This window comes from Pectobacterium odoriferum, assembly GCF_009931295.1.
GTDB classification, from domain to species: domain Bacteria; phylum Pseudomonadota; class Gammaproteobacteria; order Enterobacterales; family Enterobacteriaceae; genus Pectobacterium; species Pectobacterium odoriferum.
This window is the reverse complement of record NZ_CP034938.1, coordinates 3112408-3227750: the sequence shown is the minus strand read 5'-3', so window position 1 is coordinate 3227750 and position 115343 is coordinate 3112408. Positions and strand designations below refer to the sequence as shown.

Genomic DNA, 115343 nt, shown 5'->3' with positions numbered 1-115343 from the left:
GTGCGAAGGGCTTGCTGATGCAGCACCGTGGATTAAGCGAAGAAGAGGCCTACAAAACCCTGCGCCGCATGGCGATGAGCCAGAATAAAAAGCTGATTGACATCGCGACGGCGATGCTCGCGGTGGCCGATGTATTTGGTGATACCCCTTAAGAGGTATATGCACATGAACTGTGCGTGTTCTGCCAGTTGGCGGTGCAAGACCTCGTTTTGTTAGAGGGAAAATAGCGGAGTAACTGACAGTGTTAAGTGATTTCGTGCGTAGCGGGTTCTCGCTGTCGTTGTGCTGTGATAAGCGTAAATAACGCTGAAGAAAAAACAGGCTTAGGATGAGCGGCAGGGAAGCCGCGAAAGCCGTTGCCGCGTCGGGAACGCGTCAACTGCGGTCCGTTAAGAGGCTGTTTTTTCTGAAGGTATCGCGTAGCGACGTTATTTTTCGCGAAAAAGCCACGGGTCACGGGGCGGCGGCGACTGAGCGCCCCGTGTCGGGCGCGTGCTACGACGTAGCATAGAAATGGCAATATTCTGGCGCACGAAACAATAACCTTAAATTACATATTGTTACCTAAATTTCAGTTCACCTCACGATTAAACCACTCCCCTCGGCAATATGTAAAAGTGTGATAGCTGGCACAAACCTTGCTTTAAGTCATTAGCAACAACCAAACATTCATAATGCGTTTCGGGCCAACGGCGGTGCGGAAGGTGTTAATCGGACAACGGCGTCCATAAGCGTGCAGATTCTGCATGGGCTTGTGGACGCCGTTTTTTTTTTACCGCTTGAAAAGGCGTTTTTTCGTAAGGGTGTCGTTGATGAGTGATTCCAAAACCAAAAGCATGACCGTCTCTCGCCGCCAGTTTCTGTTGGGGAGTGCTGCACTGGGAGGCAGCCTGATGCTGCCGGGGTTGATGAATAGCGCCTGGGCTGCCGGTTCCGATGCGCCGGAGAAAAAGGAAATTCGGGTTGGGTTTATCCCGTTGACGGACTGCGCCTCGGTTGTGATGGCGGCAGTGAAAGGTTTCGATAAGAAATACGGCATCACCATTGTTCCCAGCAAAGAAGCCAGTTGGGCCGCGGTACGCGACAAGCTGGTATCGGGCGAGCTGGATGCCGCCCACATTCTGTATGGTCAGCTGTACGGTCTGCAAATGGGGCTGTCTGGCTCGCAGAGCAACATGGCGGCACTGATGACGCTCAACCAGAACGGACAAGGCATCACGCTGGCGAACCAACTGCGTGCAGCCAACGTCACGGATCTCGCCGCGCTGCAAAAGTATATCGCTGCCAGCCCGGCGGGCACCTATACCTTCGCCCAAACCTTCCCTACTGGCACACACGCCATGTGGCTTTATTACTGGCTGGCTTCCGCCGGCATTCATCCGCTGAACGACGTGCGCACCGTGGTGGTGCCGCCGCCGCAGATGGTGATGAACATGAAGATTGGCAACATGGTCGGCTACTGCGTCGGCGAGCCGTGGAACCAGCGTGCCATCAGCGAAAACATCGGCTTTACCGCCGCCACCTCGCAAGACATTTGGCCGGATCACCCTGAAAAAGTGCTGGGCACCCGCGCTGACTGGGTAAACGCCAACCCGAATAGCGCCCGCGCGCTGACCGCCGCGATCCTCGATGCCTCACGCTGGATTGATGCCTCGGACGACAACCGCCGCGAAACGGCAGGCGTCGTTGCCGGACGCGCGTACATCAATGCCAAAGAAGAAACCATCGTCGGACGCATGCTGGGTCAGTACGAAAATGGGCTGGGGAAAAGCTGGAAAGACGAACACGCGATGCGTTTCTACCACGACGGTTCCGTGAACTACCCGTACCTGTCCGACGGCATGTGGTTCCTCACCCAGCACAAACGCTGGGGCTTGCTCACCGAAGAGCCGGATTATCTGGCTGTCGCGAAGCAGGTTAACCGTATTGATATCTATAAGCAGGCGGCCGATGCCGTGGGGAATGTGCCATTGCCCGGTAGCGATATGCGCAGCAGCGTACTCATCGATGGCCGTCGCTGGGATGGTAGCGATCCAGCGGGTTATGCCAACAGTTTTAGCGTGAAGAAATAAGTGAGGTTGATGATGAAAAACCAGGCCCAGGTCATTCCAATTACCGCGGATAACGTCCCGGAAACCGTACACAGCGCCGACATTACGCCGCTGCCAACTAAACCCGCAACGCCTGCAAAAGCACCGGTGGCATCGGCTTTCGTCTATCGCCCACTGCTGCGCAAGCTGTTTCAACAACTTTTCCCTGCGGTACTGGGGCTGGGGTTGCTGGTTGCGGTCTGGCAGATTGCTGCACTCAACAGCGAAAACTTCCCGACGCCGTGGACGACCTGGCTTGCGGCGCTCAGCCTCTTTGCCGATCCGTTTTACATCGCAGGGCCGAACGATCAGGGCATCGGCTGGAACGTATTGGCCTCGTTGCAACGTGTTGGTATTGGCTTCGGACTGGCGGCACTGGTTGGCATTCCTGCTGGTTTCCTGATTGGTCGGTTTACGTTTCTGGCTAACATGCTCAACCCGATCATTTCGCTGCTGCGTCCGGTCAGTCCGCTGGCCTGGCTGCCTATCGGCCTGCTGCTGTTCCAGCGTGCCGAACCGGCATCCAGTTGGACCATTTTTATCTGCTCCATCTGGCCGATGATCCTTAACACCGCCGAAGGTGTGCGCCGCATCCCTCAGGATTACCTGAACGTGGCGCGGGTGTTGAAGCTCTCCGAATTTACCATCATGCGCAAGATTCTGCTGCCTGCGGTGCTGCCTAACGTATTGACCGGTGTGCGTCTGTCGATTGGCGTCGCCTGGCTGGTGATTGTGGCGGCGGAAATGCTGACCGGCGGCGTCGGTATCGGCTTCTGGATTTGGAACGAGTGGAACAACCTGAATGTAGAAAACATCATCATCGCCATCGTGGTGATTGGCGTTATCGGCCTGCTGCTTGAGCAGGGACTGGTGTGGATTGCTAACCGTTTCAGCTATGACAACCGCTAAGGAGCCGACGATGCGTACAACACCCATTATTCAAGTGCAGCAGGTGAGCCAGCGTTTCAATACCGCCAGCGGTGAGTTTCTGGCGCTGGATCAGGTGAGTTTTGATATTCACACCGGTGAGACGATCAGCCTGATCGGCCATTCCGGCTGCGGCAAATCTACGTTATTGAACCTGATTGCGGGTCTGACGCTGCCGAGCAGCGGCGGCCTGCTGTGTGACAACCGTGAAATCGACGGCCCGGGGCCGGAGCGCGGCGTGGTCTTTCAGAACCACTCACTGCTGCCGTGGCTGACCACCTATGAAAACGTGGCGCTGGCGGTACGCCAGGTGTTTCGCGGTCAGATGAACAAGCGCGAAATGCACGAATGGATTATCCACAATCTCGAACTGGTACATATGGAGCATGCGCTGAACAAACGGCCGAATGAGATCTCCGGCGGGATGAAGCAGCGTGTAGGTATCGCCCGCGCGCTGGCCATGAAGCCGAAAGTCCTGCTGATGGATGAACCGTTCGGTGCGCTGGATGCGCTGACTCGCGCACATCTTCAGGATGCGGTGATGGAGATTCAGCAGCGGTTGCAAACCACGATTGTGCTGATTACCCACGATGTCGACGAAGCGGTACTGCTGTCGGATCGCGTGCTGATGATGACCAACGGCCCTGCGGCGACGGTCGGTGAAATCATGAATGTCGAGCTGGAACGTCCACGTTCACGCGTGGTGCTGGCCGACGATCCACGCTACCACCACTACCGCCAGCAGGTGCTGCATTTCTTATATGAAAAACAGCCTAAAGCAGCCTGACAGCGAGGCCGGAACGATGATGAAACCGCATCTGATTGTGATTGGTAACGGGATGGCGAGTGCGCGATTCGTCGATGTACTGCGCCAACTGGCCGCCACGCGCTTCCGAATCACCGTAATTGGTGATGAACCGCGTGCCAGCTATAACCGTATCCTGCTGTCGCCAGTATTAAGCGGCGAGAAAGCGTTTACGGATACGCTGCTGACGCCAGCGACGCTCGACGACGATGCGGCGCTGCCGGTGAACACTCTGCTGGGTGAGCGGGTCATGCATATCGATCGCCAGCAGCGCGAGGTGACAACGACGCAACGGCAGTTGCATTACGATCATCTGGTGTTGGCGACCGGATCCACGCCGTTTATGCCGCCGATGCCCGGTATCGATCTGGCGGGCGTGTGCGGCTTCCGCACGCTGGATGATGTCGAACTGATGTTAACAACGATTGGTCAGTCCGTCCCTGCGGTGGTGATTGGCGGTGGCCTACTCGGCATTGAAGCCGCCGCGGCGCTGCAACTGCGCGGTGCCGACGTCACGTTGCTGCATCGCGTCCCGGTTCTCATGGAGCGTCAACTGGACGCCACGGCGAGTGACCTGCTGTGCGACAGCCTGCGAGAACGCGGCATTGCCTGCGAGACGGATGTGCAGGTGGTGGCGCTGCATGGAGATGAACGCGGGGTGACGGCGGTCGCACTGGCCGATGGCCGCACGATTCCGGCAGGTCTGGTGGTGGTGACGGCGGGCGTGATTCCTGCCAGCCAACTGGCGCGGGAATGCGGCTTGCCCTGCAACCGTGGCGTGCTGGTGGATGGACAACTGCAAACCGCCGACCCGTATATCAGCGCGATCGGCGAATGCTGCGAACTCAATGGCGAAACCTTCGGGCTGGTTGCCCCGTGTTTCGCCCATGCCACGCTGGTGGCACAGCGCCTTGCCGGACATGCACCGAAAGACTATCAGCGTGAGCAGGCGGCAACGCGACTGAAGGTCACCGGTATTGGCGTGGTCAGCGGCGGCGATATTAACGTTACACCGGATGATGAGGTGTACACCCTTTTTGATCCGCAGACGCAGCACTATCGTCGTCTGCTCGTTCGCGACGGTCGGCTGAGTGGTGTCCTGCTGTATGGCGACACTGACGACAGCCAGCGCCTGCTGGCCGCGATGGATAGTGCGACAGAAGGCGAGATGATTCCGCCTGCCTCGCTGCTTTTCGGCCTTTCTTCCCCTGATTCTGACCCACAGCCTGAAGCTGTAAGGATTCCTGTCATGAGCAAACCTATTTTGGTGGTCGTCGGCCACGGTATGGTCGGCCACTATTTTCTTGAACAGCTGGTTGAACGCGACCTGCATCAGCATTACCACATTGTCGTATTCGGTGAAGAACGCCATGAAGCCTATGACCGCGTTCACCTCTCCGAGTATTTTTCCGGCCGCAGCGCCGCTTCTTTGTCACTGGTAAAAGACGGCTTTTTTGCCGAGAGCGGCATTGAGCTGCGCAGCGCCAGTGAGATCGTGGCTATCGATCGTGAGCGTCAATGCGTGTGTGATGCGCAGGGCAGAGAAACCGCCTACGACAAGTTGGTGCTGGCGACGGGCTCTTATGCGTTTGTTCCGCCGATTCCCGGCAATACGCGCCCCGGCTGTCTGGTGTATCGCACGCTGGACGATCTGGATGCGATTGCAGCACAGGCTAAAAAGGGCAAGTCTGGCGTGGTGATTGGTGGCGGCTTGCTGGGGCTGGAAGCCGCAAACGCCTTGCGTCAACTGGGGCTGGACACGCATGTGGTGGAGTTTGCTCCGCGTCTGATGGCGGTACAGCTGGATGACGGCGGTGCCACCATGCTGCGCCGCAAGATTGAAGCGCTGGGCGTACAGATTCATCTCAGCAAAGAAACGCGGGAAATCACCGACGGTGAGCAGGCGCTACATCGCCTCTGCTTTGCCGACGGCAGCGTGCTGGAAACCGATCTGGTGCTGTTTTCCGCCGGGATTCGCCCACGCGACAAACTGGCGGATAGCTGCGATTTAGAGAAAGGGCCGCGTGGCGGTATCGTGATTGATGACCACTGCCAGACTTCCGATGACGCGATTTTCGCCATCGGCGAGTGTGCGCTGTGGAAAGGGCAAATTTTCGGGCTGGTGGCACCGGGCTACCAGATGGCTCGCAGCGTGGCGGATACGCTGGCGCAGCGCGATACGCCATTTACCGGCGCGGACATGAGCACCAAGCTGAAATTGCTGGGCGTAGAAGTCGCCTCGATTGGCGATGCACATGGGCGCACGGCGGGAAGCCAAAGCTACCAGTGGACGGATGGCCCGAACGAAGTCTACAAAAAAATTGTCGTCTCTGCCGACGGCAAGCGTTTACTGGGGGCGGTACTGATTGGCGACAGCAGCGATTACAGCACGCTGCTGCAAATGATGCTCAACGACATGCCGTTGCCTAAACAGCCGGAAGGGCTGATTTTGCCCGCGCGTTCCGGTGATGCGCCGAAAGGATTGGGCGTGGCAGCGTTACCCGCTAGTGCACAGATTTGCTCCTGCCATAACGTCAGCAAAGGCGATATCTCGGCGGCGGTGGCAGGCGGCTGCGGTGAACTGGGCGCCCTGAAAACCTGCACCAAGGCGGGGACGGGCTGCGGTGGCTGTGTGCCGTTGCTTAAGCAGGTGATGGAGTACGAACTGACGCAGTTGGGCGTTGAAGTGAAGAAGGATATTTGTGAGCACTTCGCTTATGCGCGTCAGGAGCTGTATCACCTGATTCGCGTGCATGAGATCCGCTCGTTCGACAGCCTCCTTGAGCGTTACGGCCATGGTTTGGGCTGCGAAGTGTGTAAGCCGCTGGTGGGCTCTATGCTGGCCTCCTGCTGGAATGACTACCTGCTGCAACCGCAGCATCTGCCGTTGCAGGATACCAACGATCGTTTCTTTGCCAACATCCAAAAAGACGGCACCTATTCCGTTGTGCCGCGCGTTCCGGCGGGGGAGATCACGCCAGAAGGCCTGATCGCTATCGGGCAGGTTGCGCAGCGCTATAACCTGTACACCAAGATCACCGGCGGCCAGCGGGTGGATTTATTCGGCGCTCGCTTAGAACAGCTTCCAGCGATCTGGCGTGAGCTGATCGATGCTGGATTTGAAACCGGCCATGCCTACGGTAAATCGCTGCGTACCGTGAAATCCTGCGTGGGCTCGACTTGGTGCCGCTACGGCGTACAGGATTCCACCGGGTTAGCGATCCAACTGGAGCACCGTTACAAGGGGCTGCGCTCGCCGCATAAAGTCAAAATGGCCGTTTCTGGCTGTACCCGCGAATGTGCGGAGGCACAAAGCAAAGACATCGGCGTGATTGCCACCGATAAAGGCTGGAATCTGTACGTGTGCGGCAATGGCGGCATGAAACCGCGTCATGCGGATCTCTTCGCCAGCGATCTGGATACGGAAACCCTGCTGCGCACCATCGATCGGGTATTGATGTTTTATATCCGCACCGGCGATCGCCTCCAGCGCACCAGCACCTGGATGGATAATCTGGAGGGTGGTATCGACTATCTGCGTCAGGTGATTCTGGAAGACAGCCTGAATATCGGTGAAGAGTTAGATAAAGAGATGCAGCGCGTGGTGGATGCCTACCAGTGCGAATGGCAAACCACGCTGGAAAGCCCGGAACGTCTGGCGCTGTTCCGCGGCTTCCTGAACAGCGATAGCCCGGATGAAGCGGTGGTGATGGTGCCTGAGCGTGGGCAGATCCGTCCGGCACAGGATCATGAGAAAGCGGTATCGCCAGAACCCGCTGTGCTGAAACCCGCCGCGCATGAAGCAGAGTGGGTACAGGTGGCGACGCTGGGCGATATTCCGCGTCATGCTGGCATGGCGGCGCGCCTCGGACAGCAGCAAATCGCGCTGTTCCACCTGCCGGGCAGCGAGCAGCAGGTGTACGCGTTAGAAAACCATGAGCCGGGCAGCGGGGCGAACGTGCTGTCGCGTGGGCTACTGGGTGACGTGGCGGGGGAACCGGTGGTGATTTCTCCGCTGTACAAAAAACGCTTCAAGCTGCGAGACGGTGTGAGCCCGGATGACAGCGCGCTGTACGTGCGTGCCTGGCCGGTGCGCGTGGAAGACGACGAGATTTGGGTATGCCGTCAACCGCTGGCCGTGCCTGAAGGCGTCGTTCTGGCAGACACCGCCATGGCGAAAGCATCATGAACGCGCGCGTCTGTCGGACAACCTGCCCCTATTGTGGCGTCGGCTGTGGCGTGCTGGCAGAACACGATGGGCAAGGTGGGGTAAAGATCAGCGGCGATCCCGCACACCCGGCGAATTTTGGTCGGTTGTGCGTCAAAGGCTCCGCGCTGGGAGAGACGCTGGATTTGAAAGGCCGGCTCTTGTGGCCGTTAGTGGAAGGGCGTCGCGTTAGCTGGGATCAGGCGCTCGATACGGTAGCTGAACGGCTGCTGGCGACCATGCAGCAGCACGGCCCGCAGTCGGTCGCGTTTTATGGGTCAGGTCAGCTGTTGACGGAAGATTACTACGTCGCCAACAAACTGATGAAAGGCTTCATTGGCGTCGCCAATATGGATACCAACTCGCGGCTGTGCATGGCGTCTGCGGTGATTGGCTATAAGCGCGGACTAGGGGCGGATGCCGTTCCCTGTAGTTATGAAGATATCGAACTGGCGGATGTGGTGGTGCTGGTCGGTTCTAATACCGCCTGGGCACATCCGGTGGTGTATCAGCGGCTGGTGCAGGCGAAACAGCAGCGGCCACAGATGCCGGTGGTGGTGATCGATCCTCGACGTACCGCAACCTGCGATATTGCCGATCTGCATTTGCCGCTGCAACCCGGCAGCGATGCGGGGCTGTTCAATGGCCTGCTGCATTGGCTTGCACAGGGTTCGCGCATCGATGTCGCTGAATTGGCCGAGCGCTTTTCCGGCGTGGAAGAGGCATTACAGTCAGCGCAGGCATGGTCGGTGGCGCAGGTCGCGGAGTTCTGTCGGTTAGATGAAGCCGATATCGAGTGTTTCTATCGCCTGTTCAGCACCCGCGATAAAGTGGTCACGCTCTATTCGCAGGGCATAAATCAATCGTCCTCGGGCAGTGATAAATGCAACGCCATCATTAATGCGCATCTGCTGAGCGGTAAAATTGGCGTGTCGGGTTCTGGCCCCTTTTCGATAACCGGACAGCCAAATGCGATGGGTGGACGGGAAGTCGGCGGGTTAGCTAATCAGCTTGCCAGCCACATGGGTTTTACGCCACAGGACATCGAGCGCGTAGGGCGCTTCTGGCAGAGCGATAATGTGGCGACGCAGCCCGGTCTGAATGCAGTGGAACTGTTTCGCGCGGTTGAACGCGGCGATATTAAAGCGGTGTGGATCATGGGCACTAATCCGGTGGTGTCGATGCCAGACGCTGACCGGGTGAAACAGGCGCTGGAACGCTGCCCGCTGGTGATCGTTTCCGAGGTGATGCGTTACACCGATACTGCAGAAACCGCTGATATCTTACTGCCCGCGCTGGGCTGGGGAGAAAAAGACGGCACGGTAACCAATTCCGAACGCCGGGTGTCTCGTCAGCGTGCCTTTCTACCTGCGCCGGGGGAAGCCAAAGCCGACTGGTGGATACTGAGTCAGGTAGCGCAGCGTATGGGTTTTGCTGAGGCATTTACTTATCAGCACCCAGCGGAGATTTTTCGTGAACATGCGGCGTTGTCTGGGTTTGAGAATAATGGCAGCCGGGCGTTTGATATCAGCGGGCTGGCGACGCTCAGCAATCAGCAGTGGCAGCAATTGGAACCGATACAGTGGCCGGTGAATGCGGCATCTCCACACGGACGCGCCCGACTGGGTGACGATGGTCGATTCTGGCATCCCGATGGTAAAGCGCGTCTGGTGGCCGTAACACCGTCGCTGCCACAAAGCCCGTGGAGCGAGGCGTATCCGCTGATACTGAACACTGGGCGTATTCGCGATCAGTGGCACACCATGACGCGTACCGGCAAAGCGGCTCGGCTGATGCGTCATATCAGCGAACCCTACTGCGAGCTGCACCCACAGGATGCGCAGACACATGATATTCAGGCGGGCGATCTGGTGCGTCTGTCGTCGGTGCACGGCTGGATGCTGGCGCGAGCACGACTCGACGCTGGGCAGGCGCGCGGCAGCGTGTTTGTACCGATGCACTGGAATCAGCAGTTCAGCGCTCAGGCGCGGGCTGACAGTTTAGTCGCACCGATTACCGATCCCTATTCCGGTCAGCCGGAAAGTAAGCACAGCCGGGTGCGTATCCAACCCTGGCATGCCGCATGGCAGGCAACGCTGTTTTTTGCCGACGAGCTGCCAACTGCATCATTAACGTTACCCGCAGAGCATGACGTTCTGCCGCCGCCCACAACCTACTGGAGTAAGATCCCTCATGAAGGCGTGACGCAGTATCTGTTTGCCGATCGTGTACCAGTAGACGATTGGCAGGCATGGCTGACTGAACATTATGGGTTGGAAAATATGCAGTGTCAGGTTGCGCAGGGCAACGGCGTATTTCACCTGATTGGCTGGCGCGATGGCCGCGTGGTGTTGGCCTGCTATGTGAGTGCACAGGCGCTGCGTATCGACAGCGATGCGGTGCGTCAGGCGTTTGCCACCCCACCGCAGCTACCGCACGAACGCCATGCGCTGCTGGCGGGTCAGGCTCCACAAGGACAGGTGAAGCAGGGAGCCACGATTTGCAGTTGCTATAGCGTTGGCGAAGCGATCATCGTCGGTGCGATTCGTAAGGGGTGTCACAGCGTGGAAGCGTTAGGCGGTACGCTGAAATGCGGTACCAACTGCGGTTCCTGTATCCCCGAACTGAAGGCGTTATTGAGTCAGCATGTGCCGATAACGGTCAATGAATTGAAAAAAGCAGGTTGAGCGCCACGGCGTAATGAGGTGTGACATGATGACAACACAATCAATATTGGCGAAGGGCCAGCGGCGTCAGCCCGTACTCGGCGGTGAAATCTGGTTAGTGGGCGCAGGGCCGGGCGATGCAGAACTGCTGACGCTGAAGGCGCTGCGGGCAATCCAGCAGGCGGATGTGGTGGTCTACGATCGGCTGGTGTCGGCGGAGATTATGGATTTGGTGCCGGAGCAGGCGCTGTGTATCGATGTCGGAAAAACGCGCGGCTGCCACCGTTTGTCGCAGGAGAAAATCAATCAGCTGTTGGTTGAACTGGCGCAGGCTGGGCAACGGGTGATTCGTCTCAAGGGTGGCGACCCCTTTATTTTTGGTCGCGGCGGCGAAGAGATGGACTATGCCCAGCAGGCCGGGATTGTTTGTCATGTGGTGCCCGGTATTACTGCCGCGACAGGCTGTGCGGCAGCAGTGGGGCTACCGCTGACGCATCGTGCCTGTGCGCAGTCGGTACGCTTTGTGACCGGCCATTCGCGCGATGGCGAACCGCAATTGGACTGGCCGACGCTGGCGGACAGTCAGCAAACGCTGGTGTTCTATATGGGGCTGAGCCACAGCTCTCGGCTGTGCCAGCGCCTGATCGAACACGGCTTGTCAGCGCAGATGCCCGTTGCGATTATCGAACGCGGCACCCAGCCAGATCAGCGGCTATTGACCGCGACGCTGGCAACCTTACCCGCACTGTTGGCTCGCTATCAGCCACAGTCGCCGAGCCTGTTGGTGGTGGGTGACGTTGTTCGCTTCTGCCGTCATCCGGCGCTGCATGGTGATGCAGCCCCTGCACGTTTGATGATGGAAAAGCATGCAGCCGCCTGACGGCAACAGATTCCTTTCGATGATTAGCGCCTCGTTTTGCATGTGAAGTACTTTTTAACGTGAAAGAACGTGTTTTTCTTCGAGGCGCTTTCCACTTTCTCCGCTGTCTTCTGTTTTGTTATCGCATCCCCGTTACCCTCCCTACTGAATTTTCAGTCATGGTCTACAGGGAAGGGGACGAGATGCCATCGCATGATGCGATCTTCAAACAGTTTCTCAGCGATATCGCGGTCGCACGGGATTTTCTGACTATTCATCTGCCGGATGACATTCGCGAGCGATGTGATTTCAGCACGTTGCAGCTGGAGTCCGCGTCATTTATTGATGAAAAGCTGCGCGCGCGGATATCGGACGTGCTGTACTCGCTGCGTACTACCGCAGGTAAAGGATATATTTACTGTGTGATTGAACACCAAAGCCGCCCGGAAAAGCAGATGGCTTTCCGGCTGCTGCGCTATTGTCTGGCTGCTATGCAGCAGCATCTGGATCAGGGACACGATCGCTTACCGCTGGTGGTGCCGCTGCTGTTTTATCATGGCAGAGCGCGTCCTTATCCCTATAGCCTTCGCTGGCTGGACAGTTTCACCGATCCCGAACTGGCAAAAGCGCTGTATGAACAGCCTTTTCCACTGGTGGATTTAACCGCTATTTCGGATGATGAGATTCGCACGCACCGACGCATGGCGTTACTGGAACTGGTACAGAAGCATATTCGTACCCGTGATATGCTGGAGCTGGCGCGTGAGATTGGGTTACTATTTGAACGCTGGTCGGTGCCGCTGACGCAGCGTCGTGCGCTGTTATTTTATATTGCACAAACGGGAAGCACATCCAAACCCGCAGATTTTATTGACGCACTGGCTGCACCGCTATCAACCGGTCAGGAGGACATTATGACGATTGCAGAACAATTGAAAAAAATGGGATTCGAGGAAGGCATCCAACGCGGTATTCAGCAAGGATTAGCACAAGGGAGAGAACAAGGATTGGAGCAGGGCATTGAACAAGGGATGAAAAACAGTGCCAGGCAAATTGCCCGTAATTTATTGCTAACGGGGATGGATAAGAACAGCGTGCAGCAGGTCACTCAGCTTGAGGAAGAAGAGCTGGAGCAGTTGGTCACGGCTATTCTGCATGACACACAGCATTGATACCGTCCTAAACGATATTGCACTAAACAATACCGCACTAAACAATACCGCACTAAACAATACCGCACTAAAGACTGAGCGTTGCTGATGCCTTTACAAGAAAAGGTCAGTCAGGCAACGCTCACGTCTTTCGTTAACGGCGCTTTTAGCCTTTGCGTACTCGTGCCGTCAGCCCTTTCAGGAAGTAGCGGATCACCTGATCGCCGCAGGTGCGATAGTTTTTATGGTCAGGTGCGCGCATCATCGCGGTGACTTCCGGCACTGAAATACGAAAATTTTGTGCCAGCAAGATCGCCTGAATATCATCCGTTTTTAGTGAAAACGCGACACGCAGCTTTTTTAGAATAATATTGTTGGTCATCTTGCGCTCAAACTGCGGCGCAGGCTGGTTTTCATCTTGACCGCGTTTTTGCAGAATCAGCCCATTCAGGAAATAACTCATCACGATATCCGGGCAAGGCTGATAGCCTTCCTCTCCCTCTTTTTTGACGTAGCTCGCCAACTGCTGGGGAGGGACGGTCATCTCCACCAGCGCCAGGATCTTCAGCAGGTGGTCATTATTGAAATTCAGCATATAGCGCACGCTGCGCAGGACATCGTTGTTCATCATTACGGAGGGGGTCTCGCCGTTCGTCTTCGTACAAAACGCACAGTATAAAGGGAACGGCGGAGAAATGCAGAAACGATCGTGGAATTAGTGAAACGTCTTCCGTCCGGTAAAGTGCCCAACCCAGCCTTCTGGATTGGTAAAAATACGGATCGCGACAAAATCAGGGAATTCGCCGCAGTCAAACCAGTGCGGCGTGTTGGCGGGAACGCGTAAGAGATCGCCGGCCTCACAGGTAAGCTGGAAAACCTGCTCGCCAATCGGCACAAAGAAGCTTCCGCTGCCGCGCACGAAGAAGCGCACTTCATCTTCACTATGGGTGTGTTCCTGAAGAAACTTTTCCCGCAGCGCCAGTCTCTCGGCATGATCTGGCGTCAGGCTGATCACGTCGGCAGAGGTGTAGCCTTCCTGCTGTTTGAGACGTTCAATATCGGCACGGTACTGCGTCAAAATGGTTTCGCTGCTGGCGTCGAGCGGAGGTGCGTCGGTCTGCCAATGCTCTAACTGGATCCCAGCGCTGGCGAGCAGGGAAGCGATGTCATTAAACGTGGTGATCTGCTGGACGGGCTGTGTGATCTGCGGACGGTGGTAAATCGATAACGTTGTCATGTCTGCTTTCCCTTAGGTATAGAAGAACCTTAACCATTAACTTTATAGGGATAAAAAACAAGATGCTTTTTTTATAACTTATTCCTGCAAATTCAATAGGTAATAATCATTACATCTGTGTATCAATGCTATTTCTATTTAATCACTAGCCATTATCATTTTTGTTATTTCGATTTAACTTTTCCCGTTGCTAATCTCTTTCACTGCTAATAATTTTATAAAAACTGGGATAAAAATGATGAAGACTCGCTTTTCTCGTCTGGCTGCGTGCGTGCTGGCTGCGGGGGTAATGACCTCTGTTCAGGCGGCTGATGAGACACTGTCATTGAAGGGAAAAACCATTGGTGTCGCCGTCGTGGGGACACAGCATTTTTGGGATCGTGAGGCCTATAAAGGGGCGACCGAAGAAATTGAGAAACTCGGTGGACAGGTCGTGGGCGTGGATGGCGGGCGTGATAATCAGGTTCATGCCAATAACCACGATATCCTGCTGGCACGTAAGGTGGATGCGGTGATCAGTATTCTTGGTGACAGCGCGGTAGAACCGAAATTTAAAGCGCTGCGTGACGCGAAAATTCCGGTTTTTACCGTCGATCACGTTTCGTCTTACTCCATTAATAACACGACGTCGGATAACTACGCGATCGGTTCGACGATCGGGCGCTACACGGCGGATGCGCTGGGCGGAAAAGGCAATATTGCGGTGTTTAACGCCTTCTCCAACGCGCTGCGCATCTGTGGTATCCGCTATGATTTGTGGAAATACGTCCTACAAGATTATCCGGGTATCAAAATCATTCAGCCTGAGCTGGCTGAGCAATATTCCAACTCGCCGGAAGATGCGCGTAAGAAAACCCTTGAGCTGCTGAGCCAGCATCCGAAAGGCACGCTGGATGCGATCCATGTTGCCTGCTGGGATCAACCTGCCATCGGCGTGGTGCAGGCATTGGAAGAAACTGGGCGTGACAAGGATGTGAAGGTTACGGCGATTGATGCCGGGCCAGAAACGCTGGAAATTATGGCGGAGAAAGGCAGCCCGTTTGTTGCCAACGTTGCACAGCAGCCGCGTCTGATTGGCACCACATCGGCGAAAAATGTCGCCCGCTACTTCGCCGGCGCCACGCTACTGCCGCAGACATTTGTGCCGGTGTTGCCCGTCAAGGGAGAGGCGGAAGCCAAAGCGGTCTATAAACAGCTTGGCTATGGCGAACTGAAATAACGCTATGGTGGGATATCACTCAACCCCGTCGCCATCCGGCGGCGGTCTGGCAATGACGCACATCAGTAAGCAGTTCTCGGGGATTTCCGCGCTGGACAACGTATCACTAACGGTTCGGCCGGGAGAAATTCTCGGCCTGATTGGGGAAAATGGCGCGGGGAAATCAACTTTAATCAAGGTGCTGGCTGGGGTCTATGCTGCGGACAGTGGCGAGATTGCTATCGATGGACAGCGGCTGACCGCCGTGACACCCGCGGTTATTCACGCGCACGGCATTCGTTTTATCCATCAGGAACTGCATCTGATTCCCCATTTTACCGTGGCGGAGTCGGTGTTTCTCGGGCAGGAACTTGTGAGCCGCTGGCGAGGCGTCGATCGTCGGGTAATGCGGTGTGAAACCGAACAGTTTTTTCAACACACGTTCAATTTATCGATAGATGCCAACCAGCTCATTCGGGATTTAAGTTTGGCGCAACGTAAACTGGTACAGATTGCGCGGGCACTGATTGACGGCAAGGCGCGGCTGGTGGTGTTTGATGAACCGACCGCACCGTTGGAGGCGCGTGAAGCCGCGCAGTTGCTGCATACGCTCCAGACGTTGAAACAGCGCGGCATCGCTATTATCTATGTTTCCCACTATCTCAATGAAATTGCGGATATTTGCGATCGCGTCACCGTGTTACGCAATGGTAAGGGCGTGACGACGCTGGACGATCCTGAGACGAAGGATATCGATGGAATGATTCGTCTGATGGTGGGACGAGAGATCGCCAGCCTGTTTGACGGAAAACGAAAGACAGAGAAAACTGAGACGCCTTTGCTACAGGTTGAACAACTCACGGATCGACAACATTTTCAGCCGATAAGTTTTCAGGTGGCGGCGGGAGAAATCGTCGGCATTGCAGGACTGTTAGGCTCGGGGCGTGAGGCGCTGATTGATGCGCTCTATGGTATTTCGCCTGCCCGTGAGGGGCATATTGCGATCAATGGTCAGACGCTGCGTCCGCGTTCTCCGGTACAGGCCATCGCACAGAAAATGGCGCTGGTGCCGCGCGATCGTCGTCATGACGGGCTGATTTTACCGCTATCGGTGGCGGACAATATCAATCTGGCTTCTTTACCTGCGGTAGCCTGGCGCGGTTGGCTGCGGCGTAAGCAAGCGGTAGCACAGGCGAATCATCTGGCGCAGACGCTGGATATCCGGCCGCGCGATGTCAGCGTTCCTGTGCGCAATTTAAGCGGCGGCAACCAGCAGAAGGTGATACTGGCGCGCTGGCTAAAGACCGATACCCAGCTGTTTATTCTGGATGAACCGACGCTGGGCGTCGATATTGGCGCGAAAGCCGAAATTTATCAGCTTACCCAGCAGCTCGCGGCAGAAGGGCGGGCCGTTATTGTCTCTTCCAGCGATGACGGCGAACTCCTGGGGCTTTGCGATCGCATTCTGGTGATGTGGCGCGGTGAACTCATCGCCGATGTGCCGACGGAACACCTCTCGCTGGATAGCCTGCTGGCGTTGACCAGCAGCGGCCGAATGCAGGAGGCGATATGACTCGTGCCCTACAATTCATCCGCTCGGCGCCATGTTTAGCCCGACTTTTCAATCATATTCCCTTACTGCTGTTTGCGGCGCTGCTGTTGTTCCTCTGCCTGAGTGCACCTTATTTTCTCAGTTGGCAAAATATCACCATTATTTTGCGGCAAAGCGCGCCGCTGGCGATCCTGTGCTTCGGGTTGGTCTGCGTCATTACGGGCGGCGGTGATGATGTTGTCTCCGGCGGTATCGATCTCTCACTGCCCGCGATTGCGGTACTTGCCGTAGCGATAATCAGCGACGGTTTGACGAACGCGGATATCAGCTATTTGTGGTTGATTGTGTGCGTAGCGGGGGCCGCGCTAGTGGCGGGCGCGGTGAATGCGGCTCTGGTGGTGGCGGTTCGGCTACCGCCGCTGTTGGCGACATTAGCCTGTTCCGTAGCCGTTATTGGACTCACCAATTTGCTGACCCAGCAGCGACGCATCAGCGTGAGCGATCCGATGATTGTGGCATTTCGTGATAGCACTTTGCTGGGTTTGCCGCTAGCGGTCTGGTTTATGCTGCTGGTCTTCCTCTTGTTTCAGTTTATCGTTCACCATAGCCGCTGGGGTCAGCATTTGCAGGCCGCCGGTGGAAACCGTGAAGCGGCGCAGCTGTCGGGTATTTCCCACATGCCATTGGTTATCGGTTCGTATCTGTTAGGTGCGCTGGCGGCGGCACTGGCCTCGCTGACGCTGGTGGCACAAGGATCGGGCAGTTCTCCCGGCACGGCAGAACCGCTGTTACTGGAGATGGTACTGGCGACGTTTCTTGGCGCGGCGTTCTCTCGCCGTCGGGTGGTCACCATCTGGGGCGCATTGCTGGGCACGCTGCTGGTGAACGCGCTGTCGAACGGTCTGGCGCTGCTGCGAGTCGATATCTTCTGGGTTGGCGCGATTAAGGGCGTACTGATTCTGGTGGTGCTCGCCGCCGCCTCGCTACGCAGGCAAAGGAGTCACGCGTGAAAAGTTCTTCTTTGGCGGCGCAACCTGCGTTGCTGGGCGGCAGACTGGGGCTGTCGTTCTTTATCCGCTATGGTTTTCTGGTCATTCTGCTGGCTTTTCTGGTGTTTTTCTCGCTGCAAAACCCGATATTTTTGACGTTAGGCAACTGGGGGAATCTGCTGCAAGGTAGCGCAGTGCTGTTGATTGTGGCGTTGGCCATGACGCTGGTGGTGACGGCCGGTGGGATCGATCTGTCGGTGGGCGTTGCACTGGACTTTGGCGCTGCCTTCGCGCTGGTGGCACTCAAAGTCTATGGTCTGCCATGGCAGGCTGCGGTATTGGCCGCGTTGGCGGGTGGTGCGCTGGTGGGGTTGGTTAACGCGGTGCTGATTATTCATTGCCGGATTAAGCCATTCTTGGCAACGCTGGGAACCTGGTTTATCGGCAGCAGTATTGAGCGAATCTATACCGAGGGCGGCGGGCCGATCGCTTACCGTCGGATGGCACCGCAGTACCACGAGCTGGCTGTAGGTGACCTGTGGGGTATTCCGGTGCCGATCGTGATTGTCGCGGTGCTGTGGTTTGCCTATTACCTGTTATTTGAACGAACGATTGTGGGTAAACGTATCCATGCGATGGGGTTGAATGCGCCAGCGGCGCTGATTGCGGGCGTTAACGTACGACGCACGATGTTCTGGCTGCTGATTGTTACGTCGGTGACGTGCGCCATCGGCGGCGTCGTGTTATCCGCCAATCTGCGTCAGTTTACGCCGCTGGCCGGACAGGCTTACCTGATGGACGCGATTGCCGCCGTTTTTATCGGTACCGCGTTTCATGCGCAGGGACGGCCCAACGTGACGGGGACGCTAATCGGCGTGTTATTTCTCGGCATGATCGCCAACGGTTTGAACCTGATGGGGCTGAACTTCATCGTAAAAGATGCGCTGAGCGGCGTGATTTTGGTGCTGGCGCTGGCGCTCTCTTTCCTGCAAGGGCGGCTGCGTCAGCGGCAATAAATGTTCAAACATGAATAAAAAGCAGAACACGAATAAAAAACAGAGGGTGAAGGAGTCAGCGTGAGTCAATTTGATGCAGTTTTTGTTGGGTTAACCATTCTGGATGTCGCCGGTCGGCCAGTGACCGGTTTGCCTGAAGGCGGCGGCGTCCACTTTATTGACGAGATCCGCCTTAATCCCGCCGGAACGGCCAGCGGTGCGGCGATGAACGCCGCCAAACTAGGTATCCGCACGGCGACGGCGGCCTGCCTCGGTGAGGATGAAAAAGCCGATTTTATTTTGGCGGCCTATCGCAAGCTAGGCATCGACTGTTCGCTCGTACAGCGAACGACGGCGGCGTCGACCTCGGCGACGATTCTGACCATTCGCCCAGACGGCGAGCGTCCGGCGCTACACTATCGCGGGGCGTCAGATCACCTGTTCATCGACGATCAGGATTTTGACGCCGTGTGCAATGCGCGTTTCTTACACCACGGCGGTACAGGGCTGCTGGCGAAAATGGATCAGGGGCAGAGCGCGCGTCTGCTTCGCCACGCCAAATCCAAAGGGTTGACGACCAGTTTCGACCTGATTGCACCGAATGCAGAGACGCTGTCGCTGCTGACACCGCTGCTGCCGGATGTAGACTACTTTATGCCGTCGCTGGAAGAGGCTGCGTTTATCTCCGGCCTGACTAAGCCGACAGAGATTGCGGCTTTCTTTCTCGATCGCGGTGTTGGCACCTGTATTTTCAAAGCGGGCGCGGCAGGATCTTACGTGTTCAGCGAGGATGTCACGCTGCGCATTCCCGCCTATCGCGTGACGGTATCGGATACCACGGGCTGCGGCGACAGCTACTGCGGCGGCTTTATTGCTGGTCTGGCGAAAGGCTGGGATCTGGAACAGGCCTGCCAGCTCGGTTCGGCGGTGTCAGGGCTGGTGGCTACCGGGCTGGGCTCCGATGCGGGCGTGATTGACTGGGAACAGACGCTGCGGTTTATGGCAGAAGCGCCTACCTATTATACTCGTCATACTTCAAGCTGCATGTGCGTTGGCTGCATTCAGTCACCCGAATCACTTACTTGAGTAAGCTCATCGGGACTCCTTCTCTTGCCGCCTTCCTGCAACTCGAATTATTTAGAGTAAAGATCAGTGTTGAGTCTATTTCCATTCGTAAAGCAGCGGTTCGCCGCGAATGAACCGCTGTAGGTCGGCGGCGATCATCGCGGTGTGTTTCACCAGAGTTTCGCGTGTTGCGCCAGCAATGTGCGGTGTGAGTACCACGTTATCAAATTCGGTAATAAACGGGTGATGACGCCAGAGCGGCTCGCTGTCATAAACGTCAAGTGCGGCACCTGCCAGCCACTTTTCGCGTAGCGCCGTGATCAGATCGGCTTCGACAACGACGGCGGCACGCGAGGTGTTGATCAGATAGGCGTTGGGACGCATGGTTCTGAGCCTGTCGAGGTTGACGAGCCCTTTGGTCTGCGGCGTGCTGTTCAGGTGCAGGCTGACGAAATCGGACTGCGAAAACAGCTCGTCCAGCGTGGTTTTACGAATGCCCGGTTCGTCGATCTCTTCGGCGGCAACGTACGGATCTGCAATCAGCAGTTGCATACCGAAGGCGCGAGCCAGTTTCCCGACCCGATGACCAATGCTGCCATAGCCGATGATGCCGAGCGTCTTATTACGCAGTTCGCCGCCTTTGAACACTTCATACGGGCTGTGCTTGTCTACGTCCCACACCACATCCTGACGTAATCCGGCCTGCGTCTGTGTTGCGGTATGGGTTTCGCGCGTGAACTCCCCGCGTTTGAGCGCGCTATGGGCCTGAGGGATGTGGCGTGTGGCATTCAGCATCAGCGCCAGCGTTAATTCTGCTGCGGCATCGGCATTGCGTCCGGGGGTGTAAAGGACCGGAATTCCCCGGCGGCGTGCGGCCTCAATATCGATGTTTACCGGGTTGGCGCGGGTACAGGCGATGAGCCGCAGGTGAGGGCAAGCCTCAATGACGCGGGCGGTAATATCGTCATAGCTGGTGACGATAACGTCGGCGTTCTCCGCCAGATGAATCAGCGCCGCTTCGCTCAGTTTGGGCTGACCGATAGCCCAGCCGTCTACTACCAACTCCCCTAGCGCCTGAAAGGCATCAAGGCTGCCGCCATATTCGGCGGTAAATACGATTTTCATGAAGCAATACTTTCCTGTGAGATAGGAACCGTGTGCGAGTGTGCTGTGCTCTGATGGTCTAACGCACTAAGCGCCTGAGCCCGTGCCTGCCAGAGCGGCTGTAGCTGGTCGCGCAGTTGGCGAAAAACCGGAAACAGTGTCTGATACTGCCTATGGGCGTCGGCGTCGGGGAGAAACGTCGACGCCTGCGCGTTGGCAGCGGGAACGATGTTGGTGCTTTCTCCGACGGACAGGGCGGCAAGGCGCGCAGCACCGCATGCGCTGAGCTCTTTGACCGAACTGGCGATCACCCGCCGTCCGGTGCAGTCCGCGATGATTTGCAGCCAAGTCGCTGAAGCGGCTCCGCCACCAGCGATGTAGAGATCGCCGTGAGCAGGGTAGCCGCTGAGCGAATCGGTAATCGCGTAGGCGAGCCCCTCAAAGACCGCGCGCAGTAAATGCGCGTTAGTCGTGGATTGTTCGATACCAAAAAATCCCGCCCGTGCCGATGTGCTGTAAAACGGTGCGCGTTCACCATTAAGGTAAGGCTGATAGAAGACGCCGCCGCTGCCGGGTGGCACGCGAGAAATACGCGCGTTGATCGTCTGAAAATCGGCCTCGTCAGCCAATGTGCTCAACGCCCAGTCGATATTCGGCGTGCCGGACTGCATGGCGAACAGGTTGAGATAGTGGCCCGGCCAGGCGTGTGCGACAAACCGGGTTTGCAGGCTCACCTGCGTTAAGCCACGGCACACAATGCCGGTGCAGCAGGTGGTGCCGAGAATGGTGAAAATGTCGCCGTCGTGAATAGCGCCGATACCCAGTGCCGCGGCAGATACATCCAGTGCGCCTGCACAGACGGGGATTCCCGTGGGCAACCCCGTCTGTGCGGCGACGGCGTCGCTCAGCGTTCCGGCTATGTCATCGGGATAAAGTAACGGTGGGAAAAGCGACCTAATCGCGTGTAAGTCCAATTTATCCAGCACGGTTTTTGACAGCGTTTCGCTATGCAGATCCAGTAACGACGTCCCCGCATCCGTCAGCTCCAGACTCGCCTGTCCCGTCAGTCGAAAACGAACCCAGTCTTTGGCAAAAAAGAAGTAATCGGCCTCGTTTAGCGCATCCGGTTGATGCTGTGCCAGCCAGCGTAACTGCTGCGCGCTGTTACAAGGGAGCAGGGGAGAACCGGTTTCCGGAAAGAGCGTCGCTTCCAGATTCGGGCGCTGTTTAAGCTGATGAACCTGTTCCGCTGTGCGGGTATCGCTCCAGAGAATGGCCTGCCGAATGGGTTGCCCGTGGCGATCGCTCAACCAGACGCCTTCACCTTGTCCGGCCAGACCGATGGCGCGCACGCGACCCTGTTGTAGCCGCGGTGAAGCAGCCAGCGTTTTCAGGGTAGAGAGCACACCGTCCCACACATGAGACATATCTTGCTCAGCGTAGCCGGGCAGCGGAGAGTAGGTGACGGTGTTGGCTGACGCAATCAGTAGTTCATTGAACTCGGCATCGAATAGTACCGATTTGACCTTTGAGGTCCCGATATCAATGCCAATGTAGTAGTCCATCCACGCCGCCTCATAAAACCTGTATCAGCATCAGAGTAATGGAAAAATGGCGGTCGCTATATTCATAGAAATGCAAAGCAAAGCATCAATGCTGGAATAGCGGAGAGGTTGGAATCACGGAGGCGGTGCAATGGCGGAAAGGCCGCCATTGCTGCGAAAAGTTACTCGGCGGGTTGAGACAGAATGGCGTCGAGCAGGCCGGGAAAGCGCTGTTGCATGTCGCTGCGGCGCAGTCGGTTGATGTGCGTAGTGCCGATGTTGGTGGTATGCAGCAGGCCCGAGTCACGCAAGACGCGAAAATGGTGCGACACGCTGGATTTCGGGCGACCGCCGTCAAGCTCGCTGCATGTGGCTTCTCCTTGCACGGCCAGACAGCGGACGATTTCCATGCGCAGGGGATCGCTCAAGGCGTACAGGACGCGCTCAAGGGTAAACTCATCGGGGGTAGGGTGCTTAAAAGGTCTCATGGGCGAATTATAGCGTCAGAGTTGTCTAAAATCTATTATTCGAATAATATCGAAATATCGAAGTAACCAGACAAGGTAGGAAATTATGTCCGCACTGTTTCAACCCTTTAAGCTGAAAGACATTACGTTACGCAACCGCATCGCTGTTCCACCGATGTGTACCTATTCCGCGAATGATGGTCTGATCAACGAGTGGCATCAGGTGCATTATGCCTCGCTGGCGCGCGGCGGTGCCGGGTTGGTTATCGTGGAAGCGACGGCTGTTGCACCTGAAGGTCGCATCACACCGCACTGCACGGGTATCTGGAACGATGAGCAGGCGCAGGCGTTTGCCAAGGTTGCTAAATCCATTAAGGATGCAGGCTCCGTGCCGGGAATTCAGATTGCGCATGCTGGACGCAAAGCCAGCGCCAATATTCCCTGGGAAGGCGACGATCATATTCCTGCTGGTGACTCACGCGGCTGGCAGACCATTGCCCCTTCCGCAGAAGCTTTCGGCGCAAACCTGTCCAAACAGCCGCAGGAAATGACGCTGGAAGATATCGCCCGCGTTCGTGATGATTTTGTCGCTGCGGCTCGCCGCGCGCTGGAAGCCGGGTTTGAATGGCTGGAACTGCATTTTGCTCACGGCTATCTGGCACAGAGCTTCTTCTCCGCTCATTCCAACAAGCGTAACGATCAGTACGGCGGCAGTTTTGACAACCGCAGCCGTTTTCTGCTGGAAACGCTGGCTGCCGTTCGCGACGTGTGGCCACAACACCTGCCGCTGACCGCCCGTTTTGGCGTGATTGAATTTGACGGTCGTGATGAAGAAACCTTGCAGGAATCCATTGAACTGACGCGCCGCTTTAAAGCCGCAGGGCTGGATATGCTGAGCGTCAGCATTGGTTTTTCTACGCCGGCAGCGAATGTGCCGTGGGCACCTGCCTTTATGGGGCCGATTGCTAAACAGGTACGCGAGCAGGCCGATCTTCCTGTCTCTTCCGCATGGGGCTTCGGCACGCCGGAACTGGCTGAACAGGCTGTCGCATCGGGTCAGTTGGATCTGGTGATGGTAGGCAAAGCGCATTTGGCGAACCCGCACTGGAGCTATCAGGCTGCACGCGAACTGGGCATCGAACGCGCCTCGTGGACGTTGCCAGCGCCTTACGCCCACTGGCTGGAACGTTATTAATCCCTGATAAATATCTTTGTGAAAGTTAGATGCATTCCAATACAAAGAACAGTAGGGTTTCGTGCGTGATAAGCCGCGGAATATCTCTGTGGCATTGATGCCACGCCCGACTTAGGGCGCCCAATCGCCGGCGCCCTAAGAACCCAGACTTTTGGCGGGAATTATGCCGCTAACGCGGTTCCTTCGATGTTCATACCCGCCCTACGGACCGTCAGGGGTGTGCACCAGATGTATTAGATCTGAGCTGACACCTTCGTTTCTCTGAATCATTCCTAATCCGACAGACTGCTTTGCCAGAAGTGGACGTTCTCATATCGCGGTCTATTGATTTAGGGGAGGGGAGCTCGCTCTCCCACACGGATTGCACGCGTCACTTTCTGAAAAATGTTTTCAGGCTGACGCTTGACTGGGTAGAACGATCGTTCTACCATTAATTCATGAACAAAAAGCCGAACGATACCCGAGAAAAAATCCTGTCGACCGCTGAGCAACTTATCTATCAGAACGGCATTCATGCCACAGGCATGCACCTTCTGGTCAAGACCTCTGGCGTCGCAAGGAAAAGTATTTATCGCTATTTCGCGACCAAGGATGACGTGGCAGCCGCCGCGTTGAATGCGCGTGATGCCCGCTGGATGCACTGGTTCAGAACTGAATGTGATAAAGGCACTACCCCTCAGGAGCGCATCCTGAATATGTTCACTGTACTCAAAGGCTGGTTTGAGTCAGATGGCTTTCGTGGTTGTGCCTTTATTAACACGGCTGGAGAAGTCGGTGACCCTGCCGATCCCGTGCGCCAGATCGCGAAGCTTCATAAACAAAAATTGCTGGATTACACGCTTGAACTCACCGGGCAATTACATATCGAGCAACCGTCAACCCTAGCCAGACAGTTACTGATTCTGATGGAGGGCGCTATCACCATGTCACACGTGATGGGCGATTACAGCGCGGCCGATAGCGCAAGAGAAGTGGCGCAGCTGCTGTTGAAACAGGCCTCTCACTAAGGCCTGAGTTTCAAAAAAACCGTTCTACTGATATATACCCCAAATAATTCGAGTTGCGGGAAGGCGGCAAGAGAGTGAATCCCGATGAGCTTACTCAGGTAAGTGATTCGGGTGAGTGAACGCAGCCAACGCACATGCAGCTTGAAGTATTACGGGGATATCCAAATTTTCTGGAGGCTCTACCATGTCCGATAAACAGATTCGCCCGCCACTTCCTCCTTTTACTCGCGAAACGGCGATTGAGAAGGTGCGACTCGCTGAAGATGGCTGGAACAGCCGAGATGCCGAAAAGGTATCGCTGGCCTACACGCTGGACACCAAATGGCGTAATCGTGCCGAGTTTGCAACCAATCGTGAAGAAGCCAAAGGTTTCCTCACGCGGAAGTGGAAAAAAGAACTTGAGTATCGTCTGATTAAAGAGTTATGGGCGTTTACTGACAATCGCATCGCCGTTCGGTACGCCTATGAATGGCATGATGACTCGGGTAACTGGTTCCGCTCTTATGGCAATGAAAACTGGGAATTTGAAGCCGATGGACTGATGCATCGCCGCTTCGCCTGTATAAACGACATGCCTATTAAAGAGAGTGAACGCAAGTTCCACTGGCCATTGGGTCGCCGTCCGGATGATCATCCAGGTCTGTCGGAACTGGGCCTTTAACTTTCTCAATTTTTTTCCGATAAGCCCCCGACGACTGCCTCAGCCGGGGGCTTTTTCTCAACCTAAAAATGACGACATCAATTTATCGTACTCATGATGCCATTCGGATGAGGTTATTTTCGCTACACTTTTGACCGGCAGTAGCATGATTCAAGTTTGTCGAGGAACGTGAATAAAACCTTGTTCATTTCACTGTAATCATGAGCCCGCAGTTCTTCTGGGGTATTGATGAAACGATATGCTGCGGCCTGGCTTAAATCCTTCTCTGAGTGTGCAATTAATAATTCGACGACGTCCGGTGTGAGTTCCATATGGCATTGAAAGCCGTAAACCAGTTCGGAATAAGCAATTATCTGGCGTGGGCATCCTTCGCTGTAGGCGATAATTTTAGCCTCAGGCGTCAGGCCCGGCATATCGTTATGCCAGTGACCTACGTTGAGCCGACTTCCGAAGTGAGAAAACATCTCGTTTTGGGTGCCCTTATCCGTCAGGAAAATCGGAAACACGCCTATCTCTTTTTCCGGACTGTGAGCAAACGGGGCATCCAGCGCTTCGCCAATCAGTTGAGAGCCCAGACAGACACCAATGATGGCTTTACCAAAACTTACTGCAGAGGCAATCAGCGCTTGCTCAGCTTTTGAATCGAAATGGGCGCATTGATCTACGGTGAAGGCAGGATCCTGTGGACCGCCCATCACGATCAATAAGTCGATGTCCCGAACATCTTGTGGAAGTTTTTCACCCGCATAAACACGGGAAAACGTTATCTCATGACCACGACTCGTGGCCCAGGTTTCATAAGCGCCGGGCGCTTCGAAACTTTCATGCACAATAAAATGTACTCGCATTGGCGTATGCTCCTGTAATGCTTGTCACAACCTTAATTCAGTACGCGTTACCCCGCCCAAAATTATCAGCCGGGCAGCGTTAGCGGAATCATGGTAAACAAAGGGATTAAATCTGAGATGTCAGTCTGCATAGATAAAGCGCCAAGACACGATGAGGCGATTGGTTGGTCAGGGACTGCCATATCTTATCAACGTGGAGAGGTCGATCCCCCGCATTACCATCTTGAAGGGCAACTCTTGTTTGCCACCAAGGGGGTTATGCTTGTGGAAACCGCAGACAGGCGATGGGTTATCCCTCCTCAGCGTGCGCTGTGGATCCCACCGTTTATGACTCACTCTTACAGCCTTCTGTCCCATACAGAATTACGTGCTATCTACGTCAGCAGCAGCCTTATTGCGGAGTGCTCAAATTTTACGAAGAACAGCCAGGTTCATGTCATTAACGCGACAGCGCTGTTGAAAGCGTTAATAGCGGGTCTGTTTATTGATGAATACAACGGTGCGGCTAAGCGAAAAATGGCGCTTTTGCTACTGGAAATTCTTAGTGAAGCGCCATCTGTGACTGCGGAACTCCCTATGCCGCGTGATGAACGTTTATTTCGTGCAGCAAGAGAGCTGATGTTCAGCCATCGGTGGGAGGCGACCTTAATTGACATGGCGGATATTGCTACTATGTCGGAACGTACTTTCTCCCGTCATTTTTTACGTGACACAGGTTTCAGCTTCAGAATGTGGAAACAGAGAGCCAGAATATATACATCATTAGACCTTCTATCTAATGGTGTATCCGTTAAACAGATCGCTTATCAACTCGGCTTTTCCTGTCCTGCCGCGTTTTCTGCTGCATTTCGTTCAGTGATGGGTACAACCCCAAGCGAGTTCTAATCTGGCTTTGACGGTTTCTGCTTAATAAATTTACTCACTGGAGCACAAATGTTCGCCTTTGCTCAGAGTGGCTCTTAACCCTTTCAGGAACGATATGAACTTTTTCGGACGTTAACTTTCTCGCCAGTAAGTTTTTCAACAACTTCAATTGCGTCTGGATCGCCATGCCAGGCCATACAACTTAAACAATCGCCGCCACAATCAAGATTTAGCGTTTCTGGCTCTTTGCTCATTGGCTGGCCACAGGCCAGGCAATGGTCGATTTTCACTGGAAGTGACTTCATTTTGAGGTTTCAGATTAAATATGTCTCATGTTGTCTAACATACCACTGTAAGGTCTGTTCCTGGCTCATAACTGCCTCATGTGGGAGAAGGCAGTTTCGTGTCAGATGCGGACAGTCGGCTCTGACTTTAATGTTACTTATTGCCTTAAGTGAAAGTGATATTTAATGTTTTTATATACAGTGTTATTTAAAATATCAGGAATTTCAGGTCAGATATCCTATTAAGATTGCACATAAGCAAATTGCTGATTTTGTTTACATGCTATAAATTAGGTCCTTACTGCAGTGGGGCCAGAAATATAACGAATGCTCGTTTCCCCACAATGTGAAAGTGAAATTATGAGAATTTTTTATTTTACAATAGTATGCTAAAAACCGTTTCCTCTATCGAAAATGAGAAAACGAACATGCACAATAATAAAATGTTAGGCATACAATAAAGCTCAGGGGGACTTGATGCAACATAAGAACACTATCAATCAAATCATTGATGAAAAGAAGGAACTAATTCAACTAGTTTTGGTTGCCGTAGTTTTAACTATATCCCTTGGGCTTCTTACAAACCTTGTCGCGGCCAAGCTGGCATTCTGGACAGTTTGGATATTCGCGTTTGCCTCTATTGTATGCCTCGGAGCTTTTATAAACAGGCTCGTCAAGAAGCTCTCATTTGACGAAGAAGTTTCGGCAGTTGTCTTCTTTCGACCCACGAAGAACTCATTGGTTTCTGTAAAGGGTTATGACTTTGCTCAAGACATGGCTCGAACGATCAGAGCCATAGAGGCAGAAAACAAATCTATTTTCTCGAACTGGGCAAATGACCCACTCTCAAAACCTCGCGAACCAGCAGCGCCCACAGAAGGAGAGCGCGAGAAGCAGTATATTGCGATCTTGCGCGTGAATGTAGAAGACTCGGAACTACCCCAAAAACCCCGATCGGTCGAACTCCTCGAAGAAACGGCACAGTTTTGTCTTTTAGAGTCTCTATCCACCCATCTGAGGGATTACTTTGATCATACAGACAGTGGGGCGATTGAAGAACTACAGAGAAAAGACATCCCCGAACTATTGCACGCAAATCGCGTTCTAAACCTACTGACAACTCCGATTGAGCAACGTGATGTATTCATTGAGGCCTTCCCTGATCCTGATAAACGCCCAAGAGGTGAAGTACACAGCCTCTGGTCCTCTGATGGTGCTATTTACAACCGTTTTGATCTAGTTCTACCGAAGAACAGCACGGTCACAATTCCTGAAACAAAGACTGTGCGCCTAGAAACAAAAAGGTTGATCGTCGAAATTAAAGTCGGTTATCCCGGGACATCTGTAAATACGCCTCCCCTTTTCGAAGAGGCCTATCTCAAGATACCGGGCCATGAAATCGAGACTAGACATCTGATTGTTGAGCTCAGGGGGCGTATTAAACCTTTAGCCCTTCTCTCGTCAAAAGGATGGGCTGATTACCAATGGATCGACTCTTTCAGGGTGCGCGTACGCTCTGAATGGGACTTCGAAGAGTTCCTTCAGCGAATCAATTGGACTAGCATCGAAGCCATGCTCTATTGTCAACGGAAATCTAAGTAAGAGCATATCTAGCAATTTATTCAAGCCGACGCCACTTCGTGGTGTGGTTTCATTCAACCATCATGGCTCGTCGAAAATCGAAGATATAATGCAATGGATAGAGTTCCTACCTACCAGATGAATTTTCAAAAAAACAGGCAGCGGTTAAGAAAAATGCTTTATGCTATGTTTTAGTGTATCCATCAAAGCTAAAGTCGGAAAATACTAAACCTCACATTATAAATATATCTATGACCACCAAGATTGGTCACGGTGCTAGAGGTTTTGTTACACTTTATGGTGATAGGATGAAGCAAGATATAACAACTCAATTAACTTCGTGCCTACGACTCCGCTGGTTATTGAACGTTATGTCCGCACCTCGCCCAAAGCAGACAACTCCCGACGAGATCTTAAACCTGAGGCGTCGCTGAATAATACCGCTGAGCGGCCTATAAACCCCCAGCGACTCAATTTCCCCGAGCAGACGGCGGGGCTTATCGTTATCCCATTGAGTGAGTAATGGAAAGTAGCTGCCTCCATATAACCTCACTCAATGCGATGCCACTTTCGAAAGGATATGAATCACCCGCGCAGAATCATCGATTCCTGAGCGTTTCTCCTGTGTGGGATATCAGCGTTCATACTCCCATTTCGGAATCACGCAGCCTTTAGGGCCGGGGGCGGTCTGTTTTCCGTTCTCATCGAAACGGGTTTCACAGCCAGTGGTCATGTAAGCACACCCGTTTTAGTTCCACGCACTTTTTGAGATTTCCGGTTTTTCTGCCATCAGCCTGTACTCTTCCGGCGTCAGGTTATTCAGGGATTCATGAGGCCGCTCACTGTTATATTCAGCCAGCCAGCGCTCGGTGATTTCCCTCGCTTCATTCAGGGTCCTGAACAGATAAAAATCCAGGATTTCTGTCCGGTACGTCCGGTTGAATCGCTCGATAAAGGCATTCTGCGTCGGTTTACCCGGCCTGATAAAGTCCAGCATCACCCCGTGTTCTTCCGCCCATTGTGCCAGCGTCAGCGATACCAGTTCTGGCCCGTTATCCATCCGCATCTTCAGCGGATAACCCCGGTTTGCCACGATCCTGTTCAGGACCCTGACCACCCGCTGAGCCGGGATATTCAGGTCAATTTCTATCGCCAGTGCTTCGCGGTTAAAATCATCCACCACGTTGAAGGTCCGGAAACGTCTGCCGCAGACCAGCGCATCATGCATAAAATCGATGGACCAGCTCTGATTGAGCGCCTCCGGCGTGGCCAGTGGCGCAGGATTACGCACCGGCAGACGTTGTTTTCCCTTGCGACGAAAATTCAGTTTAAGCAGGCAGTAAATTCGATGAACACGTTTATGATTCCAGGCATTGCCCTGTCTGCGTAATACCTGAAACAGCTTCTTAAAGCCGTACCGGGGATAACGTTCAGCCACGTCTGTAAGCGCCAGGATCACCGGTTCGTCACGCCGGGTATCGGGCTGATAAAAGTACACCGTCCTGCTCAACGATAATGTCCTGCACGCCTGGCGTAAGCTCATGGCAAATTGTGCTGTCAGATAGCTGACGAGCTCACGCTTTATCGCTGGTTTTAAAGCTTTTTTTCGATAACGTCTTTCAGGGCCCGGCATTCCAGACTGATATCGGCAAACATTTGCTTGAGGCGACGATTCTCGTCCTCAAGATCTTTTATTTTCCGGATATCAGAGGCTTCCATTCCGCCGTACTTTGCTTTCCAGTTGTAGTAGCTGGCTTCAGATATTGCCGCTTCGCGGCAGACGTCCTTAACGGTGCGTCCGGCTTCAACGGACTTCAGAACGGCGATGATCTGGTGTTCGGTAAATCGGGCTTTGCGCATGGTGATCTCCTCCGGGAACATAATCAGTATGTCGGAAGATCTCTAAAAGTGAATGGTTCGGTTAAGCGGGATACTTACAATCAGCCTGCCGTCTTTCCAGACTCCGCTGCTTTTGACTTTGCCATCGGGGTAATAACAGGCGCTTTCGCCCTGACGCAGCGCGCCCTGATAATCTTTGTACTCTTTGCCATCGACCACCAGCGGTTTGAAACCCTGCGCGCGACTAAGACATTGCATCTGGCCGTTAGGGTAATAGCTGATTTGGGTGTAGCTGTCATCGGTGCCGATACGCGTTTCATCCTGACGCTGACCGTTCGCATACCAGGTATTATTGGTTTGTTGGCGGTTGAACAGATAATCGGCTTCGGTGAGGGGCGTGCCGTCAGGGTTGAAGGTTTGCTGTTTACCGCAGTAGCCGCGACCGCTCATCGACAGAGGGCAGTAATTGCGCTCGGTAATTTTGACGCCAGTGGCGGTAAATTCCTGCATCAGTCCGACTTCATAACCGTGGTCAAGGGTTGATATGGACTTCGGTTTGCCGTCGGGGAAATTATAGATATTCGGGCCGTCGAGTTCGCCATTGCGGTAGCCGCGATCGGCGCGTACAGTGGTGCCATTGTCATAATATTCGATTTCACGGCCCTCCAGTTTGCCCATGACATAGTCAGCCTGATAAACCATTTTTCCGGCAGCGTTGAACTTTTGGTACAAACCGTGGGGAAGATTATCTTTATAATGAATGATTTGTGTCAGACGGCCTTTCTCATCACTCCAGCGCAGTTCTCCCTGCTTTACGCCAGCGATCAGTTCGACCTGCTGGCTCTCGCCGTCAGCCGTCTTTAGTTTCCACATACCATTAGCCACGCCTTTCACAAACGGGCCCTCGCCGTTTTCGGTGATCCACATGCCTTCAGGTTGGTCATCAACATAATCGCCTTTCGAGCGCAGCACACCCGCCAGACGGCGCTCGCTTGGGCCATGACGCTGGCCATTGAGGTAAGTATCGAAGCCACCCAACTCTGGTGTATTGCCATCCATGCCGTCGGTGATCTCCCAGCGGCCTTCACGTTCATCGTCTTTCATCAACCCCGTTGCCGTTTCTTGCCCATCGCTGATGGTCCACTGGCCTTGCTGTTGTCCCGCTATATAGCTACCTGAACTGCCGAAGTTCTCGCCGACGGTGGTCCATTTTCCGTCAGGAACGCCATGTAGGAAAAACCCTTTTACTAAACCATATTGCGTCGAGTAATAGACATAAGGCCCATTCTCGCTGCCGCTGAATTTAGTTGGGTCAGCTTGCCAACTGATGGCTGTCGCGCGAAATCCGGGTGTTGCGCTGTCTTCCACGCGACGGAAAGTTACGGTGAGAAATAAACCGTCTTTTTCCGCAAAGGTTTTTTTATAAGCGTAGACGTTGTCTGCTGGCTGTTTCGCAGCATGAGAAGGTGTGCCATCGTCAAGATACCAGCCGACAACGTTGCCCTGAGTAAAGTCGATGTTATCGAAATCGTGATTATCGAACTTAGGGTACTGCGCGCTGTAGTCATAAGGTGGAAGCTTGCCGAGGGCGCGTTTCACCAGCGTTGAATTGAGATCCTTATTCTCGCGAACCAGCTTGTCCAGAACCGACTGTAAACTTAGCACCGGAATATAGCTGCCGTTTTCAATGTAACGCCAACCGCGCAGGGCGAACTTGCCGTGGCTTTTACTCAACACTAGCGTGATTTGGCCAGCGTGGTCCACGTCGGCATAAAACACGGATTCAATGGTGGAATCGGGGAAGGTACCGAGCAGGTGGGGAAGGTGATCGACACTGTGATCCTCTTCGCTACAGAAGCAATAATAGCCTTTGACCACCTGGTTTTCCTGAATGAAAACCAGAAGGGCGCTGCTGTCGCGTGCACCCGAAATAATCGGATGCGCCAGCGTTTTACCCGCGTAAAAAGGGGGGGGGTGTCGTCCGGGGCGGCGATAGCCGTGCTGACCCCTATGACCATATTCAGTAGTAGGATGCCAAACAGTAACTTTACGGCTTTCATTCCCTGACCTGCTCTTTTGAAAAAGTGGCGCTTAGGTTACATGAAATATTTCTAACGGTTAATATTTCGTTGAATCAATTCGTTGCTGAACTTAGCGCATTAAACCGCAGCGGTGGTCACCCACGTTTACGTCAAAGGTATTCAGCTGGCAGAACACAGGTATCGTGAGGTTCTGGGGGCTTCTGGGAAATGCTTTGTTTCACGACGATGTACCTCAATCACTGCGCATGCAAATACGCCTCATACCAGCGGCTGAGCTGTTCGGTCACTGGGCGGTGTTCGGGATTAAACGGGCGGCCATCCAGCGCTTTTACCGGGGTGATGCCCGCCAGCGTGCCGGTGACAAAGGCTTCATCGGCGGTGAGGGCTTCTGCCAGCGTAAAATCCTGAGCCTTGACCTTGAGCCCGTTGGCCTGCGCGAGGTTGATAAGGGTCTGGCGGGTAATGCCGTTGAAGCAGTAGCGGCCCGACGACGTCCACAGTTCACCGCGGCGGACGATAAAAAAGTTGGTGGAGTTACAACTGGCGACAAAACCGTGCGGGTCCAGCATCAGTGCCTCATCGGCACCGGCCTGCAACGCCTGTAGCAGCGCCTGAATAAGATTGAGTCGACTGTGCGAATTCAGCCGCAGATCGAAGACGTCTGGCGTGCTGGTGCGGTAGGTGGAGGTAAACAGCGTCAGCCCGCGCTTTTTCGCTGCGGTATCGACCACCTTATACTCTGCCACGCACACGATGGTTGCGCCGCCGATGATGAAGCGGGGATCCTGATTCGGCGTATGCTTTTTCCCACGGGTAATCATCAGGCGGATATGCGCGCCATCGGCCATGCCGTTGACGGCCAATGTCTTGTAGAGAATATCGGTCAGCGCTTCCCGGCTATGGCCGATATCTAACTGGATCGTGGCGGCACCCTCAAACAGGCGATCGAGATGCGCCTCCAGCGCGATCAGGCGGCCGTTAACCAAACGCAGGCCTTCCCATACGCCGTCGCCGCACACGTAGCCGGAATCAAAAATCGACACCACCGCGTTGTCGCGATGAACAAATTCCCCATTTACATACACCTGTACGTCGTTGTTCCGTGGATCTTGCAAATAAGCCTGGCTGCTCTGGCTGGATAATGTGGGTTGCATCGTGCTGTTCCTGAATGTGAATGATGAGCTAAAAGGATCGCTCGGCAAAGCGAGCAAGAAAGGCTTGTGTGCGAGGCTGCTGTGGATTTTTGAGCACCTGTTCGGCGCTGCCCATTTCATGGATCACGCCATTCTCGATAAAGATGACGCGGTCGGCGAAGTGATAGGCAAATCCCAGTTCATGCGTGACCAGCAGCAGCGTGCGACCTTCCTCCGCGAGCGCCCGAATAGTGTGCAGCACTTCGCCCACCAGTTCCGGGTCCAGCGATGAGGTCGGCTCATCGAACAGCATAATCTCCGGCGACATCGCCAGCGCACGGGCAATCGCCACACGCTGCTGTTGCCCGCCGGACAGGCTGGCGGGGCGAGCCTCTTGCTTATTGCCCAGCCCGACTTTTTCCAACTGTGCCTTGGCGATGGTATCCGCGTCATGGCGTGGCATTTTCTTTACCGACAGCAGTGCTTCACGCACATTCTCCAGCACAGTCAGGTGGGGAAACAGATTGAATTGCTGAAACACCATCCCTACGCGTTCCCGCACGGCGCAAAGTTGCTTTTCCGGGTAATCACGCTGGCCTTTGGCATCCGTTTTCCCCAGAACCACACCATCCAGTTCGATGGTGCCAGCGCTGGGGATCTCCATGAAATTCAGGCAGCGCAGCAGCGTACTTTTCCCCGAGCCGCTGCCGCCGATGATGGCAATTTTTTCACCGCGTCGCACATCCAGATCGATACCTTTCAATACCTCAACGGCACCGAAGCGCTTCTGGAGTCCGCGAATGCGCAGAACGACATCCTCATTCAAGTCTATATCTTCACGCAGAACTTTATCTTCACTCATAGCAATCCTGTGTCGCTGTCAGGCTAGGGGGTGGAACGGAAACGACGTTCAAGTCGTGCGGCAAGGTAGCTCCCCGGCCAGATCAAAACGAAATAGAGCAGCGCCACCACCGTCAGAATTTCCAGCGGACGATAATAGGTGCTGCTCAGCAGTCGCCCTTGGTACATCAGTTCGTTGACGGCCAGTATCGAGGCCAGCGAGGTGACTTTAGCCAGCTCGATCATCCGGTTGGTTAAGGCGGGCAGCATGTTGCGCAGTACCTGAGGCAGAACCACACGCCGTAAAATGACCGAATGACGCATCCCCAGCGCTTTCGCTCCCTCCCATTGCCCGTGGTCGATGGATTGCAGCCCAGCACGGAAAATTTCGGTACAGTACGCCGCGCTATAGAGCGTCAGGGCCAGTGCGGCGGCGCCGAACGTACTGAACTGCAAACCAACCAGAACCGGAAAGGCGTAATAGAACCAGATCAGTTGGATCAGCACTGGCGTATTACGGAAGATTTCGACAAAAAGTCTGGCGGGCAATGACAGCCAGCGCTTGCCAAACACGCGAAACAGACCGAGAACCAGCCCCAGTGCGGTTCCCAGCACGCCGGCCAGCAGCCACAGTTCGAGCGTGACGCCAAGGCCTTTCAACAGCACGGGAATGTTGTGCCAGACCAGCGAGAAATCCCATTGATAATGCATGCTGCTCCTTATGCGAGTCGACGGTCTGCCAGTGACAGCCGTTTCTCAATATGTTGACTGAACAGGCTAATCAGCAGCAGCAGGGTGAAATACATCACCGCCACCAGACTGTAGACTTCCAGCGGTCGGTAGGTTTGGCTGTTGATCTGCATCGCCTGATAAAGCAGTTCGCTATAGGCCAGCGATGACGCTAGCGACGTGGATTTGATGAGTTCAAACGAACGCTCAATAAAGGGCGGGATCATCCGGCGTAACGCCTGTGGGAGAATAACCCGACGCAGCGCCGTTGATTTCGACATGCCCAGCGCTTTGGCACCTTCCCATTGCCCCGTGTGAATAGAGGCGATCGCGCCACGATAAACTTCGGCATAGAAGGCACCGGACTGTGCGGACAGCGCGATCACGGCGGCGGTGAAAGGCGAAAACGTTAACGGCGTAATGACGGGCAGGGCATAGTAAATCCAGAAAAAATGCACCAGTGCGGGCGTATTACGATAAAAACCAATCAACATTGCGGCGGGAAGACGCAACAGCCGTCGGTGCGACATTTTCATCGCAGCGAGCACCATGCCAGCGATCATACCGATCAGGATGCTGGTAGCACCGATCTTTATCGTTCCCCATAGCCCTTCCAGCAGCAGTTGGTGATAGGGCCAGATGGCGGAAAAATCCCACTGATACGACATAGATAAAGAACCCCTGAAAAGTGCGTATACCCGTCATACTTCAAGTTGCATGTGCGTTGGCTACGTTCAGTCACCCGAATCACTTACTTGAGTAAGCTCATCGGGATGAAATGAGAGACGTCCTGTCTCTCACCGAAGGCCAGCCGTTGGCTGGTCAAATTCGTTCCCGACGAATTTGTCCCTCGCTTGCCGCGTTACGAGGCGCATAAATGAGCCTCGCCCTGTGGGCCAACGCCTTGCGTTGTTCAAAACGCTAACGTTTTGTCCTGAAACTCGAATTATTTAGGGTGAATTAGGAAATACGTTTCTTATTTTGTTAGAACCTATGCATCTTAGCAGGTCGAAAAAATGATAAATAAATAATAAAACGTGGTGCTAATATTCCTTTTATGTATAACAAATGACGATTTTTCGATGACTCACTCTGCCGTATTACCTCTGACGCTGCGTCTGGCGACCTTTGCCCACCGGTTGACGATTCGGGACATTCCTGCGGCATTAAGACGAAAAATTGTGCTGCATTTTATCGACAGCCTCGGCTGCGGCATTGCAGGCGCACATAGTCAGGTGGTACGGGACTGTGCGCGCGTCACCCGTTTGCACTATGCGGCGGGTAACAGTCCAATAGTGGATGGCGGAGCGCCGCTAGCCGCTATCGGCGCGGCCTTTTTGAATGCAGCGGCGATCAATGCGATGGATTATGACGACGGTTATGAAGTTGCTGGACGCGGCATGGGGCACCCCGGTGCCACACTGGTTGCTGCCGCGCTGGCTGCACTCGGATCGCGCCCGATCGACGGCGAAACGCTGATCTGTGCGCTGGCTGCGGCGTATGAAATTAATGGCCGGATCATTCAGTCTCAGCAGCCGACTCAGGCGCGTTTTCAGCAGGTCTATGGCGTATGCCAGCATGAATCCATAGGTGCGGCGGTGGCCTACGGATTACTGACGGGATGTGATGCCGAAGGAGTAGAGAACGCCATCGGTCTGGCCGCGTCGTTGACGCCGTTGCCCAGCTTACACAAATACAACTGGCAGCAGCGGCCGCTGGTGTCTTTCAAGGATTACAACGCCCCTGCCGCAGAATCGGGCGTCCGTGCCGTTGAGCTGCATCGTGGCGGGATTATCGGCCCAAGAGATGTGCTGTCCGGCGATCAGGGATTCTGGCGCATGATGGGATCTGACCGCTTTGATGAAGCGGCATTGATTACCGGCCTGGGGGAACAATGGGCGCTTCAGCACGCCAGTTTCAAAGCGTATCCGGCCTGTCGCTGGATACATACCGCGCTGGAATCCTTCGAGCGCCTACAGCACGAATTGGCGTTATTGCCGCAGGACATCGACGTTATTCGGGTAAAAGGGAGCCAGAGGCTGGCCGCTGATTTTATGGACACGCGACCGCAAAATGAAACGGATGCACAGTTCAGCCTGCCGTTTGCGCTGGCGTGTCTTGCCTACCGTATTCCGCGCCATCGCTGGAGTGCCGATGAGACCTTAGCCAACCCAGTGCTTCAGGCGCTGGCCGATAAGGTTCACGTTGAGGTGTCTCCCGAGCTTGACCAGCTTATGGCGCAGGAACGTCGTCCGGTGTTGCAGGTTGATGTTGTTACGCAGGGAAAGGTGGTGAACGGTGAGCGCATTGCGTTTCCGCTGGGGTGTGCGGAACATCCGTTAGCGGAAAGCCGCATCATGGCGAAATTTGCTGAGAATCTATCGTCCCGACTTGCCCCAACACATGTTGCGGAGGCAACGGCGGCGTTATCCGACCTTGAGCACTGTCAGGATGTCGCCACGCTGCTGACCCCGCTAATGGGGGTGTCCTGAATCCGTTCAGGACCGTTCTGTTATCTGATACCAATTATTTCCAGTCTTCTTTAATGACCGATGGCACTTTGCTGACGTCCACGCCGCGCAATTTGAGGGCTTGTTCATAGTAGTGCTGTGTTTTACCGGATTTATACAGCTTGGCAAATTCGTCATTCAGGAAGTTATGGAAGGTCTGGTCGGTTTCTTTACGGATGGCTCCGCTGGTGCTGACCTCGATAATCGGCTTCGGCAGAATCAAATTACCTTTGCCGACTTTAGCCTGTTGCAGTGCCAGCGCCGGATGGAAGTAAGACAGGGCATCGACGCGGCCGGCATAAAACGCCGCTACGCCTTCATCCATATTCGGGAAGCGCACCAACTGTGCTTTGGGCAGGCGTTTGGTCAGAATCAGATCCGGGCTGGAACCCAGCGTCACGCCGATCTTAACCTCTTCCCGATTGAGGTCGTCCCAGTTGGTCACCGCGATACCATCACGAATCAGCACGCCTTGCGCATACCAAAAGAAAGGCTGCTCAGGAAAATCGACCGCTTTTTTCCGCTCTTCCGTCGGGTCGAGCACCAGCATGGTATCGATCTGGCCGGTTTGTAAGGCAGCGATAGCATTGCCCCACGTGGTTTCCACCGTCACCAGTTTTACCCCCAGATCGTTTGCCAGCTCTTTGCCGATGTTATAGCCGATGCCGTCCCATTCTCCGGTCGACGGATTTTTAAAGTACCACGGCTCGCCCTGTGCCACGCCGATGCGTAACTCACCGGTCTGTTTGATGTGTTGCCAGGTTGAGGTTTGCGTTTCCGCGGCCTGGCTAAAGAAGGAGGCGCTAATCAGCGTTATCGCCATGAATACCTGGTGAAGAGAACGTTTCATTATAATTACCCTGATGGTTGAGTTTTAATCGAGGCGATATATTTCGCTCATGCAGAGTAGCGAAATACTTATAGCGAAATTAGTTCTTTTCGCCTTATCTCATTCCAGATAAATATAACGATTCATTGAGAGGACAATCACGTTGGCATGCGGTCAGCCCCCGCTGTAGCGCGTGGCGTCTGAGGTTGTTCTGTTTGTCTCGCCATGTAGCCGATGAGTATTGCCACGATTTACCGTGTTTTTTCCCTGCGGCAGGGCATAGCAATAATTTCGCTATGCTTTTTCGTTATTGGCAATTGCCGACGGTGCGCCGCTCTGTCATGCCGTACGCGGCAGGGTCATGATGATAACCAATCCACCGTTCGCCCCTCGTTCTGCATGACTTTTCGCATGAGATTCAGCCTTAATCGTGCCGCCATGTGCGGTGATAATGGCCGACGCGATGGAGAGTCCAAGCCCGCTGCCGCCGGAGTGCCTTCCGCGCGAATGCTCGGCACGCCAGAAGCGGTCGAACAGCAGGGGCAGCGATTCTGGCTCAATCCCCGGGCCGCGATCGGTGACGGTAATCTGCCAGCACGGTGCGCTTTCTCGTACCGCTATTTCGCGCACCTCAATCGCCAAATAGCGGCCATCGCTGGCGTAGCTTAAGGCATTCTCGATCAGGATAGAGAACACCTGTCCTAACCGTTCACGGTCGGCAAGGCAAAAGTCGTTCTGTGCGATATCAACCTGCGTCTGAAATCCGGCTTGTTCTAACTGAGGTCGATACCACGTCAGCCGCTCCGTCACGAGCTCGTCGAAGTAGAAAGGCGTGTGCACCAGTGGCAGTTGTCCGGCTCTGGCGAGCGACAGAAAATGCAGATCCTGAATCACGTGATTGAGCTGTTCGAGCTGTTTGATGACCATTGCCAGCTGTGATTTATCCTGCGGGAAGACGTCATCCATCATGCCCTGAACGCGGCCCATCGCCGCATTTAACGGTGTACGCAGTTCATGGGCTAACGCCGCGCTGGATTCGCGCAGTTCCCGCTCATAGCGTTCCAACTGTGCCGTCATGTTATTAAAGTCGTCCGCTAGCGTGATGAGTTCCATCGGTGCCTGCTCGACGCGCTGCGTGCGGGTATCGAATTTTCCCTGTGCGACGTCGCGTGCGGCGTTGGCGATATTGGAAAATTGCTGTGATAGCGGGCGCGCTCGCCACAGCATCACAACCACCATGGTGGGCAAGGCGATAAGAACCATGATCGCCAGTATCAGCCAGTCGCTGCTGGCAATATTAGGGGCGAAGACTTCTGGGCCATAGAACTGATTGACAATCTCTTGGTAGCGGGGGTTACCGTAATCTTTTTGTGCAGTGAATTGCTGAAATTCCGTGCGTACTGCGTCCGGCATGTGCTGTTCAATATAGATACTGTAGATGGCAAAGCGCAGCCACATCAGACCCGCAATGATGATCACGGCAGCAAGCAGCAGAGAAATAATGCGAAAACACAGCCAGCGCCACAGCGACATGTTTTCTGACAGAAAAATCGATTTTTTCATCATACTCACCGGAATCGATAGCCGACGGAGCGGACGGTGACGAGCACATTGATGATGTTGTACTGATTGAGTTTTTTTCTCAGGTTGTGAACGTGGGTATCCACCACGCGTTCCAGCGCCTCGCTTTCCGGCAGACAGGCTTCGAGCAATTCTCCACGGGTGAAGGCGCGGTTCGGCGCTTTGAGCAGCGTCACCAGAATATTGAATTCGGTCGGCGTCAGATCGAGAACGACGGAGTCTGATGGCGATACCGCAATACTGGCCGTCACGGAGGTCGGATCAACCGAGAGATTTTCGAATGTCAGGATAGCGTCTTCCCGGATGGCGTAACCGGTTCGTCGCAACACGGCCTGCACCCGCGCCATCACCTCCTGCGGGTTATAAGGCTTGACGACATAATCATCCGCGCCGTAACGCAGTGCGCCAATTCTTTCCGGGTCGTCACCGATGGCTGAGACCATAATCACCGGGATATTGCTGCGCTGTCGCAGGGCGGACAGCACCTCGGAACCGTTCATCTTCGGCAGCATCACATCCAGCAGAATCAAATCGGGTTTGTTGGTCAGCGCCATGTGCAGGCCTCGTTGTCCATCAGACGCAATAGACACCTGATAGCCATCGCGCCGGAGATAGGCTTCGAGCACGCTGGCTGCATCCATGTCGTCTTCAATAATCAATACCCGTTTTTCCGCCATCGCGAACCTCTTGATGAAATCTTAAAAAACCACACAGCGTTTCTTGACTATGCATCAGCATAATCCGCCACGGTGCTGAAAAGCCAATAACTGTTGTACTAAAAAAGTGTACTGAAAAATGTGTGCTGACAATCCGGTGAAAGATGGCGGATGCACGATTACCGCATAAAAAGAGGTGCTGTGTGAACATAACAAAAATGATTTTATCCACTTGTCTGTCTACCGTCGCGCTGTCCAGCGCGGCATTTGCTGAGGCGGCGGAAGATGTACCTGCGTCATTTTGGGGCGACCATACGGACGTTACCGTGGGGGCTGTTGGACAGAATGCACCACGTTACTCGGGGAGCAAAGACCGTCAGACCCGTTTGATGCCTACCCTGACCGTGCAGCGTGGCGCACTTTATGCGGATTCTTCGCACGGCATCGGCTGGCAATACCAGTCTCCTTCCGGTTTTTATTTCGATAACGCGGTGGGATATGACATGGGAAGGGATGACAAAAAAAGCAGTTGGCGTGCGGGTTCGAACCACCTGAAAGGCATGGGGAAAATTAAAGGATCGGTGATTACCACCGTCACGGCGGGATATCAGTTTGCACCCTGGCTGGCGCTGGAGGCGAGTGGCGAATTTGCGCTGAGTGAGCGTGCGCGCGGTAATCAGTATCGCGTCGGAGCAAAGAGCACCGTGTGGCAATCGGCAGAAAAGGATGACGTGCTGGCGCTGTCGGCGGACATGCTGATAGGGGATGCCCGCTTTAACCAAACCTATTACGGCGTGACGCCGCAGCAGAGCCGCCGTTCTGGCTTGGCCGCCTATCGTGCCGACAAAGGCGTCTATGGCTATGCGCTGGGGGCGAACTGGACGCATCAATTTAGCCCCGCGTGGTCAACTAACGTGGCAGTGACGTCAACCTGGCTCACCGACAAGGTGGCGGACAGTCAGGTTGTGGAGCGACGCAATGATACTGGCGCCACGTTGGCCGTTCTGTATTCGTTCTGATGCCATTTGTTGAGAGGTTGTAATGATGGTTAGCCGTTTTGCCTTCTGTCTGCTGTCAGCCGTGTTCCTGAGCGGCTGCGACAGCGCTGATGATTCGCCTGTGTCATCGCCCGTCAGGCCGGTGAAAACGCAGCTCGTCATGCCGGCGATGAATCGTGAACCTGTGTCGTTGACGGGAGAGATTCGTCCGCACGAAGAAACGGTACTGGGTTTCCGTCTGGATGGACGCGTGCTTAATCGTTTGATGGATGTCGGTGCATCCGTGAAGCGCGGCGATGTGATTGCGACGCTCGATGCGCGCGACAGCGAAAACCAGTTGCGCAGCGCACAGGCGGATTTAGCCAGTGCAGCCTCGGCAGAACGGCTGGCGAAAAGCAATTTCTCCCGTATGAAGGCGTTGGCACCGGGTGGGGCAATTGCGCGGGTACAGCTTGATGAAGCACAGGCAAACTGGGATGCCGCCGTTTCCCGCCGTGAAAGTGCACAGGCTACCGTCAAAGGCGCGCAGGAGCGCCTTAGCTATACGCAGCTCACGGCGGCACAGGATGGTGTGATCACGACGGTCAGCGTGAACCCCGGTCAGGTGGTCAGTGCCGGGCAGGAGGTGGTCCGGCTGGCTTCGCTTGACGGGCGTGATGCGGTGTTTGATGTGCCGGAGCGTTTGGTTAATCCGTCGCTGCCCTCGCGCGTTATCCGCGTGTCACTGCTGTCTGAACCGAGCGTTCAGGCAGAGGGGCGCGTACGCGATATCAGTCCGCAGGCCGATCCCGTTACGCGAACCTTCCGAGTGAGAGTCACCTTAACCTCGCCACCGGCGGCGATGGTGCTGGGGGCCAGCGTGAATGGTGCGATACAGCAGTCCGACACCGCTGTCATTGAACTCCCCGCGTCTGCGCTCACGCGTCAGGGGGACAAACCTGCGGTCTATGTCGTGAATGCGGAGACCCAGACGTTGCGTTTACAGCCGGTTAGCGTCGCACGCTATAGCGATACGGCGATTTTCGTCGCCGAGGGGCTGAAACAAGGCGACCGTGTTGTCACTGCTGGCGTCAGTAAATTACGGCCGGACGAGAAAATTCGGCTAAGTGATGAGGAGCGCCACTGATGTCTCGTGAATCTCAACCGTCTACCGCCACGCGTTTTAATCTCTCCGCCTGGGCGTTGGCGCACCAGCAGTTTGTCGCGTTTATGATGCTGGTGATCGTGGCCGCAGGCGTGATGAGCTACCAGCGTTTGCCCCGCAATGAGGATCCTGCGTTTACCATCAAATCTGCCGTGGTGTCTGCGGCCTGGCCGGGAGCCACGGTGAACGATACCGTGAATTTCGTCACCGATAAGCTGGAGAAAAAATTACAGGAAACGCCGTATCTCGATTATGTCGAGAGCTATACCCGCGCCGGGGAATCGGTGGTTTTCGTTAACCTGCGCGACGATACGCCGCCTTCCGCCGTGCCGAATATCTGGTATACGGTGCGTAAGAAAATGACCGATATCGCCAGTTCGTTGCCTGATGGCGTCAGCCCACCGGCCGTGAATGACGAGTTTGATGATACGTTTGGCACGATCTACGGCTTCACCGCAGAGGGATTTTCACCACGGGAACTGCGCGACAAGGTTGACGATATTCGCTCTGCGTTACTGAGCGTGCCGGATGTCGGTAAGGTCGACATGCTCGGCGTGGAGGAAGAACAGATTGTGGTGACGTTCTCGCCCCGACGGCTGGCCGGGCTGGGGTTAGATCCGCAACAGGTGATTGATTCACTCAAGGCGCAGAATGCGGTCACGCCCGCCGGCATTATTCGCACCGATGATGAGAAGATCGCTGTACGCGTCAGCGGGGCGTTTACCTCCGAGCAGAGCCTGCGGCAGATTACCTTACGCATCGGTGGGAAATTTGTTCCTCTGACCGATATCGCCACCATTAGCCGTGAAACGGCGGAACCGCCGTCGCCGACGTTTCGCGTGAATGGCGAGAAAGCGATTGGGCTGGCAATCTCCATGGCACCCACCGGCAACATGCTCAATTTCGGTCAGGCCATTCGCGATAAAATGAACGTGATTGCGACGCAGTTGCCGCATGGGATTGACATGACGCGCGTGGCCGATCAATCGGAAGTGGTGAAAGGGGCGGTCGGCGGTTTTATCAAAGTGTTGCTGGAAGCCGTTGCCATTGTGTTGGCGGTCTCGTTCGTCTCTCTTGGCAGCCGCGCTGGATTGGTCGTTGCCGCGTCCATCCCGATTGTATTGGCGATGACCTTTATTGGCATGGAGATAACCGGTATTGGCTTACAGCGCATCTCGCTCGGGGCGCTGATTATTTCGCTGGGGCTGCTGGTGGATGACGCCATGATTACGGTTGAAGCGATGGTGTCGCGGCTGGAAGAGGGCTGGGATCGCAAACGGGCGGCTGCCTGGGCGTATGAAAGCACGGCCTTCCCCATGCTGACGGGGACGCTGGTGATGATTGCCGGGTTTATTCCCGTCGGGTTTGCCTCATCAAGCGCGGGCGAATACTGTTTTTCACTCTTTGTCGTGGTGCTGATCGCGTTGCTTAGTTCCTGGATCGTGGCGATTCTCTTTTCCCCGCTGCTCGGTGTCTGGCTGTTGCCAAAAACGTTTCGTCACCAGCATAACGAACCGGGACGAGTGGGCCGCCTTTATCGCCAGTGGTTGCAACGGGCGTTGGCAAAGCGGGGAATGACGTTACTCATCGCGGTGCTCTTGCTGGTTGTCGCCCTGTTTGGTGCCACCCGACTGGAGGGCGAGTTTTTTCCCGCATCGGATAGGCCGGAACTGCTGGTCAGCCTGACGCTGCCCGCGAACGCCTCACAGACGGTGACGGAAACGCAGGCAAAACGGCTGGAAGCCATTCTGAAAGATGATCCGGACGTTGACCATTTCTCCACCTATGTCGGCTCGGGGGCGGTGCGCTTTTATCTCCCGATGGATGTGTTGCTGAGTCACGAAAATATCGCGCAACTGGTGGTGGTGGCAAAAAGTCTGGAGGCGCGGGATGCGCTGGCGGCAAAATTGAATCAGGTGCTTGAGCGCGATTTCAGCAACATTGTGGCGCGCGTGTCCGCATTGGAATTGGGGCCGCCGGTCGGCTGGCCGCTTAAATATCGGGTTGCGGGGCCGGATATTCATCGCGTCCGAGATATTGCCCAAGGGCTTGCCAGTCTGGTGGGCAATCAGGCCGATGTGCGCGAGGTCAACCTGACGGCGGGAGAGCCGGAACGTTCGGTGAACGTGGTGCTGAATCAGACCGAAGCGCGTGCAGTTGGCATCAGTTCGCAGGATGTGGCTAGCATGCTGGCGGCGATATTCTCCGGTTCAACGTTGACCTCGGTACGTGATGACAATCGACTGGTGGATGTGGTCGTTCGCGGTACGCCGCAGGAGCGACGGGATGTTGCTACGATCGCGAATCTGCAAATCCCGATTGCAGATGGGCGTTCCGTCCCGCTGGGACAGATTGCTACCGTGGCGTACGGCGTCGACGATCCCATTATCTGGCGACGTCAGCGTGAACCGTTCATTACGGTGCAAATGGATGTCGCACCTGGCGTGCGGGCACCTGCTCTGTCTGAAAAACTGGCACCTGAAATTGAACGCTATCGCGCCGCGTTGCCTGCGGGGTATCACATCACGGAAGGCGGCGTGGCGGCGGAGTCTGATAAAGGTAATGGCTCCGTGTATGCAGTGTTGCCGGTAACGCTGTTGGTCATGCTGGTGCTATTGATGATTCAGCTGCAGCGTATTTCCCGTATGGTACTGGCCTTCCTGACTGCGCCGTTCGGCCTGATCGGTATTGTCGCCGCCATGCTGCCGACCGGCACGCCGATGGGGTTTGTGGCGCTGCTGGGGGCGATTGCACTGGCGGGAATGATTATTCGTAATGCCGTTATTCTGATTGGCGAGGTCGATCTGAATGTGAAAAACGGACAGCCTGCGACAGAGGCGATTGTGAATGCCGCCCACCATCGTTCACGCCCGATAGTATTAACCGCGCTGGCGGCGATCCTCGGCATGATCCCGATTGCGCATCAGGTGTTTTGGGGGCCGATGGCGTACGCAATTATCGGCGGATTGATGGTGGCGACGCTGCTGACGCTGCTGGCACTGCCTGCCGCGCTGAGCCTGTTGATGCAGTGGGAAGGGCGGAAAGCGGTTAATCCTACGGCGTAGGTGAAACGCGACAGGTCGTGGCGCGATGCGTGGTCGCCACGACCTGTCGAGACGCCGCTATTGATCGACGACGGAACCGTCGACGTGCAGTCGGGTTTTCAGGCCACGACGGCGATAGGGGAAGCGGTTCTCCAGATCGTCCGCCAGTTCAATACCGATGCCGGACTGCGTCGGTATTTCCATAAAGCCATCCACGCATTTGAAGGTGTTCTTCACCACGTCTTTTTTCCGCACGCCGTTCTCGACGCCCGTCGCACCAAATTTTTCCGACAGCGCCGGTTGGTCATCTCCCGGATACTCCAGCAGAGCAAAGTTCGGGATGCTGACGGCGATCTGTAAACAGGCGGCGGTAGATACCGGACTAAGCGGGTTATGCGGCACCACCATCAGATCATTGGCCTCTGCCAATGCGGCCACTTTCTTCGCACCGGTAATCCCGCCGCACATGCAAACGTCAGGACGCACATAGGCGACCGCGTTGCGGCGAATCAGCATCGCGAACTCCTGCGGGTTATTCAGGCGTTCACCGGTGGCGATAGGAATATTGATTTTGTCGGCTACTTCCGCCATCGAATCGAAGTTGTCTGCACCGATAGGGTCTTCAATAAAATAGGGATAAAACGGTTCAATGCCGCGGGCGAACACCACGGCATCGGCGGGCTTCAGGCGGCGATGGACTTCAATACACAGGTCGACATCGTTACCGACCGCTTCCCGATAGAGGCCGATGCGTTCGATGGCTTCACCGATCTCTTTGGCGTGGGTGGTGAAATAGGGCGTATCGCGTGACTCATCCAGAAACGGTGTGAGATGACCAATTGCGGTAAAGCCGTCGGCTTTGGCTTTTTTCAGATTGGCGATGGTCTCTTCCGTGGTTCGTCCTCCCGCGTGGGCATAAACGCGCGCCTTATCGCGGCAGCGGCCGCCCAGCAGGTTATAAACCGGCGTGTCGTAATACTTGCCCGCGATATCCCACAGGGCAATATCAATGGCGCTGATGGCACCCATGATGGCCGCACCACGGAAATGCCAGCAGCGATACATATACTGCCAGTGATGCTCAATGCGCAGCGGATCTTGCCCGATCAGGTACGTGCGCAGTGCCTCAACGGCCCCTTTGGAGGCATCGAGAAAGCCCCAGGCACCGGATTCGCCAATACCCGTCAGTCCCTCGTCAGTGGTGACCTCAACAAACATATAGCGGTTCGCGAGAATCACGCGCACGTCAGTAATTTTCATCAATCCTTTCCTTAAGTTAGCCTGCTTAGCATTGAGTCTAATCACAGAGGCGTGCGGGTTGTCAACGTTGACGTCAGCAGCGTGGTTAGCGCATCCGGTGCGTCAATCATCGCATCGTGGTCGCTGTCGAGCGTCAGAAATCGCCAGGTTGGATCGGTCTGAGCGCGTTGTACTGAGGTGGTGAGATAGTTGCCCGCCGCGCGCGTGCAGCGAATGTAGGTCTTCTTCAGCGTCGGTGGTGCGGGTGCCAGTGCGACGGATTCAAAGTAGGTATTTACCGGCTGCGGTGTCAGGCGGGAATCGACCCACTCGCGATCGTCTTCGTTCACGCCAAACAGCAGCGACGGAAGCGGAGGAATGTGCCACGTGGGGTCGCGCGCCGCCTGTGTCTGGTAGGCGGCGATGAGAGCAGGCGCGTGATCCAGCAACTTTTCGCTCGGTGCGGGTAAAAACGCATCCAGCAGAATCAGGTGGCTGACGACGTCAGGCAGTTGATACGCGGCGGCCGTAGCGGGAAAGCCGCCGTAGCTGTGGCCGACCAGCGTCACATCGCGCCAACCCTGTTGGCGGATCGTGTCGGTAATATCGTGAATGTGGGTGGACAGGTTAATGCCGCGCGATAGCTCGTCACGGCGTTCTGCCAGCCCGGTGAGCGTCAATGCCGAAGAGGCAAAGCCTGCGGTGGTAAGCCGCTCGGTCACACGCGACCAGCACCAGCCGCCGTGCCAGGCACCGTGTATCAAGACAAACGTGGTGGCGTGGGCGTCAACGGTCATGGGAAGGATTCTCCTGATTCTGCGTATGCAGCGCCGCATCCAGCCGTATCAGCGCAATCACATAGACTGGCAGTGCCGCCAGCAGCGAGGGCAGATGGATCACTTCGTCTGCGCCGTGCGGTAAGCCGTGGCCTGTGGGTAGGAAGTCTGGGCTATTGGCCTCGGTACGCAGGTAGCCGGGGCCGAACGTAATCGCACGCGGCAGCACTTTGGAATGCGTTACGCCTCCCATTGAATAGGCAGGGTCCGCACGACCTGTCACATCGTGCCAGCTCTGCTGCAAGACCTGCCGCGAGCTGTTCTCTTCCGGCAGATAAAACGGTGGCACGTCACGCCAGCCGTCCACCAGCGAGATGTTGGTTGCCACTGTGGCAAGTTGGTCGCGTAATGCCGCGATGATCGCGTTTCCTTCCCGCGTCACCGGATAGCGAATGTCGGCAAGGAGAGTCAGTGAACCGGGAGTGGTCGACTGCCAGAGACCTGCGTTCAGCGTCAGCCTGCCCGACGGCGCATCCTCCTGCGCCAGCCCAATAGGCTCGCCATAGGGAGAAGCGAAAATCTGCTGTAACTGCGCGGCTAGCGTGCGTTCCGGTTCTGGCAGCAGCTCCAGCTCGCGTAGGGCATCCAGCAGCACTACGGCGGCGCTGAGCGTGCCGTCAGGGAAGGCCGCATGGCCGGCAATACCCTGTGCCTGTAGCGTGATCCCCTGTTCAGTGGGGATTAGCGTGATGCGTCCGGCCCCCAGACCGCGCAGCCTATCGACGCTGAGATCGCGGGGGGCATCGGCGAGCGTGATGTGCGCAGTAGCCGGAATGCTGTTGGCCGCATTGCCAGCGGTCAGGTTCGCCAGCACGCCCGCGTCGGCAATGTGCAGGCGGAACGCGATTTGCCCTTTCTGCGCATAGTTCACTGGGAACTTCCCGTCGGTGACCAGCGAAATACGCGGTACTGGCCCGTGTTGGGCAAACCAGGCGAGATCGGCCATGTCGGTCTCTTCCGCCAACCCATAAACGATGCGCAGATTGTGGTGTAGGGGAATATCCAGCGCGCGGATCAACTTGAGCAAATAGAGATCGAGGATCGCGGGGCCTTTGTTGTCAGCTACGCCGCGTCCGATCAGAAAATCACCGTGACGCGTCAGCGCAAACGGCGGGTACGTCCAGTGTTCACCCGCGGGCACAACATCAAGGTGGCTAATCAGGCCGATATCCTCGCTGTGCTCGCCGTAAACCACCGAACCCGCGTAGCCCGCATGGCGCTCGGTACGGAACCCGGCCTGTTCCGCTAACGTCAACGCGGTATTCAATACGCGGGCGCACTCGGGGCCAAATGGCGCGCCCGGCTGAGCGAGATCGGCGCGGCTCACGCTGGGAATGGCAATCCACGTCGCCAGCTCATCAATCAGCGAGTCACGCTGTGCGGCAATCCACCGCTCGATTTTGGGTAACAGGGCGCTTTCTTGTGGGGTAAGGGCTGTGGACATACTTTTCTCCATTAAGTGACCAAATAACATAAAACATCTGCCCGCCACGCTTTAGCATGATTCCTTTCATGCATATCCACAGAAAATATATATACCCGTCATACTTCAAGCTGCTTGTGCGTTGGCAATACTCGGCTCATTGCTGAGCCTCGCCCTGAAGGGCCGCCGCAAGCGGCGTTCAAATCGGCTAAGCCAATTTGTCCTTGCTCACCCCAGTCACTTACTGGTGTAAGCTCTTGGGGATTCGCGCGGTTGCCGCGTTACAAGGCCATGCGGCCTTGTCCTAAAGGACCAACGCAGAGCGTTGTTCAAAACGCTCACGTTTTGTCACGCAACTCGAATTATTTAGGGTATAGCGATTGTTATTCCTGCCCGCTGTATAGGCATTATTCATTTTTCGCTGCAAGACCAATAACGCGTGCAATACCGTTTATCAGATATCCTTATCCTGAATCTCTATAAAAGAAATGACAGGTTGCCGTTATAGTGATGGTGAAATAAGTAATTAGAAGCACCCTTATTATTTTTAACGTCGTTTGAGCATCGTCCAGCGTGGCGAGTAGTCATCGTAAAAAACACAGTATTGATTGTTATTCCCTGCCGTTGTCGGCGGGTGGGTATTTTTATCGCTAAATAAAGGGATTCACTGATGTTGTCGGGTTTTTTAGGGATGAAGGGCAACACGATGCGATGTATTCCGTAAGCGGCGGTGAGGTAGACATATTTATTTTATCGCGCGATATATTCATAGCACATAAAAAGGTGAGCAAGATGGGAACTCTCGCATTACAGCAGCGTATCAGTAGCAGTATTGAACAGCATCGCGAAGAATATATTGCGATTTCCCAGGATATTCATGCGCATCCCGAAACGGGTAATAATGAATATTACGCCAGCGGGCTATTAACGGATTTATTAAGGAAGCATCACTTCACGGTAACGCTGAACGTTGCCGGACATGAAACGGCCTTTTATGCGGAAAAAGACAGCGGCAAACCGGGGCCGACCATTGCTTACCTCGCTGAATACGATGCGTTAATCGATATCGGCCATGCCTGCGGTCATAACATCATCGGAGTAACCAGTCTGGCGGCTGCGATTGCACTGGCAGAGGTTATCGATCAGACCGGCGGCAAGGTGGTGGTGTTGGGTACGCCAGCCGAAGAAGGCGGCCTGCGCGGGAAAGGCGGAATTAATGGCAACGTGAAGGCGCGTTTTGTTGAACATGGCTTCCTTGATCGGGTCGATGTCGCCCTGATGGTTCATCCGGCAGGAAAAACGCGGCTCACTGGGCCGTCGCTGGCAAACAATCACCTCTATTTTCATTTTTACGGTAAACCCTCCCATGCAGGAAGCTCGCCGCATAAAGGCGTGAACGCGCTGGATGCGCTGGTGCTGCTTTACAACGGAATCAGCGTGCTGCGCCAGCAACTGCCGGACGGCGTTCGGGTTCACGGCATTATTACCAACGGCGGGCAGGCGCCGAATGTGATTCCAGAATACGCCTCCGCCCACTATTACATTCGTGCCAAAACGCGCGAAGACGTGGTGGCGTTAGAACCGCGTATTCGCGCGATTGCGGATGGCGTCGCGCTGGCAACGGGCACCACGGTGAAAATTGAACATCAGGTTGGCCCGCGTGATTTCCTGATCAACCACTCGCTGAATGCCATCCTGCTGGAAGAATTCACTGCCGCAGGGGAGGTGGTCGATCAAAAAGCGAAGGAGGGCATCGGTTCGACGGATGCCGGAGATATCAGCCATGCGGTGCCGACGGCACACCCCACGATTAAAATCGGTCCTGACGATCTGATCGGCCACACCGTGCCATTCCGTGAAGCGGCAAATTCCCCGCTCGGTTATGCCGCGCTGCTGACGGGCGCGCAGGTTCTGGCTCGAACCGGTCTGCGACTGTTGACGGATCCCCGCGCGTTACAGGATGCCAAAGACGAGTTTGCTGGCCGTCGCTCGGTTACCGACGCCGCCTGATGCGGCGTCTGCACAGGCTGAATATCATAAAAATAGTGGAGTTTCCCATCAATGAAATGGTTTAACTTTCCTGCCGCTGCACTCTTGCTCGCGGCCAGTTTACCCTGGGGAATCGCGCTGGCGGAAACCGTCAATCGCGATGCAACGCTGAATATCGCTTATGGCAAACGACCGGGTACGCTCGATCCTTACCTGACAACCAACAGTGCGACCACGGATGTGGTACGCCACATTTTTGAACAACTTTTTACGATTAACGATCGGTTTGAACCGGTGCCGGAACTGGTTGAACGCTATTCGCTGAGTGATGACCGCAAGGTCTATACCTTTGTGCTGCGCGACGGTATCCGCTTTCATGATGGTCAGCCGCTGACGGCAGACGATGTGGTGGCATCGATGAACCGCTGGCTGACCGTCTCTACGCAGGGGAAAGCCAATCTGCCGGGAGCGCAGTTTAGCCGGATTGACGATCGCACCGTACAGCTGACGGTACAGACGCCGTCTCTGATTACCCTGAATGTGCTGGCCGATTTGAAGAACCTGCCTTCGATTATGCCTAAGCGCCTGATCGACGAAGCCAATACCAGCAAAAAACCGGTGAGTGAACTGATTGGCACCGGTCCTTACAAACTAGCGGAATTCAAACAGGGGGATTATCTGCATCTGACGCGCTATGACGGTTATGTCTCGCGTAGCGAACCTGCGAATGGTCTGTCGGGCCAGAAAAAGGCCGAGGTGAAAGATATCTGGTTCCGCTACATCACGGATGAATCTACCCGGTTGGCAGGCGCATTGACCGGTGAATATGACGTCGTTTTCGATTTACCAAAAGACAACATTGACGCGCTGAATAGCGCCCGCGATGTGAAGCTGTATCGTCCCGAAGCGGGAGGATCGCTGATCACCTACCTGTTCAACAAGAATCGCGGACCGTTTGCCGATGTGAAACTGCGTCAGGCATTCAATCTGGCGCTCGATGTCCATCAGGTGCTGCTGGCGGGCTACAGCGATCCACGCTTTTTCAGGGAAGATTCATCGTTAGGTTTTCCTGAGCAGGTGGACTGGCACAGTGAAGCTGGTAAGCCTTACTGGAATCAGCACAAGCTGGACGAGGCCAGAAAGCTGGTAAAAGAGTCCGGCTATAACGGTGAAGAAGTGGTGATCATCGCCACCAAGGAATACGCCGAATTGTACAATTTGGCGATTGTCGCACAGCAGGTGCTCAAACAGATTGGCGTGAAATCTCGTCTTGATGTCTATGACTGGGCCACGGTGTTACAGCGGCGTCAGGATCCTAAAAACTTCGACCTGTGTGCGCTGGAATTCTCGATGCGTCAGGTGCTGCATCAGTATCCTTTCCTGGATTCCCGCGCCAAATTCCCCGGCCTGAGTAACAGCCCGGAAATTGATGCGCTGCTGGATGATATCAAGCAGGCTCCGTCGCTACAGGCGGCAAGAGGACTGGTGGATAAACTCCACGTGCAAACCTGGACCTATCTGCCGGTGATTGTGCTGGGGCGCACCACGCCTGATGCGGTCGCGATCAAGCACCATGTTCACGGCTATCGGGATTTAATCGGCCCCGTCCTGTGGAACGTCAGCATCACAAAACCGTAAGCGGAGAAGCGAATGGGATGGTTTATTTTCCATCGGCTGCTGGCGCTGATACCCGTGCTGCTGGTGGTTTCCATCGTGGTGTTTTGTCTGGTACATCTGGCACCGGGCGATCCGGTGTTGGTGATTCTGGGCAATGATGCCAGTCCGGGGGATGTCGCCGCGCTGCGTCAACAAATGGGGCTGGATAAGCCCCTGCTGACACAGTTTGTCGTGTGGTTTGGCGCAGTGCTGCGTGGCGATCTCGGCCATTCGCTCTTCATGAATGCCAGCGTCATGTCGCTTTTCTTGCAGCACCTGCAACCTACGCTGGCACTGGCGCTCTATGCGCAAGGGTTGGCGCTGCTGCTTGGGCTGGCGGCTGGCGTGCTTAGCGCATCGCAACAGGGACGGTTTCTGGATCGCCTGATTATGGGGCTGGCGGCGGTGGGGATGTCGATTCCCGGCTTTTTACTCGGGCTGTTTCTGATTTTCTTTTTTGCCGTGCAGTTGCGCTGGTTTCCGGTTGTGGGATACAGCTCGACGCGCGGCGATGTGCTGGTCAATCTGTGGTATATGACGCTTCCGGCGCTGGCATTGGGGCTGCGCATCGCGGCGCTGATTGCCCGCATGACGCGCGCGGTCATGCTCGATGTGTTGAGCGAAAACTACATTAAAACGGCGCGTGCCAAAGGCGTAGCGGAATACCGGGTTCTGCTGCGTCACGGCCTGAAAAATGCGCTCCTGCCTATTCTCACCATCTGCGGTGAATCTTTCGGTTCGCTCGTGACGGGAACGATTGTGATTGAAAGCGTGTTCGGCATTCCCGGCGTCGGCTCGCTGGTGGTGGATTCCATCGAACGCCGCGATTTCTCGGTGATTCAGGGGGCAGTGCTGCTGATTACCGTCAGCTATGTGCTGATTAATTTGGCGGTGGATATTCTGGGGCACGCCGTTGACCCGCGTCTCTCCCTGTCTGGGGAGAAGGAGTGACATGAAAGCGCTGTTTGCCAATCAACTCCTGACAACGGGCATCGCGATCCTGCTGCTTATTCTTGTTGTCGCGGTGGGGGGCGCGTTTCTCAGCCCTTACGATCCCTATGCCTTAAATCCTCTGGAACGGTTGTCCGCACCGACGTGGCAACACTGGTTTGGCACCGATAATTTTGGCCGCGATGTGTTTGTGCGGGTTGCGATTGCGGTCCAGATCTCGTTGTCCGTTGGGGGCGCGGTCGCGCTGATTTCAGGCGCGATTGGCACGCTAATCGGCCTGCTATGTGTTTGGTATCGCCCGTTGGATATGGTCATCATGCGGATTTGTGACGGATTGTTTGCCTTTCCTTCTCTGCTGCTGGCCATTTCCATCGTCGGTATTCTTGGTCCGAATCCCGCCAATGTCGTACTGGCGCTGTCGCTGGTCTATGTGCCGTCGGTGGCGCGCGTGATGCGGGCGGCGGCGCTGGTGATCAAGGAGAAAAATTACATCGAGGCGCTGCGTGCGCAGGGGGCAAAGAGTCGCCGGATCATCTGGTTGCACATTTTGCCCAACGTGGTATCGCCGCTGATCGTTCAAGTGTCGTGGATCTTCTCGGTCGCGATTCTCACCGAGGCGGCGCTGAGCTTTTTAGGTTCGGGGATCCCTGCGCCGACGCCCAGCCTTGGTAATTTATTGCTGGAGGGGAAAAAAGTGATTTTTACCTCCTGGTGGATGACCTTTTTCCCCGGTATGGCCATTGTGCTCTTGATCCTGTCTCTGAATATGATTGGAGACGGCCTGCGCGATATCTCCGATCCTACGCTTAAGCCGCTCTCACGTCGGGTTTCCCGTCTGCTGAAAGCGGTTACGACACCAAAGTGAATATGATGAGTGAAACGCCGCTACTGTCTGTCAAAGACCTGAGAGTCACGTTTGCCGCGCCGTCTGGCCTCTTGCACCCTGTCCGTGGGGTCTCTTTTGAGGTGAACCCGCGTGAGACGCTGGGCATCATCGGTGAATCTGGCTGTGGCAAAAGCGTCACCGCCGATGCGCTGATGGGCTTGTTGCCTGCGCGCGCTAGCCGGGTCGGCGGTGAGGCCTGCCTGAACGGTCAGCCGCTGCTGTCGCTGTCGGATGAGGCGCGACGACGCCTGCGGGGCAATGCGTTGGCCATGATTTTTCAGGACCCGCTCTCCAGCCTTAATCCCGTCTATACCGTGGGTGAACAGATCGATGAAAGCCTGCGGCAGCACACCACGCTCTCGCGTCAGGCGCGAAAAGCACGGGTACATGAACTGCTAACCCAGGTGGGGATGCCCGATCCGGCCGCCTGTTCCGTGAGCTATCCGCATCGGCTATCTGGCGGGATGCGCCAGCGAGTGATGATTGCTATCGCCATTGCCTGCGGACCGGGATTGCTGATTGCCGATGAACCGACAACGGCGCTCGATGTCACCATTCAGGCACAGATTCTTTCGCTGTTGGATAAGTTAAAAACCGAAACCGACATGGGTATCGTGCTGATTACGCACGATCTGTCGGTGGTGGCGCAGATGTGTCAGCGCGTGATCGTGATGTATCTGGGGGAAGTGGTGGAGCAGGCGGATGTGTTCACGCTGTTTGATAACGCGCGCCATCCTTACACGCAGGCGCTGCTGCGGGCGGTACCTAACCTTGATGCGCCGCGTAAAAGCGAGCTGCCGGAGATAACCGGCAGTGTCCCACCGTTGTCTCATCCGCCTATCGGCTGTGGTTTTGCTCCGCGCTGCCCGCTGGCGGATGAACGCTGTCACCAGTCTCCCCCCGAGCTTTCCGTGGCTGACGGGTCGGGCCATCGCGTACGTTGCTGGAAGGCAGATAGCCTCGGGAGTGCCGTATGAGCGAACCGTTATTACGAGTGAAAAACCTGCGTAAAACCTTTCGGGTCGGGCAGGGATGGCGTAAAAAAACGCGGGTAGCGCTCGATGATGTCAGTTTCCATATTTTCCCCGGTGAGACTTATGCGCTGGTTGGGGAATCAGGCAGTGGAAAAAGCACCACGGGACGCAGTATTTTAGGCCTGACGCCCGCGAATGCCGGGGAACTGCACTTTGCCGGCCACGATCTCCGGCAGCAGAACGCAGAGCAGTTGCGACTACTGCGGCGCGACATGCAGATGATCTTTCAGGACCCGCTTTCCTCGCTCGATCCCAAGCGTAGCGTCGGGTACAGCATAGAAGAACCGCTGATTATCCACGGCATACGCGATAGCGAATGGCGCAAGGCGCAGGTGATCAAGATGCTGACGCGAGTCGGGTTTACCGCTGCGGATGCCGGACGCTTTCCACACGAGTTTTCCGGCGGGCAGCGTCAGCGTATCGGGATTGCCCGCGCACTGGTGCTGGAACCGAAATTGATCGTGTGCGATGAGCCGGTTTCGGCGCTGGATGTCTCTATCCAGTCGCAAATTCTGAATCTGCTTTTGGCGTTACAGCGGGAGCAGGGGCTGGCGTATTTGTTTATCGCGCACGATCTGAGCGTGGTACACCATATTGCCGACCGTATTGGCGTGATGTATCGCGGGCGCATTGTCGAAGAAGCGCCTGCGGCGACGCTGTTTTCACAGGCGCGTCATCCGTATACCCGTTTCCTGTTGGCCTCGATTCCGCCCGCGCATCCACGGTTAAAGCGGGCTGTTCAGGTGGACGCGCAGCAAGGGCAAGAGAGCGGGTGTCAGTTTGACGAACCGACACCCGGCACGTCGGCGCGATGCCGCATACATCCAACGCAAGAATATTGGATCAATGCGGAACACCGCGTCGCCTGCGCCCGATCAGAGATGCCCTGACAGTCGCTGGTGAATTTTGGTGCTGTGGGTATCCAGCCCGATGATAGTGACCTTCGCCTCGTAGCGATGATAGCGGGTTTCGATCGCGTCGAGCGCCGCCACGCTGGAGGCATCCCAGATTTGGGCGTGCGTCAGATCGATGGTGACGTTTTGCGGGTCTTGCGCATAAAGAAAGTGCTCGAAGAGATCGTTGCTGCTGCCGAAGAATAGGGGGCCGCGTACCATGTAGTGCACCGACTGTCCGTCTTCGCTCACCTGACGCTCCGCGTGAATGACGTGCGCCACGCGGCGCGCAAACAGCAAGATGGCAAAGATCACGCCGCCCGCCACGCCGATAGCCAGATTCCCCGTCGAGACGGTCGCGACAACCGTCACGATAACCACCAGCGTTTCCGATAGCGGCATACGCTTCAGCGTGGTTGGGTGCAGGCTATGCCAGTTCATCGTTTTCAGTGCGACGATCATCATAATGCCTGCCAGCACCACCATCGGAATTTTCGCCATGATTTCGCTCAGCCCAGTCACCAGCAGCAACAGCACCAGCGCGGCGGCGAGGGTGGAAATGCGTGTGCGCGCTTTACCCAACTCCACGTTGACCACGGTCTGCCCGATCATCGCACATCCGGCAATGCCGCCATAAAATCCAGCGAAGATATTGGAAATGCCCAGCCCCCAGCATTCCCGGCGCTTGCTGGACGGGGTATCCGTGATGTCGTCGACCAGTTTGGCGGTTAACAGCGATTCCATCAGCCCAACAAAGGCGATACTCAGCGCGGTTGGCCAGATGATGTGTAGCGTTGCAAGATTGAACGGCACCAGCCACTGGGTGAAACTCGGTAATCCGGGTTGCATGGGACCCGCATCACCGACGTTAGGCACAGTGATGCCGGTAAACATGGCAATCGCGGTCACTGTCACAATGGCAACCAGCGGCGCGGGAATGCTTTTCACCACATAAGGCAGCAGCAGAACAATCGCGAGCGTCAACGCAAACAGCAGCCAGACGAGCGAAGATTGCCCGTAAATATGCGGCACCTGCGCGGCAAAAATCAGGATGCCCAGCGCGTTCACGAAACCGATCATCACCGAGCGGGGGATGTAGCGCATCATCCTCGCCAAGCCAGCCAGCCCAAACAGAATCTGGATGATCCCCGCCATGATTACCGCTGGCAGAATATAGGCTACGCCGTGCGCATGTACCAGCGGGCCGATCACCAGCGCCACGGCACCCGCTGCGGCGGTCACCATCGCCGGTCTGCCGCCGAGAAAGGACATGGTAAAACACAACACGATGGAGGCGAACAGGCTGACTTTGGGATCAACCCCCGCGATGATGGAAAAGGAAATCACTTCTGGGATAAGCGCCAGCGCGGTGATGGTGCCCGCCAAAACTTCGCGCATCAGCAGCGAGGGCGAGCGTAATACAGCAAGCGTTGACGTAGCCGATGTCACTGGCGTCGGCGTTGCGTCGGGTGATGAGATCATAAGTGCAGGCTCTGATTTTTTCTTAATTATCGGTCGATGACGAAAGGGCGGGAGAGGATAAATTATCGGCAGGATAAAAGATACTGTCCGTCATCGACAGGCAAGGAAAAGCCAGTAGGGAAACGAAGGGGCGGATAGCGCGTCGTTCTATCCGCCCGCTCGTTGTGCTTTTCCGTTAATCACTAGACATCAATAATCACTAGGCATCAATCGCCAGAATGGCCATAAATGCCTCGCGGGGAATGTCTTCGCGCGCGACAACGCGATGACCGACTTTTGCCTGAGCTGGAACGGGATACAGCTTACGCGGAATCACGTATTTCAACGCTTTCACGATCTCGGTTGCCCGCTCCCATGCCTTATGACGCTTTCGCTATGGCTTCTGGAGGCTGCCAACCGCCGCCGAGAGCCTTGAATGTGGCGACGGCTGCGCGCGCCGATTCGGTTTGAGCCTGAGCCCGGGCATCGGAGGTTTGTAGCAGGGTTTCATCGGCGTGAAGGACGTCAATCAGGCTGCTTGTCCCTTTCTGGTAGGCGATGAAAGACGACTGTCGCGCGCTGGCTAACGATGTCTCACCAGCGGCTAACGTTGTGGCCTGCGTTTCGCGATTAACCAAGGCCGAGAAGGCGTTCTCAACATCTTCGGTCGCACGGAGTACTGAGAGGCGGTAAGCCGCCAGCGCTTCGGCTTCCTGTCCCTTAGCCTGATCGATCTGGGCGTTAATGCGGCCGAAATCGAAGAGTCGCCAGCGTAGTCCCAATACGCCCGCTGATTGGCTGGCACCGTTGGAGAACAGATTGCCGCTCGACACCGACGTTGCGCTGCCGAGTAAGGCGCTGAGCGAGAATTTAGGATAGTACTCGCTGATGGCTACCCCGATACGTGCGTTGGAGGCCGCGAGATGGCGTTCGGCCACGATAATATCGGGTCTGCGGCGCAGCAGATCGGCGGGTGTTCCTGTCGATATGAGCGCCGGAGGCTGTGGAATGGCCTGCGAGGTAGATAGCTGGGCTCGATGGGTGCCGGGAGGCGTGCCGAGCATCACGTCCAATGCGTTCATCGCGGCATCTATCCCAGTCTCGAGAACTGGCACATTGGCCTGAACCTGTGAAAGCGTGCCTTCGGTCTGGCGGATTTGATATTCTGCGGCGAGTCCTTTGCTGTGCAGTAGCTGTACTTTATCCAGCAGTTGTTGCTGCGTGTTGACCTGTTTAGTGGCGATCGCCAGACGCGTTTGTAATCCGCGCAGGGTGATATAGATGTCGGCAGTCTGAGCGGCAACAGCCAGACGTGTGGCCGCGACGCCTGCCTCGGAAGCCTGATAATCAGCCAATGCCGCCTGACGGCCGCGTCTCAGGCCACCGAATACATCAAGCTCCCAACTGGCGTTAAGGTCGGCTTCATAGGCATTGCCGTAGCGACTATAGCCAGGAACCGTGTTAAGCAACTGGCCCTGTGATGTTTCAACCGACTGATAGGCGCGGGCACTTTGTCCGCTGATGTTGCCCGATGGCAGCAGCGCCGCCGTTGCTGCGCCAAGCCCAGCCCGTGCCTGACTCACCCGTGCGGACGCCTGGGCTAAATCAAGATTCTGTGCGAGCGCGCTTGAAACTAACTCGCTCAGTAAGGGATCATTGAAACTTTCCCACCAGACCGCCACGTTGGCAGCCTGGGTTGCGTTCCCTGATTTTGTGACAGGCTGTTTTGAGACAGATCGTTCTGCGGCGGATTGCGTCTGATAACGCGCCGATAGCGGCGCATCTGGGCGGTGATAATCCGGCCCAACGGCGCAACCTGCCATTAAGCTCGTGGTCACCACCAAGGAAAGGGTACGGAGGGATAACATAGGAATTCCTTGAGTCAAAAGGTGGTGACCACATTACCATTTGGTCACTCATTGTCAATCAGGGCTCGGTGAGCTAAGCTTGAAAAATGACTAAACATATGAATACACATCCCCCACGCGGGCCGTCGGACCATAGCGTTCGAGATCAGGTTGTGGAAGCGGCCAAAGCGCACTTCGGACACTTTGGATATGAAAAGACAACCGTGTCCGATTTAGCCAAAGCGATTGGTTTTTCTAAGGCATATATCTACAAATTTTTTGATTCCAAGCAGGCGATAGGTGAGGTGATCTGTGCCAGCCGGCTGGCGATGATTATGGATATTGTCAATTCAGCGATTGCTGATGCGCCAACGGCATCAGAAAAACTGAGACGCCTGTTCAGAGCCTTGACAGAAGCGGGCAGTGACTTATTTTTTCACGATCGTAAGTTATACGATATTGCCGCTGTAGCCAGCCGCGATCGGTGGCCTTCGGCAGCGGCACATGAAGAAAAACTACGCCAGCTTATTCAGCAAATTCTTCTGGAGGGACGGCAGTCCGGGGAGTTTGAGCGCAAGACGCCACTGGATGAAACGGCGGATGCGATCTATCTGGTCATGCGCCCTTATATCGTCCCCGCTCAACTGCAATATAACCTGGATACGGCAGCGTCCGCTGCGGTGTTACTGTCGTCGTTAATATTGCGTAGCCTGTCACCTTAAGGATTCTGGCATATTAAAAATGTGACCATTGACAATATTGGTCACTAATCGGAGAATGCGGTTTCTGTCCTGCTCATTTAAGAAGGGAACCCATGCTTCGGCTCAAATCCGCCACTCTTGCTGTTTGCCTGTTGCCTCTCGCCCTGGTGGCGTGCGGCGACGCTACCAACGTTGACGATCCACGCAATCAGCCTCCTTTAGTGAGAGCGGCTACCGTGGTGAGTGCCGCCGAAACGTCGCGCTCGTTTACTGGTGTTGTTGTCGCCCGCATTCAAAGCGACCTTGGTTTTCGGGTACAAGGCAAAATACTTGAACGTCTGGTTGATACCGGCGAAAGCGTCAAACGCGGTCAGCCTTTGATGCGTTTGGACCCCATCGATCTCAGCTTACAGGCACAAGCACAACAGCAGACGGTTGCCGCTGCGCGGGCTCGTGCCAGACAGGCTAGCGATGATGAAGCACGTTATCGAGGTTTGGTTGCCGCAGGTGCTATCTCCGCGTCAGCGTACGATCAGATCAAGGCGGCGGCCGAGACGGCGAAAGCGGAACTGAGCGCCGCGCAGGCTCAGGCCGATGTGGCACGCAATGCGACGGGGTATGCCGTTTTGATGGCTGATGCTGATGGCGTGGTGGTCGACACGCTGGCGGAACCGGGGCAGGTGGTTAGTGCCGGGCAGCCTGTTATCCGGCTGGCGCGTGCGGGACAACGGGAGGCCGTCGTACATCTGCCTGAGACGCTACGCCCCGTGGTTGGGAGCGAAGCCATGGCGATGCGATACGGTTCTGGTAATCCCGCCATTCCCGTGAAACTGCGACTGCTGTCCGACGCTGCCGACCCTCAGACTCGCACGTTTGAAGCGCGTTATGTCCTTGAAGGCGCGCTGGCGAACACGCCGCTCGGTTCCACCGTCACACTGAATATTGCAGAAGATAAGTTATCTGAGCCGGTTCTTCAGGTGCCTATTGCCGCGCTTTATGATGCGGGGAAAGGGCCGGGCGTGTGGAGTATTTCCGGTGAGCCCATCAAGGTGTCGTGGCACTCTGTCAACGTGCTTGGGTTGGGTGATGACACGGCAAGAGTCACTGGCGGCCTACGGCCCGGTGAACAGATTGTGGCGTTGGGCGCGCATCTGCTGCATGAAGGCGAAGAGATCCGCATGGCAGAACCGCGCGCTGCCGACACGGCGGGGAACCGACCATGAGTGAGCTACGCTTCAACCTTTCGGCGCTCGCGGTGCGCGAACGCGCCATCACACTCTTCCTTATTATCCTGATTACCGTGGCCGGTATTCTCTCGTTCTTCGAACTGGGACGGGCAGAAGATCCACCGTTCACTGTCAAACAGATGACCATTATCTCTGCATGGCCGGGGGCGACCGCTCAGGAAATGCAGGATCAGGTGGCCGAACCGTTAGAAAAGCGTATGCAGGAACTGAAGTGGTACGACCGTTCAGAAACCTACACGCGCCCGGGACTCTCCTTCACCATGCTGTCGCTGCTCGATAGTACGCCTCCGTCACAGGTACAGGAGGAATTCTATCAGGCGCGCAAAAAGCTCGGCGATGAAGCCAAAAACCTGCCGACGGGTGTTATTGGGCCGATGGTCAACGATGAGTTCTCGGACGTGACGTTTGCGCTCTTTGCACTGAAGGCGAAAGGCGAGCCTCAGCGTGCGTTGGTTCGTGATGCCGAATCGTTGCGTCAGCGTCTGTTGCATGTGCCGGGCGTGAAGAAGGTCAATATTATCGGGGAGCAGTCTGAACGGATATTTGTGTCGTTTTCGCATGACCGACTGGCGACGCTGGGGATTTCTCCTCAGGACATTTTCTCTGCGCTGAACAACCAAAACGTACTGACGCCTGCCGGTTCGATTGAAACAGACGGCCCGCAGGTTTTTCTTCGCTTGGACGGTGCCTTCGACACGCTGGAGAAAATTCGTGACACGCCGATTGTCGCACAGGGCAGAACACTGAAACTGTCGGATGTGGCGACGGTGAGCCGTGGCTATGAAGATCCCGCGACCTTTTTGGTCCGTAATCAGGGCGAGCCAGCACTGTTGCTGGGCGTGGTGATGCGTGAAGGGTGGAACGGTTTAACGTTGGGGAAAGCGCTGGATGCGGAGACTGCCAAGATCAATGAAGGCATGCCGCTGGGGATGACGCTGTCGAAGGTTACCGATCAATCGGTGAACATCAGCTCGTCCGTTGATGAATTCATGATCAAGTTCTTCGTCGCGTTGCTGGTGGTGATGGCGGTATGTTTCGTCAGCATGGGCTGGCGTGTGGGTGTCGTTGTCGCGGCAGCGGTGCCATTGACGCTGGCTATTGTTTTCGTCGTGATGGAAGCATCCGGTAAGAACTTCGATCGCATCACGTTAGGATCGCTGATTCTGGCGCTGGGGCTGTTGGTAGATGACGCCATTATTGCCATCGAGATGATGGTGGTGAAAATGGAGGAGGGCTACGGTCGCATCAAAGCCTCAGCCTATGCCTGGAGTCATACGGCTGCCCCGATGCTGGCCGGTACGCTGGTCACCGCCGTGGGGTTCATGCCTAACGGTTTCGCGCAGTCTACCGCCGGTGAGTACACCAGCAACATGTTCTGGATCGTCGGCATTGCCCTGATAGCTTCTTGGGTGGTTGCGGTAGTCTTTACGCCTTATTTAGGGGTGAAGATGCTGCCGGAAATCAAAACCGTGGAGGGGGGACATGCCGCTATCTATAACACCCGCCATTACAACCAATTTCGCCGTTTACTGACGCGTGTTATCGCGCAGAAATGGATGGTTGCCAGCACCGTTATAGTCTTGTTTGTTGTGGCTATTCTCGGGATGGGTATGGTCAAGAAACAATTCTTCCCAACGTCCGATCGTCCTGAAGTGCTGGTGGAGGTGCAGATGCCTTATGGTACGTCCATTGAACAGACGAGTGTCACGACGGCGAAGATCGAAGACTGGCTGAAACAGCAGGACGAAGCAAAAATCGTCACGTCCTACATCGGGCAGGGCTCGCCGCGTTTTTATTTGGCGATGGCACCTGAGTTACCTGACCCGTCGTTTGCGAAGATTGTCGTACTGACGGACAGTCAGGAAGCGCGTGAGGCACTCAAATTTCGGCTTCGTGAAGCGGCGGCTGGCGGCCTCGCGCCCGAAGCGCGTGTCCGCGTGACGCAACTGGTGTTTGGCCCGTACTCACCTTTTCCCGTTGCCTACCGCGTCATGGGGCCGGATCCTGCCACATTGCGTGAGATTGCCGATAAAGTGAAAGCGGTGATGCAGGCCAGCCCGATGATGAGGACGGTCAATACCGACTGGGGGCCGCGGGTGCCGACGCTGCATTTCACGTTGGATCAGGATCGGTTGCAATCGGTTGGGCTGACATCCAGTACGGTTGCTCAGCAACTTCAGTTCCTGCTCTCTGGCGTCCCAATTACGTCTGTGCGTGAAGACATCCGTTCTGTGCAGGTAGTGGGGCGCGCCGCGGGGGAGATTCGCCGCGATCCCGCAAAAATAGAAGGCTTTACGTTAGTCGGAGCGGCTGGCCAACGCATTCCTCTGTCGCAGATCGGTGAGGTCGAGGTACGAATGGAAGATCCTGTGCTTCGACGTCGGGACCGCACACCGACGATTACCGTTCGTGGCGACATCGCCGAAACGCTGCAGCCACCGGATGTGTCCGCGACCATTGTGAAATCATTGCAGCCCATCATTGATACGCTGCCTGCCGGATACCGTATTGAGCAGGCCGGTTCGATCGAAGAATCGGCAAAAGCGACCAAAGCAATGGCACCGCTGTTCCCTATCATGATTGCCATCACGCTGTTGATCATCATCCTACAGGTGCGCTCAATGTCGGCGATGGTGATGGTCTTCCTTACCGCGCCGCTGGGGCTGATTGGTGTGGTGCCGACGCTGCTGCTCTTCAACCAGCCGTTTGGCATCAACGCGCTTGTCGGACTGATCGCGCTATCGGGCATCCTGATGCGTAACACGTTGATACTGATAGGACAAATCCACCATAACGAGAAGGAAGGGCTCGATCCGTTCCACGCCGTGGTGGAAGCAACGGTGCAGCGCGCTCGGCCCGTGTTGCTGACGGCGATGGCGGCGATTCTGGCGTTTATTCCGCTTACCCATTCCGTCTTCTGGGGCACGCTGGCGTACACGCTGATTGGCGGGACGTTGGGGGGAACTATCATGACGCTGGTCTTCCTGCCCGCGATGTATGCCATCTGGTTCAAAATACGTCCCGATAATCAGACGCATGTCGATAAGCCCGTATCGGTATAAACCGTAATCCATATGAAAAGCACTCGCCACACATCACACATTGTGGCGAGTGCCATCCAGCCTGTGGGCGTGGAGCGTATTCCCACGCCACTCGTTGGCGTTGAGGCCACCATGAGTACTGAGATTATGGCGAAAACCCATTATTCCGAAGGCCCGCGACTAAGCGGAAAAATTGTCGCGCTATTGGCTGGTCTTTCTGCTATTAGCATATTGTCTACCAATATCATTCTTCCTGTATTTCCCGATATCGGCGAGCAGTTTGGGGCGTCGGCGCGTGAACTTGGTCTGACGCTTTCCAGTTTTTTCATTACTTTCGCGCTGGCTCAATTGGTTGTTGGCCCGCTATCGGATCGCTACGGGCGTAAGACCCTCGTTCTGGGAGGGCTCGCCATATTCATCGTTGGCACGGTAGTCGGCGGCCTTGCTGGCTCACTCGAAACGCTGATTGTGGGAAGAGTCATTCAGGCGCTGGGGATATGTGCTGCTGCTGTGTTAGCGCGCGCGATTGCACGTGATTTATTTGACGGTGAAACGCTGGCGCGTGCGCTATCGCTGACGATGATCGCGACGGCGGCGGCTCCTGGATTCTCGCCGCTGCTGGGAAGCGTATTGACCACCACATTGGGGTGGCGAGCGATCTTTATACTGGTGGGATTTGCCGCTTTTGTCATCGCGGTCTTCTATGCTCACGGGCTGGGAGAAACGCATCCCGCTGAGCGTCGCGCACCGAACTCCATTTCGAGCGTCATCGTGGCGTACGGCAAGCTGATTGTTGATGGGAAGTTTATCCTTCCAGCACTGTCGGTGAGTCTGTTGATGAGTGGCTTGTTTGCCTCTTTTGGCGCTGCACCTGCGATTCTGATGAGTGGGATCGGTCTATCCTCACTACAATCTGGGCTATATTTTGCCTCTACCGTGTTCGTTGTCTTTGGTGCTGGTATGGCCGCGCCGCGACTGGCTCGCCGTTATGGCCCGAGAAGGATTGCGTCGGCGGGGCTCGCTACCGCGTTAGCCGGTGGGTGTTTGCTGTTGCTTGGGCCGGAATCGCCAAGCCTGAGCGGGTATACCTTGTCGATGATCATCTTCCTCTGGGGAATGGGCTTGGCCAATCCACTGGGTACGGCCATTACGATGGGGCCTTTCGGGAAAGAAGCGGGCTTGGCATCTGCGCTGCTTGGTTTTTTGACGATGGGAATGGCAGCGCTAACAACCTGGCTGGGCTCGGTACTGCCGTTTCCCGCGGTCACAACGCTGGGCGGTATACAGGCGACGGCCTGTCTGATAGCACTAATATTGTTTCTCAGTGGCTCACCGACGAGAGCGAATACGCGCTCAAAAGAGTAATGCTATAAAAGCACGGGCTTGATTAAACCGATACGGAAACCCCCGCAAGGCTGAGGGATCCCCACAAACCCAGTACTAATAAACCAGCACCATATTTCGATAGGTGCTGGTGAGTTGGGCTAAAATATTCTCCAGTTTTACCCGCCTTGCTATTTGAGGTGAATGCCGCAATATATTTTCCGCCAGTGTCAAAAACGATATCACTCTTCGACTTTTAAGGCAGTTCGCCTGATAATGAAGGTGAAGACCTTTATTTTCAAAATGATATCCTAATAACCAAAGAACAATTGATGCCAGTGTCGCCAGCAGACTCAGCACCCAAAGCCGCTCACCCGTTTTGCTTCCACAGGCGCGTAAGCCAAAACCAAATCTCTCACTCTTTTCAGTAGATCATAAAACTCTATGCCTGTCTTGTTTTCTGGGGATTCCTCAGCCTTTCAAGGGCGAAACGGGTATTCAGATGGTACGTACCTGATTGGCTGCAATGTAGTCTTAGATCTATTACTAGTCAATTCAATTAGTTAATGTGATACAAGAAAAGTTACAGCGGGAAGATTTCCGATGTTTCAAATCTGCATAGCTTCGGAGCTGCCTGATGAAGTGGCGGAGAATGCGACTTGCTGAGGCTGATTATAGTAAATAATACATTTTTTAAGGATGATTCTATGTCTAATTCTAATCTCGGGAATTGGGTTGCTATTGTTAGTGTAGTTGCTTCCGCAGGCTAAAAAGCACCAAGGAGCGATGATGAGTAAAAGCATGGGAAGATGTAGCGCTGTTGAGGCAGCAACTCTTTTACCACCAGAAGAACCGTTAGATTGGGATAATATTTAAGGGTATTTACACAGATGATGTGTAGTGATTGAGTAAATAAGATGAGCGAGAATGCTTAATATATAAATATTGTATGAAGTGTTATTTGTATAACCTAAGTTAAATTTGATTTTTTTGAAATAAATATGGTATTAAAAATAAAACAAAAGGAAAATCAAATAATGAATAATATTAAAATCATTTCGCTCTTTAATGCCAATGAACATATACCGTTTATGACCTGTACAGTTAAAGATGTTGAAGAGAATGAGCACGGGATAAAATTTACTCTCGAAAACGACAATAACATCTTTATCAAAGATTACGGTTCATTTTTTCTGTCTGAATCAGCAGATGATTACGATAAGGCGCGAATGGTAAATGTGTATGGAAGATTGATTTCTGAACTCAGCCAAGTCAGCGAAAAAACAATAAGATCGCTGATGTCAGAAACCCAAACCTACGACAGTCAACATCTCAACACGCCAGTTAGTGTTCTGGATGAATTACTATTACTGTTGTGGCAGGATAAAAGCTAATGCACCAGATGAATCCGCTGGGCCTAAGGATCTACGTGAAGCAATAGCCGAAGATAACTTCTTATTCGAACTGGAAGCCTCTGGCGGTATCGAGCTTCACACCGATATGGGCTATCCAGTAGCTGAATATTTACATTCTGGTATCAGAATAGCGATAGAACCGATAAACCTTGCGCACATGCAAGATCTGACCGATGGCTATGTGGTAATGTTCAGGAACGGTGAGTATGAGCAGGAGATGAAAGGAGACCTCCATGAGGCCTTATCTCTTGCTGTTGATAGGCTTAAAATCACGCTTGCGATACGTGAATGATCGTAACTACCTGTTTTTGATGTTTTTTCAATCACTCTTGTTGGCAATTTGTTTTTACTACTACTTGCCCAGCATTGAGTTTTTCATAGCGAAGTATCATGGTAAAATTCTATCATCTATTTATAAATAGCTAGTGCGCAACACTGGTCATTGCTCGATAGTAAGGATATCGATTTGGACATTCAGATTACTCCTGTCTTGATTACGTTAGTCTATGAGGCTCTTTTGAGATCATTTTGGCGAAAACCTGCGTTGAAAAAATTTTTGTTATCTTGCCATATCTCAGAAAGTTTTATATCAACATGGCGTGAGGATGAATCAAAGCGGAATTTTTTAGACCGCTTATTTCCAAAATTGCAGAGTAATCCTAAAGGAAATAGTGTTATTTTTACAATGGCAATTAATTTGTCTGAGCAAATATCATTTCCTGATCTAAGGGGGTGGGAGGACTCTCAGCAAATGATATTATCGGCAAATAAATCAGTTCAAGAATTAAGGGTATATATCTCAAAACAGAAAGAGAAAGCTCAAAATGAGAGAGAAAAAAAAGAATATAGAGACCGGTCCAAAAAAGAAAGGGAAGAAGTAAAACGTTCTGAAACTGATTTACTAAAATTAAGATCAGAGTTTGAAAATTTGCATAAAGACATTGGAACACAAAATGGCGGTTATGCATTTGAAGAATGGTTTTTTAGGCTTGCTGATTTCTGTGAGATAATTAGCAGAAAACCATACAAAACCAATGGTAGCAGGTGGATGGTGCGTTAACTATTGAGGGAACCACATATATAGTTGAGTTGAAGTTCCAAAAATCACAGTCTGATGCTATAGATATTGACACTTTGAAAGCAAAAGTTAACAAAATGGCAGACAATACTATGGCAATAATGATATCGATTTCTGGATATTCATCAGTTGCTATAAAAGAGTCATCTGGTAGTCGCACCCCACTTATACTGCTAGATTATAGCCATTTGTATTTGTTCTTATCTGGTGGTATGAAATTTGACGATATAATTTCACGAGTAAGAAGACATTCATCACAAACAGGGGAAGCATATCTTGCTATTAGCTCTTTTGGTGGGCTTTAAAAATCGATATATAGTTTACTTTCTGGTTCGGTTCAGAGTATTTGAGGTGCCGTCTGACGGTTTGGTCAGAGTAACCAACCTGAGTCGCAATATCAACAATGTATGCGCCCTTAATGGCGCATTCGCTTTATCATGTAAAAGTCCTTTCTGGTTAACATGTTGATGTCTTTTCTGGTGTCAGGGCCTCAAGGAAAAAACATGTTGGGTGGGGCGGAGCATTCTGATGGTGAATTACCGTCTTATACCACTGTCATTAACTGAGATTGAGAGTGATCTCTATAAGACGTTTTCTGAGGCCGTAGATAGACTGAGAATCGCAGTTGTGGCTATAGAAAAATTATTGCAAATTTAGGCAGCTATACGAAAGATGTGCATCTTTAATTTTGAACCGAGCTTTTCATGAAAATTAATTAATGGCTACGGATAATAAATAATATTATCATCATCATTTAGCATGATGAATTTATCGTTATTTGAAAACACTCTTTCTTCAGAAGCGTTCCATATAATAGTGTTAATGTTAGCAACATCATATTTGCTAGCGTAATGTGTTCCATTTAATGGTATATCTTTCGTTCCTACAATGTACATGTCTTTATTTATAGGAATAACTAATATAGTTCCTTTTGATAACAAACCAAAAGTTTTTCTGACAGGATTAGCTAAAACAAACGGGGAGTCGCTTGTGATTATATTTATATTGTCTTGGGTTATACATAGCTTAAAATTGAAATGAAATAAACTATTAGCAACTGTTTTTATCTGCTCTAGCTCAATGCAAATAATATCATCATTTATAAAATTGGCATTAGAAATATCTAAATTTCCTCCAGCAGTATCAATGTCATTTTTCATGCTTATCGCTATTTCTTTACATCTCCTAAGTGGAGATTCAACGTTATTCCTCCATAGGGGTGGTCTCAAGAAAAGTGAGGATAATAACCAGATAAATCCTTCATTATTTCTATCAAGAGTCATATTTGATTTTAAATCATCAAGGAAACTACCAATTTTAGGTTCAATAACATCCCCATACCATTTTTCTATTAGTAATGGTTTCGTGTTATTTTCAAGTTTATAATAATTATTTTTTGAACAAGCATTATTAGGATTTGTTCCATATGCCTTTTTTACCCCATCTTTCGGGAAAGCCCAAAGTCTGGAATCCCTATCCCCATCATTGGTAAAACCTTTAAGGTAACAGGCTGGAATGAAATGGTGATTAGTTTGTTTTCCCACAGATACGCCTTGTTAAATGCTCTGTTCTAAATCTAGATAATTGGAATAATCTTTAAGAGGAGGTTACTATTCTACCGCTCGTTTTGATGATTGGCAATAGGAAGTGAACTAACAAAAAAATGTCTTTTATGTTAATAAATAAAAAATAGCCTTATGTGGCTGAATTTTTTTATTTTGCGAGATATTTTATATAATAAACATATGGTTAATGCTTAGATGAACTTGAATTTAATATTATGCCGTCAAGGAAAAATGACGGCATTCCGTATATAAATATTTAATCCAACAACCCACGAGAAACCTTACTCGCTGTCTGACTGAAATTATATCGGTCAACAACATTTCCCTTGAACCAAATCTCTAACGAATTCATATGCGCTGTGCTGCTATTTTTCAGCAGAGCCAATCCGGGGATATAGTTCGAGATCTGGCTTTCGCCTGACATGCTGGAGTATGACCACATTTCCTGACCGTCATTGGTGGCTCGCGTTTGAGGCTCACCAAATGCATTAATAACATCTTGCTGGGTAGTTTTCCCTTTAACGATCTTGGTTTGTACAGTTTGTTGGGATTCGTCTTTCAGGGATTCATTGCCATAAGTAGTGCAAGCAGTAAGCGGCAGGATCACCAGTGCCGCGATAAACAGTTTTTTCATGTTAACTCCATATAAACAGTAAACGTAAAAATAAGTGTAAAGAGTTCATAACCAGCGCTGTATTGTCGCTGGAGATCAAAAAAGTTGTGTCAATTGATAGTGAAAGAAGCCTATGACCTTTTTATCCAATCAGCTAATGGCATCTTTCATTGTGGCTTTCCCTGATGTTGCATTAATCAAAGCTATCTAAAGGCCATAAATCGATATTAACTGCTTGTCTCATGGTTCAACGCTCTATCCACTTGAATCAGCTCGTAAACTGTCTGGTGGTCCTCTGGTTTACTTTACTCATTAACGATTCCTCTAGCAAGAAAATGATCGGTATTGCAGATCGATAATAATTTATTGATAGTCTATAGCGATTAAAAATGATTTATCGATCGGTGTTTTAATTGATTTGACCGATCGATATATATTTAATGATAGGTATAATCTATCATTATTTTGTTTTTGATCGTTACAAACGATATGACGGCCCTCAAAAATAATTGAATCCTATCAATTGGTTAATCAGGTGGCTTTGCTTCGTTATGTCTGTCAGAGCAAGCTGTAACGGCTACAGGCAACCAGAAAAACATCAAAACTTAATAGCATTTTTGATTATCAGGATGGATAGGAAGATGAAGAAGATTTTACTCGTTGCTTGTAGTAGCCCCCATTTAAACCGGACACTTCATCAATAAGACATAGGCATAGACCTATGTTTAAGGAGTGTCTTGTGCAAAGAATCGAAGTGATCACTGGCGAGCAGAAGCGACGCCGTTATACTGCCGAAGAAAAATCCCGTTTTGTTGCGCTGTCCATGCAACCCGGCTATTCCGTTTCTCTGGTTGCCCGGCAATATGGCATTACACCCAGTCTGCTTTTTAAATGGAAACGACTTATGAACGAAGGTGGCCAATCTGCGATCGCTGCTGGCGATGACGTTGTCAGTGTTGCTGAAGTTAAGGCACTGGAAAAAAAGGTAAAACAGCTTGAGCAGATGCTGGGACGTAAAACAATGGAAGCCGAAATCCTCCGCGATGCGCTGGAGATAGCGCAGTCAAAAAAGTTGATATCGCGCATGCCATTGCTGCCACCGGACGATATCCCCTAATCCGGATAACACAGGTACTGCAGGTATCACGCTCTAATCTTTATGAACGCCTGAGTGGGCAGCGACTGCCCCGTATGGAGCGTTACAGCAAAGAAGCGGATGAGGAATTATTGCCATCAATCAGACAGATATGCAGCCAGCGCTCGACAAATGGCTATCGCAGGGTCACCGCACATCTGAATCGCAGGTTAAAGGAAGACGGTCGCCGGGTAAATCCAAAGCGGATATACCGGATCATGAAACACCATAACCTGCTGCTGGCAAAATCGGGTCATGAGAAAAAACACCGCAACCATACCGGTAGTGTGATCACACTGAAACCGGATACCCGGTGGTGCTCTGACGGCTTTGAAATCCGCTGCTGGAACCGTGAAGTGGTACGAGTGGTGTTCAGCCTGGACTGCTGTGACCGAGAGGTTATCGGCTGGAGTGCCACCACAGGGGGTATCAGCAGTGTAATGGTACAGGATCTGCTGACAGAAAGTCTGGAGAAGCGGTTCGGTAACGCACTGATGGTCCCACATGCAGTAGAATGGCTGACTGATAACGGCAGTTGCTACATAGCCGATGCCACGCGTACGTTCGCCAGTTCACTGGGGTTCATCGTGTGTACCACCCCAGTACGTAGCCCGGAAAGCAACGGCATGGCAGAATCGTTCGTCAAGACGTTCAAGCGGGATTACGTCTACGTAAATGACCTGCCGGATGCAGTATCAGTGATGGAAAAAATGGCAGAATGGATGGAGGACTATAATAACCTGCATCCGCACAAGGGGCTGAATATGAAATCCCCACGCGAATATCGCGATGCCATGTTAGCTGCTAATTAGCCGTGTCCGTTTTAGTAGGGGCAACTCCAATTTTATCTGAGGTTTGCTTATTGTTCGTACTCATAACCAAATTCCTTAATACAGAGGTAGTCAGGATCGGGTGACTCATGTTGTGTCAGTAGATAATAGATAACACAATATGATGTGGTTATATTAGAGACAACTGGTTAAAGCATCAATAGGTGTTCTGGACATATTTACAGTGATTTACAATGGGTAACACAGCAGCGACTTTAAGGTTTTACAAAATGTCTTATGAAGACACACAGCAGACGGTGATGGAATACTGGAAAAACCTTATGATTGAAATGAATTTTATAATATACCTCCTTCTTGCCAATTCCCATATTGTTTGGTCATACCCTGATGTTCATCAGGAAGGATGATTGATATAGCTGCATACTCTCTTCATAGACCATGCCGATCTACCGTTTCACACTCGAAGATGCTATCTATATCGCTCCCGAACAACTGGAAAAAGGTATCGTGAAAGCGTGGTTTACTTTCTGCAGCGTAATATATTTTTATTTAAGAAAACATTTGTATAAACATGAGAGGTTAGAATAACAAAAATTAGGTGCGTTGATAAGATGGAAGTATTTTTAATGGGCGCTAATTCTGTGGTGTGAGCTATTAATGTTAGCTTTTTTAAATTCGTACTTCATTAAATAAAATTACCTTTCTGTATTGATAATTACTCAAAATGTGTTAAAGGATAACCTATAACAAAAACAAGGAGGTGTAATGTATAAGAATAATGATGAAGCCATTGATTGGGAAGCAAAGCGACTTCTTGATGATGGGATCTATACCGATACGGAACAAGCCTACTTAGAGGCGGAAAAGATAGTAATCAATATTAGGGAACAAGCAAAGCAGCGCCAGATTAAACAACAGTTCAAGATGAAAATAAAATCAATCAAGAAAAAAATTGGCAACGACTATGACTATGCTGACATCCCTTATGCCAACAAGAAAAAACATTGGGGAGAACATAAATGACCAGAAAGGATATCAAACAACAAATTGCTTCAGCACAGGAGCGTCTATACTTCTTGGAAGCTAAAAAGAAACAACAAACAAAAAAAGAAAATACTCGCCAGAAAATTATTTTCGGTGCAGAGGTTGCCAAAGTCTTAGGATGTGATATTGGTTATGTAGATAAAGAATTAGTCTTTGGGATTCTGCTTAACATATCTAATCTACCTGAGCGAGATATTGAAGGGTATAGAGCACAGGGCCAAGTCTATATCGAAAATGTTATAAATAAATCCAAATGTTAATTATGTTTTTCACGTCCGAACGGTGAGCCGACCTAAAACTTGTTTTTAGGTCGGTGAACTGTTGAGCAAGCCCCAGAGGGCGCGGTAGCTCATTTATTGTCAACACTATCTCAGGACGAGATTTGCAGCATATTCACCATTAATAAAAACATCACATTCATGATCTGGTGCTGAAAATGCGTGGGTTTCTCTTTTGCATCGCGCCATGACTTTTTTACCGTTGTAGGTAGCTGTATAGACATTAGTGTAACTATTACTAAAGACCCCAGCTAAACTTTTATCTTGATTCAAGAATGATTCATTTATAATCAGCGTTTCATTTATCCATAATTTTAAAATACCGTTTGGCATGTTTGCGCTAATTAGAAGTTGTTCGCCATCCTGAGTTCGGTAAGGTTGTTTTGCTGAAAAATTGGTACAACCTGCCAGAAAAAGTACTCCTAGAAGTAAGACTCTGCCTGTCATTTACTATCCTTAAGTTAAATTTTTATATTTAATCTTAGAAAAATCCCCTTTAAATAAAATTCAAAGGGGAGGGTTTTATCAGATCTCAAAATCTTCCAGCGTTTTACCATTTTCAAGCGCAGCAGCGATAGCTTTAGGAGTACGCCCCTGACCTGTCCATAACTTTTCATTGCCATTTTCATCAGCGTATTTGTATTTGGCAGGACGAGGTTCACGTTTAGATTTTACAGACTTGGATGATGCACCGCCAAGTAGCTCTGATGGATCAATACCATCTTCTAACAGTCTGGCACGTAAGGCTTCGATTTTGGCCTGACGTTCAGAGTTTTGCTGTTGTACGCTGGCTTCTTCTTCACGACGATCTTCAACAATAGTCGTTAGCTTCTCCAGCATTTCTTCCAATGTTGCCAAATCGGTCTCACGCGCCTGAGCACGCAGGGTACGAATATTGTTTAATACTTTAAGCGCTTCACTCATTGTCATTTATCCTGCTGGTTGAAAATCGGATTTAGCATACAGGAAATTCATCAATAAAACGAGATCTGAGCGTTATATCATGGATGTCGTAATTATAGCCTGTCTGACTTTCACATGAGATATTTATTGGAATAGGCATAAGTAATGGATTTCGACATAAATTAAATTTGAAATTAACAATGTATTAATTGTATTATGAATATAAATCCGGAACAGGCAGTATCATAGATACTCGTATTATAATGTATTTGGCTTGCGATGCTATAGTTATAAATATATATATTCATAATACTGGTGGGGTGTCTGGTTTCTACTACCATACTCTCCGATAAGAGCATCATTATTTTAATTGAGATGTGGTAATTTATGGAAAGGGGTGGACATGTATTACTCAGTAAGAAAGAATCGCTCCAACAATCTGAACATTATTTCGTTTAAAAAATCATTTTTTAAGCTGATAGAAAATGAAGATGGTTGGGTTATCAGAGTGTTTGTTTATATCTTATTAAATAAGATAAGAGTATTTAAACCTAATGCTGTTTTTGATTTGGATTCTGAAGACAATATCAATGAAATCATAAAAATAAATGGTGAATGTCACTTTAACGATCCGATTTTTCATCATATCAGTGAATGTTTTATTGATGGACTAAGACATTCAACGATCAAAGATAGTGATGTTATTTTTAATGCTATCAGAGTCTTTTTTATAAAAATTCAGTGTGAATAAATATTAAAGCAGTAAAGATGAGGTGATTTGTTATATTGCAAAAATAAATAGTATTTAAATATAAATGGATAGGGGGATGAAAAAGAGAAAATCAAAGAAAAATCCACTTGAGGATACAGCGGTGTTAAGTCGAATTGCTCAGGCAGCATCACAGAAAGCGATTAAAGAAGCGTTCGCCGCAGGAATAGCTATCCACTATATTTCAGAGGGGAAGCTGATCAAAGCATATCCTGATGGAACAAAAGAGTGTGTCAAAGAGTTGGATATGCAACCCCTTTCTCTCGCATCAGCCGTTCGTCAGTTAACCCGCTAATTACATACCGCTATCTATTGTTTTATCTTATGTAATTTTTTATTTGTTTTTCATCGTTCGGATGAAAAGGAGTTAAACAGAGTGTTATTGAAAAAAAGAAAATATAGAAAAGGGTTCTCTCTGCTTGAGTTAATGTTGGTTTTAGGTGTTATTGCTGGATTAATTGTCAGTGCGTTTATGATTTACCCCAAGGCTCAGGCTGCACAGCGAGCTGAGATTGAAGTGAAAAATATTACAGCTATCGTGTCCGGGATAAATGCCATTTATGGCTCCAGCAGTAACTATACAGGGGTCAATGCAAGAACATTAATTGACGCGAAAATCATACCAAGTCAAATGAGAGTCGGAAATACTTATCAGGTGGTTAATATATGGAAAGGACCCGTGAATTTTAGCTATGGTAATAGTAATTTTTCTATTACATACAATAATGTTCCATCTGTTGAGTGTGCAAGGATAGTGTTAGCAACGGCATCAATGTTTTCAACTATATCTATTGGTGATAATGAAGGTTATGATGAAAATGGTAATGAAGTCGGAAACAGTGGGGTTGTTAAACAGGGAGTTAAAAACATCGATGAAGTAACCAAATATTGTTCTAATGAAATGAATGTCATCTCATTTAGTTATTGATGAAGTTATTGATTTTTTATTTCCTATCTTTGTGTTAATAAACGGGGTGATTGTTTTTAATAAGTGAAATGACGTGATATCTTGACCGCTTTTTTTTTTTGCTAATTAACATGTATGTAAATAAAAAAGGACGGTGATAAATGAAAATAACAAATAAAAAAGGGTTTTCCCTATTGGAAATAACATTGGTATTAGGTGTTGGTTCAGCAATGGCGTTTATGAAGTTTCAGGACATGAAAAAAGATCAAGAAAACATTATGGCGAATACCGTAGGCTCACAGATGAAACAGATGGGAGAGGCGGTAAATCGTTATATCAGTATCCGCTATGACAAGCTTTCAACCCTAACTTCCAGTAGCAGCCAGAGCAGCGATCCGGGACCAAGAACCTGTTCGGCTAATGGCTGTGAAATTACGTATCAGACGCTGTTAAATGAAGGGTTGTTGCCTGTCAGCTATACCGGAATCAATGCGCAGAAATCAGCGTATAAGATTTTATTAAAACGTTCTGGCACTACACCTAACTACGTTATTAACGGGCTTGTTATCACTACGTTGCCGTGGTCAGAGGGAAACCGCATTCGTTATGACCTGTTAGGCCGTGCCATGCAAACGGCAGGTATTGATAGTGGTATGACGCAATCTGCTTCTGTTGCATCAGGTACCGGAGGTCAATGGACCGAGAGCCAAAATAATTATAGTGGGATAAATGCTGCGGGGTTGTTGGCCTACCGTGTTGGATATGACAGCTCTATGTATTCAGTTTATCTACGTCGTGATGGAACATTACCAATGACGGGTGATCTGAATATGGGCGGTCATAGTATTAATAACGTCAAAGATATTACCGCATCGGGTGATGTTAATGCTGTTTCGTTCAATGGTTCCTATGGACGCTTTGCCAAGAACGTTAATGTGTCTGAGGATTTCAATGTGATTGGTTTTTCCACCTTTGGTAAGAACGTATCGATGAACGGCCAGCTTATGGTAAAAAATGGTATCAACTCTGAAAGCTATGTTTCAGCCAGAACCCAAGCCAGCAAACTTCAGATTGGTGGCGGCGGCACCAGCGATCCGAATATGATTCTGTTGAATGTATCTGGCGGAGCAGGTGATGGCTACCTTTCCCTGAATGGGAATAACAATTCCTCTGTTAAGCTGGATATATGGGGAAGCCAAAGAGTGAGAGGCGACCTCACATTATCGGGTTCAAATGATGGAAAAACGACAGGAGCGATTTCTGCATCAGGAAATATTACAGGTAAATATTTTCAGCCGACTTCAATATCAATTGCAGGTGAGGTTTGTTTACCTGATGGTCTGATAAGCAGAGATCAGACTGGCGCGATATTATCCTGCCAGAATGGGGAATGGAAAGGAACAGGTGGCGGCAGTATCACCCGAACTGCCACTGACAGTTTACGTTTTCAGTCCACGGGGGATTTTAATTATCTCAATGTTTTTGTGGCGTCAAAATTTTATCCGGCAGATGGTACACACACGGGTTCAGCCACGTTTAATGTTCTGGTAGCGGGCAAGACGGTGGGACAAATCACGACTTCCATTACGGTCTGGAAAGCGGGAAGCCGTGGACATTACTGGGGTTATGAAAATACGGGTGCGACATTGCGTATGTTTACGACGGCAGTAAAGCAGGGCGATGTTGTTCAGGTGGTTATGGCAAGTTCTGGATTTCATAGCAGCAGTGATATCAGCGTTTCATTATCTCAGTAAGCGTAGGGAGAATAGGGATTTTTTGACAGGTTTATGACTTAATAAGAAATAATATCTGACCCTAAATAAAAATCTTATTCATCATCTCTGTATCGACGCCTGATACGGGTTTCGGTATTGAACCATCTATAAAAAGCGCCCAAAATCCAGTCCTCAAAAGGAATAGCTTACTGTCAAAGGAAAATGACAATGCCGGGTGCTGCCCGTCTTAATGATATCGGAAGTGGTCATGACTGCTTCCCTGAAACCCCGATAATCGAAGGCAGCTCTGATGTAATTATTAATGGTCAGCCTGCTGCCCGACAAGGTGATGCTGTTCTGCTTCACGGTTGTCCCTGTCCCAATGCACCCCATGGTGTTCATTCCCGAAAAATCGCTGAAGGTTCATCGACCGTCATTATTAACGGCAAGCCCGCTGCGCGTATTGGGGATGGTATCAATTGCGGTGGTGTCATTGTCTCCGGCAGTGGCAATGTCATCATTGGTGATACACCCCATCGTTCTCCGGTTCAGGAATGCGCGAAACAAGCAGCATTAACTCGTGCGCCATTGCTGGCGTTAACACCGATGCTGGCTGTAGAGCCTGTTTTTGCCAAATCCTGCTTACGTGTTGCGGGTTGTACCGATGCGGGAAAAGAAGAGGAGCCACAGGGCAACATAGGGGAAATGAGTATCTATTTCTCTGAGCCTGTTGGTGAATCCATATCATCGACTGATAAATCGGGTGAAGTGAAACAGTATGCGCAGTCAGCGAAAAAGAAAAACACGTCTTCTGCTGTTTCCGCTCCTCAGTCATTTGCCGGAAAAAATGAACCGTCACCTAAGACATCTGTCGGTGCGATTAACAAGCCTCAGATCCCCCCGATGGAGCCGTGGTATAAAACGATATTTGATCTGTTAGTGGGTAAAGCGGATGCGGCAATGCTGCCGCCCCCTCAACAAGTGGTAATGGCAGGTACGGCAGCACAGGCGGGGGCGACCGCTGCTGCGGGGGGAGCGGTAGCGCAGGCCAATCAGGATGCAGCAAAGGCACTGACACATCAGATGAAACGCCTTTCAGGTCCGTCTATCTGGCAAGGCCAGTTGCAGATGGCGCAAAGTTTCCTGCTAATGGGAGCATTGATTCAGCAGCACCTGAAAGGTGAAAAAGACGATTTGCTGACACAGGAAAAGCTACTGGAGGTGGCGAAAAAACAGGGAACCGTCCCCAGCCGTGTTCGTTATCAGTGGATGGAAGATGAGGAAACAGGCAGATTGAAGGCGGTTGGCTACCACACCAGTATGGAAAGCGGGCGCGATCAGGTGCGCGTCAGACTGCTGAAATACGATTTCCCCAACAACCGTTATGAGTTCTGGGAAGAGGGGGCAACCGGACCAACGATTCTATGGACACCGGACAATCCGGGCATGGAATTACCCACAGATACGTCACACGGTGAACAGCCTGTTATCCCATCAGCAGTGCCGGGATTTGAAATTCCAGAAATGGATGATGTCAGCATTCTTGCGACACCAATGCCGGACGAGAAGGATTTTCGGGATTACATTCTGGTGTTCCCGGAGAATGCGTTTCCACCGATTTATATCTATTTGAGTAAGAATCCGCTTGATCCAATCTGGACTCGAAGAAAGAAAATTACGGAGGTTAGAAATGCTTACAAACATTGGGAAAAACATGGGCATGAGTTTCCTGAATTAAAGAATGCAAAGCAATATGTTGATACCGCTCATGATTTTATGAATAACCCTCCCGATGGAACGTTAACTAAAACTCGTGACAACGGTGATGAACTTTTCTATCATCCAGAAACTAATATATTTGCTTCAAAATCTAAAGATAACGCGCCTCGGACAATGTTTAAGCCCACAGACAAAATGGATTACTGGAATGACCAATGAATATGATTACCCCTGTCCATGCTGCGGCAAGGATGAATTTGAAGTGTTAGGTGAATATGATATTTGCTCTAATTGTGGATGGGAGGATGATCCTTTTCAGTCTAAGAATCCTGATAGAAGTGGAGCAAACAAGATGAGTTTAAATGAGGCTAGAGAAGCTTTTAAAAATGGCCAAAAAGTTAAATAGTGTAATGGTATGAATAAATGGCGAGTTATTCTTTGTTTGATGTTATTTCTTTAAAAAATGATCTTCCAGAGGAAGGGTTGAAAAAAGGAATGCTAGGGACTATTGTTCACATTTATGACGAGCTATCTCCTGCATATGACATAGAGTTTTGTGATGATAATGGTGAGACACTGGCTTGGATAACATTAAAATCAGACTGTTTCAATAAGGTTGATTTTAAAAAATAGTTTGATGATTCACTCATTAAAATAAAAATCTCATAACGATGAACTGTAATCAAAAAAATTAAATAGCAGCACACCAACCTGTATGTGCTGCTAACTTTTTCAGAATAATTAAAATTGTGGACTTAATGCGTTATTCTCATGGCTGTTTCCTTAGTCTACGGGTATCACTTTTGGCGTATGAAAAGTGCGGAATAACAGATCAAGTCGTTCCCAAAGAACGAAGATCAAAATCTCTTTTGCCTTGGGTTCATCCAGTTCAACAACTGCGTAAATTAATGCCCGACACTGATCGATGATTTCTTCCAGTTCCAGCGGTGTGCTATCGAACATGATAAGCCTCCGTTGCTGGATATGGCAAAAAAGCAGTAGCCAGATGCAGATTTTCAGGAAGGGAATAGGTAAACTGACAGATAGCCATAGCGTTAGTCCTTATAACGTTGAGGTTAGCCCCTGTCTGGTATTGCAGTACCTTTCAGGGGCGAAACTGGTGTTCAGGTGGTCTTTTGTTAAATACGTACCTGCTCGGTTGCAATTTAAGGCTAGGGCTGTTGCTAGTCAATTCAATTAGTTAACTCGATATAAGAAAATCCACGGAGAGTGAGTTTTTCGGCTTTTAAGTTTGCATCGTCACGGAACTGATTGATGAAGTGGTAGAGAACGCTTGTATGAGTCTGGGGAATTGGTTTAAACAATTGGCTAATCAGAGGCTGAGATAACAGAGGATTTAACCGAGAAGATGAGTGAACTGCTGTTACTTCTGTGATGGAATCATAATCGTTTGGATTAACTGTATCTATTAGACTAAGGATATATTTATAAATGGCTTTAAAAACTGGTCGTGTTTTTAAATATGGAAACCAGCCGATAAGAAAAACTACTGTTGAGGTGGTGAGAGAGTTGGGAGGGTCAGCAACGGTATCTGAGGTTGATAATTATCTGAAGGCTAAGTTTTTAAACTATAAAGATGATACCTATCTGAATCTTATTGCTAATTCAGTTAATTGCAAGCGGAGTTATTGGGGCTTTAACAAAACAGCCGGACGGTCTGACGATGAAACTCATCGTCATCATGAGTACGATAAATTATACAAGCGTGGTGATAGGTATGAAATTTACCAGCCTTCTATACACGGCGTATGGGAGTTGTATGAAGATATTTACGGGAAATGGTGCTTCAGGGAGGTCGAAACTACGGATGAAGCAAAACGTCTCCGGACGGAATTCGAAATAGAAGTAAGAAAAGCCTCTCAATTAACTTCTAAGGAGCGTAAACAGTATTTAGCAGTAAGTAATATGCCGGAAATGAAGGAAGTTATTACTAAAATTTTTGTTCGTAATCCGTATGTGGTGGCTGAGGTGTTGCATAGAGCACAAGGTAAATGTGAACTTTGCAAATGTAATGCGCCATTTCTTCGTGGTAAAGATGGCACCCCATATCTTGAAGTTCATCATTGTGTTCCGCTATCTCAAGGTGGGGAGGATACGGTTGAAAATGCAATTGCTGTTTGTCCAAATTGCCATAGGCAAGCCCATTTTGGCTGAAATTATTATTTAGTGGCTTAAAAATATCCCTATCCATACCTAAAAAATTCATCCATGTGCGAAATTCAATAGATATCTCCCCATACTTCTCAGTATTAGGGGAGATAAATTACCTACGGCTATGACCAATTGGCAAACTCAAACGGCCTAATCATCCCGCTGTTGTTAGCATCCAGAAAATCAGCCCACCACTGCAACATCAGGCGACGCTGTTCAAGGTGTTTGGCCTTATGGGTGTAGGCAGCGCGAACGTTGTTCTTTTCCATATGGCTCATTTGGAGTTCTACAACATCTTCAGGCCAGATACCCGATTCAATCAAGGCACTACATGCCAGCGTTCGGAAACCATGACCACACAGATCGGTTTTGGTGTCATAGCCCATTTTGCGTAGTGCTTTGTTGATGGTGTTTTCACTCATCGGTTTCATCGCATCATAACAGCCAGTCAGAATAAAGCCGTCATCACCGTTAACGTCATAGGTGAGGTCTTTTAGTTCTTTCAAAATTGCCAGTGCTTGATCGCATAGAGGAACATAATGTTTCCTGCGCATTTTGGTACCACGGCCTGAATGTTTGATCCCTTCAATGGCTTCACGTTGTTCAGGGATAACCCACAAGGCGCTTTTGAAATCGATCTCTGACCATCGGGCAAAGCGGAGTTCACTGGAACGCACAAAAATCAGCAAATTGAGTTTTATCGCCAATTGGGTCAGTCTGCTACGGCCTTTATAAAATTTAATACGTTCCAGTAGGGTAGGTATCTCTTCCAGTTCAATAGCGGGGCGGTGTTCGGTCTGGGGCTTCTGAACCGCACCTTCCAAGTCATAGGCTGGATTGAAACGGATCATCTTTTGCTGGACGGCATAACGCATGATGGCGGTGGCGTACTGTTTCACCCGCATAGCGATTTCCAGATAACCCAGCTTCTCTATCTTTTTGATGGGAACCAGCAGATCGCCTGTATCCAGCTCAGCAATATCTTTGTTACCAATGTCAGGGAACAGATAAGTTTCCAGTCGTGTCCAGACAGAACGCTGATAATCTTCCGACCATGTGGTTTTGGTGGCAAACCAGCTTTTGGCAACAGTTTTGAAAGCGCGGGTGTTGTTACGCTTCTCTTGAATAGTTTTGTTGTCAGCCTGCTTTTTAGCGCTCGGATCAATTCCAGAAGCTAACAGCTTTTTTGCTTCATCTCGTCGTTGTCTTGCATCCGCCAGCGAAACAGCAGGATAGACGCCGATGGAAAACACCTTCTGCTTTCCTTCGAAGCGATAGCCCAACTGCCAGTATTTTGAACCGTTGGGATGTACCAGCAAGTAGAGGCCGAACCCGTCAGTAAGTTTTACCGCCTTTTCTGACGGCTTGGCATTTTTTACTTTAGTATCAGTAAGTGACATGACGGCTCCCTCCGATTGCTGGTAAAAACGAAATCGAACCAGCTTTACCAGTATTTTTACCAGCAAAAGGGTATGGCTTCGAGCGTTTTTTAGTGGACGAGGGTGAACCTAAAGAAGGGTATAACCAATTGATTAAAATCAAAAAAGCAGGCGTCAGTGAACGTCTGCTTTCTCTAAATTTGGCTCCTCTGACTGGACTCGAACCAGTGACATACGGATTAACAGTCCGCCGTTCTACCGACTGAACTACAGAGGAATCGTGTGAACGGGGCGCATGATATCCGCCACCCGCGGTACTGTCAACGGCAAAATCAGCTTTATCGTCTGACTGTCTAGGCTGTGTACAATTCGCTGTTTTTTTATGAGTTAGTAAATGGATGGCGCACGGTAATTGGTGCTGCTTTGCCAGCTTTTTAGACGGACGAGCGGCTCCTGTCGATAGAACTTTTGGAAGCAGCGGTACAGATCGGGGAAACGCTCTTCGAGAAGTTCGGGGGCGCTGAAGAAGTATTCCGACAGCACCGCAAAGCACTCTGCCGGATCGTGGACGGCGTAGGGATCTATGCTGGCGGCCTCTTCGCCGACCAGATCTATCTCTTCCTGCATGGCATCCATCGCGCCGTGCAAATGTTGTTCCCAGACAGCAATCTCACGCAGTGGAATCAGAGGAACGCCTGTTGCTTCACCGCTGCTGCGAATATCCAGCTTGTGCGCGACTTCATGAATGATGAGGTTGAAACCGGAGAGGTCGAAGGAATCCTGCACTTCCTGCCAGTTGAGGACAATCGGCCCCTGATCCCAACTTTGGCCGGATTGCACCATTTTCCCCTTATGCACGAGTCCAATATCGTCCTGCCACTCTTCTTCAACAATAAACGGGCTGGGGTAAATCAGAACTTCATGGAATCCATCCAGCGCATCCATTCCCAGCGACAACACTGGCAGGGAAAACAGCAGGGCGATGCGCTGTTGCATGATGTCCGTTAACACCAACTCCTGCAACGGAATCAAGCGCTTTTGCTTCAGAAATTGATCGGCAAGGGCGACCAGTTTCTGGAGCTCTTCGTCGCTTAAAGGCGCGAGAAGCGGGATGGAAATCGCAGCTTGCCAGTGTTCAAGCGTCTGCACCTGAGGTTGAGTGTTTTTCCACGGCCATTTAATCATTGTTATTGCTCGTTCAGTCGTCACTTGAATTTAAAGGCGAGGGCGGGTGCTGTTAACATGCCGCAAAAGTAGGCATCATGGCAACTGCTAAACGAAGAGATGCCGGAGCGGCTGAACGGACCAGTCTCGAAAACTGGAGTAGGGGCAACGCTACAGGGGGCTCAAATCCTCTCTCTCCGCCACTATTCAAACACTTACCCCGTGTTTATTCTGTGACGCTTTCCACACTTGGCGGTGGCTTAAAGTGGGCAGCTCAAATTCCCTTCTTCACAACGTAGCATGGTTTTGAACTCTTTTACGCGCTCGGCAGTTTTCTCCGTCAGGCACTGGGAATACACCATGCCATGCACCGATCCTCCGGTTGTCGGGAAAGTCTGAAACTCACAGTCAGCGTCGCGATACGCGATCCATTTTCTCTGGGCTGACTTGAGTAATGCCTTGTGTTCTTCAATAACGACCCGCTTTACGACATTCTGATAAAGCCGATTCAGCTCGCCATCCACTTTTTTATATTCATCAGCAGCGCACTGGTTCATCTCCAACTGTGTGTTGGCATTATTACAATCTAAAGCCGCTGTGGGCCGCCAGCGTTGTCATGTTTGCTAGGCAACGTACGGGATTTCCCCGTGAGCAGCTTCGCGTAATGCTCAGCTAAATGTAACGATCCGGCGGCGAGTGCGATACACTTCGGTCATCTTATCAATGGGGTATGTTAGCGAATTATCTGGCGTGAGCATTAAACGAGTAGCAGCCTGCCTGGCCATTTTTTCTATGATGATGCTGTTTATTGCTCCCGTGATTTCCAAATCATTGGTGCAGTTAGCGGTCTGTCAGGTATCCACTCACCACATGCCTGCTGTGTCGCAACATCATCATGGCGCACATGAGCATGAGGCATGCCACCATGGCAGTACACCGCATAATCTGATGATGTCGAGCGTCGGGCTTTCGCCGATGGAGGACATTGCCTGCGGATACTGCCAGCTGCTGGTGCATTTACCGTTTATTCTTTCGGTCATATTACCGTTGCTCTGGCTGCTATTGTCTGCCAGCAGGCCGACCTATTCTCCTGATTTTGTTTGCCCAACCTTATTCCGGCCTTATTGCCCACAGCGCGCCCGTGCACCTCCTGGTGCGGTTTCTTTGTTTTGAATCTTTTTAATTAAATTAACGACATCCGTCGGCGTACTCCCTTATGGTCGGGCGATCCCTCCATAGGTGTTTTGCCGCACGTCGTTATGGCATAAGAAACCGTAAGGCAACACGATGAAAAAAATTGAATTGGTATACACGCCCGCCGCTTCTCTGGTGCTGGTGGCGTTATCCTCTTTACCTGTGATGGCGCAGAGCAATCACGATCATTCCGCTGCTCACGCCACGCTGAACAATGATGATGCTGTGATGGTGGTGACCGCACCGGAGACGTCTCCACTCACGCTGGTGACCTCGCCGAAAACGCCGCGCCAGCCTGTACCGGCCAGTGATGGTTCGGATTATCTGAAAACCATTCCCGGTTTTTCGCAAATACGCAACGGCGGCACAAATGGCGATCCTGTCTTCCGGGGCATGTTTGGCTCAAGACTGCGTCTTCTTTCTAATAATGGTGAGATGTTAGGTGCCTGTCCGTCACGCATGGATGCGCCAAGTTCGTACATCTCGCCCGAAAGCTATGACCTGTTAACCTTTACCAAAGGGCCGCAGACCGTACTGTGGGGGGCAGGAAATTCAGCGGGAACCGTGCGGTTCGAGCGGACGCCACCGCGTTTTGATAAGCCGGGGGTACAGGGCAATGCCAGCGTGCTGGTGGCGTCAAACGATCGCCATGATGAAAATGCCGATGTCAGCTTCGGGAGTGAAGAAGGCTATGTTCGACTCATCGGTAATAAATCACAGTCAGGCGATTACAGAGATGGCGAGGGGAAACGCGTGGCCTCAAAGTGGGATAAATGGAATGCGGACGTGGCGCTTGGCTGGACGCCAGACAGCGACACCTTGTTGGAGCTGACCGCAGGCAAAGGCGATGGAGAAGCGCGTTACGCAGGGCGCGGCATGGACGGTTCGCAATTTAAGCGTGAGAGTTTGGGTATCCGCGTGGAGAAATCAAATATAGGAGACGTATTCGATAAATTTGAGGCGAGTGCGTACTACAATTATGCCGATCACGTTATGGATAATTACACGCTGCGATCGCCGAGCGGCATGGGAATGATGGGTATGCCTATGGCCAGCCAACTGGATAGAAAAACGGTTGGCGGACGGATGATGGCAACGTGGGTATGGGCCGACTATGAGCTGAAAAGCGGGGCGGACATGCAGACGAACACGCATCGCCGCTGGCGAAATGATAGCTGGAAGAAAGATGCACAGTTTAATACCTATGGTGTCTTCAGCGAGCTGACCTGGCAAGTTTCTGGGCAAAGTAAGGTCATCGGGGGAACGCGCTTTGATAAAACTAAGGTCGAGAACGACACAGGCACTAGCGTGAACGAGCGTCATGATACGCTACCCGCTGGCTTTATCCGCGTTGAGCATACGCTGGCTAACAGCCCATTAATGTTGTACGCAGGAGTGGGTTACACCGAGCGCTTTCCTGATTATTGGGAGCTTTTCTCGCCAACTTATGGGCCGGGAAGAACGCAGAGTGCATTCACGCATGTTAAAACCGAGAAAACGACCCAGCTCGATATCGGGGCGCAGTACAGCGGCGAGCGTATGAACAGTTGGGTCTCTGCCTATGTGGGACGGGTTAATGATTTTATTCTGTTCCGCTATGATCCGCTGAATGCCAGAGTCAGTGAGGCGGATAATGTTAATGCGACCATCATGGGTGGAGAAACGGGGTTCAGTTATAAATTAACGGATAGCTGGAAAACGGACGCCAGTCTGGCGTATTCCTGGGCGAAGAATACCGATGATCATCGGCCACTGCCGCAAATGCCACCGCTGGAAGCGCGCCTTGGACTATCGTGGGAAAAAGGGAACTGGAGCAGCACAGGCTTGCTGCGTCTGGTGAGTCAGCAAAATAGGGTCGCGGTTAGCGAAGGTAACGTTGTCGGGAAGGACTTTGATAATAGCCCCAGTTTTGCGATTTTCTCGGCTAATGCGGCGTATCGCGTCAACCAATACGTCAAGCTGAGTACGGGTATCGATAACCTGTTCAACACCACCTACAGTGAGCATCTTAACCTTGCTGGTAATAGCAGTTTCGGTTACTCAGCCAACACGTCCGTAAATGAGCCGGGTAGAACTTATTGGGCGAAGGTAAATGTCACCTTCTGATTAAGGGCTTTAACGTACGGATAAACTGCACCGTAGTCATTCTTTGACGGATTACGGTGTGGTTCTGGGGTGATACGCTGCATGAAACATGTCATTGCATTTTCTCTGTGAAGATTCGTCTCAATTATTCCGACGAATGCTGACAAATCCCGAACGCTGAACTATTTTCATAAATAATTATCACGTTACGGAGGTTGATATGGGATTTTGGCGCATCGTACTGACTATTCTTCTGCCCCCGTTGGGCGTGTTATTGGGGAAAGGGATTGGTGGAGCATTCATTCTGAATATTATTCTGACGCTATTAGGCTATTTTCCCGGTTTGGTGCATGCATTTTGGGTGCAGACAAAAGATGATGGGATTTAATGGCTGAAAAGCTGAATAACGGTCATGATGCAATAACGGGAGGCAAATGGCCTCCCGTTATTTTTACGGACGAGTAAGACCGACGATCAATAATAGCCAATCAGTTTCCACCACGCTAAGCCGACGATAAAAATCAGGGCGACGTTAAACGTGACGATGCAGAAATTGATTTTATAGAAACGGTGCCGTTCAAAATATCCCTGAGCAAAATAGATCGGGCCGGGGCCTCCGCCGTATTCGGTATTTCCCCACATTAGGTTGCTAAAAATCCCAAAACAGATGGCGACCATCATGGGCGGCGCGCCTGCGGCTATTGCGGTGGCGGCGAAGGGCGCATAGAGCGCGGCTACGTGACCAGAGGCGGTTGCAAACAGATAATGCACATAGATATAGAGGATGCCGAGAATCACGAAGGTTTCCATCGCGCCGAAACCCTGTATGGAATTACCCAGTTTAACGGTCATCCACTTGATGAAGCCGAGGTCAGACAATCCTGCGGCGAGGCTGATAATGACGCTGAACCAGATGACCGTATCCCAGGCTGCGCGATCGCTAAGTACGTCTTTCCACTGGACGGCCTGAGTGACGAACAGGTAGGCAACCAATGCCAACCCGACGGACGTGGCGGAAAAACCGGTGATCAGGCTGGTGCCCCAGCCAAGCAGCGCGAGAACAAAGCCAAACGCGACTTTTTTCTCTGCCGATTTCATGCCGCCCAATTCCGCCAGCGATCGGCGTCCCATCTCTTTGGCTTCTGGTGTTTTTTTCAGTTCCGGGTTCAGTATTTTGTACACCAGCAACGGCATCAGGCAGAAGCAGCACATGGCGGGTACGACAGCGGCAATAAACCAGCCGCCCCAGGTAATATCCACGCCTAATGAGGTTTTCGCCAGACTGCCGACGAGCGGGTTGGCGGCCATGCCGGTGAGGAAGATCGCGCCAGTGATCGGAGTAAACTGAAAGCAGACCATGATCAGGAAGTCCCCGATCTTTTTACCGCTAACGCCGGGTGTTGAGCCTAATACTTCATTAATGGAACGCACGATAGGAAAGATAATTCCCCCCGAACGCGCCGTGACGGATGGCATGGCGGGCGCCATGATGAGATCGGAAACGCCCAGTGAATAAGCAATCCCCAGGCTGCTTCCGCCGAATAGCGACAGCATTTTGTAGGCGATGCGTTTTCCTAATCCAGATGTCACAAAACCCAGAGAAAGAATATAGGCACAAAAGATGAGCCAGACGGTACCGCTGGAAAAACCGGCTAATGCTTTCGCTTCTGTTAATGTTCCAGTGAAAATAGTGATGCAAAGGACAAGCAGCATAATCGCGCCCGACGGCAGAGGCTGCGTCAATATTGCTGCGATGGTGGCGGCAAAGATCGCGAACATATGCCATGCCTGCGGCGTAAGGCCATCGGGCACCGGAGAAAACCAGATAATCAGGCCCAGCAGGAGAGGAATAATAACTGCGACTATTTTTTTCTTGGTGGATGATTCGGATGACATAACGTCTCCTTAATCGTGCAAGCCATTATTATCCGCCATCATTCCCGGCAACAGAGAGCCTGCCCAGACGCGTTATTATTTTGCGTCTGGGACGTATCGATCTCAGTCTGTTAATTAGGGTGATACCGGATAATCGCCGGTGATGACTACTTTCTTTCTGTTTTATTTAATACCTGGTCAACCATTTCAGGGGCGCTGCCCAAATAATTGACGGGATTAGTCAGGTCTTCGATTAATTTGGGGTCGAGTCGGCTGGAGACGCCAGGCATGGCATTGAGAACATCGGCCAGCGTGCCGCCTTTCTCATTCACGATACGGCAGGCATCGTAAACGATGTCATGAGCTTCCTGACGCCCAATATACGGTGCCAGCCCCATCATAACGGCTTCTGCCACAATCAGGCCGTTGGTCATATTGAGGTTTTTCAGCATCATTTTCTCATCAACAATAAGACCGTTTAGCATGAAATTGGCCTGATGAAGTGCGCCCGCAGAAAGAATGAAACTTTCCGGAATAGCGATCCATTCTGCGTGCCATGGGCCTGTAGCGCGTTCCAGATCTTGCACCATCGCATCCAGCATTAATCCAGCCTGTTGGCGAACGCCTTTGGAACAGGCTAACATCAGTTCGCTGGAAATGGGGTTACGTTTTTGCGGCATGGTGCTGCTGGCTCCACGGCCTTTGACAAACGGTTCATACAGTTCGCCGAATTCGTTGGAGGCCATCAGCATGACGTCATAGCCAATTTTCCCCAACGAACCCGTGATTACTGCCAGCAGGTTGACGGCTTCGGCAAATCCATCACGAGCAACATGCCAGGTTGAGGTCGGTACGCCCAGGCCAAGCTCGGCCATTAGTGCTTTTTGTACCGCCAGCCCTTTGTCGCCTAACGAGGCCAATGTCCCTGCTGCACCCGCGAATTCGCCTACCAGTACGCGAGGGCGCATCTGGGCAAGGCGTTCTGCATGGCGGTCGAACATATCCAGCCAGATGGCAGCTTTGTAGCCGAACGTAATCGGTAATGCCTGTTGTAAATGGGTACGTCCAGCCATTGGCGTATTGCGGTAACGTGCGGCCAGCCCGGCTAAAATAGAACGCAGTGCGTCGATATCCGCTTCAATTAACGCGAAGGCATCACGGATTTGCAGCACGACGGCAGTATCCATAATGTCCTGTGTCGTTGCCCCCCAGTGTACATAGCCGCCAGATTGACCAGCCTGTTTGGAAATCTGATGCACCAGCGGCAGGATAGGGTAGCCCACAATTTCTGTTTCATGGCGCAGCAGCTCAAAATCGAGCGTGTCGGCGTTACAACTGGCCGTAATTTCTGCGGCAGCGTCTTCTGGAATTACGCCACAGCGCGCCTGCGCGTTGGCCAGAGCGATCTCTACTTCTACATACTTACGGATGAGTTCCCGATCATCGAAGATCGCCCGCATTTCCGGGGTACCAAATGAATCACGGAATAGGACTGAATCAAGTACATTCGAAGCCATAACGCCTCCTGAAGCGAGTGTATTAGTGATAAGATGCAGGCCATATCCGCAATAAAATGAAGCGTGCTTCCGTTGATAATTGATATAACCTGAAAATTTAAATATACGGACAGGTTTAAATGTCCGTACATGTTGTACTTATGACAACATGTACGGACAAGTTAGGGAAGCAACTGAGTGTCATTTTGTGATGCAGGGCATCAATATTGATTAAGAGCGTGAGCCGATGAAAGAACCCTTGTATAAGCGTATTGCCCGTGAACTCAGCCAGAATATTACGCTAGGCCAGTATCCGGCGGGGTCGTTAATCCCCTCCGAGCTGGAGCTCTGTGAGCAGTATCAGGTCAGTCGGCATACCGTCAGGGAGGCGCTGCGCGATCTAACAGAGGCGGGTTTGCTATCCCGTCGCAAGGGCGTGGGCTCCGTTGTTGTCGATAATGATGAAAAGCGCGAACGCAACCATCCTCTGGCTAGCCTTGAGGATCTGTTCGTGCTGGCAAAAACCAACCTGCGTGTAGTGAAGAAGATTGATGAAATCGTGGCGGATGTTGAACTGGCACAGATTATCGGCGGTAAACCGGGCGATCGCTGGCTGCATATTGCCAGCATTCGTGAAGACAGCGAGAAAAAGGACTTCCCGATCTGCTGGACTGATAGCTACGTTAGCCCGGATTATGCCAAGGTCAAAAGTTTGGTACGCAGCGATCCGTTTGCTTTGATTAGCGATCTGATTGAAAAGCACTACGGCGTGCAGGGGGAAGAAGTACGCCAGACGATTTCTGCCGTGGGTGTTCCGGCCAAAATAGCGAAAACGCTGGGCGTTGATGTCGGTTATCCGGCATTAAAAATCATCCGCCATTATCTGGACCGCTCGGGAAACGTCTTTGAAACCACGGTATCGATCCATCCTGCAGACCGATACACCTGCTCTATTACGCTGAAACGTCAAACGGGAAACCGAACGTAATTAGATAAATATGTTATTGAAAAATTTTGATTTTATATCGAAATGTGCCTGCATGATTAATGTAGGCACGATCTTTTCCCTTGTCCCTACTGTGCGCGTACCACTCGATTGCGCCCTTGTTGTTTGGCCTGATAAAGCGCGATATCGGCGCGGTTAATCAGCATACTTAGCGTTTCGCCTGCCCGGTATTCGGCGACACCGCAGCTGACCGTCACCTGAATGGTTCCTTCACGGCAGGGAATCTGGGCTATCTCAATACTGTGGCGTAGCGCTTCTGCACGCTGTTGCGCAGCGTTGATATCACAATCGTCGAGTAGAATAACGAACTCCTCGCCTCCCCAACGGCAGGATTGATCGCTGGAGCGGGTATTGCTCGATAAGAGGGCAGAGACCCCTTGCAGGACAAAATCACCGACGTTGTGACCATACTGGTCATTGATTCTCTTAAAGTGGTCAATATCAATGAGAAGAATGGAGAGTGATTTGTGCCGTAAGGCATTCTTCGCACCGAGACGGAGGAATAAATAATCAAATGCCTGACGGTTCATCAAGCCTGTTAATTTATCGGTTGTGGCCATTTGTTCCAGTCGGCGTTGATAGCCGCCAATGGTCAACCACAACAGTAACAGGAAGAGGATGCTGACGAACGTGCTGATGCCCAGATTCTTTAGCAACGTGGCGAACAGCCGTTTTTCACTGGGATGGCTGATTTGCTCAACCATCAAATACCAGCCGAATTCAGGGATTAGCCGAGTGTTGAGGAAGATACGCTCTCCGTCTAACTGATACTCATAAGCACCGCTAGGAGAGGTCAAAATCGTGGTCGCGATCCGGTTCAGCCCCTGCTGTTGCTGAATTTGCAGCGGGCGCGTGTAGGTTTTCCCGTGTAGCGTAATGTTGCCTTCTTTATCAATGAAATAGATTGTTCGGTTATAGCGCTGTTCGTATTTTTCAATGAGGTGCTTAACGCGCTCAACTGGGATGCCTACGCCAGTAATGCCAATAAAATTGTCTTCATAATCCATGACTTTATGGTTGATGAAAATATCCAGACGAGTGCGTTCTTCGGGGTCGATGCGGAGATCGACGACATAAGGCATGTCATCTGACAGCGCTCTGTGCTGGAAATACCATTGATCGTCGGGAGATGATTCCGAGACGGTTTTCAGGATGCGCTGTTGATCGTAGTAGAGCCCGGTTTTATCAGAAATGAAAAACGAAAATACGGTGTTGAAACGGCGATCGATCTCCTTCAGATAGCGGAATAGGGCCTGCGGATCGTTTTCATCTTTCAGCACCCAGTCGCGTAAAAAAGTGTCGTGCGCCATTAGCGACGAAATAAAGATAGGTTTTAACAAATCCTGCTGGATTTCCGAATAAACGTTATCGCTGGTCAACGGCAGGGTATTTTCTTCGATTTCTTCTTCCAGTGATTCTTTAGCCACTTCATAGCTGGTCCAGCTAATCACCAGGAATGCGGCGAGCAGCATGGAACCAAATATTAGGATTGCGCGTGTCTTGTCCAGCCAGCGTGAGGTGTTGATAAATCCGGTCTGCAAAATAATCTCCCCAGAGAAGTATTGGTGGGATAGGTGAATAAGCCTCTGTTTTCACCTAAAAATAGTGGTGCACGTGCTACTGGAATAATGGTGTAACAAAGCGGGCAAAGGAATCGCTGACTCGTAGGATTCAGTATAGTGGTTTCAGTGTGGAAGTATTAGCGCAGATTGTCGGAACGTAATGTTTTGTATTGTATTGTGGGCTTGTTAAAGCTCTCTTGTCAGTTTGATTATCCCTATGGTTAGATTTAATCAAACAGTGACGTTGGGTAGATGACCATGAGCCATTATTCAGCAGCGAAGGAATCAGGCCCAACAGCGCTTTTATTTATTAATAAACAGGCGCGGAACGGTGATTCCTCCGCACGCTATGTAAAAGAATTATTACAACAAAGCCAGATCGGCATCCTCGAAGCGGATGAAAAAGACACGGGTTCGTGCAGCGATATTATACGTGCGTATGCGGATCGGGTGGATTTTGTGATTATCGGCGGTGGCGATGGCACGCTGAATTCAGCCGCGTCCGGCCTCGTAGATACTGGGTTGCCACTGGGCGTGTTGCCATTAGGGACGGCGAATGACTTTGCCCGTACGGTGGGGATCCCCAGAGAGATTCGGCAGGCCGTGCAGGTTATCGCTAACGGGGGGCGGCGTGCCGTTGACTTGGGTGAGGTCAACGGGCATCTGTTCTTTAACGTTTCCAGTATAGGGTTTTCTGCTGCATTGGCGCGCGGGCTATCGGCGAAATCCAAAAAACGATGGGGAACATTAGGCTATGCGCTGGCGGCTTTTAAACTCTTGAAACAAAGTCGTCCTTTCCGCGTGGAGATTGAGCATGACGGCATCAAAGAGCGAGTGAGAACGGTACAGGTGTCGGTGGGAAACGGGCGTTTCTACGGTGGTGGCATGGCGGTAGCTGACAGTGCCGCGCCTGATGATGGTCGGCTGGATGTGTATAGTCTGGAGGTTTCTCACTGGTGGGAAATGGTGGCTCTGATTCCCTTTATCCGCAAGGGAACGCATGGTCGCTGGCGCAAAGTCCGCGCCTTTTCAGCCAGAGAACTAACGTTGAGTACCTCGAAGCCGCACGATATCAATGCCGACGGCGAGCTGATTGGCAAAACGCCAGCGGTATTCGGGATCAGAGAAAAGGCGATTCAGGTTTTTGCACCACCGGTGCCTGATTAAAATCTGAACCTAAAACAAACAGGGGCACCGCATGGTGTCCCTGTTGATGTATAAAGAATGAGTCAGCGATTATTTAAATACGCGGAAACGTTCTTCAAAGGAAATATAGGTTTTCTCACCGGCTGGCTGCTCGATTGAGCCAAATGGCATTTGAGCACGCAGTTTCCAACTGGCTGGCAGATCCCACTGTGCTTTCACATCATTGTCGATCAGTGGGTTGTAATGCTGGAGTGAGGCACCAATTTTTTCCTGCGCCAGCGTAGACCACACGGCAAACTGAGCGATACCGGTTGAGTGTTCTGACCAAACCGGGAAGTTATCGGCATAAAGCGCGAATTTTTCCTGTAGTGATTCAATCACGGCGGTGTCTTCAAAGAACAGGACGGTACCCGCGCCAGCGGCAAAGGAAGCTAATTTGCTTTCTGTTGGGGCGAAAGCGTCCGCCGGTACAATTTTCTTCAACTGCTGCTTAACAATATCCCACAGTTTGTGATGCTGCTCGCCGAACAGAATCACAACGCGTGAGCTTTGTGAATTAAAAGAGGAGGGGCTTTCATTAACGGCTTCGGTAATGAGGGCGGTAACCTGATCTTCTGATATCGGTAACTTATTGCCGATGGCATAGATTGAACGACGGGCCTTGATTGACTGCAAAAAAGCATTACTCATGGTGTGTTCCTCAGTTTACGTGATGGCTTACCTTGATACTGTGTCACCGATTTTCGCCGTATTCAATGGCTTATCGTGCCGGATACCAATCTTTCCACTTTCTGCCTTATCCGCCGCAGACGTCGCAGTGCGGGTTTTTCGGCAGCATCATTTCGCGAAATTGCAGCGTCATCGCATCGAACATCAGCAGTCTCCCTGTCGCCAACCTGCCGTAACCGGTCAGCAGCTTAATGGCTTCCATCGCCTGCAAACTTCCGATGGTGCCCACCAGCGGCGACATCACGCCTGCTTCGACGCAGGTCAGCGCATTGGCACCGAACAGACGACTGAGACAATGATAGCAAGGTTCATCGGGCTGATAGGTAAAGACGCTGATTTGGCCTTCCATCCGAATCGCTGCTCCGGAGATCAGCGGTTTCTTGAGCTGAAAGCCAATGCGGTTTAGGCGGTTACGAATGGCAACATTGTCGGTACAGTCCAGCACCGCATCGTATTTGCTGACCAGTTTGCTCAACGCCTCGTCATCAAGATCGCCATCAACCGTATCGAGCGAAAGATGCGGATTCATGTCGGATAACGTTAGACGTGCCGATTCAACCTTCGCCATGCCGATACGGGCATCGCGGTGCAAAACCTGGCGTTGCAGGTTAGACAGAGAGACGGTATCAAAATCCAGCAGCGTTAAATGGCCGACGCCCGCCGCAGCCAGATATTGCGCGGCGGCACAGCCTAGCCCACCCAGCCCGACAATCAGCAGGCGTGAAGCTTTCAGTTTTTCCTGTCCGTCAAAATCAAAGCCGCGCAGCACAATCTGTCGATTGTAGCGCAGCATCTCTTCATCGCTCAGCTCCGGCAACATGCTCAGTGCCCCAGCAGCGCGTTGAAGGGCTCGATTTCGACCCATTCGCCAGCGGCGACGCGACCACGATCTTGCTCCAGTACGATGAAGCAGTTACCGAGGCTGAACGAGCTGAAAACGTGTGACCCTTGATGCCCAGTGGTTCTCACTTCCAGTTCACCCTGTGCGTTACGGCTGAAAATACCGCGCTGGAAATCGGTGCGCCCCGGTGTCTTTTTCAGTGCGCTGGTGGTTTTGACGCGAACACGCGGCGGCAGGCGCCATTGCGTATAGCCAGACAGGCGGGCCAGCAGTGGCTGAACCAGTTGATAGAACGTCAGCGCAGCAGAAACCGGATTCCCCGGCAGGCCGCAGAACCAGGCGTGTTGCAATTTGCCGAAGGCGAAAGGTTTACCGGGTTTGATCGCCAGCTTCCAGAAGTGGATATCGCCCAGTTCATCCAGCATTTGCTTGGTGTAATCCGCCTCGCCAACGGAAACGCCGCCGCTGCTAATCACCAGATCGGCAAGTTGATCGGCCTCGTGGAACGCAGCGCGCAGCGCGGCCGGATCGTCACGGATAATCCCCAGATCGTGCACTTCGCAGCCCAGCTGTTCCAGCATCAAACGGACGGCGAAACGGTTGGTGTCATAAATCTGACCGCCTGCCAGCGGTTCGCCGACGGGTTGCAGCTCATCACCGGTTGAAAACACGGCGACTTTCAGGCGGCGCACCACGTCAATCTGCGCAATCCCCAGTGATGCCAGCAGCGGCAGTTCCGCCACGCCCAGCTTGGTGCCTGCGGGTAACACGCTGGCACCCGCCTGAATATCTTCCCCCGCCAGACGAATATTTTGGCCGGGTTTTACCTCATGGAGAAAGCGGATGCCGTCCTCGCTGACTTCAGCCTCTTCCTGCATGATCACCGTATCGGCTCCGGCGGGAATCGGCGCGCCGGTCATGATGCGAATGCAGGTTCCGGCAGGCCAGTCGCCAGTGAAGGGCGCGCCAGCGAACGCTTTACCCGCCAGCGGCAGCGTTGTTGAAGCGGACAAATCGGCGCAGCGTACGGCATAGCCATCCATCGCGGAATTGGCGAAAGGTGGGACGTTAATCGGAGAGGCAATCGCATGGGCGGTGATCCGTCCTGCGGCGTCGAACAGGGATACGCGCTCTGCCTCGGTAAGGGACGGAACCTGAGAAAACATGTTTTCCAGAGCTTGTTCAAGAGTCAGTAAACCTGCGTTAACGCCTTCCATCTTCACTCCACAGTGTGTTTCATCAATACGACTGATTTTATTAATATGACGTATTTCATCAGTAAGAATCGTGTTCCGGCAACGCGCCGTTCATAGGCGAAAACCCGTTTCCTATGCCAGTATTAATTATGTCAGAGTTCGTCACGGGGGTGAATGTAGGCAGGTCAAGGAATAGGGCTTTTGGCGCGTGAATCCCCGTCATGAATCAAACGGCAAGGACATGGTGTGAAACCGGCGCTTTTTTCCCACAACTCGAACCATTTCGGGCAAAAGTGGGCGGATTTGCAGGACATATTGCCTCTGATGGCCTGTCTTTACGGCAATTAACTTAATGTTATAAAAAGAAATTTTTCACCGTGCCGATTTCAGTTTCCGCTTTACATCATACCTTGCGCTAAATATAGTCGAAAATCGCTGATAATTTGTCCCTGACCGCGTTGCGCTGATTCCAGCCGCATTTATATGGAGATTCGCTGTTCATGTTGCCCACACAGGATCATTATGCCTCGCTATCTTCCCCTGTTCCGGGGCTGGTTTTGCCTGAAAAACGGGTGGTGGAGGTGCGCAACCTGAGTGTCTATTTTGAGCAGCAGGGGCAGCGGACAGATGCGGTGCGTAATTTGACGTTCTCTGTCGATCGGGGCGAAACGCTGGCTATCGTCGGAGAGTCTGGATCGGGTAAGTCGGTGACGTCGCTGGCGCTGATGCGGCTGGTTGAACATGCAGGCGGCGTGATTCATCAGGGAGATATGCTATTTCGCCGTCGCGATGGGCAGGTGCTGGATCTCCGTGGTGCCCGTCAGCGTGCGATGCGCACGTTACGCGGTGCGGATCTGGCGATGATTTTCCAGGAGCCGATGACGTCGCTGAATCCGGTTTTCCCCGTCGGTGAACAGATTGCCGAGTCGATTCGTTTACATCAGGGGATGGACAGACGCGCCGCGCGAGCAGAAACCTTGCGCATGCTGGATCTGGTCAGAATACCGGAAGCGCGCAACGTGCTGGATCGCTACCCGCACCAGCTGTCTGGCGGTATGCGCCAGCGGGTGATGATTGCGATGGCGCTCTCCTGCAAGCCCTCATTGCTGATTGCCGATGAACCGACGACCGCGCTGGATGTCACCATTCAGGCGCAAATTCTGCAACTTATCCGTGTGTTACAGCGTGAAATGGAAATGGCTGTGATTTTCATCACTCATGACATGGGCGTGGTGGCGGAAATGGCCGAGCGCGTACTGGTTATGCACCGTGGGGAAAGCGTCGAAGCGGGGGGCGTTGGGCAGATCTTTACTGCACCGCAGCATCCTTATACTCAGGGGCTGTTGGCGGCGGTACCGGCGTTAGGATCCATGCGCGGCCAACCTTTCCCGGAAAAATTTCCGCTGCTGGATCAACGCGCGGGGCGTATTGCGGACAACGTACCGCAAGATACCGTTCCCGCACAGTCGGAACCGATCTTGCGGGTTAGCAATCTGGTGACGCGTTTTCCCATTCGCAGTGGTTTATTGAACCGCGTGACCCGACAAGTGCATGCGGTGGAAAACGTCAGCTTCGATCTCTGGCCGGGCGAAACGCTCTCGCTGGTTGGCGAATCGGGATGCGGCAAGTCCACCACTAGCCGTGCGTTGCTCCAGCTCGTTGAAAGCCAGAAGGGTGAGATTACCTTTAACGGTCAGCGAATCCATCAACTGAAAGGGGGCGCGTTACAGCACCTGCGGCGTGATATTCAGCTGATTTTTCAGGATCCCTATGCATCACTGGATCCTCGCTTGACGGTCGGTTTCTCGATTATGGAACCGCTGCTGGTGCACAACATTTGCCGTCGGCAGGAAGCGGAAAAGCGCGTTGAGTGGCTGTTGTCGCGCGTAGGGCTGGAGCCAGAGCACGCGAGGCGCTACCCGCATGAGTTTTCCGGCGGCCAGCGGCAGCGCGTTTGCATCGCCAGAGCGCTGGCGTTGAACCCTAAAGTCGTGATTGCGGATGAAGCCGTATCCGCGTTGGACGTGTCGATTCAGGCACAAATCATCAACCTGATGCTGGAACTGCAACGTGAATTCGGCATCGCGTTTTTGTTTATCTCACATGATATGGCGGTGGTTGAGCGTATTAGCCATCGCGTGGCGGTGATGTACATGGGGCAAATTGTCGAGATCGGCTCAAGGCAGGATGTATTTGAACGACCTCGGCACCCTTATACCCGCAAGCTGATGTCGGCAGTACCGGTTGCCGATCCCTCACGCCGCCAGCGTGAGCAGGTGCTGCTGGTTGATGAAATACCCAGCCCGATTCGGGCGCTTGGCGACGAGCCGACCACGGCGCCTCTGGTTCAGGTCGGTGAGCGGCACTTTGTTGCGCACCATCCGATAGCCGGCGCGTATTGACAGGGATTCACAAGGAGAACGTAGCATGAGCGTAATGACGATAAAGCGGCGCTGGTTAGTGGCCGCAGGAGTAACCGCTGCCATGGCGACTTCACCCGTCTGGGCAGCCAAAGATGCGGTTATCGCCGTGGGGTCCACGTTTACCAGCCTGGATCCGTATGATGCCAACGATTCGCTATCGCAGACGGTAGCGAAGTCCTTCTATCAAGGGCTCTTTGGCTTCGATAAAGAGATGAAGCTGGTGAATGTACTGGCGGACAGCTATGACGTGAGCCCAGATGGCCTGACGTATACCGTCAAGCTGCACCCGGGTGTCAAATTTCACGATGGCTCGGCGTTCAACGCCGCCGCCGTGAAAGTGAATCTGGATCGCGCCAGTAACCCCGACAATCGCCTGAAGCGATATAACCTGTTCAAGATGATCGACAAAACCGAGGCGGTTGACGATCTAACGGTGAAAATCACGCTGAAGACGCCGTTCTCCGCGTTCGTGAATAATCTGGCACACCCCGCGGCGGTGATGATCTCGCCGGCAGCATTAAAGCAGTACGGCAAGGACATTGGTTTCCATCCGGTCGGTACCGGTCCGTACCGTTTTGTGGCCTGGAATCAGACCGACTTTGTCAAAGTCGAGAAATTCAGTGGTTACTGGAAGGCGGGGTTGCCGAAACTGGACAGCATTACCTGGCGTCCGGTGGTGGATAACAATACGCGTGCGGCGCTGTTGCAAACCGGTGAAGCGCAGTTTGCTTATCCGATACCGTTCGAGCAGGCCAAGGTGTTGGAGAAAAATGACAAGCTGGCGCTGGTGGCGTCGCCGTCGATTCTGCACCGCTACATCAGTATGAATGTCACGCAGAAACCGTTTGATAACCCGAAAGTACGCGAGGCGTTGAACTACGCGATCAACAAAGAAGCGCTGATTAAAGTGGCCTTCTCCGGCTATGCGACGCCAGCCGAAGGGCCACTGCCGAGCAGCATTGATTATTCGGTAAAATATCACCCGTGGCCTTACGATCCGGCCAAAGCGCGTGAACTGCTGAAAGAAGCGGGCTACCCAGACGGCTTCACCACCACGCTCTGGTCGTCACATAACCACAGCACGGCGCAGAAAGTCTTGCAGTTCACGCAGCAACAGCTGGCGCAGGTTGGTGTGAAAGTGCAGGTGACCGCGATGGATGCGGGGCAACGCGCCGCCGAAGTGGAAGGTAAGGGCGTTAAGGAAACGGGCGTTCGCCTGTTCTACACCGGCTGGTCAGCCTCGACGGGGGAAGCGGACTGGGCGCTGTCGCCGCTGTTTGCCACGGCCTCCTGGCCACCGGCGCAATTCAACACGGCCTTTTACAGCAATCCGCAGGTGGATGCGGATCTGGCGAATGCGCTGAAAACCACGGATCGGACGGAAAAACAGAAACTGTACAAAGATGCGCAGGACAAAATCTGGGCGGATGCGCCGTGGATTTTCCTGGCGACAGAGCGTTTGGTGTCGGCTAATAGCAAAAAACTGACCGGGTTCTACGTGATGCCGGATACCTTGTTCAGTTTTGAAGAGGCCGACCTGAAAGAATAACTCGCCGTAAAAGAATGACCAAGGAGTCGGGTGGCCGTTAGGCTGCCCGCAGTGGTCAACACACGTTCACTCATAGGGAGTCCGACGCATGTCTGTGGAAAACCGTTCATGCTGAATTATTTTATTAAACGACTACTGGGACTGATTCCCACGCTCCTGATTGTGATGGTGCTGGTGTTCCTGTTCGTTCATCTGCTACCCGGCGATCCGGCGCGTTTAGCTGCCGGACGGGAAGCGGATGCTGCCGTTATCGAAATGGTCCGGCAGGATTTGGGGTTGGATAAACCGCTGCCGCAGCAGTTCTGGCACTTCTTTACCAATGTCCTACAAGGGGATTTTGGTACGTCGATCGTATCGAAACGCCCCGTCACCGAAGAGATCGCCATGCGCTTTATGCCGACCTTTTGGCTGACGGTGTGCAGCATGGTGTGGGCGGTGATTTTTGGCATGGCGATCGGCATCGTGTCCGCCGTGTGGCGCAACGGCTGGCCGGACAGAATCGGGATGACGCTGGCGGTATCCGGCCTCTCTTTCCCCGCGTTTGCACTCGGAATGCTGTTAATGCAGGTTTTTTCCGTCGAACTGGGGTGGCTGCCGACGGTGGGGGCGGACACCTGGCTGCACTACATTTTACCCTCTCTGACGCTGGGCGCGGCGGTGGCGGCGGTGATGGCGCGTTTTACTCGTGCGTCGTTTGTCGATGTTTTGCAGGAAGATTATATGCGTACGGCGCGAGCAAAAGGCGTGCGTGAATCGCTGGTTGTGGTGAAGCACGGGCTGCGCAATACGCTGATTCCGGTGGTTACGATGATGGGGCTGCAATTTGGTTTCTTGCTCGGTGGCTCAATCGTCGTGGAGAAGGTCTTTAACTGGCCGGGGCTAGGACGGCTGCTGGTGGATGCGGTGGAGATGCGCGACTATCCGGTGATTCAGGCCGAGGTACTGCTGTTCTCGCTGGAGTTTATTCTGATCAATCTGCTGGTGGATATGCTGTATGCCGCGATTAATCCAGCCATTCGTTATAAATAAGGAAAGGGAATGAGACACTGGCGACGTAAAGCTATGCTGGCGACGCTCCCTGTCATTAGGGATAAATCCGTTCGCACGCCGTGGCGTGAATTCTGGCGGCGCTTTCTTCGGCAGCACGTCGCGGTCACCGCTGGCGTGTTTGTACTGCTGCTGATTGTGGTCGCATTTCTGGCACCGTATCTGATGCCCTATGATGCCGAGAATTATTTCGATTATGAGCGCCTGAATGAAGGCCCGTCGGCGGCACACTGGCTGGGGGTGGATTCATTAGGACGTGATATTTTCAGCCGGATCCTGATGGGAACGCGCATTTCTCTGGCAGCGGGTATTCTCTCGGTGCTGGTCGGGATGATTATCGGCACGACGCTCGGCTTGGTGGCGGGCTACTACGAAGGGTGGGCGGACAGAATCATCATGCGCCTATCCGATGTGCTGTTTGCCTTCCCCGGTATTCTGCTGGCGATTGCCGTTGTGGCGATTATGGGCAGTGGGATGGCGAATGTGATTGTCGCCGTCGCGATCTTCAGCATTCCGGCTTTCGCCCGTCTGGTGCGGGGGAATACGCTGGTGCTGAAGCAGCTTACCTACATCGAATCGGCCCGCAGCATTGGTGCCAGCGATCGGACGATCCTTTTTCGACATATTCTGCCAGGCTCGGTGTCTTCCATCGTGGTGTTTTTCTCGATGCGCATTGGAATGTCGATCATCACCGCCGCCAGCCTGTCATTCTTAGGGCTTGGCGCACAGCCGCCGATGCCGGAATGGGGAGCGATGCTGAACGAAGCGCGATCGGATATGGTGATTGCTCCGCACGTCGCGATCTTCCCTAGTCTGGCGATCTTTCTGACGGTGTTGGCGTTTAATTTATTGGGAGACGGCCTGCGCGATGCGCTCGACCCGAAATTGAAAAGCTGAATAAAAAAAGCGCGGCATTTGCCGCGCTTTTTAGCAGTAAGGCAGTTAGAACGAGGTACGTTTGTAGCTGCGGTACTGTGGTTGCCAGAAGTTATGGTCAATCGCCTTCTGCAACGCATCGGCGGAGGTCACCACGGCTGCGCCTTGCAGCTGTGCGGCTTTACCGACGTCCAGTGCAATACGTTTGGACACCTGCTGGATATCGGACAGATCCGGCAGCAGAGCGCCTTCGCCGTTATTTGCCAGCGGCGAGCAGTCAGCCAGAGCGCGACTGGCGGCCATCAACATACCGTCAGTGATACGTTTGGCACCCGACGCCAGTACACCTAACCCGATACCCGGGAAAATGTAGGAGTTGTTGCACTGTGCGATAGGGAAGACTTTGCCCTGATAGTTAACCGGAGAGAACGGGCTGCCGGTTGCGACCAGCGCTGAGCCTTCTGTCCAGCGAATGATATCTTCTGGACGTGCTTCCACGCGGGATGTCGGGTTAGACAGCGGCATCACGATAGGACGTGCGCAGTGCTTGTGCATTTCACGGATGATTTCTTCCGTGAACAGACCCGGCTGGCCGGATACACCGATCAGAATGGTCGGCTTGGCATTGCGTACCACTTCCAGCAGTGAAATCGCGTCGCTGTTGCAATCCCAGTCAGCCAGCAGTTCACTTTTCTGCACCAGCTTGCTCTGGAAATCGAGCAGGTTCGGCAGTTTGTCCGTCAGCAAACCGAAGCGGTCAACCATGAAGACGCGTGCGCGTGCTTCTTCTTCGCTCAGTCCTTCAGACTTCATCTGCGCGACGATTTGCTCAGCAATACCACAGCCTGCGGAGCCCGCGCCCAGGAAGGTAACGGTCTGATCGCGTAGCTGAGTGCCTGCTGCACGGCTGGCGGCAATCAGGCTGCCGATAGCCACGGCGGCGGTGCCCTGAATGTCATCGTTAAAGCTACAGATTTCGTCACGATAGCGGTTCAGCAGCGGTGTCGCATTTTTCTGCGCGAAGTCTTCAAACTGCAACAGCACGTTCGGCCAGCGGCGTTTAACGGCCTGAATGAATTCGTCAACGAAGGCATAGTATTCGTCGTCGGTGATACGTGGATGACGCCAGCCCATGTACAGCGGATCGTTCAGACGCTGTGGGTTGTTGGTGCCAACATCCAGAACGACAGGCAGGGTGTAGGCTGGGCTGATACCGCCACAGGCGGTGTACAGCGACAGCTTACCGATTGGAATCCCCATGCCGCCGATACCCTGATCGCCCAGACCCAGAATACGCTCACCGTCGGTCACAACGATGACTTTCACGTTCTGCTTGGTGGCGTTTTGCAGCATATCGTCGATATGTGCGCGGTTAGGGTAGGAGATAAACAGGCCGCGTGCGCGACGATAGATATCGGAGAAGTGTTCACAGGCTTCGCCAACGGTCGGGGTGTAGATGATCGGCATCATCTCACTGAGGTGACCGTCCAGCAGGCGATAGAACAGCGTCTCGTTGGTGTCCTGAATGTTACGCAGGTACACGTGTTTTTCAATATCGTGTTTGAATTCCTGATACTGACGCCAGGCGCGTTCTGCCTGTTCTTCGATGGTTTCGACGGCTTCAGGCAGCAGACCATGCAGGTTAAAGTTAGCGCGTTCTTCTTCGGTAAACGCACTGCCTTTATTCAGCAGGGGAAATTCAAGCAATATTGGGCCAGCGTAGGGAATATGGAGAGGACGTTTGCTTTCGTATTCTAATTCCATGACTTTTTACTCTCGGATAACAGAAAAAAACTCAGGTGTTGTCGATAAAAACTGTTGCGGATCTTAAATTACCCAGAGAATATGTACAGAAATTGTTAATTAAAATAGTTACAGATGGCTTGCATCTTAGTAAAAATGCAGGCTTTATCGATTCACCTCTCGTTTTTCCCCCCTTCCCTTTGCCGAAATCCTGCGCTGACCTCGATCGTTATTCCTCAATAAAGTGATGTTCAATGTCGGTGCAGCCCAATTCGGCCAGCATAATTTGCGAAATGGCCCAGTGGCTGACCACGGCATTACGACGCTCAACGACAGCTGCGTGTTTAATGGTGCACGGATCGTCGCCGGCAAGGTTCATCAGATTCAACGCGACTTGCAAAGGCGGCAGGCTAGGGTTAAATGCCGCATTTTCTGCGTAGCATCCGGTATAAATGTTGCCGCTTAAGGTTTCCAGCGCAATGCCGCTGATGGCTTTGCTATAGGGCGCGTGGCTACGGTTGGCGGCATCCAGCGCTTGACGCGCAAGCGCGCCCACATTTTGCAAGGTTGCGCCGTGGTTGATGTCATCCATCAACAAGGTATCGATGTGCAGATCGACGGGACCAAAGGAATCCGGCAGATAGTGGCTGAGCACGGCAGGCTGTCGACCCGGTAGTTGAATGCGCAGCGATGCGGCATTGCGCAGCTCATTCATAAACTGACGACAGTGGCCGCATGGCGTGTAGTTCACGGTCACGGCTCGCAACCCACGTTCATTGCGCATCCAGGCGTGGCTGACGGCGCTTTGTTCGGCATGCACCGTTTGCTGCAACTGAACAGCGCTGAACTCCATGTTGGCACCAAAGTAGAAATTACCGCTGAGTCCTTGCGCAATTGCGCCAACCTGAAAATTCGAGATAGGTGCTTGTGCACAGGCGGCCGCCAGAGGTAATAGCGCAAAAGCCAACGCATCGGCGTCTAGCTGGCTGGCTTCACAGACGGCATTCACGTCGTCAGCCGTTAGCATGGCGGCGAAATCCGGTTTATCGATCAAGGGACCGATCGCGGCTTGCAGACTGGCAGGTAATTGCTGGAAAGCGTTTTCAAATCGTGGATGCATGGTGGCGTACTCTTTTTACCCGTCGATGACGTCATGTTAGGGAGCAGAGTAGCAATAAATTGTGATTGAAATCTCTTTGTTGAATGAAATGGCTGCAAATTAACTGTTAAATGCGAGATGTATCTCAATTTTATAGCGGGATGATGCGAGCTACGCACCATCCCCCGCTAGATTCAGCCGGCAACATGCAAGAGTAGAGGGAAAACTAACGGCGCAATCAGCGACGTGATGATCCCGCAGATGACCAGCGCCAGCGAACTGAATGCGCCTTCCTGATAATCAACTTCCGCGCAGCGCGCCGTACCGAGTGCATGTGAGGCGGTGCCCATTGACAGCCCACGTGCGGCTTTGGTTTTAATACCGACGCGGTTGAACACACTGTGGCCTAAGACTGCGCCGAGGATACCGACGAAAATCACGCAGACGGCGCTGATCGCCGGAATCCCGCCAATCGAGCTGGCGACGGCCATCGCGATCGGCGTGGTGACGGATTTAGGCAGCACCGAGGCGGCGATTTCTGGCGAGGCACCCATCCACAGCGCCACCAGCGTGCCGGAGATAATCGCGGTCAGGCTGCCGATGAAACACACGCTGATGATCGACTTCCAGCGGGCGCGAATTTGATGCAACTGCTCATAAAGCGGGAACGCCAGCGCGACCACCGCCGGTTGCAGCAGGTCGTTAAGGATTTTGCTGCCCTGAAAATAGTGCTCGTAGGGAATCTTCAATACCAGCAGCAGCGGAATAATAATCGCCATCGACACCAGCAGTGGGTTCAACAGCGAAATTCTGGTCAGTGCGGCCAATTTACGTGCGGCGAAAAAGACCATCAAAGTGAGGGGCAGCGACCACCACAAATAGCTGAACATTATTCATTATCCTTCGGCGGCGTGCGATCGCCAGCCACGGCTCGTTCACGCTGCATTATCTGGGTACTGAAACCCACAACCAACATTACAATAAAGGTACTGATCAGGCAGGAAACCACGATGGGGCCGAACTGTTGGCTGACCAGATCGTAATAATTCATCACGCCGACGCCGATAGGGACGAACAGCAGCGCCATGTGACGAATAAGCAGGTGGCAGCCCGGTTTTACCCACTGCGCGGGCAGGATTTGCGAGGCAAGAAGGGCGAACAAGACCAGCATGCCGATGATACTGCCGGGGATAGTGAATGGAAGTAACGCGGATACCGCATTGCCTGCCAGCAGGCAGAGATAAATCAATGCGAAAGCGCGTAAATACTGCCAGCACACGATGAACGTATTACGCATGGGAAATTCCTGATTAGCAGAGGGGATTATCATAACGCTAATGGAATTTACGTGCCACAGCTCACGAATTTTGTTGGGAAGGAAAGAATGGCCCGCCTAAAATATGAGCGACATCTGTCCAAGCTGAAATGAAGCGTGAAGCCGATGAGATAAATTCGGCTCAACCCCACGCCAGCGTGGCAAAGAGGTTGAACCGGAAAAGACAGAGATTATGGACGCGTTATTTTACGTCTACGCTCCACTTGGTGATGTCAATCTGCCCATCGCCACCAAAGATCTCGGTGCCAAACTCAACGCTGCTGATATATTTTGTATTACTCATCCATTTCTTGGTTCCCACCAGATAGTTGGTGAAATGGCGAATATTGAGCGATGCGTTGTTGGTATTGGAGGTGCGAACAAAGGAAAAGACATTCCACCCTTTGCCATTACCGGCGCTGATCCAGCCTTTGAATACGTTCCAACTGCTGCCACCGAGGAAAACTGTTTCAATATAATCACCCGCTGGGCCTGCATTGGTATTATTTAGCCAGATCATTAATTCATCGGTAGGGGGAGAATCCCAACTGGCTTTGTCGGTGGTGTGGAACCAAATGTCATAAGCCGCGTTGTAAGTGCCGGTGGATTTGATGGAATAGGTGACGTTACTGGTAATATTTTTATTACTGGACAATTGTATCGGCAAGCCGCTATTTGCCGTATAGCCCGCCGTCCAGTGCCAACCGCTCACCAGCGATGGATAGGCTTTAACGCTGGAGGAGCTACTTGGCCAGTGCCAGTTCCACCCCATGCTGGTTGGGCTGTTATAGAAAACCGTTTGCTGCCATCCTTTTACTTCATCTTTTCCCCAGACGTTATTGAATACATAATATTTATTATTCTCAAAATAGAGTTTGTCGGCGTCTTTGGAGGAACTGACCGCAGAAGCGGTGAATGGGGAAAGTAACAAGGCAGAAAATAATACGGGAAATAATGTGTGGAATATATGGTGTGGTTTCTTATTTACTGTAAGCATAATAAATCTCCTTTTAAATATATGCTTGAGGTGTTTCATGTTAAAATCTAACACGTATTCATCAGGTGTCTACGGTTGGTTGAATATAAACTGTGGCGTGCTTAACATTTTATATTTATTTCATCGATGCCAGAGTAATTCAATACGTTAACCATGAATAAAATGAAAAACTTATTCGTGTGAATAATTATAAGAGCGGTAATGAATGGTTATCATGTGAAATGAAAATAGAGGACATGTTTTTGCGGCGCACGAGTGCGTGCGCCTTGGCTTACCGGTTAGTCAAATAGCTGTTCATCACGGATGGCCGCACAGACGGCGTCGGTCAGCTTACGCAGTTCATCAGGCTGAATGATAAACGGCGGCATCAGATAAATGAGTCGGCCAAACGGTCGAATCCAGACGCCACGCTCGACAAAGAAACGCTGTAGTCGCGCCATATTGACCGGACGCTGTGTTTCCACCACGCCGATAGCACCCAGCACGCGAATGTTAGCCACCAGCGGAGAATCCGCGCAGGGTTGCAGCGCGTCTCGCATCTGCCGCTCAATATTTTGCACTTGCTGCTGCCAGCGGTTCTCCGCCAACAGCGACAAACTGGCACTGGCTGCCGCGCAGGCGAGCGGATTGCCCATAAATGTGGGGCCGTGCATAAAACAGCCTGCCGCACCGTTGCTGATGGTTTCAGCGACTATCCGCGTGGTCAGCGTAGCGGAGAGCGTCATATAGCCGCCGGTAAGCGCTTTTCCCAGACACATAATATCGGGAGAAATGCCTGCATGCTCGCAGGCAAACAGCTTGCCGGTGCGGCCAAATCCGGTGGCGATCTCATCGGCAATCAGCAAGATCCCCCATTGATCGCACAGTTCCCGCACCCGACTCAGGTAGGCCGGATGATAAAAGCGCATCCCTCCCGCGCCCTGCACGATGGGTTCCAGAATTACGGCCGCGATCTCATAAGCGTGCGCCGACAGCATCGCCTGTAGCGGCGCGATATCAGCTTCCTGCCAGTCGTCGGTAAAACCGCCTTCGTTGATAGCGGCGCATGGCGGCGCATCGACAAACAGATGGGTAGGCAGGTAGCCCTGATACAGACTATGCATCGAATTCTGCGGATCGCACACGGATATCGCACCGAAGGTATCACCGTGATAGCCGTGACGCAGGGTGAGAAAGCGTTGACGGGTTTCCCCCTGTGCTTGCCAATATTGCAGCGCCATTTTCATCGCCACTTCGACAGCCACCGAGCCGGAATCCGCCAGAAAAACGCATTCCAGTGCTTCTGGCGTGATGTCCACCAGTTGGCGGCACAGTGCCACCGCTGCCGGATGGATGATCCCGCCAAACATCACATGCGACATCTGGCTGAGCTGAGCCTGCACCGCTTGATTGATCGCCGGATGGTTGTAGCCGTGAATCGCCGCCCACCACGATGACATGCCGTCAATCAGGCGACGTCCGTCATCCAACTGAAGCTCGACGCCGCTAGCCGCTATCACCGGATAGCAGGGCAGCGGTTCGGTCATTGAGGTGTAGGGATGCCAAATATGGCGCTGGTCAAAAGCAATGTCTTCCGGGCTCATGATGATCTTTCGTAAACCAAAATGGATTCTATTTGGTTGACAGTATATCGGGTTAATTTACACTGGCGAAACGTTTTTAGTTTGGAGATGCCGAGATGGCTGACCGCATGTACTGGACGCTTGAGCAAGCGCAAGACTTATTTAATAAACCATTTCTGGAACTGATGTTTGAAGCGCAGCAGATCCACCGTCAGCATTTTGATCCCCGTCAGGTGCAGGTCAGTACGTTACTGTCGATAAAGACCGGTTCCTGTCCTGAGGACTGTAAGTATTGCCCGCAGAGCTCCCGTTATCGCACTGGGATTGATACCGAACGCCTGATGCAGGTTGAACAGGTGCTGGAATCGGCCCGTCAGGCGAAAGCCGCAGGATCGACGCGCTTTTGTATGGGCGCGGCGTGGAAAAACCCGCACGAGCGCGACATGCCGTATCTGGAACAGATGGTGCAAGGCGTTAAAGCAATGGGGATGGAAACCTGCATGACGCTGGGAACGCTGCACAACGATCAGGCCGAGCGTCTGGCCTCTGCTGGGTTGGATTTCTATAACCATAACCTCGATACCTCGCCAGAATTTTACGGCAGCATCATTACTACCCGCACGTATCAAGAGCGTCTGGATACGCTGGATAAAGTGCGCGGTGCGGGCATTAAAGTCTGTTCCGGCGGCATTGTTGGGCTGGGTGAAACCGTGCGCGATCGTGCCGGGCTGCTGGTGCAATTGGCTAACCTGCCGACTCCGCCGGAAAGCGTGCCGATCAACATGCTGGTTAAGGTGAAAGGCACGCCGCTGGCGGATAACGATGATGTCGATCCGTTTGATTTCATTCGTACTATTGCCGTTGCGCGTATCATGATGCCGGCTTCTTATGTACGCCTGTCCGCCGGACGCGAGCAGATGAGTGAACAAACACAGGCGATGTGCTTTATGGCGGGGGCGAACTCCATTTTCTACGGCTGCAAACTGCTCACGACGCCAAACCCGAAAGAAGACAAGGATCTGGCGCTGTTCCTCAAACTGGGTCTGAATCCGCAACAGACGGCGACCGAATACGGGGATAACCAACAACAACAGCGGTTGGCGGAACAGTTGATTAACGCCGATAGCGAGCAGTTTTATAATGCTGCGGTATAACGTCGGGTCTGCAAACTGCTGGGTAAGGCGTGCTGAATCATGAGCTGGCAGCAACGTATTGACGCCGCGCTGGTGCAGCGTCAGCGCGATGATGCCTACCGTATGCGGCGGGCTAATCAAGGCGGCAGTGGGCGCTGGCTGATGCAGGGCGATCATTGCTACCTGAATTTTTCCAGCAACGACTATCTGGGGTTGAGCCATCACCCAGAGATTGTACGCGCCTGGCAGCAGGGCGCTGAGCAATACGGTATTGGCAGCGGTGGTTCCGGACATGTGACGGGCTATACCGATGCCCATGCCGCGCTGGAAAGTCAGCTTGCCGATTGGCTGGGTTATCCGCGTGCGCTGCTGTTTATTTCCGGCTATGCCGCGAATCAGGCTGTGGTGGCCGCGTTGGCACAGGCGGCAGACCGTATCTTTGCCGATAAGCTCAGCCATGCTTCGTTGCTGGAAGCGGCTGCACAGTCACCCGCGACCCTGCGGCGCTTTAAACATAATCAGCCCGATAATCTGCAAGCGCTGCTGGAGAAACCTACGGACGGCCAGACGCTGGTGGTGACCGAAGGCATTTTCAGCATGGATGGCGACACCGCACCGCTGTCGGCGTTGCAAAATCAGTGCAGGGCGCACGATGCCTGGCTGATGGTGGACGATGCGCACGGGATTGGCGTGCTGGGTGATGAAGGTCGCGGGAGCTGTTGGCAGCAGGGCGTCAAACCCGAGTTGCTGATTGTCACGTTCGGCAAGGCGTTTGGCGTGAGCGGGGCGGCGGTACTGTGCGCTGAACCGCTGGCAGAGTACTTCCTGCAATTCGCTCGTCATTTGATTTACAGCACCTCGATGCCAGCGGCACAGGCCTGTGCGCTGAGCGCGGCAGTCAACTGTGTCCGGCAGGGCGACGCGCGGCGTGATGCATTACGACGCAACATCGCCCAGTTCCGTGCGGGCTTTTCCAACTCCACCTATCAACTGATGGATTCACAGAGCGCGATTCAACCGCTGATTGTTGGTGAGAACGCGCGGGCAATGGCACTGATGAGCCATCTGCGCGAACAGGGCGTGTGGGTCAGTGCGATGCGGCCACCAACGGTGCCTGTCGGCAGCGCACGTCTGCGCATTACGCTGACGGCGGAACACCAGCCGGAAGATATCAGTCGCTTGCTTACGGTATTACACCATGCTGACAGAAAACTATAACAAGCAGGCGATTGCGCAGGCGTTTGGGCGAGCAGCAGGGGGCTATGACCGCTTTGCCGAACTGCAACGCACCAGCGGAGAACGCCTGCTGGCGCTGATGCCGTCGCACAGCGGTTTACAGGTATTGGATGCGGGCTGCGGAACTGGGCATTTTAGTCGCCACTGGCGTCAGGCTGGTAAGAATGTGACGGCGCTGGATTTGTCGGTGGACATGCTGGCGCATGCCCGTGAGCAGCACGTTGCCGATCGTTATCTGGAAGGCGATATCGAAAACCTGCCGCTGACGGATTGCTGTGTGGATATCAGCTACAGCAATCTGGCTGTGCAGTGGTGCGATTCGTTACCGCGTGCGCTGGCCGAGCTGTATCGGGTCACGCGGCCGGGGGGCGTTATTGCGTTTGCGACGTTAGCGGACGGGTCCTTAAGCGAACTGTCACAGGCGTGGCAGCGTCTGGACGGCACACAGCGGACGAATCGCTTTCTGTCGCTCTCCGCTATCGAAGCAGCCTGTCAGCCTTATCGCCATCATGTGGTTCAAGAACGTGAGGTTTGCCTTTTCCCAGATGTATTGGCATTGATGAAATCACTGAAGGGGATTGGTGCGACCTGGTTGCACGACGGGCGTGCACCGGGGCTATTGAGCCGGGCGCGTCTGACGGCGCTGTCTGCTCATTATCCGCAAGAACAGGGCGGCTACCCGCTCAGCTATCAACTGGTTTATGGAGTGATTTATCGTGATTGAGCGCTGGTTTGTGACGGGCACGGATACCGAAGTCGGGAAAACGGTCGCCAGCACGGCGCTACTTCAGGCTGCGAATCAGGCAGGATACCGCACCGCAGGCTATAAACCCGTAGCGTCCGGCTGTGAAATGACGGTTGACGGCATTCGCAACAGCGATGCGCTGGCGCTTCAGGCCAATAGCAGTGTCCGGCTGGATTATCAGGCGGTGAACCCGCTGGCGTTTATGGAACCGACTTCACCGCATATTATCAGTGCGGTGGAACAGCGGCCTATCCATCTCCCAGCGTTGTCCGCAGGGCTACGGGAATTAGAAACGCAGGCGGATTGGCTATTGGTCGAAGGGGCGGGCGGGTGGTTTACGCCGCTGTCGGCGCAGGACACGTTTGCCGACTGGGTTGTTCGGGAACAGCTTCCCGTGATTTTGGTGGTCGGTATCAAGCTAGGTTGTATCAACCACGCGATGTTAACGGCCCACGCCATTCAACACGCTGGGTTGCGCCTTGGCGGCTGGATTGCAAATGACATTACGCCACCTGGAAAATGGCATCAGCCATATCTGCAAACGCTGCAACAGCGCCTGCCCGCGCCGATGCTGGGCGAAATTCCTTATGTATCGGATCTTCAGCAGCATAATCTGGGGCAGTACGTTGATATTACATTATTAGCGAAATAAGTAACGCCACTAAAAACGTTG

Annotated in this window: 101 protein-coding genes, 2 tRNA genes and 3 pseudogenes (1 of these 106 running past the window's edge); 61 read left to right on the top strand and 45 right to left on the bottom strand. The window is 52.6% G+C overall.

Annotation, left to right across the window (positions count from 1 at the left end; genetic code table 11):
• The 8 genes from EO763_RS14485 to EO763_RS14450 form a co-directional block, all read left to right on the top strand.
• Positions 1-152: the end of a nitrate regulatory protein gene (locus tag EO763_RS14485; RefSeq protein WP_161529376.1), read on the top strand. It extends 1138 nt beyond the left edge of the window; the window shows 152 of its 1290 coding nt (coding positions 1139-1290); its start codon lies beyond the left edge, outside the window; it ends in the stop codon at positions 150-152.
• A gap of 660 nt (positions 153-812) precedes the next feature.
• Complete coding sequence (locus EO763_RS14480; RefSeq protein WP_039506155.1) at positions 813-2072, top strand: CmpA/NrtA family ABC transporter substrate-binding protein; 1260 nt, start codon at positions 813-815, stop codon at positions 2070-2072.
• Positions 2073-2084: 12 nt separating this feature from the next.
• Complete coding sequence (gene ntrB, locus EO763_RS14475; RefSeq protein ID WP_161530408.1) at positions 2085-2999, top strand: nitrate ABC transporter permease; 915 nt, start codon at positions 2085-2087, stop codon at positions 2997-2999.
• A gap of 10 nt (positions 3000-3009) precedes the next feature.
• Entirely contained in the window at positions 3010-3804 is a 795-nt protein-coding gene (locus tag EO763_RS14470; RefSeq protein ID WP_161529375.1) for an ABC transporter ATP-binding protein, read from the top strand.
• Positions 3805-3823: 19 nt separating this feature from the next.
• On the top strand, positions 3824-8011 hold the full coding sequence (gene nirB / locus EO763_RS14465) for a nitrite reductase large subunit NirB (RefSeq protein WP_161530407.1): 4188 nt from the start codon (positions 3824-3826) through the stop codon (positions 8009-8011).
• Positions 8008-10716: a nitrate reductase gene (locus EO763_RS14460; protein WP_161529374.1), complete on the top strand. Its 2709-nt coding sequence runs from the start codon at positions 8008-8010 to the stop codon at positions 10714-10716. The genes nirB and EO763_RS14460 overlap by 4 nt, the downstream gene beginning before the upstream one ends.
• A 25-nt stretch (positions 10717-10741) precedes the next feature.
• Positions 10742-11575, top strand: coding sequence for a uroporphyrinogen-III C-methyltransferase (gene cobA, locus EO763_RS14455; RefSeq protein ID WP_161529373.1), 834 nt, complete (start codon positions 10742-10744; stop codon positions 11573-11575).
• Positions 11576-11733: 158 nt separating this feature from the next.
• On the top strand, positions 11734-12726 hold the full coding sequence (locus tag EO763_RS14450; protein ID WP_425281347.1) for an Rpn family recombination-promoting nuclease/putative transposase: 993 nt from the start codon (positions 11734-11736) through the stop codon (positions 12724-12726).
• A 145-nt stretch (positions 12727-12871) separates the two neighbouring features.
• Here the strand turns inward: EO763_RS14450 and EO763_RS14445 are convergent, their stop codons facing one another.
• Both EO763_RS14445 and EO763_RS14440 read right to left on the bottom strand, forming a co-directional pair.
• Entirely contained in the window at positions 12872-13336 is a 465-nt protein-coding gene (locus EO763_RS14445; RefSeq protein ID WP_039360165.1) for a YehS family protein, read from the bottom strand.
• Positions 13337-13420: 84 nt separating this feature from the next.
• Positions 13421-13942 carry a 1,2-dihydroxy-3-keto-5-methylthiopentene dioxygenase gene (locus tag EO763_RS14440; RefSeq protein ID WP_161529371.1) on the bottom strand — a complete coding sequence of 174 codons (522 nt, stop codon included), beginning with the start codon at positions 13940-13942 and terminating at the stop codon, positions 13421-13423.
• A 238-nt stretch (positions 13943-14180) separates the two neighbouring features.
• On the opposite strand from EO763_RS14440, the gene EO763_RS14435 reads away from it, so the two are divergent.
• From EO763_RS14435 to EO763_RS14415, 5 genes and pseudogenes are all read left to right on the top strand, one after another.
• The gene (locus tag EO763_RS14435) at positions 14181-15161 is read left to right on the top strand and encodes a sugar ABC transporter substrate-binding protein (protein WP_039506145.1); all 981 of its coding nucleotides are present in this window, start codon (positions 14181-14183) and stop codon (positions 15159-15161) included.
• Between the two features lie 4 nt (positions 15162-15165).
• Positions 15166-16713 carry a sugar ABC transporter ATP-binding protein gene (locus EO763_RS14430; RefSeq protein WP_161529370.1) on the top strand — a complete coding sequence of 516 codons (1548 nt, stop codon included), beginning with the start codon at positions 15166-15168 and terminating at the stop codon, positions 16711-16713.
• Entirely contained in the window at positions 16710-17702 is a 993-nt protein-coding gene (locus EO763_RS14425) for an ABC transporter permease (protein ID WP_161529369.1), read from the top strand. Before EO763_RS14430 ends, EO763_RS14425 begins: the two co-directional genes overlap by 4 nt.
• Positions 17699-18697 (top strand): ABC transporter permease, encoded by a 999-nt coding sequence (locus tag EO763_RS14420; RefSeq protein ID WP_161529368.1) that lies wholly within the window; start codon positions 17699-17701, stop codon positions 18695-18697. The genes EO763_RS14425 and EO763_RS14420 overlap by 4 nt, the downstream gene beginning before the upstream one ends.
• 60 nt (positions 18698-18757) lie before the next feature.
• Positions 18758-19681: pseudogene (locus tag EO763_RS14415) on the top strand (carbohydrate kinase family protein); the annotation flags it as partial.
• Positions 19682-19837: 156 nt separating this feature from the next.
• Here the strand turns inward: EO763_RS14415 and EO763_RS14410 are convergent.
• The 3 genes from EO763_RS14410 to EO763_RS14400 all read right to left on the bottom strand — a co-directional run bounded on the left by EO763_RS14410 (position 19838) and on the right by EO763_RS14400 (position 22877).
• The gene (locus EO763_RS14410) at positions 19838-20866 is read right to left on the bottom strand and encodes a 2-hydroxyacid dehydrogenase (protein ID WP_161529367.1); all 1029 of its coding nucleotides are present in this window, start codon (positions 20864-20866) and stop codon (positions 19838-19840) included.
• Complete coding sequence (locus EO763_RS14405; RefSeq protein ID WP_161529366.1) at positions 20863-22410, bottom strand: FGGY-family carbohydrate kinase; 1548 nt, start codon at positions 22408-22410, stop codon at positions 20863-20865. The genes EO763_RS14410 and EO763_RS14405 overlap by 4 nt, the downstream gene beginning before the upstream one ends.
• Positions 22411-22571: 161 nt before the next feature.
• A complete protein-coding gene (locus EO763_RS14400; RefSeq protein ID WP_029368079.1) occupies positions 22572-22877 on the bottom strand; it encodes an ArsR/SmtB family transcription factor in 306 nt (101 codons plus the stop codon).
• A gap of 85 nt (positions 22878-22962) precedes the next feature.
• Between EO763_RS14400 and EO763_RS14395 the strand changes: the two genes are divergently transcribed.
• The 3 genes from EO763_RS14395 to EO763_RS14385 all read left to right on the top strand — a co-directional run bounded on the left by EO763_RS14395 (position 22963) and on the right by EO763_RS14385 (position 25719).
• Positions 22963-24051 (top strand): NADH:flavin oxidoreductase/NADH oxidase, encoded by a 1089-nt coding sequence (locus EO763_RS14395; RefSeq protein WP_039506133.1) that lies wholly within the window; start codon positions 22963-22965, stop codon positions 24049-24051.
• A gap of 437 nt (positions 24052-24488) precedes the next feature.
• On the top strand, positions 24489-25058 hold the full coding sequence (locus tag EO763_RS14390; protein WP_161529365.1) for a TetR/AcrR family transcriptional regulator: 570 nt from the start codon (positions 24489-24491) through the stop codon (positions 25056-25058).
• A 184-nt stretch (positions 25059-25242) separates the two neighbouring features.
• Positions 25243-25719, top strand: coding sequence for a nuclear transport factor 2 family protein (locus EO763_RS14385; RefSeq protein ID WP_014915971.1), 477 nt, complete (start codon positions 25243-25245; stop codon positions 25717-25719).
• Between the two features lie 122 nt (positions 25720-25841).
• Here the strand turns inward: EO763_RS14385 and EO763_RS14380 are convergent, their stop codons facing one another.
• Complete coding sequence (locus EO763_RS14380) at positions 25842-26567, bottom strand: type 1 glutamine amidotransferase (protein ID WP_161529364.1); 726 nt, start codon at positions 26565-26567, stop codon at positions 25842-25844.
• A 90-nt stretch (positions 26568-26657) separates the two neighbouring features.
• Here EO763_RS14380 and EO763_RS14375 point away from each other — a divergent pair, with 90 nt between their 5' ends.
• Complete coding sequence (locus EO763_RS14375) at positions 26658-27452, top strand: AraC family transcriptional regulator (protein WP_208851959.1); 795 nt, start codon at positions 26658-26660, stop codon at positions 27450-27452.
• Between the two features lie 83 nt (positions 27453-27535).
• Here EO763_RS14375 and EO763_RS14370 read toward each other — a convergent pair whose 3' ends face one another.
• Positions 27536-27736, bottom strand: a complete 201-nt coding sequence (locus EO763_RS14370; protein WP_161529363.1) for a hypothetical protein — start codon at positions 27734-27736, stop codon at positions 27536-27538.
• A 456-nt stretch (positions 27737-28192) separates the two neighbouring features.
• Between EO763_RS14370 and EO763_RS14365 the strand changes: the two genes are divergently transcribed.
• On the top strand, positions 28193-29317 hold the full coding sequence (locus EO763_RS14365; RefSeq protein WP_161529362.1) for a hypothetical protein: 1125 nt from the start codon (positions 28193-28195) through the stop codon (positions 29315-29317).
• A 727-nt stretch (positions 29318-30044) separates the two neighbouring features.
• On the opposite strand, the gene EO763_RS14360 is transcribed toward EO763_RS14365, so the two are convergent.
• The 6 genes from EO763_RS14360 to EO763_RS14335 all read right to left on the bottom strand — a co-directional run bounded on the left by EO763_RS14360 (position 30045) and on the right by EO763_RS14335 (position 36547).
• Positions 30045-31156, bottom strand: a protein-coding gene (locus tag EO763_RS14360; protein ID WP_161529361.1) for an IS3 family transposase whose coding sequence is annotated in 2 segments (ribosomal slippage) — positions 30045-30895 and positions 30895-31156 — 1113 coding nt in all. Because the reading frame shifts where the segments join, the coding sequence is not laid out codon by codon here.
• Positions 31157-31198: 42 nt separating this feature from the next.
• Entirely contained in the window at positions 31199-33013 is a 1815-nt protein-coding gene (locus tag EO763_RS14355; protein ID WP_244321998.1) for a toxin-antitoxin system YwqK family antitoxin, read from the bottom strand.
• Positions 33014-33413: 400 nt separating this feature from the next.
• Positions 33414-34331 (bottom strand): aminotransferase class IV, encoded by a 918-nt coding sequence (locus EO763_RS14350; protein WP_161529360.1) that lies wholly within the window; start codon positions 34329-34331, stop codon positions 33414-33416.
• A gap of 28 nt (positions 34332-34359) precedes the next feature.
• Complete coding sequence (locus EO763_RS14345; RefSeq protein WP_052235288.1) at positions 34360-35172, bottom strand: amino acid ABC transporter ATP-binding protein; 813 nt, start codon at positions 35170-35172, stop codon at positions 34360-34362.
• A 23-nt stretch (positions 35173-35195) separates the two neighbouring features.
• The gene (locus EO763_RS14340; RefSeq protein ID WP_161529359.1) at positions 35196-35861 is read right to left on the bottom strand and encodes an amino acid ABC transporter permease; all 666 of its coding nucleotides are present in this window, start codon (positions 35859-35861) and stop codon (positions 35196-35198) included.
• Positions 35862-35869: 8 nt separating this feature from the next.
• A complete protein-coding gene (locus EO763_RS14335) occupies positions 35870-36547 on the bottom strand; it encodes an amino acid ABC transporter permease (protein WP_103157943.1) in 678 nt (225 codons plus the stop codon).
• 414 nt (positions 36548-36961) lie between these two features.
• Here EO763_RS14335 and EO763_RS14330 point away from each other — a divergent pair, with 414 nt between their 5' ends.
• Complete coding sequence (locus EO763_RS14330) at positions 36962-38371, top strand: MmgE/PrpD family protein (protein WP_161529358.1); 1410 nt, start codon at positions 36962-36964, stop codon at positions 38369-38371.
• A gap of 34 nt (positions 38372-38405) precedes the next feature.
• Here EO763_RS14330 and EO763_RS14325 read toward each other — a convergent pair whose 3' ends face one another.
• From EO763_RS14325 to EO763_RS14315, 3 genes are all read right to left on the bottom strand, one after another.
• Entirely contained in the window at positions 38406-39239 is an 834-nt protein-coding gene (locus EO763_RS14325) for a transporter substrate-binding domain-containing protein (RefSeq protein ID WP_161529357.1), read from the bottom strand.
• A 318-nt stretch (positions 39240-39557) separates the two neighbouring features.
• A complete protein-coding gene (locus EO763_RS14320) occupies positions 39558-40781 on the bottom strand; it encodes a sensor histidine kinase (RefSeq protein WP_161530405.1) in 1224 nt (407 codons plus the stop codon).
• A gap of 5 nt (positions 40782-40786) precedes the next feature.
• Positions 40787-41476: a response regulator gene (locus EO763_RS14315; RefSeq protein WP_039545200.1), complete on the bottom strand. Its 690-nt coding sequence runs from the start codon at positions 41474-41476 to the stop codon at positions 40787-40789.
• A gap of 182 nt (positions 41477-41658) precedes the next feature.
• On the opposite strand from EO763_RS14315, the gene EO763_RS14310 reads away from it, so the two are divergent.
• Genes EO763_RS14310 through EO763_RS14300 form a run of 3 tightly spaced genes read left to right on the top strand, consistent with a single transcriptional unit; the run spans position 41659 to position 46662 of the window.
• Positions 41659-42474: a MipA/OmpV family protein gene (locus tag EO763_RS14310; RefSeq protein WP_052439692.1), complete on the top strand. Its 816-nt coding sequence runs from the start codon at positions 41659-41661 to the stop codon at positions 42472-42474.
• 22 nt (positions 42475-42496) lie between these two features.
• Positions 42497-43579, top strand: a complete 1083-nt coding sequence (locus EO763_RS14305) for an efflux RND transporter periplasmic adaptor subunit (protein WP_161529356.1) — start codon at positions 42497-42499, stop codon at positions 43577-43579.
• A complete protein-coding gene (locus EO763_RS14300; RefSeq protein WP_161529355.1) occupies positions 43579-46662 on the top strand; it encodes an efflux RND transporter permease subunit in 3084 nt (1027 codons plus the stop codon). The genes EO763_RS14305 and EO763_RS14300 overlap by 1 nt, the downstream gene beginning before the upstream one ends.
• Positions 46663-46719: 57 nt before the next feature.
• Here EO763_RS14300 and EO763_RS14295 read toward each other — a convergent pair whose 3' ends face one another.
• The 3 genes from EO763_RS14295 to EO763_RS14285 are packed head-to-tail and all read right to left on the bottom strand — an operon-like array spanning position 46720 to position 50160.
• Positions 46720-47901 carry a mandelate racemase/muconate lactonizing enzyme family protein gene (locus tag EO763_RS14295; protein WP_010278017.1) on the bottom strand — a complete coding sequence of 394 codons (1182 nt, stop codon included), beginning with the start codon at positions 47899-47901 and terminating at the stop codon, positions 46720-46722.
• A gap of 41 nt (positions 47902-47942) precedes the next feature.
• Positions 47943-48677: an alpha/beta fold hydrolase gene (locus tag EO763_RS14290; protein ID WP_161529354.1), complete on the bottom strand. Its 735-nt coding sequence runs from the start codon at positions 48675-48677 to the stop codon at positions 47943-47945.
• Positions 48667-50160: a Sapep family Mn(2+)-dependent dipeptidase gene (locus EO763_RS14285; RefSeq protein ID WP_161529353.1), complete on the bottom strand. Its 1494-nt coding sequence runs from the start codon at positions 50158-50160 to the stop codon at positions 48667-48669. The genes EO763_RS14290 and EO763_RS14285 overlap by 11 nt, the downstream gene beginning before the upstream one ends.
• A gap of 771 nt (positions 50161-50931) precedes the next feature.
• Between EO763_RS14285 and EO763_RS14280 the strand changes: the two genes are divergently transcribed.
• Genes EO763_RS14280 through EO763_RS14255 form a run of 6 tightly spaced genes read left to right on the top strand, consistent with a single transcriptional unit; the run spans position 50932 to position 57545 of the window.
• Positions 50932-52149, top strand: a complete 1218-nt coding sequence (locus EO763_RS14280) for a M20 family metallopeptidase (RefSeq protein WP_161529352.1) — start codon at positions 50932-50934, stop codon at positions 52147-52149.
• A gap of 51 nt (positions 52150-52200) precedes the next feature.
• Positions 52201-53766, top strand: a complete 1566-nt coding sequence (locus EO763_RS14275) for an ABC transporter substrate-binding protein (protein ID WP_161529351.1) — start codon at positions 52201-52203, stop codon at positions 53764-53766.
• A gap of 12 nt (positions 53767-53778) precedes the next feature.
• Positions 53779-54735: an ABC transporter permease gene (locus tag EO763_RS14270; RefSeq protein WP_039538524.1), complete on the top strand. Its 957-nt coding sequence runs from the start codon at positions 53779-53781 to the stop codon at positions 54733-54735.
• A gap of 1 nt (position 54736) precedes the next feature.
• Positions 54737-55600: an ABC transporter permease gene (locus EO763_RS14265; protein WP_137742554.1), complete on the top strand. Its 864-nt coding sequence runs from the start codon at positions 54737-54739 to the stop codon at positions 55598-55600.
• 2 nt (positions 55601-55602) lie between these two features.
• Positions 55603-56598 (top strand): ABC transporter ATP-binding protein, encoded by a 996-nt coding sequence (locus EO763_RS14260; protein ID WP_161529350.1) that lies wholly within the window; start codon positions 55603-55605, stop codon positions 56596-56598.
• A complete protein-coding gene (locus EO763_RS14255) occupies positions 56595-57545 on the top strand; it encodes an ABC transporter ATP-binding protein (RefSeq protein ID WP_161529349.1) in 951 nt (316 codons plus the stop codon). Before EO763_RS14260 ends, EO763_RS14255 begins: the two co-directional genes overlap by 4 nt.
• Here EO763_RS14255 and EO763_RS14250 read toward each other — a convergent pair.
• The 3 genes from EO763_RS14250 to EO763_RS14240 all read right to left on the bottom strand — a co-directional run bounded on the left by EO763_RS14250 (position 57531) and on the right by EO763_RS14240 (position 60877).
• The gene (locus EO763_RS14250) at positions 57531-59030 is read right to left on the bottom strand and encodes a SulP family inorganic anion transporter (RefSeq protein WP_161529348.1); all 1500 of its coding nucleotides are present in this window, start codon (positions 59028-59030) and stop codon (positions 57531-57533) included. The two genes, EO763_RS14255 and EO763_RS14250, sit on opposite strands and share 15 nt — an antisense overlap.
• A 199-nt stretch (positions 59031-59229) precedes the next feature.
• Positions 59230-59364: a hypothetical protein gene (locus EO763_RS14245; RefSeq protein ID WP_244321997.1), complete on the bottom strand. Its 135-nt coding sequence runs from the start codon at positions 59362-59364 to the stop codon at positions 59230-59232.
• Between the two features lie 25 nt (positions 59365-59389).
• Positions 59390-60877 (bottom strand): efflux transporter outer membrane subunit, encoded by a 1488-nt coding sequence (locus EO763_RS14240; protein WP_161529347.1) that lies wholly within the window; start codon positions 60875-60877, stop codon positions 59390-59392.
• 86 nt (positions 60878-60963) lie between these two features.
• Between EO763_RS14240 and EO763_RS14235 the strand changes: the two genes are divergently transcribed.
• From EO763_RS14235 to EO763_RS14220, 4 genes are all read left to right on the top strand, one after another.
• The gene (locus EO763_RS14235; RefSeq protein WP_161529346.1) at positions 60964-61578 is read left to right on the top strand and encodes a TetR/AcrR family transcriptional regulator; all 615 of its coding nucleotides are present in this window, start codon (positions 60964-60966) and stop codon (positions 61576-61578) included.
• 92 nt (positions 61579-61670) lie between these two features.
• A complete protein-coding gene (locus tag EO763_RS14230; protein WP_161529345.1) occupies positions 61671-62780 on the top strand; it encodes an efflux RND transporter periplasmic adaptor subunit in 1110 nt (369 codons plus the stop codon).
• Positions 62777-65866 carry an efflux RND transporter permease subunit gene (locus EO763_RS14225; RefSeq protein ID WP_161529344.1) on the top strand — a complete coding sequence of 1030 codons (3090 nt, stop codon included), beginning with the start codon at positions 62777-62779 and terminating at the stop codon, positions 65864-65866. The genes EO763_RS14230 and EO763_RS14225 overlap by 4 nt, the downstream gene beginning before the upstream one ends.
• A 126-nt stretch (positions 65867-65992) precedes the next feature.
• Positions 65993-67210, top strand: coding sequence for a multidrug effflux MFS transporter (locus EO763_RS14220; protein WP_161530404.1), 1218 nt, complete (start codon positions 65993-65995; stop codon positions 67208-67210).
• A 75-nt stretch (positions 67211-67285) separates the two neighbouring features.
• On the opposite strand, the pseudogene EO763_RS23640 reads toward EO763_RS14220, so the two are convergent.
• A pseudogene (locus tag EO763_RS23640) lies at positions 67286-67594 on the bottom strand (IS4 family transposase); the annotation flags it as partial.
• Positions 67595-68205: 611 nt separating this feature from the next.
• Here EO763_RS23640 and EO763_RS23635 point away from each other — a divergent pair.
• The 4 genes from EO763_RS23635 (at position 68206) to EO763_RS23405 (ending at position 69966) form a co-directional block, all read left to right on the top strand.
• Entirely contained in the window at positions 68206-68562 is a 357-nt protein-coding gene (locus EO763_RS23635) for a hypothetical protein (RefSeq protein ID WP_244321996.1), read from the top strand.
• A complete protein-coding gene (locus tag EO763_RS23630; protein ID WP_244321995.1) occupies positions 68525-68875 on the top strand; it encodes a hypothetical protein in 351 nt (116 codons plus the stop codon). The genes EO763_RS23635 and EO763_RS23630 overlap by 38 nt, the downstream gene beginning before the upstream one ends.
• Before the next feature lie 174 nt (positions 68876-69049).
• Positions 69050-69643 (top strand): hypothetical protein, encoded by a 594-nt coding sequence (locus EO763_RS23410; protein WP_208851958.1) that lies wholly within the window; start codon positions 69050-69052, stop codon positions 69641-69643.
• A complete protein-coding gene (locus EO763_RS23405) occupies positions 69628-69966 on the top strand; it encodes a hypothetical protein (protein ID WP_208851957.1) in 339 nt (112 codons plus the stop codon). The genes EO763_RS23410 and EO763_RS23405 overlap by 16 nt, the downstream gene beginning before the upstream one ends.
• Before the next feature lie 28 nt (positions 69967-69994).
• Here EO763_RS23405 and EO763_RS14205 read toward each other — a convergent pair.
• The 3 genes and pseudogenes from EO763_RS14205 to EO763_RS14195 form a co-directional block, all read right to left on the bottom strand.
• Positions 69995-70124, bottom strand: a pseudogene (locus EO763_RS14205) (IS21 family transposase); the annotation flags it as partial.
• A gap of 259 nt (positions 70125-70383) precedes the next feature.
• Positions 70384-71205 carry a DUF4238 domain-containing protein gene (locus tag EO763_RS14200; RefSeq protein ID WP_161529343.1) on the bottom strand — a complete coding sequence of 274 codons (822 nt, stop codon included), beginning with the start codon at positions 71203-71205 and terminating at the stop codon, positions 70384-70386.
• Positions 71206-71482: 277 nt separating this feature from the next.
• Positions 71483-71860 (bottom strand): hypothetical protein, encoded by a 378-nt coding sequence (locus tag EO763_RS14195; RefSeq protein ID WP_161529342.1) that lies wholly within the window; start codon positions 71858-71860, stop codon positions 71483-71485.
• Between the two features lie 700 nt (positions 71861-72560).
• On the opposite strand from EO763_RS14195, the gene EO763_RS14190 reads away from it, so the two are divergent.
• The 3 genes from EO763_RS14190 (at position 72561) to EO763_RS14180 (ending at position 75069) form a co-directional block, all read left to right on the top strand.
• Positions 72561-73786 (top strand): IS3 family transposase gene (locus tag EO763_RS14190; protein WP_244321994.1). Its coding sequence is split into 2 segments (ribosomal slippage): positions 72561-72903 and positions 72903-73786, totalling 1227 coding nucleotides; the frame shifts between segments, so codons are not numbered across the junction.
• A 744-nt stretch (positions 73787-74530) separates the two neighbouring features.
• Positions 74531-74788 (top strand): hypothetical protein, encoded by a 258-nt coding sequence (locus tag EO763_RS14185; RefSeq protein WP_161529340.1) that lies wholly within the window; start codon positions 74531-74533, stop codon positions 74786-74788.
• On the top strand, positions 74785-75069 hold the full coding sequence (locus tag EO763_RS14180) for a conjugal transfer protein TraD (protein WP_161529339.1): 285 nt from the start codon (positions 74785-74787) through the stop codon (positions 75067-75069). The genes EO763_RS14185 and EO763_RS14180 overlap by 4 nt, the downstream gene beginning before the upstream one ends.
• 105 nt (positions 75070-75174) lie before the next feature.
• Here the strand turns inward: EO763_RS14180 and EO763_RS14175 are convergent, their stop codons facing one another.
• Together EO763_RS14175 and EO763_RS14170 are read right to left on the bottom strand one after the other, a co-directional pair.
• Positions 75175-75534 carry a hypothetical protein gene (locus EO763_RS14175; protein WP_161529338.1) on the bottom strand — a complete coding sequence of 120 codons (360 nt, stop codon included), beginning with the start codon at positions 75532-75534 and terminating at the stop codon, positions 75175-75177.
• 78 nt (positions 75535-75612) lie between these two features.
• Positions 75613-76011, bottom strand: coding sequence for an H-NS family histone-like protein (locus EO763_RS14170; protein ID WP_161529337.1), 399 nt, complete (start codon positions 76009-76011; stop codon positions 75613-75615).
• A gap of 382 nt (positions 76012-76393) precedes the next feature.
• Between EO763_RS14170 and EO763_RS14165 the strand changes: the two genes are divergently transcribed.
• The 7 genes from EO763_RS14165 to EO763_RS14135 all read left to right on the top strand — a co-directional run bounded on the left by EO763_RS14165 (position 76394) and on the right by EO763_RS14135 (position 81733).
• Complete coding sequence (locus EO763_RS14165) at positions 76394-76741, top strand: hypothetical protein (RefSeq protein WP_161529336.1); 348 nt, start codon at positions 76394-76396, stop codon at positions 76739-76741.
• Between the two features lie 76 nt (positions 76742-76817).
• Positions 76818-77054 carry a hypothetical protein gene (locus EO763_RS14160; protein ID WP_161529335.1) on the top strand — a complete coding sequence of 79 codons (237 nt, stop codon included), beginning with the start codon at positions 76818-76820 and terminating at the stop codon, positions 77052-77054.
• A gap of 81 nt (positions 77055-77135) precedes the next feature.
• Entirely contained in the window at positions 77136-77687 is a 552-nt protein-coding gene (locus tag EO763_RS14155; protein WP_244321993.1) for a type 4 pilus major pilin, read from the top strand.
• Positions 77688-77827: 140 nt separating this feature from the next.
• On the top strand, positions 77828-79420 hold the full coding sequence (pilV, locus tag EO763_RS14150) for a shufflon system plasmid conjugative transfer pilus tip adhesin PilV (protein WP_161529334.1): 1593 nt from the start codon (positions 77828-77830) through the stop codon (positions 79418-79420).
• A gap of 189 nt (positions 79421-79609) precedes the next feature.
• Positions 79610-81319, top strand: a complete 1710-nt coding sequence (locus EO763_RS14145) for a type VI secretion system PAAR protein (protein ID WP_161529333.1) — start codon at positions 79610-79612, stop codon at positions 81317-81319.
• The gene (locus tag EO763_RS14140) at positions 81309-81506 is read left to right on the top strand and encodes a CPCC family cysteine-rich protein (protein ID WP_072035340.1); all 198 of its coding nucleotides are present in this window, start codon (positions 81309-81311) and stop codon (positions 81504-81506) included. Before EO763_RS14145 ends, EO763_RS14140 begins: the two co-directional genes overlap by 11 nt.
• Before the next feature lie 17 nt (positions 81507-81523).
• Positions 81524-81733, top strand: coding sequence for a DUF4926 domain-containing protein (locus EO763_RS14135; RefSeq protein ID WP_072035339.1), 210 nt, complete (start codon positions 81524-81526; stop codon positions 81731-81733).
• A gap of 150 nt (positions 81734-81883) precedes the next feature.
• Here the strand turns inward: EO763_RS14135 and EO763_RS14130 are convergent, their stop codons facing one another.
• Positions 81884-82063, bottom strand: a complete 180-nt coding sequence (locus EO763_RS14130; RefSeq protein WP_161529332.1) for a hypothetical protein — start codon at positions 82061-82063, stop codon at positions 81884-81886.
• A gap of 489 nt (positions 82064-82552) precedes the next feature.
• On the opposite strand from EO763_RS14130, the gene EO763_RS14125 reads away from it, so the two are divergent.
• Entirely contained in the window at positions 82553-83275 is a 723-nt protein-coding gene (locus tag EO763_RS14125) for an HNH endonuclease (RefSeq protein WP_161529331.1), read from the top strand.
• A 119-nt stretch (positions 83276-83394) separates the two neighbouring features.
• Here the strand turns inward: EO763_RS14125 and EO763_RS14120 are convergent, their stop codons facing one another.
• From EO763_RS14120 to mtfA, 3 genes are all read right to left on the bottom strand, one after another.
• Complete coding sequence (locus tag EO763_RS14120; RefSeq protein ID WP_161529330.1) at positions 83395-84672, bottom strand: tyrosine-type recombinase/integrase; 1278 nt, start codon at positions 84670-84672, stop codon at positions 83395-83397.
• A 180-nt stretch (positions 84673-84852) separates the two neighbouring features.
• Positions 84853-84928, bottom strand: a tRNA-Asn gene (locus EO763_RS14115).
• A gap of 110 nt (positions 84929-85038) precedes the next feature.
• Positions 85039-85836: a DgsA anti-repressor MtfA gene (gene mtfA, locus EO763_RS14110; RefSeq protein ID WP_161529329.1), complete on the bottom strand. Its 798-nt coding sequence runs from the start codon at positions 85834-85836 to the stop codon at positions 85039-85041.
• Between the two features lie 93 nt (positions 85837-85929).
• Here mtfA and EO763_RS14105 point away from each other — a divergent pair.
• Positions 85930-86018: transfer RNA gene (locus EO763_RS14105), tRNA-Ser, on the top strand.
• 57 nt (positions 86019-86075) lie between these two features.
• Here the strand turns inward: EO763_RS14105 and EO763_RS14100 are convergent.
• Positions 86076-86372: a lysozyme inhibitor LprI family protein gene (locus EO763_RS14100; protein WP_425281346.1), complete on the bottom strand. Its 297-nt coding sequence runs from the start codon at positions 86370-86372 to the stop codon at positions 86076-86078.
• Positions 86373-86565: 193 nt separating this feature from the next.
• Between EO763_RS14100 and EO763_RS14095 the strand changes: the two genes are divergently transcribed.
• The 3 genes from EO763_RS14095 (at position 86566) to EO763_RS14085 (ending at position 89482) form a co-directional block, all read left to right on the top strand.
• Complete coding sequence (locus EO763_RS14095) at positions 86566-86988, top strand: DUF2946 domain-containing protein (RefSeq protein ID WP_244321992.1); 423 nt, start codon at positions 86566-86568, stop codon at positions 86986-86988.
• 114 nt (positions 86989-87102) lie between these two features.
• Positions 87103-89115, top strand: a complete 2013-nt coding sequence (locus EO763_RS14090; RefSeq protein WP_161529328.1) for a TonB-dependent copper receptor — start codon at positions 87103-87105, stop codon at positions 89113-89115.
• Between the two features lie 199 nt (positions 89116-89314).
• Entirely contained in the window at positions 89315-89482 is a 168-nt protein-coding gene (locus EO763_RS14085; protein WP_010280855.1) for a YqaE/Pmp3 family membrane protein, read from the top strand.
• Positions 89483-89568: 86 nt separating this feature from the next.
• Here EO763_RS14085 and EO763_RS14080 read toward each other — a convergent pair whose 3' ends face one another.
• Both EO763_RS14080 and EO763_RS14075 read right to left on the bottom strand, forming a co-directional pair.
• Positions 89569-90990, bottom strand: a complete 1422-nt coding sequence (locus EO763_RS14080) for a DASS family sodium-coupled anion symporter (RefSeq protein WP_161529327.1) — start codon at positions 90988-90990, stop codon at positions 89569-89571.
• 146 nt (positions 90991-91136) lie between these two features.
• Positions 91137-92486 (bottom strand): class-II fumarase/aspartase family protein, encoded by a 1350-nt coding sequence (locus EO763_RS14075; protein WP_161529326.1) that lies wholly within the window; start codon positions 92484-92486, stop codon positions 91137-91139.
• 226 nt (positions 92487-92712) lie between these two features.
• Here EO763_RS14075 and EO763_RS14070 point away from each other — a divergent pair, with 226 nt between their 5' ends.
• Positions 92713-93453 (top strand): GntR family transcriptional regulator, encoded by a 741-nt coding sequence (locus EO763_RS14070; RefSeq protein ID WP_161529325.1) that lies wholly within the window; start codon positions 92713-92715, stop codon positions 93451-93453.
• Positions 93454-93539: 86 nt separating this feature from the next.
• Here EO763_RS14070 and EO763_RS14065 read toward each other — a convergent pair whose 3' ends face one another.
• A complete protein-coding gene (locus EO763_RS14065; protein ID WP_161529324.1) occupies positions 93540-95012 on the bottom strand; it encodes a sensor domain-containing diguanylate cyclase in 1473 nt (490 codons plus the stop codon).
• Positions 95013-95285: 273 nt separating this feature from the next.
• Between EO763_RS14065 and EO763_RS14060 the strand changes: the two genes are divergently transcribed.
• Positions 95286-96200, top strand: coding sequence for a lipid kinase (locus EO763_RS14060; RefSeq protein ID WP_161529323.1), 915 nt, complete (start codon positions 95286-95288; stop codon positions 96198-96200).
• Positions 96201-96269: 69 nt separating this feature from the next.
• Here the strand turns inward: EO763_RS14060 and EO763_RS14055 are convergent, their stop codons facing one another.
• From EO763_RS14055 to moeA, 3 genes are all read right to left on the bottom strand, one after another.
• On the bottom strand, positions 96270-96869 hold the full coding sequence (locus EO763_RS14055) for a nitroreductase family protein (RefSeq protein ID WP_161529322.1): 600 nt from the start codon (positions 96867-96869) through the stop codon (positions 96270-96272).
• A gap of 106 nt (positions 96870-96975) precedes the next feature.
• The gene (moeB, locus tag EO763_RS14050; RefSeq protein WP_161529321.1) at positions 96976-97728 is read right to left on the bottom strand and encodes a molybdopterin-synthase adenylyltransferase MoeB; all 753 of its coding nucleotides are present in this window, start codon (positions 97726-97728) and stop codon (positions 96976-96978) included.
• A 2-nt stretch (positions 97729-97730) separates the two neighbouring features.
• Entirely contained in the window at positions 97731-98966 is a 1236-nt protein-coding gene (gene moeA, locus EO763_RS14045; protein ID WP_161529320.1) for a molybdopterin molybdotransferase MoeA, read from the bottom strand.
• Positions 98967-99445: 479 nt separating this feature from the next.
• Here moeA and EO763_RS14040 point away from each other — a divergent pair, with 479 nt between their 5' ends.
• The 4 genes from EO763_RS14040 to gsiD all read left to right on the top strand — a co-directional run bounded on the left by EO763_RS14040 (position 99446) and on the right by gsiD (position 104861).
• Complete coding sequence (locus EO763_RS14040) at positions 99446-101347, top strand: dipeptide ABC transporter ATP-binding protein (RefSeq protein ID WP_161529319.1); 1902 nt, start codon at positions 99446-99448, stop codon at positions 101345-101347.
• A gap of 25 nt (positions 101348-101372) precedes the next feature.
• Positions 101373-102917, top strand: a complete 1545-nt coding sequence (gene gsiB, locus EO763_RS14035; protein WP_208851956.1) for a glutathione ABC transporter substrate-binding protein GsiB — start codon at positions 101373-101375, stop codon at positions 102915-102917.
• 108 nt (positions 102918-103025) lie between these two features.
• The gene (gene gsiC / locus EO763_RS14030; RefSeq protein ID WP_039493260.1) at positions 103026-103946 is read left to right on the top strand and encodes a glutathione ABC transporter permease GsiC; all 921 of its coding nucleotides are present in this window, start codon (positions 103026-103028) and stop codon (positions 103944-103946) included.
• 9 nt (positions 103947-103955) lie between these two features.
• Complete coding sequence (gene gsiD / locus EO763_RS14025) at positions 103956-104861, top strand: glutathione ABC transporter permease GsiD (RefSeq protein WP_161529318.1); 906 nt, start codon at positions 103956-103958, stop codon at positions 104859-104861.
• 45 nt (positions 104862-104906) lie between these two features.
• Here the strand turns inward: gsiD and EO763_RS14020 are convergent, their stop codons facing one another.
• The 6 genes from EO763_RS14020 to bioA all read right to left on the bottom strand — a co-directional run bounded on the left by EO763_RS14020 (position 104907) and on the right by bioA (position 111577).
• Positions 104907-106604: an NAD-dependent malic enzyme gene (locus tag EO763_RS14020; RefSeq protein ID WP_039493265.1), complete on the bottom strand. Its 1698-nt coding sequence runs from the start codon at positions 106602-106604 to the stop codon at positions 104907-104909.
• A gap of 208 nt (positions 106605-106812) precedes the next feature.
• Positions 106813-107703: a cytidine deaminase gene (gene cdd, locus EO763_RS14015; RefSeq protein ID WP_161529317.1), complete on the bottom strand. Its 891-nt coding sequence runs from the start codon at positions 107701-107703 to the stop codon at positions 106813-106815.
• Positions 107704-107876: 173 nt separating this feature from the next.
• Positions 107877-108572 (bottom strand): CidB/LrgB family autolysis modulator, encoded by a 696-nt coding sequence (locus tag EO763_RS14010; RefSeq protein ID WP_161529316.1) that lies wholly within the window; start codon positions 108570-108572, stop codon positions 107877-107879.
• The gene (locus EO763_RS14005; protein ID WP_161529315.1) at positions 108572-108979 is read right to left on the bottom strand and encodes a CidA/LrgA family protein; all 408 of its coding nucleotides are present in this window, start codon (positions 108977-108979) and stop codon (positions 108572-108574) included. Before EO763_RS14005 ends, EO763_RS14010 begins: the two co-directional genes overlap by 1 nt.
• 220 nt (positions 108980-109199) lie before the next feature.
• Positions 109200-109994 carry a GH12 family glycosyl hydrolase domain-containing protein gene (locus EO763_RS14000; protein WP_161529314.1) on the bottom strand — a complete coding sequence of 265 codons (795 nt, stop codon included), beginning with the start codon at positions 109992-109994 and terminating at the stop codon, positions 109200-109202.
• 278 nt (positions 109995-110272) lie between these two features.
• Positions 110273-111577: an adenosylmethionine--8-amino-7-oxononanoate transaminase gene (bioA, locus tag EO763_RS13995; protein WP_161529313.1), complete on the bottom strand. Its 1305-nt coding sequence runs from the start codon at positions 111575-111577 to the stop codon at positions 110273-110275.
• 95 nt (positions 111578-111672) lie between these two features.
• On the opposite strand from bioA, the gene bioB reads away from it, so the two are divergent.
• Genes bioB through bioD form a run of 4 tightly spaced genes read left to right on the top strand, consistent with a single transcriptional unit; the run spans position 111673 to position 115322 of the window.
• Positions 111673-112710: a biotin synthase BioB gene (gene bioB, locus EO763_RS13990; RefSeq protein WP_039357335.1), complete on the top strand. Its 1038-nt coding sequence runs from the start codon at positions 111673-111675 to the stop codon at positions 112708-112710.
• A gap of 39 nt (positions 112711-112749) precedes the next feature.
• Entirely contained in the window at positions 112750-113907 is a 1158-nt protein-coding gene (gene bioF, locus EO763_RS13985; protein WP_161529312.1) for an 8-amino-7-oxononanoate synthase, read from the top strand.
• Entirely contained in the window at positions 113888-114649 is a 762-nt protein-coding gene (gene bioC / locus EO763_RS13980) for a malonyl-ACP O-methyltransferase BioC (RefSeq protein ID WP_161529311.1), read from the top strand. Before bioF ends, bioC begins: the two co-directional genes overlap by 20 nt.
• Positions 114642-115322, top strand: coding sequence for a dethiobiotin synthase (bioD, locus tag EO763_RS13975; RefSeq protein WP_161529310.1), 681 nt, complete (start codon positions 114642-114644; stop codon positions 115320-115322). The genes bioC and bioD overlap by 8 nt, the downstream gene beginning before the upstream one ends.
• Positions 115323-115343: the final 21 nt, after the last annotated feature.

Bases quoted from the DNA above. Each gene is read 5' to 3' on its own strand.
- moeA (WP_161529320.1), bottom strand. From the start codon at position 98,966: ATGGAAGGCGTTAACGCAGGTTTACTGACTCTTGAACAAGCTCTGGAA.
- EO763_RS14300 (WP_161529355.1), top strand. From the start codon at position 43,579: ATGTCTCGTGAATCTCAACCGTCTACCGCCACGCGTTTTAATCTCTCC.
- EO763_RS14275 (WP_161529351.1), top strand. From the start codon at position 52,201: ATGAAATGGTTTAACTTTCCTGCCGCTGCACTCTTGCTCGCGGCCAGT.
- EO763_RS14285 (WP_161529353.1), bottom strand. From the start codon at position 50,160: ATGTCCACAGCCCTTACCCCACAAGAAAGCGCCCTGTTACCCAAAATC.
- EO763_RS14295 (WP_010278017.1), bottom strand. From the start codon at position 47,901: ATGAAAATTACTGACGTGCGCGTGATTCTCGCGAACCGCTATATGTTT.
- EO763_RS14080 (WP_161529327.1), bottom strand. From the start codon at position 90,990: ATGTCATCCGAATCATCCACCAAGAAAAAAATAGTCGCAGTTATTATT.
- EO763_RS14265 (WP_137742554.1), top strand. From the start codon at position 54,737: ATGAAAGCGCTGTTTGCCAATCAACTCCTGACAACGGGCATCGCGATC.
- EO763_RS14255 (WP_161529349.1), top strand. From the start codon at position 56,595: ATGAGCGAACCGTTATTACGAGTGAAAAACCTGCGTAAAACCTTTCGG.
- EO763_RS14335 (WP_103157943.1), bottom strand. From the start codon at position 36,547: ATGTCGTATCAGTGGGATTTTTCCGCCATCTGGCCCTATCACCAACTG.
- EO763_RS14120 (WP_161529330.1), bottom strand. From the start codon at position 84,672: ATGTCACTTACTGATACTAAAGTAAAAAATGCCAAGCCGTCAGAAAAG.
- EO763_RS14160 (WP_161529335.1), top strand. From the start codon at position 76,818: ATGAAAAAGAGAAAATCAAAGAAAAATCCACTTGAGGATACAGCGGTG.
- gsiD (WP_161529318.1), top strand. From the start codon at position 103,956: ATGAGACACTGGCGACGTAAAGCTATGCTGGCGACGCTCCCTGTCATT.
- EO763_RS14270 (WP_039538524.1), top strand. From the start codon at position 53,779: ATGGGATGGTTTATTTTCCATCGGCTGCTGGCGCTGATACCCGTGCTG.
- EO763_RS14470 (WP_161529375.1), top strand. From the start codon at position 3,010: ATGCGTACAACACCCATTATTCAAGTGCAGCAGGTGAGCCAGCGTTTC.
- bioB (WP_039357335.1), top strand. From the start codon at position 111,673: ATGGCTGACCGCATGTACTGGACGCTTGAGCAAGCGCAAGACTTATTT.
- EO763_RS14385 (WP_014915971.1), top strand. From the start codon at position 25,243: ATGTCCGATAAACAGATTCGCCCGCCACTTCCTCCTTTTACTCGCGAA.
- EO763_RS14260 (WP_161529350.1), top strand. From the start codon at position 55,603: ATGATGAGTGAAACGCCGCTACTGTCTGTCAAAGACCTGAGAGTCACG.
- gsiB (WP_208851956.1), top strand. From the start codon at position 101,373: ATGAGCGTAATGACGATAAAGCGGCGCTGGTTAGTGGCCGCAGGAGTA.
- cdd (WP_161529317.1), bottom strand. From the start codon at position 107,703: ATGCATCCACGATTTGAAAACGCTTTCCAGCAATTACCTGCCAGTCTG.
- EO763_RS14345 (WP_052235288.1), bottom strand. From the start codon at position 35,172: ATGAGTGAAGATAAAGTTCTGCGTGAAGATATAGACTTGAATGAGGAT.
- EO763_RS14185 (WP_161529340.1), top strand. From the start codon at position 74,531: ATGTATAAGAATAATGATGAAGCCATTGATTGGGAAGCAAAGCGACTT.
- EO763_RS14350 (WP_161529360.1), bottom strand. From the start codon at position 34,331: ATGCAACCCACATTATCCAGCCAGAGCAGCCAGGCTTATTTGCAAGAT.
- EO763_RS23635 (WP_244321996.1), top strand. From the start codon at position 68,206: ATGAATAATATTAAAATCATTTCGCTCTTTAATGCCAATGAACATATA.
- EO763_RS14170 (WP_161529337.1), bottom strand. From the start codon at position 76,011: ATGAGTGAAGCGCTTAAAGTATTAAACAATATTCGTACCCTGCGTGCT.
- ntrB (WP_161530408.1), top strand. From the start codon at position 2,085: ATGAAAAACCAGGCCCAGGTCATTCCAATTACCGCGGATAACGTCCCG.
- EO763_RS14055 (WP_161529322.1), bottom strand. From the start codon at position 96,869: ATGAGTAATGCTTTTTTGCAGTCAATCAAGGCCCGTCGTTCAATCTAT.
- EO763_RS14070 (WP_161529325.1), top strand. From the start codon at position 92,713: ATGAAAGAACCCTTGTATAAGCGTATTGCCCGTGAACTCAGCCAGAAT.
- EO763_RS14145 (WP_161529333.1), top strand. From the start codon at position 79,610: ATGCCGGGTGCTGCCCGTCTTAATGATATCGGAAGTGGTCATGACTGC.
- EO763_RS14090 (WP_161529328.1), top strand. From the start codon at position 87,103: ATGAAAAAAATTGAATTGGTATACACGCCCGCCGCTTCTCTGGTGCTG.
- EO763_RS14165 (WP_161529336.1), top strand. From the start codon at position 76,394: ATGTATTACTCAGTAAGAAAGAATCGCTCCAACAATCTGAACATTATT.
- EO763_RS14435 (WP_039506145.1), top strand. From the start codon at position 14,181: ATGAAGACTCGCTTTTCTCGTCTGGCTGCGTGCGTGCTGGCTGCGGGG.
- EO763_RS14460 (WP_161529374.1), top strand. From the start codon at position 8,008: ATGAACGCGCGCGTCTGTCGGACAACCTGCCCCTATTGTGGCGTCGGC.
- EO763_RS14220 (WP_161530404.1), top strand. From the start codon at position 65,993: ATGGCGAAAACCCATTATTCCGAAGGCCCGCGACTAAGCGGAAAAATT.
- EO763_RS14280 (WP_161529352.1), top strand. From the start codon at position 50,932: ATGGGAACTCTCGCATTACAGCAGCGTATCAGTAGCAGTATTGAACAG.
- EO763_RS14450 (WP_425281347.1), top strand. From the start codon at position 11,734: ATGGTCTACAGGGAAGGGGACGAGATGCCATCGCATGATGCGATCTTC.
- pilV (WP_161529334.1), top strand. From the start codon at position 77,828: ATGAAAATAACAAATAAAAAAGGGTTTTCCCTATTGGAAATAACATTG.
- EO763_RS14000 (WP_161529314.1), bottom strand. From the start codon at position 109,994: ATGCTTACAGTAAATAAGAAACCACACCATATATTCCACACATTATTT.
- EO763_RS14290 (WP_161529354.1), bottom strand. From the start codon at position 48,677: ATGACCGTTGACGCCCACGCCACCACGTTTGTCTTGATACACGGTGCC.
- EO763_RS14315 (WP_039545200.1), bottom strand. From the start codon at position 41,476: ATGGCGGAAAAACGGGTATTGATTATTGAAGACGACATGGATGCAGCC.
- EO763_RS14395 (WP_039506133.1), top strand. From the start codon at position 22,963: ATGTCCGCACTGTTTCAACCCTTTAAGCTGAAAGACATTACGTTACGC.
- moeB (WP_161529321.1), bottom strand. From the start codon at position 97,728: ATGTTGCCGGAGCTGAGCGATGAAGAGATGCTGCGCTACAATCGACAG.
- EO763_RS14075 (WP_161529326.1), bottom strand. From the start codon at position 92,486: ATGGCTTCGAATGTACTTGATTCAGTCCTATTCCGTGATTCATTTGGT.
- gsiC (WP_039493260.1), top strand. From the start codon at position 103,026: ATGCTGAATTATTTTATTAAACGACTACTGGGACTGATTCCCACGCTC.
- EO763_RS14370 (WP_161529363.1), bottom strand. From the start codon at position 27,736: ATGAAGTCACTTCCAGTGAAAATCGACCATTGCCTGGCCTGTGGCCAG.
- EO763_RS14330 (WP_161529358.1), top strand. From the start codon at position 36,962: ATGACTCACTCTGCCGTATTACCTCTGACGCTGCGTCTGGCGACCTTT.
- EO763_RS14375 (WP_208851959.1), top strand. From the start codon at position 26,658: ATGGTAAACAAAGGGATTAAATCTGAGATGTCAGTCTGCATAGATAAA.
- EO763_RS14230 (WP_161529345.1), top strand. From the start codon at position 61,671: ATGCTTCGGCTCAAATCCGCCACTCTTGCTGTTTGCCTGTTGCCTCTC.
- EO763_RS14020 (WP_039493265.1), bottom strand. From the start codon at position 106,604: ATGGAATTAGAATACGAAAGCAAACGTCCTCTCCATATTCCCTACGCT.
- bioA (WP_161529313.1), bottom strand. From the start codon at position 111,577: ATGAGCCCGGAAGACATTGCTTTTGACCAGCGCCATATTTGGCATCCC.
- EO763_RS14405 (WP_161529366.1), bottom strand. From the start codon at position 22,410: ATGGACTACTACATTGGCATTGATATCGGGACCTCAAAGGTCAAATCG.
- EO763_RS14225 (WP_161529344.1), top strand. From the start codon at position 62,777: ATGAGTGAGCTACGCTTCAACCTTTCGGCGCTCGCGGTGCGCGAACGC.
- EO763_RS14060 (WP_161529323.1), top strand. From the start codon at position 95,286: ATGACCATGAGCCATTATTCAGCAGCGAAGGAATCAGGCCCAACAGCG.
- EO763_RS14325 (WP_161529357.1), bottom strand. From the start codon at position 39,239: ATGAAACGTTCTCTTCACCAGGTATTCATGGCGATAACGCTGATTAGC.
- bioF (WP_161529312.1), top strand. From the start codon at position 112,750: ATGAGCTGGCAGCAACGTATTGACGCCGCGCTGGTGCAGCGTCAGCGC.
- EO763_RS14340 (WP_161529359.1), bottom strand. From the start codon at position 35,861: ATGCATTATCAATGGGATTTCTCGCTGGTCTGGCACAACATTCCCGTG.
- EO763_RS14425 (WP_161529369.1), top strand. From the start codon at position 16,710: ATGACTCGTGCCCTACAATTCATCCGCTCGGCGCCATGTTTAGCCCGA.
- EO763_RS14445 (WP_039360165.1), bottom strand. From the start codon at position 13,336: ATGATGAACAACGATGTCCTGCGCAGCGTGCGCTATATGCTGAATTTC.
- EO763_RS14440 (WP_161529371.1), bottom strand. From the start codon at position 13,942: ATGACAACGTTATCGATTTACCACCGTCCGCAGATCACACAGCCCGTC.
- EO763_RS14380 (WP_161529364.1), bottom strand. From the start codon at position 26,567: ATGCGAGTACATTTTATTGTGCATGAAAGTTTCGAAGCGCCCGGCGCT.
- mtfA (WP_161529329.1), bottom strand. From the start codon at position 85,836: ATGATTAAATGGCCGTGGAAAAACACTCAACCTCAGGTGCAGACGCTT.
- EO763_RS14390 (WP_161529365.1), top strand. From the start codon at position 24,489: ATGAACAAAAAGCCGAACGATACCCGAGAAAAAATCCTGTCGACCGCT.
- EO763_RS14175 (WP_161529338.1), bottom strand. From the start codon at position 75,534: ATGACAGGCAGAGTCTTACTTCTAGGAGTACTTTTTCTGGCAGGTTGT.
- EO763_RS14140 (WP_072035340.1), top strand. From the start codon at position 81,309: ATGACCAATGAATATGATTACCCCTGTCCATGCTGCGGCAAGGATGAA.
- nirB (WP_161530407.1), top strand. From the start codon at position 3,824: ATGAAACCGCATCTGATTGTGATTGGTAACGGGATGGCGAGTGCGCGA.
- EO763_RS14195 (WP_161529342.1), bottom strand. From the start codon at position 71,860: ATGAAAAAACTGTTTATCGCGGCACTGGTGATCCTGCCGCTTACTGCT.
- EO763_RS14040 (WP_161529319.1), top strand. From the start codon at position 99,446: ATGTTGCCCACACAGGATCATTATGCCTCGCTATCTTCCCCTGTTCCG.
- EO763_RS14100 (WP_425281346.1), bottom strand. From the start codon at position 86,372: ATGAACCAGTGCGCTGCTGATGAATATAAAAAAGTGGATGGCGAGCTG.
- EO763_RS23630 (WP_244321995.1), top strand. From the start codon at position 68,525: ATGAATTACTATTACTGTTGTGGCAGGATAAAAGCTAATGCACCAGAT.
- bioC (WP_161529311.1), top strand. From the start codon at position 113,888: ATGCTGACAGAAAACTATAACAAGCAGGCGATTGCGCAGGCGTTTGGG.
- EO763_RS14430 (WP_161529370.1), top strand. From the start codon at position 15,166: ATGGTGGGATATCACTCAACCCCGTCGCCATCCGGCGGCGGTCTGGCA.
- EO763_RS14135 (WP_072035339.1), top strand. From the start codon at position 81,524: ATGGCGAGTTATTCTTTGTTTGATGTTATTTCTTTAAAAAATGATCTT.
- EO763_RS14250 (WP_161529348.1), bottom strand. From the start codon at position 59,030: ATGATCTCATCACCCGACGCAACGCCGACGCCAGTGACATCGGCTACG.
- EO763_RS14010 (WP_161529316.1), bottom strand. From the start codon at position 108,572: ATGTTCAGCTATTTGTGGTGGTCGCTGCCCCTCACTTTGATGGTCTTT.
- EO763_RS14365 (WP_161529362.1), top strand. From the start codon at position 28,193: ATGCAACATAAGAACACTATCAATCAAATCATTGATGAAAAGAAGGAA.
- EO763_RS14305 (WP_161529356.1), top strand. From the start codon at position 42,497: ATGATGGTTAGCCGTTTTGCCTTCTGTCTGCTGTCAGCCGTGTTCCTG.
- EO763_RS14125 (WP_161529331.1), top strand. From the start codon at position 82,553: ATGGCTTTAAAAACTGGTCGTGTTTTTAAATATGGAAACCAGCCGATA.
- EO763_RS14400 (WP_029368079.1), bottom strand. From the start codon at position 22,877: ATGAGACCTTTTAAGCACCCTACCCCCGATGAGTTTACCCTTGAGCGC.
- EO763_RS14130 (WP_161529332.1), bottom strand. From the start codon at position 82,063: ATGTTCGATAGCACACCGCTGGAACTGGAAGAAATCATCGATCAGTGT.
- EO763_RS14235 (WP_161529346.1), top strand. From the start codon at position 60,964: ATGACTAAACATATGAATACACATCCCCCACGCGGGCCGTCGGACCAT.
- EO763_RS14480 (WP_039506155.1), top strand. From the start codon at position 813: ATGAGTGATTCCAAAACCAAAAGCATGACCGTCTCTCGCCGCCAGTTT.
- EO763_RS14005 (WP_161529315.1), bottom strand. From the start codon at position 108,979: ATGCGTAATACGTTCATCGTGTGCTGGCAGTATTTACGCGCTTTCGCA.
- EO763_RS14320 (WP_161530405.1), bottom strand. From the start codon at position 40,781: ATGAAAAAATCGATTTTTCTGTCAGAAAACATGTCGCTGTGGCGCTGG.
- cobA (WP_161529373.1), top strand. From the start codon at position 10,742: ATGATGACAACACAATCAATATTGGCGAAGGGCCAGCGGCGTCAGCCC.
- EO763_RS14410 (WP_161529367.1), bottom strand. From the start codon at position 20,866: ATGAAAATCGTATTTACCGCCGAATATGGCGGCAGCCTTGATGCCTTT.
- EO763_RS14240 (WP_161529347.1), bottom strand. From the start codon at position 60,877: ATGTTATCCCTCCGTACCCTTTCCTTGGTGGTGACCACGAGCTTAATG.
- EO763_RS14180 (WP_161529339.1), top strand. From the start codon at position 74,785: ATGACCAGAAAGGATATCAAACAACAAATTGCTTCAGCACAGGAGCGT.
- EO763_RS14085 (WP_010280855.1), top strand. From the start codon at position 89,315: ATGGGATTTTGGCGCATCGTACTGACTATTCTTCTGCCCCCGTTGGGC.